The following is a 115343-nucleotide window of genomic DNA, read 5'->3' as shown; positions in this document are numbered from 1 at the left end:
AAAAGAAAATGCTGGAAAAGCAGCAGAGTCTGCATCCCAAGCAGCAAGTTCTGCAAGCACTGCTAAAGAAGATGCAGGTAAAGCAGCCGATTCTGCAAATACGGCAAAAGAAAGTGCTGACAAATCAGCAGAGTCTGCGTCTCAAGCAGCAGGTTCTGCAAGCACTGCCAAAGAAGATGCGGGCAAAGCGGCTGATTCTGCAAATACCGCAAAAGAAAATGCTGGAAAAGCGTCAGATTCTGCATCTCAAGCAGCAGGTTCTGCAAGCACTGCCAAAGAAGATGCGGGCAAAGCGGCTGATTCTGCATCCCAAGCAGCGGGATCAGCAAAAACGGCAGGAGAAAATGCAAATAAAGCAGCTGATTCTGCAAATACCGCAAAAGAAAGTGCTGACAAATCAGCAGAGTCTGCGTCTCAAGCAGCAAGTTCTGCAAGCACTGCGAAAGAAGATGCAGGTAAAGCAGCTGACTCTGCGAATACCGCAAAAGAAAATGCAAGTAAAGCAGCTGAATCTGCTACTGCCGCAAATAAATCTGCAGAAAATGCAAATACATCCGCACAAGCGGCAGATCACTCAGCTGATTCTGCTAAAGCGGCAGCTGTGGCAGCGAGAACAATTGCAAACAATATTAATAGCAATGTTTCTGGAGCAGTCCCAGTCCAATACGTTGATCCTAAAGGTACGCAGTTGACGAAGGACAAAAATGGTAAATATGTGCCGATTAGTCCGAATGGTCGTGCATATAAAGATGTAAATGGTACTTATGTTCCTGTTAACGATAGCGGTGTACCTTATGTGAAAGTCGGGGATAAATATGTGCCTGTAGATCAGCACGGTAAACCATACGTTGAAAAAGATGGTAAATATGTACCAGCAGGCTACATCAAAGCGGATAACGGTAAATACTACCCTGCGTCTGATCTCGATCACGGTAAAGTGAAAGCGGATGCGCTAACCAATGGTGTAGAACCTGTTGCGGCAGCTAAAGGTATTTCAGCAAAAGATGTTGATTCAATCCAAAATCAAGTCACGGTTTCTGTTAAAGGTGATGCAAAACAAATGGGTAATGTTGCTTCAAGTTTGGTACCAGCAGGACAAGGTGATAATGCGCCGTTAACCGCCGATCAAGCGAAAGCCGTGATCGCAGGTCAAGATGGTAAATCTGGTCTATTAGCTGAAAAAGGTGCTAAAGCATTAGATAAAGTAGCGACAGCTCGTGATTTACAAGCGATTGCTCAAGCTGGTTTAGACTTTACAGGTAATAATGGTACAGTCATTCATCGTGCGTTAGGTACTAAATTGACCGTAAAAGGTGAAGGTAATTTAGGGGCTAATACTAAAACTGCGGCTAACAATATTTATGTTGAAGCAAAAGATGATGCCCTTACTATTAAACTTGCGCAAGATTTACAAAATCTACACAGTGTTTCTGTATCATCCAAGGTAACCGTAGGATCTGGTGATAAACAACTTTCGCTTGATGGTGATAAAGGTGTCATTACTGCTGGTAGTGGTGATAAACAAGTCGCAATCGATGGAACCAAAGCAACGGTTACCGCAGGTACGGGTGCAAATCGTGTCACTCTTGACGGTTCAAAAGCAGGTATCACTGCGGGTTCTGGCGATAAACAAGTCGCAATCGATGGAACCAAAGCAACGGTTACCGCAGGTACGGGTGCAAATCGTGTCACTCTTGACGGTTCAAAAGCAGGTATCACTGCGGGTGAGGGGGATAAACAGGTAACCATCGATGGAACTAAAGCAACTGTTAGTGCAGGTACTAAGGCAAACCGTGTAACCTTCAATGGCTCAAATGGTGAGGTGACCACAGGTTCTGATGCGACCAATAATAAAGTCGTAATCGGTGGCCGAAATGGTCAAGTCACCACGGGTAACAGCACGATGTCACGTGATGGTTTTACTGTGGCAAATAAAGATGGTAGCGAATCTACTCGTATGGATCAAAGTGGTGTGACATTACAAAATAATGGTCAACAGGTTCATATGGCAGTACGCAAAGACAAACACGGTAATGCAACAATGCACCTTTCAAATAATAAAGGTCGAGGTGTGGCAATTACTGGTTTAGTCGATAGCAACGATCCAAGCAGTGCGGTAACTCGTGGCTATGTTGATCGTTCTCTTGCTGGGATTAAGAAAAACTTAGATTCTGGTGTAGATCGTAAAATCAATAATCTTCGCCAAGATATGAATCACATGAATCGTGATTTACGTGCAGGTATTGCGGCAAGTGCGGCAATGGGCTTACTTGATACGCCGAATATCGCAGGTAAAAGTACGCTTTCAGCTGCGAGTGCTTACTACAAAGGTCAAGGTGCATTGTCTATTGGTTATGCTCGTCGTTCTGATGATGGTAACTGGGTCGTAAAAAGTGCTTTCTCAGTAAATAGTCAAAAAGACGATATTATCGGCGCAGGTGTATCTTACACGTGGTAATAAAACGTTAATACTAAAAATGCTCGCCTAGTGCGAGCATTTTTTATTGCATAAATTTTTCAGAAAATTGAGGCGTGTAGCCCATTTTCTACCAATTATTTTTTAGCAATTTGTGGATCTTGATGGAAATATGGTGATTTTGGTCCATATAAAATATCGCCATCACTGCCTGTGACAAATAGCATATCACCAGCCTGTGCTGCGACAACATGAGCTTGATCACCAAGATTATCCATAACTTGCTTAATTAGAGAACCAAGAAGCCCTGCACTCTGACCATTTGAGTCATCCGCTGTCACCTCTTTTGTCCAAAGAACTTTTCCCGTTTTTAAATCAACCAATGTGGCATCAACAGTTACCTGGGTTACGCTATCGAACACCATGTACTTAGTTCCGTAATTGGTAATTTTTAAATAAAGTGCCGCATCTGCACCAAAAATTTGACGTAATTTAGTCGCTGAAATTTGGCGAGCGATATTGCCATCGGTCACACCATTTTGTTTAAGGACTTGATCCACCAACGCCACAGGAAATACATAATAACCATCATCGGCAAGCGGTTGCGAAACCACACTTAGCACCGAATCAGTGGCTTTTACATCTAAGCTGTTATTTTCTGGTGTCAAGACAACAATACTTTTCGGATAATGGGCTTGGAAAGCAGAATAATCATAAGGTTTTGAGGAGCATGCACTCAATAATACTGTTGAAGCAATGGCTAATGCTGCGAGTTTTTTCATTATTTTGCTCTCCCTTTCGCTTTTTGGGCACTTTTCGCATGGGTAATAAACTGGATAAACTGTTTAGATTCTGGATAAAGTGTCGCCTCTTTTTGGAAAGCCTCGCGTGCAGCAACAATATCACCTTGTTGCATTTCAATTAAACCTAGATGTCCATAAACACCTGGACCAACAGGTAGATCTTCCGCCTTAGCCTCTTGAATGATTTTCAGAATTGCCTCTTTCTGTGTCGCTAAATCACCTGGTGCCACATAATATTGATAAACCTGATCTTGATAATCGCCCCAGTAATAAAGCGGGCGTGGTCCACTACTACACGCTGCAAGAAGCGTTGCCAATGTCCCTATTGCTATCAATTTCCTCATATAAATTTTCTCCTAGCCATCCTGACTAATTATTTACTTGGCGTCCATTGCCCTTGTTGAATACCTGCAACCAATTTATTCACTGCATCGCGAATAGAAAGTCCAAGAACTTTATCATTTAAGGTTGCATCATAACTTGCAGTACTACCGAAACCTAAAATCTCACGATTTGATAAGTTATATTCACCTGCTCCTTGTACGGAATATACAACTTGTGAAGTTTGTACATTCACGACATTCAATGTCACTTGTGAGTAAGCAACTTGTTTTTTACCACGACCTAAGATGCCGAATAATTCCTGATCGCCCACGGTTTTACGTCCAAAACCTGTGATATTACCAGTAACCACATAGTGTGCGCCTTGTAATTTTAATTTTTGACCGCTTAATTTCGCTTCTGCCGCTAATTGTTTCATATTGGCACGATCTAGCACGTTAAAACGTCCTGTTTGTTGTAAATCTGCGATAAGTAACGTTTTAGCACGGTTAGAAAGTTGATCTTGTCCTTCAAAGAATGCACCATTCATGAAAGTACTGCTGTTATTGAATTGACCAATGGCAATACTTGATTTTACGCCATAGTAAGGTTGTTGATAGGTCGCAACAGATTCTGTTGGTAACGTGTTATGCCCTTCCATTGCACAGCCAGTAAGAAGCGTTGTTAATGCAAGTGAAATAGAGAGAAGTTTTTTAGACATAGAAAATCCTTTAAGTTTTCGAATACGGATAAAATTTCCGCATTCTACTCTAGAATTAACCATTTGAGAACGATTATGTGGTCAATCCAGTGCTTTATTTTTCACTGTTCCCCTTTCATTCTCTGTGCCTTCATTGGACTATTTATATTCATCAACTAAAAAGTACGCTAAAATAACGCCATATAGCCGAAAAATTTAGGAAAAATTATGCAAAAAAATTCATCAAATCTTCAAACTTTAAGTGCAGTTATCCTTGCTGCTGGTAAAGGCACAAGAATGTATTCTGATTTACCTAAAGTCCTCCATAAAGTGGCAGGAAAACCAATGGTCAAACACGTTATTGATACGGCTCATGCCCTTAATGCAAAAAACATTCATCTAATTTATGGTCATGCTCGTGAAATCATACAAGAAGCGTTGAAAGATGAAAAAGTGAATTGGGTTTATCAAGCAGAACAACTTGGTACTGGGCACGCAATGCAACAGGCAGAACCTTTCTTTGAAGATGATGAAAACATCGTAATGCTTTACGGTGATGCTCCGCTTATTCAACCAGAAACCTTACAAAAACTTATCGCGGCAAAACCAGAAAATGGTATTGCGCTTTTAACCGTAGTTTTGGACAACCCAACAGGTTATGGTCGAATTTTACGTAATGAACAAGGCGAAGTAATCGGCATCGTTGAACAAAAAGATGCTAATGACGCTCAAAAGCAAATCCGTGAGGTAAATACGGGCGTTATGGTTTCAAGCGGTAAAGATTTCCGTAAATGGCTGGGACGTTTAAATAACAACAATGCTCAGCATGAATACTATATGACCGACGTAATTGCACTTGCAAAACAAGATGGTGAACAAATCGTTGCGGTTCAAGCAGATGATTTTATGGAAGTAGAAGGTGCGAATAATCGCCTACAACTTGCAGCACTTGAACGTTACTACCAAAAATTACAAGCCAAACGTTTACTCCTTGAAGGTGTTATGATTTTAGATCCGCAACGCTTTGATTTACGTGGTGAATTTACGCATGGTAAAGACGTTGAAATTGATGTAAACGTGATTATTGAAGGTAAAGTTAGCGTGGGTAACCAAGTTCGCATTGGTGCGGGCGTGGTCTTAAAAAACTGTGAAATCGGCGATAATGTTGAAATTAAACCTTACTCTGTGATTGAAAATGCAGTGATTGGCGAACGCTCTCAAATTGGCCCATTCTCACGTTTACGTCCTGAAACTGTATTAGCACCACAAACTCATATTGGTAACTTCGTAGAAGTGAAAAAATCATTCATTGGAAAAGGATCTAAAATCAATCACTTATCCTATGTTGGTGATACTAAAATGGGCGAAGATTGTAATATCGGTGCGGGTGTAATTACCTGTAATTATGATGGTAAAAACAAACACCTAACTGAAATCGGAAACGATGTATTTGTCGGTTCTGATTCACAACTTGTCGCGCCTGTAAAAGTATGCGATGGTGCAACGGTAGGTGCGGGTACGACGGTAACGAAAACCGTTCCAGAAAATAGCCTTGTGGTTTCCCGTTCAAAACAAACTTATCGTGAAAACTGGGCACGCCCACGCAAAGAAAAATAGGTAGCCCAATGAATCAGAAAAATCTCTATATCGGCATTATGTCTGGCACCAGTTTAGATGGCGTAGATATGGCGCTCGTTAATTTTTCTGCTCAAAAAGCACAAATGCAAGCTGCCACCACCTACCCCATGCCAGAAAATCTTCGCCAAGATTTACTGGCATTGCATCAAGGTACGGTACATTTACAAAAACTTGGCGAATTGCAACAAGCGCTCGGTGAACTTTATGCAGACTGCACGTTAAAATTTTTAGAAGAAAATCAATTAACTAAGCAAGATATCGTCGCGATTGGTTGCCATGGGCAAACAATTTGGCATGCACCGAGTGGTGCCTATCCTTTTACGATGCAAATCGGTAATCCGCAGATTATTGCCACCCGAACAGGGATTCCCACTGTTGCAGATTTTCGTAATAAAGATATGGTACTGGGAGGACAAGGTGCACCGCTCGTACCTGCTTTTCATCACGCCCTATTTTTCGATGAAAATTATGCGACTGCCGTATTAAACATCGGCGGCATCAGTAATGTTTCCCTACTTTCTAAAACCAATGTTATAGGCTTTGATACAGGACCAGGGAATGCCTTACTCGATCTTTGGATTGAGAAATCTTTAGGCTTAGCTTTTGATAAAAATGGCGATTGGGCAAAAACAGGCAAAATTTTACCGAATTTGCTGGCGTGTGCGTTAAGCGATCCTTATTTTCAACTTCCCGCTCCAAAAAGCACTGGACGCGAATATTTCAATTTAGTGTGGCTTGAAAAAATATGTCATCTTGCAAAAACCGAAAATGCGCAACCTCAAGATATTCAGGCGACGTTAGTCGAAATTACTGCCCAATGTTCAGCACACGTTTTACAACAATGGCAAGAAGCAAGCCATAACCCCAAACGTCTATTACTTTGCGGAGGCGGTGCTAAAAACCTTGCCCTTGTTGCGACATTTAAACGGCTATTACCCCACTGGGAAATTACCACAACGGCACCTTTTGGCATTCATCCTGATGATGTCGAAGCGGCTGCTTTTGCGTGGCTAGCTTATTGCCGTATCCACAATTATACTTCTAATTTACCTTCCGTTACTGGTGCAAAACAGGCAACGAGTTTAGGAACACTTTATGAACCCTAATTCAGAAAATTCTGATATTTTTCAAGAAGTTACACATTTAAATAGCGAAAAACGTAATCCTTTTTCTTATCATCTTGATCAAATGAGCGCATTAGAAATTGTCCATTTGATGAATGAAGAAGATAAAAAAATTCCCTTAGCGATCGCAAATATTTTGCCTCAAATTGCCAAAGGCGTGGAAAATATTGTTAGTGCCTTTCAACAAGGCGGTCGGCTTATTTATATTGGTGCGGGAACAAGCGGTCGTTTAGGCGTTCTCGATGCTAGTGAATGCCCGCCAACGTTTGGGAGCGATCCTGAAATGGTGAAAGGGATTATTGCTGGCGGATCGCGGGCGTTGACTCAAGCCATGGAAGGTGTAGAAGACAATCCAGAACAAGGTAAACAAGATTTACAATCCATCAACTTTTGTAAAAAAGATATTCTAGTTGGAATTGCCGCAAGTGGGCGTACGCCATACGTTATTGGTGCGCTTGAATATGCTAAAACGCAAGGTGCTGAAACGATTGCCATTACCAGTAATTTAAATTCCACGCTTGCTAATTTGGCAAATATTGCCCTTGTGCCTCAAGTCGGTGCCGAAGTCCTTACGGGATCAAGCCGTTTAAAATCAGGTACGGCACAAAAAATGATTTTAAACATGCTCACAACCGCAAGTTTTGTCTTACTTGGAAAATGCTATCAAAACTTAATGGTTGATGTGAAAGTCAGCAATAAAAAACTTCAGGCACGAGCAGTCAATATTATTTGTGAGGCGACAGGTTGTTCTAAAGAAAAAGCAGAAAATGCTTTAATCTGTGCCGATAATCATGCAAAACTCGCCATTTTGATGATTTTAACTGGCTTAGAGAAGACAACAGCACAACAACTTTTATTACAAAATTCGGGAAATTTGAGTGCAGCGTTAAAATAATTATTCATTTAAATTTAAAAAAATAATCTGATTTTGCGGGCGTGATCACGTTAAGCGATTTATTTTTCTTCTAAAATATTTTCGTTTCTATAGGTAATAGGAGAATTAGGAATGAAAAAAAAATCGCTTGCTGCCATTTTACTCAGTACTGCTGTTATCACTTTAGCAGGTTGCTCAAATTCTGCAGATATTAACAAATTAACGCCAACAGATAGTAAACTTGCAGTAATGTGGATGCAAAATTCAGGTGAATTTGATGCCCTGTCTTACCAAGCTTTTAACGATGCTAAAATGGCATTCTTAAAAAATAAAGTGCGTGGCAAAAATGCGGTAATTGTCGATCTTGATGAAACCATGATTAACAATAGTAAATATGCGGCATGGCAAGTCGAACATCACCAGCCCTATTGGTCAGAATCGTGGGAAAGATGGTGCGAAGCACGTGAAGCAACCGCAATACCAGGAGCCGTTGATTTTGCGAAATTTGTCGTAGCACACGGTGGCGATATCTTCTATATCTCTAACCGTAGCCAAAAATCTTATCAAGCAACCTTCGATAATCTTAAAGCCCTCGGTTTCCCACAAGTGGATAAACAACATTTAATTTTACGCACCAATACAAGCGATAAAGCAGCCCGTGTTAAATCGGTTATAGATCAGGGGTATCACATTGCCCTTATGGTCGGCGATAACTTAGATGATTTTGGTAGCGATGTTTACCATAAGTCAAATCAAGAACGTGCAGCTTTTGTAAAAGCACATAAAAATAACTATGGTACAAAATGGATTATTATTCCAAATCCAACTTACGGTAGTTTCACTCGTGCAAAAGACTTAACCCTTCACCCTTGGAATGGTAAATAATTTCTCCAATTAAAATAAAAAGGGGATTTGATATCCCCTTTTCTTGTTTTTAATTAATGTACACCCACGCTATTTGCAAGCACGCTTAAAATATCATTACGATCATTTTGAATGCGCATTAAATCAGCATTTGAAAGATTTCCTGATGCTTGTAGCGATTCGGCCGCATACTGCAATTGATTCAATGCAGATAAGGCAATTTGACCTTGGCGTTGTACATTAGGTTGTGCATTATTCAACGCATTTTGATAATTTTCTTGCAGTGCTTGTGGATTAGCGACTGGTTGTGGCATTGGCTGATATTGTGGCTGTGATGGTTGATACTGTTGCTGTGGCGCTTGGTATTGTACCTGCTGCGATTGTACTGGTGCCACCTCTGCAGGTTGCTGCTCGACAACACGTTCTACTGGCGCAGTTGTTGTAGTGTGAGAATCATGATCTTCCATTGCTTTAGATAAAGCATAACCTGCAAGCAAACCTGCCCCACCGCTTAATAAATTAGATTTTAAATGTGATTTTTCTTGAGTCGCTGTCGCTGTTTCACTCGCTGTGCGACTGAATGTGCTATCAGTACTACGTGATGGCGGCGGTAATTGACGTGCACCATAATAATTAGTTGTATAGCTACGATAGACAGGTGTGCGATAACTTGGGTAAGACGAATAATGGTGACGACCACCGCCATAATAGTGATGATGGTGTCCACGTGCCATTGCAGGTGTCGCAAAAATAATTGAAGACGATAACAATGCCACAGTAATAATGTTTTTTCCTAAAATTTTCATGGTTTTCCTTAATTAAAAATTATTAGTACCTATTTTAGTAACATAATTAACTTATGTACTACACATTTATCTATAACACTTAATTATTTTATAGAATATTTGTTATATCCAATATCGTAATCTATTCTAGATTTTAAAATCCTGTTTTGAACAATTCTATTACATAGTTATCTTTAATTCCTATAAGTAAAATAAACTATTGGTAACTTTACCTATATAATTAATAAGATCATTCAAACTCAATGAACTCATTAGATTTTTGATGAATATCTACTCTATTTTTAACCTCAATAGGGGTAACTAACCATCCATGTAGCGTACAATTTCTAATAAACTCATCAATTCTATTAACACCGTTTATTTCTTTTAAAGTTACAACAACACCAAATCTAATACCTATACCATCTTTAGGATCTAATCTATTATTTGTTTTTATTTCCATTCCCCAGTTTTTATTGGTATAAGACATCTTAGGTCTAGATTTTTTATTATTACTTTCAGCAATATATTTTACATTATCCCATTTTCTAAATTGCTTTCTAGCCTCACCTTCCCACAGATAGTTTTTTTCTCCATCTAATGTCTCACTAGCATTTTGCTTATCACCTTTAATATCTATAATTTTCCCCTCCTTTATTCGCCCAAAATGTAAGTTTAATTCCGTATTGGTATAATCTACACCCTGTGAACGAGTACATAGCGGAAAATAACACATCGTAGCTTTCGCAATATAGGGATACTGATCTCGACTTAATGGTACTGGGAAATTGTAGTTATAAGTATTCCATTTTTCACTAACATCCGAAACGATAAATTTTATTTCATCGTTTCTTGTTTGAATAATATCATTAATATGAATAGGTACAATGCCATGACCATATAAAGCTATTGTTTCTGGCGTTGGTCTTTCATCCCATCCTCTTGCTGCATCAATAATCATTGCTTTGGCAACTTCTCTTCTAAGTCCTAAAATTTCTATCAAATAGGCTAATTTACGAGCAATCCAAGGAGCAGCAAAAGATGTACCCGCAACATCTGCACAACCTGTCGGCTCACAAACAGTAATATATTGCTCTCGACTTCCTCCATAATAACTAACATCCGGTTTAGCAAAGAATGATAAGACAGGTCCTTTTCGTGCATAGGTAGGAGCTACTTGATTCTTTGTTACTGAATTTACTACCATACTATTAATTGAATCAGCAGGAGAGCCCATTTTTACTGTATCATCCGTTGACTTATTAGTTCCTGCCACCACAAATATCACTTCATATTCAAATTGTATTTGGTCTAAAACTGCCGCTTCCGCAGAAATAAAATTATCATTTATTTCTTGGTTGCTACCCAGTGAAATATTCCAAACCTTTATATCTTGATTTTCAGATACAATCCTTTTTATTTGTTTAACAATTGAAAAAGCAGAAAATTGATTCCCTGCTGCTACACCAAAATGTCTTACTTTAAAGCGTCCACAACCATCATCTAACCACGGGTTCAGTCTTGATCCATCAACAATAATTGAAGATACCGCTGTACCGTGATTATAGTCGCTCGGTGAGCGTGGGATATCTTTATCGACCATATCGTGATATTCAACCCACTCACTAAAATAAACATTTTTATCAAATAGTGTATCAATAACTCCTATTGTCGGTTCAATACTCGGAGGTGGTATAGTTACCGTGCCGTTTGTATGCTGATGAATAAAATCATCAGGGGACAAATTCAGTAAATCAACGGTTGCCATCGCAACAAGATATGGGGCTTTAGCAGATAATATACTAATTTGTTTTTCATCTAAATACACCGTTTGATCATCTAAAATTCTCGTACTTAAGAGTTCAATGCCCAATTCTTTAAATAGTAGTCTTGTTTCTTTTTTTACATCATAAATGGTAATAATCGCTGGATTAGGTGCGATATCAGGGTTTTCTACACTAAAAGCGTCAATATATGACACATCTGCAATAATGTTCTTAAACGTTGACATACTAATAGAATAGTCGGCAAAAATCGTAGAATGAACTATTTTCTTATTATTCATTTTACTTTGATTCATACTTCCTGAAAAACTACTATCTAGTATATCTGCGGTATAACGAATCCCGTCTATACTTTTTATTAAATCATCACGCTCAATAAAATAGGTAATAATATGTTTCGTTTTATCTTCATTAAATTTTGCCCCTACAATAGCTTTATTTGAATCCTGTCCTTTAAGCAATCCCGAAATACGGTTACTTTTAGCTACAATTTTATTATAGTGAACACTCAATAAAACGCCATTAAATAGCTTTTTTTCTTCATGCCAAAAGGCTTTGACTTGTGCCAATTGCTCACCTAGCCTTAATAAGTGCGCTGTGGTAACTTCTTTTTTACTATTCATTGATACACCGCCACCACCATTTTCTTTATTTGCCTGAATAAAACGCTGCCCTTTTAATTCTAATACATTATTCATATTATACCTCTTCTTTACTTAGCTTTCTTGATACAGAGCTTTTGGATTCATCTTTTAATTTTTCAATTTCCCTTACCGTAAATCCCTCGTTGTAAAGTTGGTTAATATCCTTTTGATCTAAATTACCAATAAAGCTATTATATAATCTCCGTATATAATCATATTCATAACTTGCATTACTAAACGCAAGTGATGTTTTTATTACATTCTTTAAATCGCCAGGATAAGGAATATGCTTAGCTTGTTTTAATATTTTCTTAAACAATCTTGTATCTTTAGGAATCCCATTAAATTTTTTGATAAAGAATGAAAAGAAATGATCCGCCACCTCAATTAAATCATCCTTACTATACCGATTAAAATTAATCACTGCATCAAATCGTCTTGCTAACGCCTTATCAAAACTTGAATATAGATTAGTAGTCGCAATGATGACTATTTCCTTATTGAGATCCGTTAATCGATCTAGCTCTCTTAGAATCGTAGACGTTGCCCGCCCCATCTCACGTACATCATTTAAGTTGATTCTATCTAGGGCTATCACATCAATTTCATCAAATAAAATGACCACTTTATCAGCATTTGGAATCATATTGATTTCCTTAAATACATTAATAATATTTTTATTAGTTTGCCCTAACTTACTATCAATCAAATTTTCAAAATCTACGATAAAAAGCGATCGATTTAATAATCTAGCAACATTCTTAGCCGCCTCTGTCTTCCCCGTACCTGGTAGCCCCTCAAATAAAAATTTATTGATTCCTATGTTATGATTTACCGCATTGATCACGCCTTTTATATCTTCTAGTATTTCTAAGGGTAAATTGACAGAATCTAGGTTACTTATATCTACTTGCTTTAAATAATCACTTTCAAAATCACTGCATTGTGGCATATATAAATTAGATTCAGACATTAACCCCATAATGTATTCAGCTAATTGATCATCCCCTATACGATCAAAATATTTTGCAATAGTCGTAGCTTCATTTCTAAAAGAATTTTCGTTCCGTTCAACGTGAAATTTTATTAAATTTAAAATATTTTGTTTTTTCATCATACTTTCCTCTCTTAGCTATAATTATACCACAACTGGGACAATTTTCTATATTTAAGGGACATATTTTAAGTAAATAAATTAGGGTATAATAAACACCCTATTAATTTATATATAAAAATTACTCTCTGAATCATGTAAGTAGACGCCACTATTTTCGGAAAAGTTTATGCAAAATTTTAGGAAAAGAAAATAAATTCCAAAGAAAAGTTATGAGAATCGATTAATCATTACCGAAAAAACAGAGCCAATACCAAAAAAGCTCAATGATAATAAATAAAAGACAAAAAATTCCGCTAGCAACCATGCCAATCATCAAAATCTTTTTATTCTCTTTCGTAAATTTTATCTTATTTATCTTTAGATAGAGCAATGTACCGCCTAATCCAAGAAACCCGAGAATAAAAATACTTAATAGAGCTAACCCTAATACAATATAAAAATCCATCACTTATTTTCTCTTCATATATCATTACTGATTTATTTTACAAAAAAACAATTCTTTCTATAACAAAAAAGGGAGCCGAAGCTCCCTTTTTTTAAGCGTAAATCGCTAATTATTTGATGATGTTTGCAACAACACCAGCACCAACGGTACGGCCACCTTCACGGATAGCGAAACGTAAACCTTGGTCCATTGCGATTGGGTGAATTAGGCTAACAGTCATTTTGATGTTGTCGCCTGGCATTACCATTTCTACGCCTTCTGGTAATTCGATTGTACCAGTTACGTCAGTTGTACGGAAGTAGAACTGTGGACGGTAACCTTTGAAGAATGGAGTATGACGACCACCTTCATCTTTTGAAAGTACGTATACTTCAGCTTCGAAGTCTGTGTGTGGAGTGATTGAACCTGGTTTCGCTAATACTTGACCACGTTCGATTTCTTCACGTTTTGTACCACGTAATAATGCACCGATGTTTTCACCTGCACGACCTTCGTCAAGTAATTTACGGAACATTTCAACACCAGTTACAGTTGTTTTCGCAGTTGGTTTGATACCTACGATTTCAACTTCGTCACCAGTACGGATGATACCACGTTCTACACGACCAGTTACTACTGTACCACGACCAGAGATTGAGAACACATCTTCGATTGGAAGAAGGAATGGTTGGTCGATTGCACGTTCTGGTTCTGGGATGTAGCTGTCTAGTGCTTCAGCTAATTCAAGGATTTTACCTTCCCATTCTGCGTCGCCTTCTAATGCTTTTAATGCAGAACCACGGATGATAGGAATATCATCACCTGGGAAGTCGTATTGAGATAGAAGTTCACGAACTTCCATTTCTACTAATTCTAATAATTCTTCGTCATCCACCATATCGCATTTGTTTAAGAATACGATGATGTAAGGTACACCTACTTGGCGACCTAAAAGGATGTGTTCACGAGTTTGTGGCATTGGACCATCAGTCGCTGCTACTACTAAGATAGCACCGTCCATTTGCGCAGCACCAGTGATCATGTTTTTAACATAGTCAGCGTGTCCCGGGCAGTCAACGTGTGCGTAGTGGCGAGTTGGAGTATCGTATTCAACGTGTGAAGTGTTGATGGTGATACCACGTGCTTTTTCTTCTGGTGCGTTATCGATTTGATCGAATGCGCGAGCAGCACCGCCGTAGTGTTTAGCTAATACGTTAGTGATAGCTGCAGTTAAAGTTGTTTTACCATGGTCAACGTGGCCGATTGTACCCACGTTAACGTGCGGTTTTGTACGTTCAAATTTTTCTTTAGACATGAAAAGTCCTCTCTTGAGAAACACGGTTATCGATGGTTCAAATACCACATTAACCAAATGAAATTTTTTATGAAATAAAAAAGGAAGGTAAAAATAGGAAGTGGTGCTGATAGGCGGATTTGAACCGCCGACCTCACCCTTACCAAGGGTGCGCTCTACCAACTGAGCTATATCAGCGTCTGGAGCGGGCAGCGGGAATCGAACCCGCATCATCAGCTTGGAAGGCTGAGGTAATAGCCATTATACGATGCCCGCAGTCCTAAATTCATCTATCCCATCAGATCTATAATAAAAAATGGTGGAGGGGGAAGGATTCGAACCTTCGAAGGCTGAGCCGGCAGATTTACAGTCTGCTCCCTTTGGCCGCTCGGGAACCCCTCCGCAGTTTTTATTCACTTGTTACGAAAGGATGGTGCCGACTATCGGAATCGAACTGATGACCTACTGATTACAAGTCAGTTGCTCTACCTACTGAGCTAAGTCGGCGTTGTCGTAAGCAAGTGCGGCGTATTATATGTAAATTAAAAATCCGTGCAACCCCTTTTTTAAAAAATTTTCATTTTTTTATGTTGTTAGATGATTTTTAAAACAAAATGATTAATTTTTATTAAATTTTTAACCATTCATCTAAATTTTTTAGGGGGTTATGGTGTTTTTAAGGTATATTTCACCACCATTATTTTTAATTAAAAATTCCATTTATGGTGAATTTAGTGGAAAACAATCCTGTATTAACAGAAAAATTAACCCCATTTTTAAATTTTTCTCGTGAACAATGGGCAGATTTACGTAAATCTGTTCCTCTTACGCTCACAGAAAAAGATCTTCAACCGCTACTTGGCTTTAATGAATCTTTATCTTTAGATGAAGTACGAACAATTTATTTACCACTCATCCGATTATTACATTACTATATTGATGAAAATCTTCGTCGCCGAGCAGTGATGAATCGTTTTCTCAATTGTTCAAAACCACAGGTTCCTTACATTATAGGTATCGCAGGAAGTGTATCTGTCGGGAAAAGCACTACAGCACGTATTTTACAGACTCTGCTTTCAAGTTGGCCTGAACCTAAAAAAGTCGATTTAATTACAACTGACGGTTTCCTTTATCCACTTTCTATTTTGAAAGAAAAAAATATCCTTGATAAAAAAGGTTTCCCCGTTTCTTACGACACAACCAAGCTCGTTCGTTTCTTAGCTGATATAAAATCAGGAAAAGAGAAAGTTAAAGCACCTATTTATTCTCATTTAACCTATGATATTGTGCCAGATGAATTTAATATCGTTGATCGTCCCGATATCTTAATTTTAGAAGGATTAAATGTATTACAAGCACCAACCTCTCACCATAAATGCTTTGTATCGGATTTTGTCGATTTTTCCATTTATGTAGATGCCGATGAAGCTTTATTAAAAGATTGGTACATTGCACGTTTTCTGAAGTTTCGCCAAAGTGCGTTTAGTGATCCTCATTCTTACTTCAAAAATTATGCCAAACTTTCTGAAGAAGAAGCGATTCAAACCGCAGGAAAAATTTGGGATAGTATTAATGGATTAAATTTGAAAGAAAATATCCTCCCTACTCGTGAGCGTGCTAATTTAATTTTATGCAAAGGGCAAAATCATGCGATTGAAAATGTAAAATTACGCAAATAACTTTACTGGATCGTAAGTTATACATAGCATGATGGATAAAATATCTTTAACAATTTTCGTTTAGGGCGTATAATCACCCCGTTTTTTTGACTTAAACTTAATCAATTTTAGAGGAATCAATGGCTAAAGAAGATTGCATTGAAATGCAAGGCACAATTTTAGAAACCCTACCTAACACAATGTTCCGCGTTGAGTTAGAAAATGGTCACGTGGTGACTGCTCATATTTCTGGCAAAATGCGTAAAAACTATATTCGTATTTTAACTGGTGATAAAGTGACGGTAGAAATGACTCCATATGATCTTACAAAAGGTCGTATTATTTTCCGTAGCCGTTAATTAGCAGCCATCAATTCTACAGAAAGCCACAATTTATTTTGTGGCTTTTTCACTTCAATTTTTTCATATTTTTAAATTTTTACTCCAAAAATGTGAAGCTCATCATATTTTAAAGAATTCCCAGTTGTGTACAAAATTATCTATCCGTATAGTTAATAATCATTTATTTACTATGGGAGAGCCGTATGAGTCCTTTTGTGGCAGAACTTGTCAGCACAGCATTACTTATTTTATTAGGAAACGGAGTCGTTGCTAACTGTGTATTAAAAGATACAAAAACAGGTGGCGGAAACTGGATGGTAATAACCACTGCATGGGCCTTTGCTGTATTCATCGGTGTCGTTGTTGCAGGTCCTATCTCTGGAGCCCATATGAATCCAGCGGTTACCATCGGCTTAGCAACAGCTGGGCTTTTCCCGTGGAGTGCCGTTCCAGGTTACATTCTTGCACAAATTTTAGGTGGGATGATTGGTGCTTTCCTTGTTTATTGGTTCTTTATCGATCATTTCAAAATTACGGATAATCCTGCACTGCGTCGTGCTTGTTTTGCGACTGAACCCGCCATCCGTAATTATAAGGTTAATTACTTAAATGAAATTATTGGTACCTTTGTTTTACTATTCGTAATTTTCTATATCGCAGCAGATGCACATATCACTTTGCCAGGTAATACTGTTACTACGCCTATTGGTTTAGGATCTATCGGTGCATTACCTGTTGCAATTTTAGTATGGGTTATCGGATTAAGTTTAGGCGGTACGACAGGTTATGCAATTAATCCTGCTCGAGATGGTGCGCCTCGCCTTGTTCTCACCCTACTTCGCCGTAAATTAAACACGAACCCTGATTGGGCATATGGTTGGATTCCCGCTACTGCTCCTATTGTTGGTGCTATTATTGCAGCATGGTTCTACCTTATTCTTCATCTCTAATTTTCTTTTTTATCTCTTATTAATAAAAAACCTCATGTCATTAAAACGTGAGGTTTTTAATATTCATAAAATTTAGCGAAAAATGGGGCGTGTTTTTATTTTTCAGATAATTTATGACCACATTGGCTACAATATTTATCTCCTGGATTGACCTTCGCACCACATTGTGTACAGAATTTTGGTACCGGTGCCATTTCTTCCAAAGCAGCAGTTGGCGATGGTATTGGATCTGTACTTGGATTTTGGGCAGCTTGTTCAACATTCGCAACCCGTGCCACTGTGGATGATTCTGCTGATACTGATGTCGTATTGGCCTGTGTAGATGCTGGTTGCTGTGGCGTTACCTTTTGAACACTATCCATAACCGCTTGAATATGCTGTTGTTGTTTTGTCATTTCAGCCACAACTTCACGATAAATATTATTCGCATCTAAATCGGATAAGTTACATTTATTTTGGATACTTTTTAAAATGTGTCGATCATCTGATGTTATCCCATTACCTTTAGAAAGAATATCTTGCACAGCATTACGATATTGTGTTTTATGACGCCCCAACTGTTCAGAGAACGCAGAGGCGAGAATACCAGCAGGGAGTGCCACGATGCCAATACTAATAACCATCACCATCCCTGCAAAAATACGCCCAGGCACGGTAACAGGTACGTTTTCACCGTATCCTACTGTCGTAATTGTTACAATAGCCCACCACATGGAACGTAAAATACTGCCAAAATGCTCTGGTTGTGCTTTATGTTCAAAAAGGTAAATACCACTAGATGCGATAATTAATAAAATTCCCATCAGGAAAATAACCGATAATAAGTCTCGTGCCTCTTCTTTTACCACTGTTAATAAGGTATTCATCGCTGCGTTATAACGCATCAACTTAAATGCACGGAATAATTGGATAATCCGCAACGCTTCGGTATTCGGGATAAAGAAAGCAAGGAAGAATGGCGCAATCGCAATCAAGTCAATTAAACCAAAGAAAGATGTGGTATAACGCCAACGTGCAACACTCGCTGAAACATCTTTATATTCATCACTTGCTGGTGCGGACCAGAATCTTAGAAAATACTCCAATGTAAAGATGATGAGTGAAAATCGTTCCACGTTTTCAAACAACATTCTAAATTGATATCGAATATTTGGCTCAGACTCCAAGGTCACCGCCAAAATATCTAAAATGATCGTTGCAATAATAAAACTGTTGACTAATTTGGAATACCAAAAGTCGCTATCTGGATCGAGTAGGTAGTGCACCCACTTTTGTACATTAAAAATAAATTTTTCAATTTTTTGTATAAAATTCATAATATTAACCTAATTTACATGGTGAATTTATATCCGTAATAAGGGCTAAAAATTTTAATAAAGCCCATTTTAAAAGTAACGTTATCATACCTTTTTACTTTTGTATCGTAATTTTAGGATGAAATTTTATTCCTTTTTTTCAATGCTTTTTCCGAATATTTTCTTTATAATCCCGTAGAGTCTTTGCTTAGAAAATAGAATATAATTCTCCCCCCAAGTCTTACAGGATCCGAATAAAGATATAACAATGAAAAGATATACCCTCTCCTTTTTTTCCACTTTAATTTTAGGTGCTTATGCGCCTATTAATGCTTATGCCGATTTACAAGCACAATGCTTAGCGGGTGTGCCACACTTTACTGGAAAAGTTGTTCAAGGAAATCCTAATCAATTACCTGTTTATATTGAAGCAGATAAAGCTTTGCTGAATCATACGAATCAAGCAACCTATAAAGGGAATGTTCAAATTCGCCAAGGTAACCGTTATTTGAGTGCAAAGGAAGCGGAAGTACAACAGTTAGGGAATAAAGAAAATGCTTACCGCAATGTTAGTGTATCAGGTGGCTTTGATTACCAAGATAATTTAATTTACTTACTTGGTGATAAAGCTAAGCTTAATTTATCTAATCGCTCAGCAACGATTGAAAATGGGCTATATCAATTAGTGGATCGTCAAGGACGTGGGAACGCAAAAGAAATTGATTTAGAACCCGATTATCGCATTCTTAAAGATTCTACTTTTACAACCTGTTTGCCATCCAATAATAGTTGGAAAATTAAAGCAACAGAGATGAAACAGTACATCAAAAAACAATACGCAGAAATGTGGAATGCCCGTTTCTATGTCGGTGATGTACCTGTTTTCTATTTACCTTATTTCCAATTTCCACTGGGCGATGAAAGACGCTCTGGTTTGTTAATTCCAAGCTATGGTACAGGTGGTCGTGATGGTTATTGGGTAAGTATTCCTGTTTATTGGAACATTGCACCAAATATGGATGCAACCTTTACCCAAAAAGCAATGTCACGCCGTGGTTATCAAGAAATTGGGGAATACCGTATCTTAACCCCACTTGGTCAAAGTACGTTTGCGGGTGAATATATTAAACATGATCGCTATCCTCAATTTACCGATCCAAATAAATCACGTCATTTATTCTATTGGGAACACAATGCAAATCTTGCTAGCAACTGGCGCTTACATGTAGATTACACCCGGGTGAGTGATCCAACCTATTTTGATGATTTTGATTCTCAATATGGGCATAGTACTGATGGTTACGCAACGCAAGAATTTCAATTAAATTACGATCAAGAAAACTATAATTTCCAACTTTCTACGCAAAAATTCCAAGTTTTCTCAGCGAATGCGAATACGCCTTACAAAACACTACCAAAACTAGACTATAACTATTATCACGATAATATTGGCGGTTTAGTTGATTTCCATTTATTCTCGCAAGCGGTGCAGTTTAAAAACGATAATAGAACAATGCCGAAAGCGTGGCGTTTCCATATTGAGCCAACCCTAACGTTACCACTAAGTAACCGTTATGGTGGCATTCAATTTGAAACTCGCTTATACGCTACACGATATCTCCAAAAATCAGGGGATGCACCAAATGCGTATGCGGTTAAATCGCACTTAAATCGTGTTATTCCAGAATTTAAAGTAGGGGTAAATACACTTTTATCCAAAAACTTTGATAATGGTTATACGCAAACGATTGAACCACAAATGACTTATATGTATCGTCCATACCGCAATCAAGCGGATATTGGGGCGCCAAATAGTTACGGTTACGATTCTTCAGACGACTATTCAGGTCTCGATCGTATTCTTTCTGCTAACCAAGTTAGAAGCGGTGCTACCACCCGTTTCTATGATGAAAATGGTATTGAACGCTTTAACTTAGGTGCAGCACAAACTTATTACTTTACCGATTCTCGTGCACAAGCGGATCGCATTAAGCACCGTGCAAAAAGTACAGACTGGGAATTAACCTCTAACTATTATATTAACCCACAATGGAACCTATCTTCTGCTTATCACTATGATGCGGAATACCACCATACATCAAGTGCAAGTACCGCTATCCAATATCGTCCAACCGCAGATCACTTAATCCAACTAAGTTATCGCTATATTAATCAAAATGAACTTGCGAATTACGACCACGATATTAAACAAGTGGGGATTACTGCGGCATGGTCATTCCTTGATAATTGGGCGGTAGTAGGCAAAAACTATTACGATATTGCCCTGAAAAAACCTGTTGATCAATTCTTTGGTATTCAATACAACTCTTGTTGTTGGGCATTATCAGTAGGGGTAAACCGTTATGTAGAAACACGTAGCGATCAACAACCAGGTGAAGTCCTTTATAACCACAATGTTGGTTTGCGTTTTGAATTCCGTGGATTTAGCCATGATTACAATTCAGGCGTACAGCGTATGTTAGCTAAAGGAAAATTACCTTATATTTCCCCATTTAATTTATAATGTCGGTTTGAGCAACGGGAGATCTTCCCGTTGCCTTTTCAATTTAGTTAGCACTACGAAATAGGAACATACAATGACTTACACTACCTTCTCGCAAAAGAAAAATGATCAGTTAAAAGAACCAATGTTTTTTGGTCAAAATGTGAATGTTTCACGCTATGATCAACAAAAATATGAAACCTTTGAAAAACTTATCGAAAAACAATTATCGTTTTTCTGGCGCCCAGAAGAAGTAGATGTGTCTCAAGATCGTATTGACTACCAAGCCTTACCAGAACACGAAAAACATATTTTTATCAGTAACTTAAAATATCAAACGTTACTCGATTCTATTCAAGGTCGTAGCCCAAATGTTGCCTTTTTACCATTGGTTTCTATTCCAGAATTAGAAACTTGGATCGAAACATGGACATTCTCTGAAACGATTCACTCTCGTTCCTATACGCATATTATTCGTAATATCGTGAATAATCCTTCTCTCGTATTCGATGACATCGTTACCAATGAAGAGATTATCAAACGTGCAAGTGACATTTCTCGTTACTACGACGAACTCATTCGTGATAGCCAACTTTATGAATTATTTGGCGAAGGGACTTATGATGTAAACGATGAACAAGTACACGTTGATTTACGCACACTTAAAAAACGTTTATATCTTTGCTTAATGAGCGTAAATGTTCTTGAAGCAATTCGTTTCTATGTTTCATTCGCTTGCTCTTTTGCTTTTGCAGAACGCCACCTTATGGAAGGGAATGCAAAAATTATTAAATTTATCGCACGTGATGAAGCCTTACATTTAACTGGTACTCAACATATCTTAAATATCATGGCATCAGGTCAAGACGATCCAGAAATGGCGGAAATTGCGCAAGAATGTAAACAAGAGGCTTACGAAATTTTTATCGCAGCAGCTGAACAAGAAAAAGAATGGGCAAAATATCTTTTCAAAGATGGCTCAATGATCGGTTTAAATAAGGATATCCTTACCCAATACATTGAATATATTACGAATATTCGTATGCAAGCGGTGGGGCTACCTTTACCATTTGAAACACGTTCAAACCCAATTCCATGGATCAACGCATGGCTTGTATCTGATAACGTACAAGTAGCGCCACAAGAAGTAGAAGTCAGTTCTTACTTAGTCGGTCAAATTGACTCCAAAGTAGATAGTAACGATTTCTCTGATTTCGATCTTTAATTCATTCATCACGCCCCAATTTTCTTAAAAATTTTTACGAAAATAGGGGCGTATATCGCATTTATGTCTGACTTTAAAATTATCTTAAAGAAAAGCCGCCATACTTTTCACTTCCACCAACAAACAAGTTTACTTACCGCCATTGAAAACCAAGGTTTCCGCCCTGAATACCAATGTCGTAATGGCTACTGCGGTGCGTGTCGAACTAAACTTCTCTCAGGTAAAGTCAGCTACCCGACTCCCCCTCTCGCCTTCATCAACCAAAACGAAGTTTTGTTGTGTTGTTGTCAGGTAGAAGACGATTTAGAACTCGATCTTTGAGAAATAAAAAAGCTCGCATTTGCGAGCTTTTCTTTTTTAAAGAATCATTTTAACAACGGCATCCGCTTTAAGGCGGCGGAATTTTTTGAGAAGTTTTTGAACTGGTGCAGGATAATCATCCATTGTTTCCAACTCTGTATAACTTTTCAGAATAGTCGTATGTTGGCGAATAAGGGCAAGTTCTTCATCCGCTTTGGCAGTAAGCTCATGATTTGGATCGTGAATCAATAAACCATTTTCTGCATCTAAGCGCCATGCTCGTGGGTTAAGGTTATTTCCTGTTAACAACATGTAATCGTTGTCCACCCATACACCTTTTAAGTGGTAACTGTTATCACCATCTTTCCAAATACGAATTACCAATTGTCCTGACTGAATATAATCATCAAACTTCTTACTAAAGTGTCTTAAATTATTTTCATATAAATACGGCAAGCCACCCGCCATTTTGAAAGGTTCTGAAGGCGGAATATAGAAATCATTCGCCGTTTTATCTCCCACAATAATTTCGACTTGTTTACCTTGTTTCAATAGCCATTTTAAGCGTTTTTGTAACGGTAATGGGAAATTGAAGTACGGTGTACAAATCGTTAATTTATTTTCCACAATTTGGAATAGATTCTGGATAACCGAATTTAATTTATTATTGGTTTTCCCTAGTCCAAATAAAGGAGATACAGTCAACATATGCTGTGCGTCTTGCTTATTCATGGACGGAATAAAATTATAATGTCCTGTTTGAGCAAGATTTTTACGGTAATTCTTAATAGCCGCACGAATTTCTTTTGTTTTAACTGGATTTGCTTTATCAAGTGCATGAACGGCAGCAGGATCCAATAAATAGCCATTGATAAAATCTACTAAGCTATTCGCCAATGCGGTATTTTTGATTTTATGATAACGGTCGAAACGATATCTGTCGCTATGATGTAAATACACATTATTAATACTCGCTCCGCTGTAAAGAATCGTATCATCAAATACAAATCCTTTTACGTGCAATACACCGAAGACTTCACGAGTATTAATTGGTACACCAAAGAATAAAATTTCATGACAGGATAGACAGGCACATGCTTCACAATACCAATCTGCATTCGTTTGGGTTTTTGCCGCGCCAAGTAAATTGCGTTGCGCGCGATGCCAATCCACTAAGATTTTTACGTCAAGTTCAGGATTACGTGCTTTTGCTTGTAAAACTTCGTCAAGAATCTCTTTACCTGCCTCATCTTTTTGCCAATATAAAGCTGTAATATAAATACGTCGCTTTGCTTGACGAATTTGCTGAATGATTTCTTTTTTAAATTCAGCAGGGCGATAAATAAATTCCATATCTCCCGCATCAAGTGGAAGACAAGGTAAAGCGGAAAGCTTTTTTTCCGCCATCTTGGTACGATCAATTAACATAAATAGGTTCTCATTTTCATCGTCTTAAAGACTAGTTCGCTAGTTTACAATATTTAGCACCTAAGTTGGTAGAAAAATGACATTTTTTCGCTATAATGCTAGCAATCTTTAAATGAACAATATGATCTGACCCATCATTATCCCGCCATACTTAGAGGATCGCAATCAATGATGAAATCAAGCAAACCAACATTCCAAGAATCAAAACAAACTAACCGTTTCCGTGAGCGTGTTGCTCATGAAAAAAAATCTCAAGGAAAAACGACTTTCCAAGAAAAATTGGCATCTCGTCCAACTTTCAAAAAAAATTCACGTCCAGCACGTAAAGAAACTGAACAAGTTACCCGTACTCAAACTTCACTTTCCACCGCCGCTGGCAACGGTTCTGTAAACGTCATTATCAAAAAAACAGAACGTAAAGCACAAAGTTATGAAAAGAAAACAGGGCCACTTTCACCTCGTGCTCCAGAAAAAATTAAAAAAAATCGTGCGCAAGAAATGAAAGTATATGGGGAAAAAGCGTGTTTAGCACTTTTTAAAGAACATCCAGAAAATATCATTCGTGCGTGGAGTACCGTACAGATGTCCCATCGCATCGGTGAGATTTTTAGTTATTTAGCAGCGAATAAAAAAGCATATCACGTAGTTTCTCAAGAAGAACTCAATCTCGCAAGCGGTACTGAGCATAATGGCGGTATCTGTTTCTTAGTGAAAAAACCGCGAACCTTTACGCTTTCTGGCTACTTAGATATTCCACGTAAAAAAGATGCACTTATCTTGGTCAACCGTATTTCTAACGCCTATAATTTAGGTGGCATTATCCGTACTGCGGCTATTTTTGGGGTTACCGGTGTCATTAGTGACAATATGGCAAACCTCTATAATTCTGCAACTTTACGTGTAGCAGAAGGCGGTATGGAATATATTCGCCCATTAAGCGCTGAAGATAACATCAGCGCCTTAGATTTACTACGTGAAAAAGGCTACCAAGTAGTTCATCTTAGCCCGAATGGTAATAAAACTTCACTTGGTCAAATGAAATTTGATGATAAAGTCGTTTTTGTATTGAGCGAAGAAGCCGATGATGAATTGATACAGCCACAAGATTTACATCCAAATCTTACTCCAACTAACCCATTACAAACGGAATTAAACATTAGTGTTGCAACAGGTATTTTACTTTCTCACTGGGCAACACAATATTAAACATCCCTCTAAAACTATGTTAAAGTGCGGGAAAATACCGCACTTTTTCTTTTTAGAAAAAATTTTATTTTAGGAAAATATATGAGTTCAAAAACCCATTTAGGTCATACGGCACGTAAACGTTTTGGTCAAAACTTTTTATCCGATGATCGTGTGATTTTAGACATTGTTAACGCAATCCATCCTCAAGAAAACCAATTTTTAGTAGAAATCGGTCCTGGTCTTGGCGCTTTAACTGAGCCGGTTGCAGATCGTGTTGAACACTTAACCGTTGTTGAGCTTGACCGTGATTTAGCTAAACGTTTACGCCACCATCCGTTTTTAAACCACAAGTTAACCGTGATTGAAACCGATGCAATGCAATTTAATTTCCGTGATCTTTATACGCAAGAAAATCTTGCAGAGAAAGGTCAGAAATTGCGCGTCTTCGGTAACTTACCATACAACATTTCTACCCCATTGATGTTCCACCTTTTTGACTACTGTGATGTCATTCAAGACATGCACTTTATGCTCCAAAAAGAAGTGGTAAAACGCTTAGCCGCAGCCCCAAATAGCAAGGCTTATGGTCGTTTAACCGTGATGACACAATATTTCTGCCAAGTGTATCCTGTGCTAGATGTGCCACCAACAGCATTTAAACCAGCGCCAAAAGTCGATTCGGCGGTTGTCCGTTTGATTCCGCACACCACTCTGCCGTATGTGGCAAAAGATTTAAAATTATTAAATCAAATTTGTACCAATGCGTTTAACCAACGCCGTAAAACCTTACGTAACGCACTCGGTCAATATTTATCCGAAGAACAAATTATTGCACTCGGTATCGATCCAAATGCGCGTGCTGAAAACCTAAGCGTGGCGGATTTTGTGAATATTGCAAACTGGGTTTACGATAACCCTGTGGTAAAAGAATAAGTGAAATAAGAGGTGTAAGATGGCAACCTACTTTGTTGGTGATCTTCAAGGCTGTTACGATGAGCTTCAAATGCTCCTTACTCAAGTCAATTTCGATCCAAGCCAAGATAAACTCTATCTCGTTGGCGATCTCGTCGCACGTGGCGATAAGTCATTGGAATGCTTACAATTAGTCAGATCTTTAGGTACACAAGCCCAAAGTGTTTTGGGTAACCATGATTTACACCTCCTTAGCACTGCCGTTGGCTTAAAGAAAATTAAACCACGCGATCACGTTGATGCCATATTCAATGCTCCCGACTTCGCAGATTTAATCGAATGGGTTCGCGAGCAACCGCTTTTAGTTCATTTACCAGAAAAAAACCTTCTCATGTGCCATGCAGGAATTTCACCTGACTGGGATCTTTCTACAACCGTTGCCTGCGCACAGGAAGCAGAACAGGTGCTACGAAGTGAAAATTTTACAGGTTTATTGGAAAATATGTACGGCGAAGAACCTGATCGTTGGTCAAATGATTTAACGGGTTGGGCGCGTTTACGTTACATTGTAAATGCGTTTACCCGTATGCGATTTTGTTATCCCGATCATCGTTTAGAGTTTGAATGTAAACTCCCCGTAGAACAAGCACCACAAGGAATTGTGCCGTGGTTTGAATTAGACAATCCACTTTATAAAGAGCAACAAATTATTTTCGGACATTGGGCAAGTTTATTAGGACACCCGATGCCTGCTAATATTTATGCGCTAGATACGGGATGCGTTTGGGGGCGTCATCTCACGATGCTGCGTTGGGAAGATAAGAAAATTTTCACGCAACCTGCCGTAAAAATTTATCAATAAAAATTCAAAATAAAAAATCACGCCTCGATTTTCGTTAAAATTTATGAATTTTAATAACATATTGAAATACCATAAAATTTTAAGAAAATTGGAGCGTGATTAATTTTAAAAACGTCATCTTACTTCTCATTACTCCCAATACCTAAGCAAAGGAAGTAACAAGAAAAATATTAGATTTTACATGCACCGCCTGCGCAGCCTTCGTCTTCCATATCGTTTTGTTCGTCTTCAGCACCGTCACGGGTATTTTGATAATACAGTGTTTTTACGCCATATTTATAGGCAGTTAATAAATCTGCAAGTAATTGTTTCATTGGTACTTTGCCATCAGCAAAACGTTTTGGATCATAGTTCGTATTAGCAGAAATAGACTGATCCACGAATTTTTGCATGATACCTACAAGGTGAAGATAACCCGTATTATTTGGGATTTCCCATAATAATTCGTAATTGTCACCGAGATTTTCATACTCTGGTACCACTTGTTTTAATATACCGTCTTTAGAGGCTTTAATACTTACATGTCCACGTGGTGGCTCAATACCATTGGTTGCATTCGAAATTTGTGATGATGTTTCAGATGGCATTAATGCACTAAGGGTTGAGTTACGGATACCATATTTTTGAATATCATGACGTAAACTTTCCCAGTCATAATGCAATGGTTCTTGTGTTAACTCATCCACCGCTTTCTTATAAGTATCAATCGGTAAGATACCTTGTGCGTAAGTCGTTTCATTAAAGAGTTCACATGCACCTTGTTCTTTCGCTAATTCCATTGAGGCTTTCAATAAGTAGTATTGAATTGCTTCAAATGTCCGGTGCGTTAAATCATTTGCGCTACCATCTGAATAACGTAATCCATTTTTCGCGAGGTAATAAGCAAAGTTAATTACCCCCACTCCTAATGGACGACGGCGTAATGAGCTGTTACGTGCTGCTTTCACTGGATAATCTTGATAATCAAGTAATGCGTCTAATGCACGTACTGTTAAATCTGCAAGTTCTTCTAATTCATCAAGATTTTCAATCGCACCTAAGTTGAATGCCGATAATGTACAAAGTGCAATTTCACCTTCTTCGTCATGAATATATTTCAATGGTTTAGTTGGTAACGCGATTTCTAAACAAAGGTTAGATTGACGTACAGGTGCCACTTTCGGATCAAATGGTGAGTGTGTATTACAGTGGTCAACGTTTTGAATATAAATACGTCCAGTTGAAGCACGTTCTTGCATTAATAAAGAGAATAACTCAACCGCTTTCACAGTACGTTTACGCACAGCGGGATCTTGTTCGTATTTAACATACAAACGTTCAAATTCGTCTTGATCGGCGAAGAAAGCTTCATAAAGTCCTGGTACATCAGATGGGCTAAATAAAGTGATATCTGCGCCTTTAATTAGGCGTTGATACATCAATTTATTAAGCTGTACGCCGTAGTCCATATGACGAACACGGTTATCTTCTACCCCACGGTTATTTTTAAGCACTAATAAACTTTCAACTTCAAGGTGCCAGAATGGATAGTAAACTGTCGCAGCACCGCCACGTACCCCACCTTGAGAACAGGATTTTACAGCACTTTGGAAAAGTTTATAAAATGGAATACAACCAGTATGGAAAGCTTCCCCGCCACGAATTGGGCTTCCTAATCCACGGATTGCCCCAGCATTAATTCCGATCCCTGCACGTTGAGAAACATATTTTACAATGGCAGAGGTTGTCGCATTAATTGAATCTAAACTGTCTTCACATTCAATTAATACACAAGAGCTAAATTGACGTGTTGGCGTACGTACTCCTGACATAATTGGAGTAGGTAACGAAATTTTAAATGTCGAAACCGCATCATAAAAACGGCGCACATAGTCAAGACGTGTTTCTTGCGGATAACGGGAGAATAAGCATGCTGCGACTAATAAATAAAGGAACTGTGCTGACTCATAGATTTCACCCGTTACACGATTTTGTACAAGATATTTCCCTTCAAATTGTTTCACTGCCGCATAGGAAAAAGTTAAATCACGATCATGATCAATGAAATCATTCATTTGATTCCATTCTTCTTGTGTGTAGTCCGTTAAAAGTGCACGATCATATTTGCCCATTTCCACTAATTTAGTAATGTGAGCATAAAGATGTGGTGGTTCGTATTGTCCAAATGCTTTTTTACGCAAATGGAACATCGCTAAACGAGCTGCAAGATATTGATAATCCGGAGAATCTTTACTGATTAAATCAGCAGCGGCTTTAATAATTGTTTCGTGAATATCCGCTGTTTTAATTCCCTCATAAAATTGAATATGTGTACGTAGTTCTACTTGAGAAACAGAGACGTTTTCTAAGCCTTCTGCCGCCCAGGTAATTACACGATGTATCTTATCAAGATCAATTTCTTCCTGACGACCGTCACGCTTCGTCACCATTTTTGCTTTATTCATAAAATTTCCAGTGCCTAAAAGTGGTTAATTAAAATTATAACCGATTAAATATTAATCTATTATTTAAATTCAAGGCGTATAGAATAATGGCTAGCATGCTAAACTGCAATCACTATATTTTATTGTTCCGCATTGACAGCGTATAACTGCTTTATAAATAAGTAAAAAATGAAAGATAAAAAACCGCCCCATAATATGGGGCGATTTTTGGTAAAAAATTTGCTCAATTAAGCATAATTTTTTGGTGATTTATTGCCAGTTTTTATTTTTTGAAGTGTGACCTAAGCCTGGATTGAATCCATTGGTTGGATCTAAGTCTTGGTAGAATTTTTTCAATTCTGGTTTCGCTTCATAAAGGTGACCAACATTATGCTCAGCAGGATATTGTGCGCCACGTTTATCTAATAATTTAAGCATTTCTTCTTCAAGCTCATGCCCATCAACACCTGGTTTTAAAATGTAATCTTGGTGGAATACATGGCACATGAAATGTCCGTAGTAAAGTTTATGCATAATTTTACTACTGATTTCTTCTGGAAGATGTTCAAACCATTCTTTATCGTTACGACGTAAAGCGATATCTAATGCAACTAGTTCGCCTACTTCTTTTTCATGTACATTGTGATAACGAATCGCAGCAGATGCTACAGCAAAGCGGTGTAACATCGCAGCTTGTGCTTCTTTACTATCACATTCAAAATAACCACCTTTGCTACTATCCGCAAAATAGTTTTTCAAGAATTCACGAGTTTGTGGAATTAAATCACCGCCCACTTTTAAGATCAAATGATGATCGTATTTCTTGTGGAAATCTTCCATTTTTTCTGGCAATTGGTTTGGAATAAACTTAGAAACCACTTGCATAAATTTATCACCAAAGTGTTTTGGCATGAATGGGAATTTTTCTGCGATACGGTCTGCTTTCGCTTTTAAGGCAAAAAGTTTTGGTAACCATTTAGTTCCCATTGTTTTGATAACCCAGAAGGTATCTTTACCGTAAACAGTTGCAAGATCATACGCATCACGATGAATATATTCACCAGAGATTGGCAAGCTATCAAATTCAGTAAGCATAGTACGACGCACATCACTTAATGCTTGGATATCGTTAGTACCAATATAGAATACGGCAGTTTCTTTATCCATCGGGAAGGTATCAAGACGTACCGCAAATACGGCTAATTTACCCGCACAACCTGATGCTTCATAGTGGCGAGTTGGATCCGCATTAAAACGTGCTGGTGTATCTGCATCAACTTCACGAACGTGATTACAATAAGAATGGTCTGAGCCTTGACCACAATCTTTTTCTACATCATCCGCAGAATAACGATGTTGTTGAAGATTTGTTAAAATCTCTTCTGGTGTATTACCCAAATGAATACCCAGGTGGTTTTTAAGCTCTAATTCACCTTTTTCATTGATTTGGGCAAACAATGCCATTTGTGTATATGCAGGACCACGTTGTACAAGCGCACCACCTGAGTTATTACAAATACCACCAACAACCGATGCCCCGATACAAGATGAACCGATAACAGAGTGTGGCTCACGATGTAATGGACGTAAAATATCTTCTAACTCATACAAAGTCGCACCAGCTAAACATACAACTTGAGTATTTTTTTCAATAAGCTGAATGCCATCAAGTAATAATGTATTTACGATAACGATATCTCGATCATAATCGTTACCATCTGGCGTAGAACCGCCAGTTAAGCCAGTATTAGCAGATTGTGAAATAACAATCACGTCTGCCGCTACACAAGCTTCTAAAACTTTCCAATATTCTAAAAGTGTTTTTGGTTTAACTACCGCTAAAGCCTTACCTTCACCAAATCGGTAACCTTTACGATAAAATAATGTTTTACTCGGATCAGTAATAACGTGGGATTGCCCAGCGATATCAACCAATCGAGAAATAAGTTGAGAATGGTCCATTTATGCGTTCCTTACGTTTACTATAAAAATGTTAAAAAATCGTAAAATATTTAACCTTAAATAAAACGCCATGTCCAGTAAGTTATACTATTTTTTATACAACTTCCTAAAAACAAGGCGAAATAAAATTTTTTTATCTTATAAAAAGCGAAAGCCCCCGCTCTTTCGGGCAGGGGCTTTATTTAGACTAGATTAGTCTGCCATGTTTAGCATTTTTGCGAGATCCGCAGTTGCTTCATCCGCAGGGCTGATAATTTCAGCTTCTTCTACCACTGGATTTTCCATGATAGCTGCATCGATTTCTGCATTCACTGCTTCACGATCTAAACGTTTATTTTTGTGATACGCAAAACCAGTACCTGCTGGAATTAAACGACCCACGATAACGTTTTCTTTAAGACCGCGTAATTCATCACGTTTACCCGCAACCGCTGCTTCTGTAAGAACGCGAGTGGTTTCTTGGAATGATGCTGCAGAAATAAAGGATTCTGTCGCAAGTGATGCTTTGGTAATACCAAGTAATTCACGTTGGAATTCAACTGGTGGTTTACCTTCTGCAATACGTTGACGGTTAACAATTTTAACGCGCGCAACTTCTTCTTGTGCACCTTCAAGGAATTCAGAATCGTATGCGTTAGTGATCACACATTTACGTAACATTTGGCGAACGATTACTTCGATGTGTTTATCGTTAATTTTTACCCCTTGTAAGCGGTAAACTTCTTGTACTTCATTAACGATATATTCTGTCACAGCGTGAACACCACGTAAGCGAAGAATATCGTGTGGCATTTCAGGACCATCAGAGATTAAGTCACCTTTTTCTACCATTTCACCTTCAAATACGTTCAATTGACGCCATTTCGGAATCATTTCTTCGTAAGTTTCACCTTCTGCTGGTGTAATCAATAAACGACGTTTGCCTTTGGTTTCTTTACCAAATGATACGATACCAGAGATTTCAGCAAGAATTGCAGGTTCTTTCGGTTTACGAGCTTCAAATAAGTCAGCAACGCGTGGAAGACCCCCGGTAATATCTTTAGTACCCACAGATTCTTGTGGAATACGTGCTAAAGATTCACCGATTGAAATTTCTGCACCATCGTCTAAGTTCACGATTGCTTTACCTGGTAAGAAGTATTGTGCAACAACTTCCGTACCTGGGATAAAGATATCATTACCTTGAGCGTCAACAAGTTTAATTGCTGGACGTAAATCTTTACCTGCAGTTGTACGTTCACCGACATCTTGAACAACGATAGAAGATAAACCTGTTAATTCATCAGTTTGACGAGTTACAGTTAAACCATCCACGATGTCTTCAAATTTCACGAAACCGCTCACTTCAGAGATAACCGGCATTGTATGCGGATCCCAGTTTGCTACGATTTCACCTGCTTCAACTTCCGCAGCGTCACCTTTACTTAAGATAGCACCGTATGGAAGTTTATAGTGTTCTTTTGTACGACCAAAAGTATCAACTACGGTTAATTCTGTATTACGTGAGGTAAGAACGAGTTTACCTTCTTTATTGGTTACGAATTTCGCACCAGTTAGACGTAAAGTACCGGTATTTTTAACTTGTACGCTAGATTCTTTTGCTGCTGCAGATGCCGCACCACCGATGTGGAACGTACGCATGGTTAACTGTGTACCTGGTTCACCGATTGATTGTGCTGCGATAACACCAACCGCTTCACCTTGGTTAATTAAGTGACCACGTGCTAAGTCACGACCGTAACATTTCGCACATACACCGAAGTCAGTTTCACACGTTACAACAGAACGTACTTTGATACTATCTACAGAGTTTGCATCGATAACATCACAAAGTTTTTCATCCACAAGTGTATTACGTGGAATTAATACTTCGTCTGTACCTGGTTTTAATACGTCTTCTGCAACCACACGACCGAGAACACGATCACGTAATGCTTCTTTAACGTCACCACCTTCGATTAATGGCATCATTACGATACCTTCGTGGGTACCACAGTCATCTTCAATGATAACTAAGTCTTGTGCTACGTCTACTAAACGACGAGTTAAGTAACCTGAGTTCGCTGTTTTTAACGCTGTATCCGCCAAACCTTTACGCGCACCGTGGGTTGAAATAAAGTACTGTAATACGTTTAGACCTTCACGGAAGTTCGCTGTAATCGGAGTTTCGATGATCGAACCATCTGGACGAGCCATCAAACCACGCATACCAGCAAGCTGACGAATCTGAGTCGCACTACCACGAGCCCCTGAGTCTGCCATCATAAAGATGCTGTTGAATGATGCTTGTTTTTCAAGTTTACCTTCACGGTTCATTACTTCTTCCGTAGAAAGGTTTTCCATCATCGCTTTACCTACGCGCTCATTCGCAGTAGACCAAATATCGATTACTTTATTATAGCGTTCGCCTGCTGTTACAAGACCTGATTGGAATTGTTCTTGAATTTCAGCAACTTCTGCTTCTGCTTCTGCAATAATTTCATATTTCTTCGCTGGGATAACCATATCGTCAACACCAACAGAAGAACCAGAACGTGCTGCGTATGCAAAACCGGTATACATGATATGGTCAGCAAACATTACACTTTCTTTTAAGCCAAGTAGACGGTAGCTGCTGTTAATTAAGCGAGAAATACCTTTTTTGTTTAACGGTTGGTTAAACAAGCTGAATGGCATACCTTTTGGTGCGATCATCCAAAGGATTGCACGACCAACAGTCGTATCTACAAGGTGTGTATGAGGTTCATACTCACCTGCAACATTTTTCACCCATTCAGTAATACGTACTTTAACGCGTGCGTGTAATTCTGCTTTACCTGTTGCGTAAGCTTTTTCTGCTTCACGAGGATCTTGCAATACCATGCCTTCACCTTTCGCATTCACTTTTTCACGGGTCATGTAGTAAAGACCTAATACCACGTCTTGTGAAGGAACGATGATTGGCTCACCATTCGCAGGCGATAAGATGTTGTTTGTAGACATCATTAACGCACGTGCTTCAAGTTGTGCTTCTAATGTTAAAGGTACGTGAACCGCCATTTGGTCACCATCGAAGTCCGCATTGAATGCCGCACAAACGAGTGGGTGTAAACGGATTGCTTTACCTTCAATTAGAATTGGTTCAAATGCTTGAATACCAAGACGGTGAAGTGTCGGCGCACGGTTAAGGAGGATTGGATGTTCGCGAATAACTTCCGCTAAGATATCCCATACGATTGCATCTTCACGTTCAACCATTTTCTTCGCAGCTTTAATTGTAGTTGCGTAGCCACGGCTTTCTAATTTCGCATAGATGAATGGACGGAATAATTCCAATGCCATTTTTTTCGGTAAACCACATTGGTGAAGACGTAAGAATGGACCTACTGTAATTACAGAACGACCAGAGTAGTCAACACGTTTACCTAATAAGTTTTGACGGAAACGACCTTGTTTACCTTTGATCATATCAGCCAAAGATTTTAATGGACGGCGGTTAGAGCCAGTGATCGCACGACCACGACGACCATTATCTAATAACGCATCTACAGATTCTTGTAACATACGTTTTTCATTACGTACGATGATATCTGGTGCGATAAGGTCTAATAAACGTTTTAAACGGTTATTACGGTTAATTACGCGGCGATATAAATCATTCAAGTCAGATGTCGCAAAACGACCACCATCAAGTGGTACTAATGGGCGAAGATCTGGTGGTAATACTGGAAGTACAGTTAATACCATCCATTCTGGTTTGTTGCCAGATTGAATGAAAGATTCAATAAGTTTTAAGCGTTTAGTGATTTTTTTACGTTTAGTTTCTGAGTTAGTTTCTTGTAATTCTTCACGTAAAACTTCACATTCATGCTCTAAATCCATCGCACGTAACAAATCTTGGATTGCTTCCGCACCCATTTTCGCTTCGAATTCGTCGCCAAAACGTTCTTCTGCTTCAAGATATTGTTCTTCAGTAAGAAGCTGACCTTTTTCTAAGTCAGTCATGCCAGGTTCAGTGACAATGAAAGATTCAAAATATAAAACACGTTCAATATCACGTAATGGCATATCAAGTAATAAACCGATACGAGATGGTAGAGATTTTAAAAACCAAATGTGTGCTACTGGAGAAGCAAGTTCAATATGCCCCATACGTTCACGACGTACTTTAGATTGAGTTACTTCAACACCACATTTTTCACAGATTACGCCACGGTGTTTTAAACGTTTATATTTACCACATAAACATTCGTAATCTTTTACAGGTCCGAAGATACGGGCACAGAAAAGACCATCACGTTCTGGTTTGAAAGTACGGTAGTTAATGGTTTCAGGTTTTTTCACTTCACCGTATGACCAAGAACGGATCATATCTGGTGACGCTAAACCAATTTTAATCACATCAAAATCTTCGCTAGTTTTTGATTGTGTTTTTAAAAGCTTTGCTAAGTCTTTCACTTAATTGCTCCTATCGGAGTTAAACTTATTCATACGCCTCAATTTTCGAAAAATTTTTCTAAAATCGTGGCGTATGGGCTAGTAGAGTTTTAAGGCTTACTCTTCATCAAGATCGATGTTGATACCTAATGAACGGATTTCTTTCATAATTACGTTGAAAGATTCCGGTGTACCTGGGTCCATTTGTTGGTTGCCCGCAACGATGTTTTTATACATCTTCGTACGACCGTTCACGTCATCAGATTTCACGGTTAACATTTCTTGTAGGGTATAGGCTGCACCATAAGCTTCAAGTGCCCAAACTTCCATTTCCCCGAAACGTTGTCCACCGAACTGTGCTTTACCACCCAATGGTTGTTGGGTAACAAGGCTGTAAGAACCGGTTGAACGAGCGTGCATTTTGTCATCAACTAAGTGGTTCAATTTGAGCATGTACATGTAACCTACTGTTACTGGACGTTCAAATTTCTCACCGGTACGACCATCGAATAAAGTAATTTGTCCTGATGTTGGAAGATCACCTAATTCTAATAAACCTTTGATTTCTTTTTCATCCGCACCATCGAATACTGGTGTTGCGATTGGTAAACCTTTACGTAGGTTTTCTGCTAAACGCATTACTTCTTCGTCAGTGAAGGTATTAAGATCAACTTTTTGTTCACCTTCGCCAAGGTCGTAGGCTTTTTGCATGTATTCACGCAATTTTTCTACGCTTTGTTTTTGTTTTAACATCGCATTGATCTTATCACCGATACCTTTAGCCGCTAAGCCTAAGTGAGTTTCTAAGATCTGACCGATATTCATACGAGAAGGTACGCCCAGTGGGTTTAGTACGATATCAACAGGTTGACCGTTTTCATCGTATGGCATGTCTTCGATTGGGTTAATTTTTGAGATAACCCCTTTGTTACCGTGACGACCCGCCATTTTATCCCCAGGTTGGATACGACGTTTAACAGCAAGATAAACTTTAACCACTTTAAGTACACCTGGTGCTAGATCATCACCTTGGATAATTTTGCCACGTTGTACTTCAAGTTTTTGTTCGAACTCTTTACGTAATTCTTCGTATTGATCCGCAAGTTGTTCTAATTGAGTTTGTTTTTCTTCATCGCTTAGACTTTGATCAAGCCATTGTTCACGAGTCATTCGATCAAGGGTTGCTTCATCCATACCGCTTGATACTAAAAGATTGCGCACACGTGCGAAAAGACCAGCTTCAAGAATTTCTAACTCTTCCATTAAGTCTTTTTTCGCTTCTTTTAATTGCATTTCTTCAATTTCAAGTGCACGTTTATCTTTTTCAACGCCATCGCGAGTAAATACTTGAACGTCAATTACGGTACCAGACACGCTGTTTGGAACACGTAAAGAAGAATCTTTAACGTCAGATGCTTTTTCACCGAAGATTGCACGAAGAAGTTTTTCTTCTGGGGTTAATTGAGTTTCACCTTTAGGTGTCACTTTACCCACAAGAATATCACCACCTTTTACTTCCGCACCGATGTAAACGATACCTGATTCATCAAGTTTACTTAATGCAGCTTCGCTTACGTTTGGAATATCCGCAGTAATTTCTTCAGCGCCTAATTTAGTATCACGCGCCACACAAGATAATTCTTGGATGTGGATTGTTGTGAAACGATCTTCTTGAACAACACGTTCAGATACTAAGATCGAGTCTTCGAAGTTATAACCATTCCATGGCATGAACGCTACACGCATGTTTTGACCAAGTGCAAGTTCACCTAAGTCGGTTGATGGACCATCTGCTAAGATTTCGCCACGACCAACAGGTTCGCCTAATTTCACACAAGGAATTTGGTTAATACAGGTGTTTTGGTTAGAACGGGTATATTTGATTAAGTTATAAATATCAATACCCGCTTCTCCTGCGATGGTTTCATCTTCGTTTACTTTCACCACGATACGTGATGCATCAACATATTGAATTGTACCGCCACGTTTTGCTGTAACCGCTACGCCAGAGTCAAGTGCTACTGGTTTTTCCATACCAGTACCAACAAGTGGTTTGTCTGCACGTAAAGTAGGTACTGCTTGGCGTTGCATGTTCGCACCCATCAAGGCACGGTTCGCATCGTCGTGTTCCAAGAACGGAATTAACGCTGCCGCTACAGATACAACTTGTTGAGTTGAAACGTCCATATATTGAACTTCATCAGGGCGGAATAAACCAGATTCACCTTTTTCACCACGTGCTGTTACGAAAGCATCAGTGAAACGGAAGTCATCATCTAAGTTTGAGTTCGCCTGTGCGATAACGTATTTACCTTCTTCGATAGCAGATAAATATTCGATTTCTTCAGTTACTTGACCATTCACTACTTTACGATACGGAGTTTCTAAGAAACCGTAGTCATTTGTACGAGCGTACACAGAAAGTGAGTTGATCAAACCGATGTTTGGACCTTCAGGGGTTTCGATTGGACATAAACGACCATAGTGAGTTGCGTGAACGTCTCGAACTTCGAAACCTGCACGTTCACGAGTTAAACCACCTGGACCCAATGCAGAAATACGACGTTTGTGTGTCACTTCTGAAAGTGGGTTATTTTGGTCCATGAATTGTGAAAGTTGTGAAGAACCAAAGAATTCTTTAACCGCAGCAGAAATTGGTTTCGCATTGATAAGATCTTGTGGAGTTAATGAATCAAGATCACCTAAAGATAAACGTTCTTTCACTGCACGTTCAACACGTACTAAACCAATACGGAATTGGTTTTCTGCCATTTCACCAACAGAACGAATACGACGGTTACCTAAGTGGTCGATATCATCCACTTCACCGTTACCGTTACGGATTGCAATGAGTTTTTTCATTACACGAACGATATCGTCTTTGCTTAATACACCGCTTCCTTCAGAATCATCGATCCCTAAAGAACGGTTAAATTTCATGCGACCTACTGCAGATAAGTCATAACGATCTGGTGAGAAGAACATATTTTCGAATAAGCCTTCAGCCGCTTCTTTTGTAGGCGGTTCACCAGGACGCATCATACGGTAGATTTCTACTAATGCGCTTAAACGATCATAAGATGGGTCGATACGTAAAGTTTCAGAAATATACGCACCTGCATCAAGATCATTTGTAAATAATGTTTCAATTGTTTTGTAGCCAGCTTGTGAAAGTTTCGCCAAGATTTCTAGGGTTAACTCTTCATTTGCACCACAAATAATTTCGCCAGTTTCAAGATCTAAGTATTCTTTCGCTGCAACTTTACCAACGATATATTCAGTTGGTACAACAACTTGATTTACATTATCTTTTGCTAATGCTTTGATATGGCGAGCTGTAATACGGCGACCACGTTCAACATAAACTTTACCATTGGCTTCAATATCGAAAGATGCAGTTTCACCACGTAATCTTTCAGGTACTAAAGTCATTAATAATTTATTGTTATCAATGGTAAATTCTACTTTGTCGAAGAATAAGTTTAAAATTTCTTCAGTAGTGTAGCCTAAAGCACGTAAAATAATGGTTGCAGGTAATTTACGACGACGGTCAATACGAGCAAAAAGATTATCTTTTGGATCGAATTCAAAGTCTAACCATGAACCACGGTAAGGAATAATACGTGCGTTAAATAAAATTTTACCTGATGAGTGAGTTTTACCACGATCACTATCAAAGAATACACCTGGACTACGGTGTAATTGTGATACTACAACACGTTCTGTACCATTAATAACGAAGGTTCCGTTATCAGTCATTAATGGAATTTCGCCCATGTACACTTCTTGTTCTTTAATATCTTTAATAGTACCTGGAGCTGCATCACGATCATAGCTCACTAGACGTAATTTAACGCGTAAAGGTGCAGAATAGGTAGTTCCACGAATTTGACATTCACGAACATCAAAAACAGGTTGACCTAACTGATAGCTAACATATTGTAATTCTGTATAGCCATTATTACTCACAATCGGGAATACAGAGCGGAATGCTGCTTCTAGTCCTTGTTGTCCTTCAGGATCTCTGCGAATAAATTTTTCAAAAGAATCAATTTGAATTGTTAATAAATAAGGGACGTGTAAAACTTGTGGACGTTTTCCAAAGTTCTTACGAATACGTTTTTTTTCGGTATATGAGTAAACCATAGGGTTCCTCTGCTTGTTGTTCAGTGACCCAACCGCTAATACTTGGTAGCGGCAACGATGCCGTTAAGTGACCGCACTCTGAACCTTACTTCTCTAGTGGGTAGGAGCTCAAAAATAGATACAATTCGTATCCCTTGAGTAAAAAATAGAAATAAATAACGGTGAATTTATTCCTATATATGGATAGCACAAAATGGCTGATGGAAAAACCACCAGCCATTTGGCCTAAAGTCAGGCAAAAATCAAATTAAAATTATTTGATTTCTACTTTAGCACCAGCTTCTTCTAATGCTTTTTGTAATTCTTCAGCTTCAGCTTTAGAGATACCTTCTTTTAAGGTTGCTGGAGCAGATTCAACTAAATCTTTAGCTTCTTTTAAGCCTAAACCAGTTGCACCACGTACTGCTTTGATTACAGCAACTTTGTTAGCACCAGCTTCAGCTAAGATAACGTCGAATTCAGTTTTTTCTTCAGCTGCTTCAGCTGGACCTGCTACAGCTACTGCTGCTGCAGCTGCTGAAACACCAAATTTTTCTTCCATCGCTGCGATTAATTCAACGATATCAGTAACAGATTTAGAAGCGATTGCTTCAATGATTTGTTCGTTAGTTAAAGACATAACAATCAATTCCTAAGTAAATATAATTTAACAGTTTAAGAAAAGCAGAACGAATTAAGCTGCTTGTTCTTCCATTTTGTCGCGTAATGCCGCAAGAGTGCGAACAAGTTTGCCTGCCGCAGCTTCTTTCATAGTAGCCATTAAACGTGCAATTGCTTCATCGTAAGTTGGTAATGTTGCTAAGAATTCAACATCTCTTACTTCACCTTCGAAGGCTGCACCTTTGATTTCAAACTTATCGTTTGCTTTAGCAAATTCTTTGAACAAACGTGCTGCTGCACCTGGGTGTTCGTTAGAAAAAGCGATAAGTGTAGGACCTACAAACGTATCTTTTAAACATTCGAATTCGGTACCTTCTACTGCACGACGTAATAAAGTATTACGAACGATACGCATAGAAACACCAGCTTCACGAGCGTTTTTACGTAATTCAGTCATTTTATCAACAGTAACACCACGGCTGTCCGCGATAACTACTGAAAGGGCACCTTTGGCGGCTTCATTTACTTCGGCAACAATTGCTTGTTTGTCTTGAAGATTTAATGCCATTGGCTTTTAGCTCCTGAATACACTCCGATTTCTCGGAATAAAAATTCCTAACTCGGTATTAAGTTAGGGCGAATTCGGTGCACAGAAGCAAGAAAACTTCTTATTCTGTATCACCATCTACGTAGGATGATTAAGAGTTTCCTCCCCTACGGTCTTGGATGAGGCTTGATAAGGTCAAGCACCAGCCAGAAATATTCACATCAATTGTGAAAACAGTCCTAAATTTTAATCAATTAAAATTTATCTGTAAAGTATTTTTATAAATTTATTCTAAGTTATCTTACCCTACTCTACATTCATACACCTGTAAGATAATGATAAAACTTAAATAATATATATAAAGATACTTTTTTAATAACCGAATTATCCGTTACGATTATTAAAAAACCACTGACCGAAGTCAGTGGTTTTACGATTTTATAATAATTTCAATTTGAAATTATTAAAGCCTACATTATAGAGAAGCTAAATCGATTTCTACACCAGCACCTTGAGTGGTTGAAAGGCTAACTTTCTTGATGAAAATACCTTTTGCTGTAGATGGTTTTGCTTTGTTTAATGCAGCCATTAAAGCTTGTAAGTTTTCTTTTAACTGTTCTTCAGTGAAGTTAGCTTTACCGATGGTTGTGTGAACAATACCATTTTTGTCGTTACGGTAACGAACCTGGCCAGATTTTGCATTTTTAACTGCGTCAGCAACGTTTGGAGTAACGGTACCTACTTTAGGGTTTGGCATTAAACCACGTGGACCAAGGATTTGACCTAATTGACCAACAACGCGCATTGCATCTGGAGATGCGATAACAACGTCAAAGTTCATTTCACCTTTTTTCACTAATTCAGCTAAATCTTCCATACCAACTAAATCAGCACCAGCTTCTTTAGCAGCTTCAGCGTTAGCACCTTGAGTGAATACAGCTACACGTACTTCACGACCAGTTCCGTTTGGTAGTACAGTTGCACCACGTACGTTTTGGTCTGATTTACGAGGATCGATACCTAAGTTAACAGCAACGTCAACACTTTCAACGAATTTAGGTGTTGCGAATTGTTTTAATAAAGCTACTGCTTCTTTGATTTCATAAGCTTTAGTTGTATCAACACCAGCTTTGATTGCTTTCATACGTTTAGTAAGTTTAGCCATTGATTATTCCTCCACGACCAAACCCATTGAACGTGCAGTACCTTCAATAGATTTCATTTTAGTTTCGATAGTTGCACCAGTCATATCAGCTGCTTTTAATTCAGCGATTTCTTGTACTTGTGCTTTAGTCACTTTACCAACTTTATCTTTGTTTGGTTTACCAGAACCAGATTTGATACCAGCTGCTTTTTTCAATAATACTGCTGCTGGAGGAGTTTTGGTAATGAAAGTGAATGAACGGTCAGCGTAAACTGTAATAACTACAGGAATTGGTAAACCTTTTTCCATTTCTGCAGTACGTGCATTGAATGCTTTACAGAATTCCATGATGTTCACACCTTGTTGACCAAGAGCTGGACCTACAGGTGGTGACGGGTTAGCCATACCAGCTGCAACTTGCAACTTAACATAGGCTTGGACTTTTTTAGCCATTTTTAATTTCCTCTAATTTGGGTAATAGCGCTATTGCTAGCTCCCCTGTGTGTAAAAAAGAGTCGCATTTTAGTAAAATGTGACCATAATTTCAAGTAAAAATTATTAATAATCACGCCACGATTTTCGTGGAAAATTATTAATTTTTTTCTACTTGTGAAAATTCTAATTCAACTGGTGTCGCACGACCAAAGATAGAAACAGATACTTTTAAGCGACCTTTTTCGTAATCGATCTCTTCAACTGTTCCGTTAAAGTCTGCAAATGGTCCTTCGGTTACACGGATATCTTCACCTGGTTGGAACATAGTACGTGGTTTCGGTTTATCAGCATTTTGTTCTAAACGGTTTAAAATTAAATCCGCTTCACGATTACTGATTGGAGCAGGTTTATCTGGTGTCCCACCGATAAAGCCCATCACACGTGGCACGCTACGAACAAGTTGCCAAGTGTAATCATTCATTTCCATTTTCACTAATACATAACCTGGGAAAAATTTGCGTTCGCTTTTACGACGTTTCCCACCAACGTTTTCTACAACTTCCTCTGTCGGAACAAGCACTTCACTGAAAAGATCTTCCATTTCATGTTGTTTGATATATTCACGTAAAGTTGCTGCTACACGTCCTTCATAGCCTGAAAAAGCTTGTAAAACGTACCAACGTTGCTTATTTGTTTTATTTTCTTCTGTCATATTAGAACCTTAAATCTGTCAAGAAGTTAATTGTTGAAACGATGATGCTGTCAAATCCCCATAAAATTAAGGAAACGGCAACGGTTACGCCTATAACAATTAAAGTCGTTTGCATAGTTTCTGGACGTGTTGGCCAGGTAATTCTTCGTAATTCAATCTTTGATTCTTTTAAGAATTGACGTGCTTTTGCCCCTTGGTTTGTTACTGCGGCAATACCTAGGGTGATAAGTAACCCAATAATTACTGCAATAATACGGATAGGTGTGGCAAAGCTATCTGCAAAATAAATGTTGCAGAATGCGATAACTGCGATAAGGACAACAACAAGCACCCACAAAAGTTTATTTAACCCTGTAGATTTTGGTTGTTCAATTTCAGCTAATTGTTTTTGTTTCTTTTTTTGATTTTCCGTCGCCATAATTTAGCCTATTTTTTTAAGGTTAATAAGTGAAAAGTAATAAAAAACGCAAAATTGTAGCACTTTATTTATTTATTGACCATTAAAAACTGAAAATTCCACCGTTTCTATTTTAATCAATCTTTGTCTGTTGTTTGTCTAACTAGTAAATTTTTTTGGTTTCTAATTCTACTTTTCTCTTCTATTTTTTGCTAAATAAATGTGTTATTATTCCGCAATTTTGTAAAAAATTTGCGAACAATCCATAACACCAGAGGTACAAAAAATGAAATTAGTAGAAGTAAAACATCCCTTGGTCAAGCATAAACTCGGTTTAATGCGTGCTGGAGATATTTCCACCAAAGAATTCCGTGCATTAGCAACAGAAGTAGGAAGCTTATTAACTTATGAAGCTACTCAAAACTTAGAAACCGAGAAAGTTACCATTAATGGCTGGTGCGGTCCAGTAGAAATTGATCAAATCAAAGGGAAAAAAGTAACAGTTGTTCCAATTTTGCGCGCAGGTTTAGGCATGATGGACGGTGTACTTGAGCATATGCCAAGTGCACGTATTAGTGTCGTGGGTATGTATCGTAATGAGGAAACGCTTGAACCTGTACCTTATTTCCAAAAACTTGCAAGTGATATGGATGAGCGTCTTGCAATTGTGGTAGATCCGATGCTGGCAACGGGCGGTTCCATGATTGCAACTATTGATCTTTTAAAACAACACGGTTGCAAACAAATAAAAGTTCTGATTCTCGTTGCCGCTCCAGAAGGATTAAAAGCACTCGAAGCTGCTCATCCTGATATTGAAGTATATACAGCCTCTATCGATGAATGTTTAAATGAAGACGGCTATATTTTGCCAGGACTTGGCGATGCGGGTGATAAAATTTTTGGAACAAAATAATCCATTTCACTCCATATGAATAGAAAAAAGGTTAAGTGCTTGCTTAACCTTTTTTCTTAAAGTTTATCGCTATGATGAATTAAAACAAACTTTTCCCAAAGCATTTCTTGCGATTCTTGATGATCGGGATCAGTTTTAATACAGTTACTGATAGGGCAAACTTTTTGGCAAGTTGGTGTTTCATAATGTCCAACACATTCAGTGCATAAGTTAGGATCAATCTCATAAATATTATCCCCCACACTAATTGCATTATTAGGACACTCAGGTAAACACATATCACAATTTGTGCATTTCTCTGTAATTAAAAGTGCCATAGATTCTCTAACATTAAATTGATACAAAGTGATTGATTATAAGGTTTTTGGTTACAAAATTAAAGGTTCAGAGAATAACTTATAAGAAGCTTAAAATTAGTCGATAAATTTCCGTTACAATCTAAGAATAAGACGGTATAATACGCTCCGTTTAGAGTCTATTTATAGGAGAAATTAATATGTCCGTTATCAAAATGAAAGATCTTGATTTACGCGGAAAAACTCTTTTTATCCGAGCTGACCTCAACGTGCCAATTAAAGATGGGGAAATCACTTCTGATGCTCGTATCGTAGCAACCATTCCGACTTTAAAATATGCCCTTGAACAAGGTGCTAAAGTAATGGTTACTTCTCACCTTGGTCGTCCTACTGAAGGCGAATTCAATCCCGAATTTTCATTACAAATTGTTGTAGACTATCTAAATAAACACTTAGAAGGTGTACCTGTTCGTTTAGTACGTGACTATTTAAACGGTGTTGATGTTCGTGAAGGCGAAATCGTAGTATTAGAAAACGTGCGTATGAACAAAGGTGAAAAGAAAAATGATCCTGAATTAGCGAAAAAATATGCTGCACTTTGCGACATTTTCGTTATGGACGCATTCGGTACAGCTCATCGTGCCCAAGCATCAACTTATGGTGTAGCAGAATTTGCACCTATCGCTTGTGCAGGTCCACTTCTTGCCGCTGAACTTAACGCATTAGGCAAAGCATTAAAAGAACCACAACGCCCAATGCTTGCAATCGTAGGCGGTTCAAAAGTTTCAACCAAACTTGAAGTATTAAACTCTCTTTCTAAAATTGCAGACAAAATTATTGTCGGCGGCGGTATTTCTAATACTTTCGTTGCAGCAGCTGGCTACAATGTAGGTCTTTCTCTGTATGAAAAAGATTTAATCCCTGTAGCGAAAGAACTTTCAGCAACAACCGATATTCCATTAGCAATTGATGTACGTGTGGGTAAAGAATTTTCTGAAACTGCTCCTGCAACTGTAAAACCCGTTGATGCTGTTCTTGATGATGATGAAATCATGGATATTGGTGATAAAACTGCCGATCAATTAGCAGAAATTATCAAAGGCGCAAAAACTATTCTTTGGAATGGTCCTGTTGGCGTATTTGAATTTCCTAACTTCCGTATTGGTACTGAAAAAGTGGCACGTGCTATCGCTGAAGCAACAGCAAATGGTGCATTCTCAATTGCTGGAGGTGGCGATACTTTAGCAGCAATTGATATGTTCGGTATTAAAGATAAAATCTCTTATATCTCAACTGGCGGTGGTGCTTTCCTAGAATTCGTTGAAGGAAAAGTTTTACCAGCGGTTGAAATCCTAGAAAAACGTGCAGCAGAAATGCAAGCATAAGATGTAAAGTGCGGTTAAACGTTATTTATCCGCACTTTTTTATAAATTTTAGTTACTTATTTGAGCTTAGAGGACAATCTCATGACAACTAGATTACTTGATATCGTAAAACCAGGCGTATTAACAGGCGATGATGTAAGTAAAGTTTTTGCTTATGCAAAAGAACATGGCTTTGCCATTCCTGCTGTAAACTGTGTAGGTTCTGACAGTGTAAATGCCGTTCTTGAAACTGCAGCACGTGTAAATTCACCAGTAATTATTCAATTCTCTAATGGCGGTGCAAGTTTCTTTGCTGGTAAAGGCTTAAAAGAAACCCAAAGCGGTGTTCGCCAAGATGTATTAGGTGCGATTGTTGGTGCAAAACAAGTTCATACTCTTGCAAAAGAATATGGCATTCCTGTTATTCTTCATACTGACCATGCAGCTAAAAAATTACTACCTTGGATCGATGGCTTACTTGATGCGGGCGAAAAACACTTTGCAGAAACAGGTAAACCACTCTTCTCTTCTCATATGTTAGATTTATCAGAAGAACCAATGGCTGAAAATATGGCGATTTGCCGTAAATACTTAGAACGTATGTCACGCATGGGCATGACTCTTGAAATCGAAATCGGTATCACTGGTGGGGAAGAAGATGGCGTTGATAACAGTGATGTAGATGAAACTAAACTTTATACTCAACCACAAGATGTACTTTATGTTTACGATCAATTAAGCCCAATCAGCCCACGTTTCACCATTGCTGCAGCATTTGGTAACGTGCATGGTGTTTACAAACCAGGTAACGTAAAACTTAAACCATCTATTCTTGGTAAATCACAAGAATACGTTTCTAAAGAACGTAATCTTCCACCAAAATCATTAAACTTCGTATTCCACGGCGGTAGTGGCTCAACTACTGAAGAAATCCGTGAAGCAATTAGCTATGGTGCTATCAAAATGAATATCGATACTGATACTCAATGGGCAGCATGGCAAGGTGTATTAGATTTCTATAAAGCAAATGAAGCTTATCTTCAAGGTCAATTAGGTAACCCAACTGGTCCTGATGCACCAAATAAAAAATACTACGATCCACGTGTATGGTTACGTAAATCAGAAGAATCTATGTCTAAACGCCTAGAAAAATCTTTCCATGATTTAAACTGTATCGACGTACTATAAAATTTATAGTTGTAAAAAGACCGCATAATTGCGGTCTTTTTTTTGCATAATTTTTTTCGAAAATTGTGGCGTATGAAAATTTCTACAAAATAAATATTGAGGTTGCAATATAAAAAAGGCTACGTCCGTAGCCTTCTTACATAAATTTTTTGGAAAATTGTGGCGTGATTAATTTATTGCACTATCTTTATTAGGTTTAGAGAACCAAATAACAATGATCATACTTAAAAATGCCAATGCGGATAGCCAAAAAATTTCATTACTTGAAATAATGAACCCTTGTTGTGTAATCGTTTGTGCAATAAAACCTGAGGTTTGTTGTTGACTCATCCCCATCGCTTCCATCTTATGATAAAACTCTACAGAGTTTTGTGTGTAAGGCGTAATAGATTCAACTAAGCGTTCATGATGTAATGATTCACGGTTGTACCACATATTCATCACTAATGATGTTCCGATAGACCCCGCCAAAGTTCGGGAGAAGTTGAACAAACTTGTTGCGGATGCCATTTTATTTTCTGGTACTTCAGAAAGTGTAATATCAGTAAGCGGCATGAAGAAACACGCAACGGCAAGCCCTTGAATAAATTGCGGAAATGCCACATCAAAGAATCCCATTTCTGGTTCAAAAACATAGGCACGCCACATAAACGACGTTGCATAAACCAAGAAACTAAAAGTAACCAATGCCCGCATATCGAATTTACTACTATATTTACCAATAATCGGCATGACGATTAATGGTAAAATCCCTACTGGTGCCGTTGCTAGCCCCGCCCAGGTTGCCGTATAGCCATACACGGATTGTAATAAAATTGGGATAAGTACAATAGAACCGATATAGAATAGATAGGATAATGATGTACACAAACAGCCAATCGAGAAATTACGTGATTTAAACAAAGATACATCGACAATCGGGTTATCATCCGTTAATTCCCAGATAACTAGCCAAATTAATCCCACCACCGCAATAATCGCTAAAATCACGATTTCTGTTGAACTAAACCAATCATATTCACGTCCTTTATCAAGCATCAATTGTAATGCTCCGACCCCGAAAACTAGTAGGATTAACCCAACAAGATCGACTGGTTCACGTACTGTTGATGTTTCTCGATGAAGTAGAATCTTACCTGAAACTAATACAACAAAAATCCCAACAGGTACATTAATAAAGAAAATCCATCCCCAAGCAGCATTATCACTGATCCAACCCCCAAGAATTGGACCCACAACGGGCGCTATAACCACGGTCATCGCCCAAAATGCTAAAGCTAATGGCCGTTGTTTCGGCGGATAGTTATTTAATAATAAACTTTGTGATAATGGGATAAGTGGACCTGATACCGTTCCTTGCATCACACGGAAGAAGATTAGTACTTCAAGATTTGAAGACATCCCACAACACCATGAAAAGAAGGTGAATAAGGCTGTTGAAGCAAGGAATAATTTTACCTCACCAAACCGCTTCGCTAGCCAACCTGTAATCGGAATAGAAATCGCATTGGCCACACCAAACGAGGTAATTATCCAAGTCCCTTGAGAACTTGAAGCACCCAAGTCACCTGAAATTGTAGGAATCGCTACATTGGCAATACTCGAATCTAGCACCTGCATAAAGGTTGCAAGTGCTAAAGAGATCGTCATAAATGCCAGTGTTATTCCAGTAACAGGTGGATAATTTTTTACTTCGACCTGCATAGGGCTTAATCCCCAATATTCGCTTTAATAATTTGCTCAATTACGTTATCAAGTTCACTTTCATTGTAAGTAAGCACATCAGTTTTATATACAGCTTTAATTGGTTGTGCTGCACGTAGTGTTTCTCCAGCAGTATCACTTACATCGACACGTACTAATGAAGATAAGCCAATACGTAATGGATATTTTTTAATTTGATCCGCTGGTAACGCAATACGGACAGGCACCCTCTGTACAATTTTAATCCAGTTACCCGTTGCATTTTGTGCTGGTAATAATGAGAACGCACTACCTGTTCCCATTTCAATCCCTTTCACAGTACCATCAAATTTCACATCATCACCATAAAGGTCAAAGGTTACACGTGCTTTCTGTCCGATACGCATGTCTTTCATTTGCGTTTCTTTAAAATTTGCTTCAACCCACATTTGATTTGCAGGAACAATCGCCATTAATGGTGTACCAGCAGCAATCGTTTCACCAACTTGGACATTACGTTTTGCAACATAACCATCTACTGGGCTTAACACTTTAGTACGTTTTAAGTTTAACCATGCATCTTTTACACCAGTAATAGCAATTTTCACGGCGGGTTGTTGACGTAATGGCGTATCAAGTAATAATGCTTTATTTGCAGCTAATTGATTTTGCGTTAATTTTAAACTCGCAACCGCTGCATCATACGCATCCTTACTGTGCGTCAACATAATATTAGACGTTGAATTAGTTTTTGCTAAGTTTACTTGGCGCATGTAATCAGATTTCGTTTGTTTTACGGCAATCTGTTTTTGTACCACGGCTGCTTCAAGTTCTTTTACGCTATACATCAGATTACGTTCTTTACGCACCACTTGGGCTAACTCATCTTTTGCATGCGCAAAGGCTAATTCACGATCTTTCGGATTTAGCACAACTAATACATCGCCTTGATGAACATATTCCGTATTTTGCACATTAATTTGCATTACCGATCCCGCTACTTGCGAAGATATGGCAACTTGATTCCCATGCACATAAGCATCATCCGTTTCTTCAGAGCCACGAATAAAGAATAACCAATACAAAAAAGATAAAACCACAACAAGTAAAATAACCAAACCAAAAATAGTCATTGATTTTTTACGTGCTTTCTTCTTCGTTGTTGTCGTTTCAATCATTGCCCCGTCAGATGATTTTTGCGTGGAATCCTGTACCTCTGACTGCGGTTTCGATACATTGTTATCTGCCATAATTACCCCTATATTTGCTCAATATGATTCGTTAACTTACGTAAAATCACCTGTAAGAATTCTCTTTCTTCTGGCGTAATAATTGAAAAAATATCACTAATTAATTTCCATTGATGTGGTAAAAACTCTTCTAGCACATTAATCCCTTTATCTGTAAGATTAAGTAAATATGCTCGACGATCACTTTTCATCAATTGGCGTTCAATCCAGCCTTTTTTCTCAAGATCATCGGATACCCGTGTAATATTAGTACGTGAGGATCCTAACATTTCACTCAATATCGACGGTTGAATAGAACGATTTTGTTGGTAATAAATTAAGGTCAATGCCAAAAATTGTGTTTCATTAAGCTCAAATTGTTGTAATAATTTAGTTCTGTGCTCTTTATAAAGCGCAGTAAAGTTTGTCATTAAGCGAACTAAAATTAAGTCTTCAACTGGCATTAATGACGCTTTATTGCCCGCAGTCCTACGGATAAGTTTTTCTTGATCATTAAAAGTATATTTCATCACTTTTCTCCCCCGACAATTGGTCATTAATTATATAGTAACTAAGATTACTATCAAGCCAATTTATTTTTTCAATATAAAATTATTTCATTAAAAATAGAAATTTTTTTCATCAAAAAGTTATGACTATTTGTGCAATTCGTGCCACCCATTCCATATTATTTGCTTGCTCTTTGTGCTATCCTTACACCCGAGTTCTTTAGTTCATTTATTAAGGGAAAAACATGACAACACAATTAGACGCATTACGCGAAATGACTGTAGTCGTTGCTGATACGGGCGATATTGATGCAATGAAAACTTATCGTCCAGAAGATGCGACAACTAACCCATCTTTAATTTTAAGTGCTTCTGCGCTCCCTCAATATGCACCACTTATTGACGAAGCGATTGCTTATGCAAAACAACAAAGCAATGACCCTGCACAACAACTTGTTGATGCGGAAGATAAATTAGCGGTAAACATCGGTTTAGAAATTCTTAAAATCGTTCCGGGACGCGTTTCTACAGAAGTGGATGCACGTTTTTCTTACGATACTGAAAAAACTATTGCAAAAGCACGTAAACTTATGGCGCTTTACAATGCGGCAGGTATCGCAAATGATCGTATCCTGATTAAAATCGCATCAACATGGCAAGGTATCCGTGCAGCTGAAATTCTTGAAAAAGAAGGCATCAACTGTAACTTAACCCTACTCTTCTCTCAAGCTCAAGCTCGTGCGTGTGCAGAAGCAGGCGTTTACCTTATCTCACCATTCGTAGGTCGTATCCTCGACTGGTACAAAGCAAATAGTGATAAAAAAGAATATGCACCAGAAGAAGATCCAGGTGTTATCTCTGTTACCCGTATTTACAACTACTACAAACAACACGGTTACAAAACTATCGTAATGGGTGCAAGTTTCCGTAATATCGGAGAAATTCAAGCATTAGCAGGTTGTGATCGCTTAACTATCGCACCAGCTTTATTAAAAGCACTTCAAGAAGATACTAACCCACTTCCACGTAAACTTGACTTCCAAGGCGCAGTTGAAGCAAAACCTGCTCGTATGACTGAAGCTGAATTCTACTGGGAACACAACAGTGACCCAATGGCAGTTGAAAAATTAGCGGAAGGTATCCGTAAATTTGCGATTGACCAAGAAAAACTAGAAGCAATGCTTAAAGCAAAATTCTAATTTACCCTTTATGATTGAAGCACCTTTCGGGGTGCTTTTTTATTTTACTATGATAAAAAAACGTTATTTATTACTCTCGCTTCTATTAAGTGGCTGTCAGGTTTCTCAACCCTCCCCATCCTTAGCTGGACAATACCAAACGCCCCATAAGCCTCAGGAATACTGGCAACAGGTCAATATTACTCCTCTGCCAAATCATCAATTCCAGATTGAGATTACTGCATCCAAAGTCCGCCATTATCCTGCTTGTGAATATCAAGGAACTGGATTTTGGCAAGCGGGAAAAATTTGGGTTAATCTTGAAGAAGATAAAGAGAAACCACCCATTTATATGTGGATTACGCCACTCTCCCCAACCAAAATTGACATATTCACTCAACATTTTGAAGATCGATTCCGCATGATGTATTACTGCATGGGCGGTGCCTCACTTGCGGGAGAATACATAAAAAATACATAATTTTTCACGAAAATCGGGGCGTGATAAAGAGAAAATAAAAAAGCCACAATCCGTGGCTTTTTTGTTGATAAGAAAAATTAAGCTTCAGCTACTGCTGTCGCCTCATATTGAGATTGGCGGAAAAGTGCAAAGCCGAATAAAGTGATAAAACCACAAACGAACATTGCTACCGTTACCGTCCAGAGTCCATACATTGCAAAAGCAGACACTAAGCCACTTGCAATAAAACAAATCAATGTTTGTAAAAAGTTTAATAAGCCTGCTGCCGTAGCACTACACTCTTTAAAATCGCTCAATGCGAGATTAATTACAATCGGATAAATCGCTCCATTTGCCACCGCTAAAAAACAGAATGGAATTAAAATAGGCCAAATATTATTAACAGGCATCACAAATGGAATAATGAACATGACCAAAACGCTTAAGAAGAAAAGCCCAAGTAACCACGGTAAAATACGTTTTCCTTCGTAATGCGCTAATAAACTACGGCATCCAAAGCCCCCCACGATAAATGCAATCGTTTGAGGAACATAACTTAAACCAATATCACCACCTGTATAGCCCATTGCTGCCATAATAAATGGAGAGCCTGTTAAATATGCAAAAAACGCAGCAGAACACGCTGCAAAGATAATCATATTTCCGAAGAATTTTTTTGAAGTCAAAATTGCTGCATAATCGCGTTTAAGTTGCACACTTAATTTTTCTTGTTCACGATCAAGTGGCGCACTTTCTGGCTCACGTAATGTCATCAATGCAATAAAAATACCAAATGCAACTAAAACGAGGAAAATACTACGCCAACCAAAATGATGTTCTAATCCTGCCCCAACTAACGGTGCAAGTGCTGGAGAAAGTGCGACAAGCGGCATAATGGTTGCAAAAATACGTCCCGCAGTTTGTCCTTCATAACGATCAACAACAATTGCCTGCCAAATCACTGTCGCAGAACACGCCCCCAGTGCTTGCAAGAAACGGGCACCAAGAAAAACTTGAATATCTTGCGAAAAGGCACAAAGTAAGGTTGCTAAGCCAAAAAGTGTCATACCACCAACAAGGACTTTAATACGCCCAATGCGGTCAGATAATGGACCATAGACTAATTGCCCAATCGCCATACCGAGTAGAAAAACACTCAACGTTAAACCAATAGAAGATTCGGTTGTACCAAAGGCAGTACGAAGTGTTTCAAATGCTGGCAAGTACATATCTGTCGATAAAAAGCCCAACATACTTAAACATGCGAACCAAAATAAGGTAAATTTTGTCGGGGTTCCTTTCATAATTGTTATTCCCATTCTTAATTTTAAAAAACGCTAGTTTACTCATAGTCAAAAGCGGTGTGAAACGCTAAAATTTACGCATTCCTTTCAAAAAATTTAAACGCATATGTTTTCTTATACTGAACTCCAAGTTATTGATGTTGTCGCTCGTTGTGAAAGTTTTTCAGCCGCAGCAGAAGAATTACATAAAGTACCGAGTGCGATTAGTTATACTATTCGCTCCATTGAAGAGCGTCTTGCTGTACAACTTTTTATTCGCTTACATCGCAAAGTTGAATTAACGCCAGCGGGGAAATTTTTCGTTGAGGAAAGCCGAAAAGTGCTGAAGCAAATGGAAAGTATTAAGCTCCGCACTCAGCAAGTCGCAAACGGTTGGTGTGAAAACGTTACTGTTGCATTAGATAACATTGTGCGTGAACAACAAGTTAATCAATTAGTACGTGATTTTTACCGCACGTTCTCGGATGTTGAATTACATCTCACCATGGAAGTTTTTAATGGGGTATGGGATGCGTTAGCCGATGGGCGAGCCGATATCGCCATTGGTGCAACCACGGCAATTCCTGTTGGAGGCAATTTTGCCCATCGAGATATGGGAACGTTAGTATGGAAATTCGTAGTCGCCCCTCACCATCCTTTAGCCACTGTTCAACATCCACTCACCGTGCCAGAATTGGCACAATATCCTGCGGTATGTTTGGAAGATACGGCAAGAACTTTACCCAAACGATTAACTTGGCTTATGGATAATCAACGCCGTATTGTCGTGCCTAATTGGCATAGCGCACTGCAATGTTTACGTGGTGGCTTAGGAATTTCGATCGTCCCTAGTCATATGGCAATCCCCCTTTTAGAAAAAGGCGAATTGATTGAAAAAGAATTGGCCGTAAAACCGCCCGTTAGCCCATGTTGTCTGGCATGGAATAAATCAAAAATGAGTCCAGCGGTAGTGTGGATTTTAAATTATCTTGGTGATAGCGAAAAGCTACACCAAGATTGGATTCGTTAAACCAGATTAACGATATTGACGGTTTTCACAACTCATCGGGTTCCATTTTTTATCATAACAAATACTGATTTCGCTATGATTAACTTTGATAAACACATCACGTAATTGCGGATTATGCTCTTTTAAGAAAGCAATAAGACGACGTTTATTTGGTTTATCATTTGGTAGAACAAGTTGTTTATACAAGACTTTTTCCATATTGAAATAATCTTGTGGCGTACGGAATGCACATGCACCGTGTTTTTCCCATTCACCTTGTAAAAGTGCTTTACCTGGTGAATATTGTAAATACGGTTCTAGTACCGATTCAGGAAGAGGTGGTAAATCTCCCTGACAGAAACGTGGTTGATCTTTGATTTGTTCTGCATGAGCATTTTGTGGCCATAATCCATGAACAACCCATTTGAAGTGGCTATTTGGACCACATTGATATTGTTGATTTTCTGGAATTTCACCATACTTTTCACGCACATGCTCACAAAAACTTGGTGAATAAGAAAGCGTAAGCATGTAATAATCTACGGGTGCTGTGCTATTTTGTCCAAATGGATCCGTTGCCATATGTGCATCGTAATCAACATTCGCAAACGCAACTACACTAGAAAGTGCAAAAAGTGCAGTAGTAGCAAGTTTAAAGGTTTTCATTGCGATACCTCAAAAATTTTCTCGATTTTCGGGGCGTATTAAAAAGCAAGCTGAGGATGATAATGCTCGGTTAACGTCACACACTCATCCATGGTCACAATTCGAATTGCTTTATCTTTAAGAAAATAAGGCATAAATCCACGTGCTTCAACATCATTCTTTAATACGCAAACCTGACATAGATTCGGACGAAAATGGGTAAGATTTTTTACTAAAAAATTTACGCCATTTTGCCAAAAAAGCACTACATCTTGTTCGGTCAAATTTTGCCATATTTTGGTCATTTCTGCCAAATCATATTGTGATTGTGAAAAGGTATATAACATTGCATCCTCTAAAACGTAAAAACTTTTTCAGCTTGTTGTAAACGTGAAAGCCATTGGTGATATGGTAATGCTTCAACATCAATTATTGAACGATCCTGGATAAAGGCGTATTGCATACTTTCACTACATACAAATCGATTTTCAATATCGTACAAATCCAATAATTTAAAGGCTGCAGTGAAATCTTTTTGTAAAATAATGTCAGGTTTTTGATCGACCACAAGGTTTAAAATCCCCTCATCAAGAAAAAATACCCCAATCTCTTCCTCATCACAAAATGCCGTTGCCGCAAGTAAGGCATCTAATCCTTCTCGTGCAATACTTGAACCATGCGGTGCAGTTCGAAATACAAATGCTAATTTCATATCTATCCTTAAAATTGTAATACACGATCGCAAGTTAGCGAGGCCTGCATAAACTCACCAAGTCCTGCCAAAATAAAGGGGGATGCGACACTGATTTCAGAGGTTGCAGATGTAATTTCATCTACCACGCCACGACGTTGCGCTGCAGCAATACATAAATGTAATGGCACTTGATATTGTTGATGGAATGCCTGCCATGCTTTTAATAAATTGAACTCATCGTTGGCTGGAGAAACAAATTTATTTGCATTAGACACACCATCTTGCATGAAGAAAATTTGTTGAATTTGATGCCCTTGTTTTACTAAGGCTTGGGCAAATTGTAAGGCGGTAAAAGCACTCTGTTGTCCATAATTTGCACCACTTACCGCTAATACATAACGCATATTGATTCCATTTTATTGATAAAAAAATACCGCATTATTTAACACAATGCGGTAGGTAAATTTAAAAATTATTTTTCCGCAGTTACATCTAACACTTTCACTTGGAAATAAAGGTCAGAATTAGCTGGGATTGGTCCCATAGCATTATCACCATAAGCTAATTTAGCTGGAATAACCATTTGGATTTCGCCACCTTTTTTAATTAATTGAAGCGCTTCAGTCCAGCCTGGGATAACTTGGTTTAACGGAAATTCTACGGCACCGTGTTTTTCTGAACTATCGAAAACTTCGCCATTACCAAGTTTACCAGTGTATTCTACTTTTACAGTATCAGTTGGAAGAATCTTCGCCCCTTCCCCTTCGCTTACGATACGATAGAGAATGCCTGATGCTGTTTTTTTCACACCTTCTTGTTTAGAGAAAGTTTCCATTAATTTTTTGTTATTGTCTTCAACTGATTTGACTTGTGCTGCTTCCAATGTATTTTGCAATTTACGCAAAGTAGATTGAATTTGTTCATCTGTCATTTCTGGTTTGTTATCAAGAGCATCTTTAATACCTTGAAGAATATAGGTTTGATTATAATCCATCATACCTTTTTGGCTTTCAATCATACCTACCAAGAAATTTTGACCAGCTGCATAACCTACTGCATAAGAAGCTTGGCTATTGAAGTCTTTTGGTAATTGTTGTTGCTGTTGTGCTTGTGGTGCTGTCGTTTTGGCATCATCATGACAAGCTGTTAAAAAAGTAGTTGCGACAACAGTAGTTGCCAAAATTGCTGTGATTTTTTTCATTTTTAACATTTTTAATATCCTTTATAATAACAAAAAATGTCGTTTTAGATTAAAGCGGATTGTACAAATGTCAATCTTTATTTTAATTAGGAAAATAGATTGTGGAAAACAACTTAGAAATTAGAGTGACCGAACTTGAAACGAAAATTGCGTTCCAAGAAAAGACAATTGAAGAATTAAATGACGTAATGGTCCAGCAGCAGTTTATGTTGGATAAAATGCAACGCCAACTTCGCCACCTTGCAGATAAGCTTAAAGGCGTACAAAGCTCTAATATTGCAAGTTTAGCTGAGGAAACGCCTCCTCCACATTACTAATTTAGGATAATTACAAATATGGAACAACAAAATACGTTTAACGATTTTGCAGAAAGCACTTTACATCCTTTTGCAGAACAATTTCCTATTCAATTTATTCAAGGCAAAAATAAATGCCATATTGCTTATCGCCATTTTAAGCACTCGCCATTATCATCTAAAGTTGTTGTTCTCGTTAATGGGCGTGCGGAAAATATTTTAAAATGGACCGAACCTGCATGGGAATTTTTCCAAAAAGGATATGATGTTTTAGTCGTTGATCATCGTGGTCAAGGCTGTTCGCAACGCCTACTTAAGAACCGCCACAAAGGATATGTAGATGAATTTCGTTTTTACGTAGATGATCTCAATATTGTGATGAAAAACTTTAAAAAAGAATTTCATTATGAACAAGAATTTATGGTTGGACATTCATTAGGTGCCCTTATCAGTGCTTTCTATTTAGCAAATTGTGACCATGACATTAAAAAGGCTGTATTTGTCGCTCCTTTCTTTGAAATGCCATCTAAATACCCTATTCGAGATGCATTCATGGTGAATTTAATGTTAATTCTAGGACAAGGTGATCGCTACATTTTTGGACAAACAAACTATGTGCCACGTGATCCTGAAAACAATGCATTAAGCCATTCTAAAGAGCGCATTGTATGGCAAAATACGTTAATGGATCGTTTCCCAGATCTCGCTTTAGGCGGTGTTACTTTCCGTTGGGTACATTTATGTTGGCAAGCCCACCATACATTACCTACGATCTTAGGTCGCATTGAAATTCCAGTAGAAGTTTTTGAGGCAGGGCAAGAGAAAGTAGTCGATAATACACACTTAGCACACTTTGTCGATCTCCTACCAAATGGAACCCTAAAAAAAATGCCTCAAGCGAAACATGAAATTCTTTTTGAAGAAGATACTATTCGCAATGAAGCATTTAATGAGATTTTTAAATTCTTTGCTTAGGCAACAAATGCTTTCCAGAGGTAGAACCCGATTGCGGTAAAACATAAACCGCCGATAAGGTGAAGTCCGATAATTTCAAGTCCCATTAACCATTTTTCTCCGTTTAAGTATTCAAATACTTCTGCGGAGAAAGATGAAAATGTTGTCAAACTTCCCAAGAAACCTGTTACAAGCAATAATTTCCACTGTGGTGAAATTTCAGGGAAATGAGCAAATACCGCCAATAACAAGCCGATAATAAAGCAACCTAAATAATTGGAAATCAATGTCCCAAATGCCAAAGTAGAAACCAGTGGATTTAATACCAAACTAATCAGATAACGTGAGCTTGCACCAAATGCTGCACCTAAACTCACAATCCCAATAGATTGTAATATATTCATAAATCCCATAATTATCCCTCTTTTTTAAAGATTTTTATTAAATGTGCTGCAACACCTTGTTCAGCGTTGCTTCCTATTTGTTCTAAATGCGGTAATTTCTGTACCAAACGAGGATCAGCGTTTTCCATAATGCATCCTGTTTTTACAAGAGATAACATTTCAACATCATTTAATCCGTCGCCAAATGCGATTGCGTTTTCCAATCTATGCTCAGGGAAAAGATGTTGAAGTGCCGAGGCTTTTGAAACACCCGCATTCATTACCTCTAAACAATGTGGAGCAGAATACGTCCATTTTACGGAATTCCCAAATAGTTTTTTTATTTTTTCTTCAATAGGTTTTAATGGTTCACCATCTCGTGCTAGGAAAAAGACCTTTTCAACATTCTCAAAACGATGTTGATGAAAATCGACAACTTGATAGCCAAAACCTGAATCTTGATGAAAAGTGGCAAGTTCAGGTACATCACGATCAATAAACCATCCATTGGCTTCATAAGTATTTGCACTGACCTCTTCTGGATTAAAGTCTAATGTTGTCAATTGTTTGGCTACCTCATTATCTAAAGTATTCAAATAAATATTCCCAGATTTCATGTTATCTATCCGAGCGCCATTAGAGGTAATCAGATAAAGATCATCAAGCCCAGCAGCAGTAAAAATGGCATGTACATCTAAGAAAGGTCGTCCCGTTGCAACAACAAATTGCACGCCACGTTGCGTCAAATCGGTAAGGGTATCTACGGTTAATTTTCCTAAATGATGATCTGGCATTAATAAAGTGCCATCTAAATCAGAAACGATTGTTGAATACGTAAAATTTGCCATAATGTACTTCTCTTTATTTAAAAACAATGGCTATGATACCAAGAGTTCGAGTACAAAAATAGCGTCTTTTTTCAGCATTTTATTATTTTTTGATACAAAAAAACCCCGCAAAATGCGAGGTTCTTTTTTATATCAAATGATAATTATTTTTTACCACTTAACATAGCGAAACGTTTGTTGAAACGTTCTACACGACCACCAGTGTCAACAACACGTTGTTTACCAGTGTAGAATGGGTGGCATTTGCCACAAACGTCTAAGTTTAAATCTTTACCCACAGTTGAGCGAGTTTTGATTACGTTACCGCAAGAACAAGTTGCAGTAATTTCTTTATATTCTGGATGAATACCTTGTTTCATAGAAAACCTCTTAAGAAGCCACTCCGCTCTCTAAAACCGAATTTAGCACCGAGTGTAGTTAATATTATGCCGTTAGGCGATTTTTAAAAGAGGTCAAATTATACCGAAACCGCAATTTCTTGCAAGTAAATGATCCCACCAACGACAAATTTCTTTAAAAAGATCACGCCAGATTTTTCAGAAAAATTTATGCGTTTTCGTCTTGAAATTGATTCAATCCGTCTTCACACCAATTCAATTTTTCTTTAGTCGCACGTTTTAAAAGTGCCTCATTTTCAGGTAACGCCTCACGCTCTGCCTCTGGATGCCATAAATGATAGCCAATACCACCAAATTTTAAATTGGCACGTTTGCCACCCGCATTAAAGAAACGTGCGACAAATTCACTATCTTCACGTCCCCAGCCTTCAAACTCATTATTAAAACCATTGATTTCCATCACATCTTCACGGAAAAATCCCATATTGGCACCACGAATCCCTTTATGCCAGTGTGATTTTTCACGTTTCAATAATAAGTTACGCAAGAACGGAATATGAATGGCTTGCAAACGTTTTTCAATACGACTTTCTAATCCATTACTGAAACAAGATAGTGAAACTTTCTGTGCCGTAGATTCCAATAATTTCGCAGTTTTATCATCATTTAAAAGAATGCGCCCACCTTGAATAAAGGTTTTATGCTTCGCCGCTTTTTTGTGATCAGCAATAAAATGTTTATCTAAAACCATGTCACCATCAATCATGATGATATATTCCATACGACTTTTTGACATAGCTAAATTACGAGAACGGGCTAAACGGAATCCCTTATTTTCTTGCCAAGAATGAATGAGTGGAACTGGGAATTTCGCTTGATATTCTTTAATTAAGTCTGCGGTTTCTTGGTTTGAACCATCATCTGCGATAATCACTTCATTCGGCAACATCGTTTGGTTTAATACACTATTTAACACTAGACGTAGTGCATCTGGTCGATTATAAGTCGTGATAATAAGGCTTGTTGTGATGGAATCATTTGCCTCATACAATTTAACGTATTTATAATAAGCTCCTGTTCCATTCCCCATAGAGATGACAAAACCATCGGCACCATCCATAAAGCCACGGCGGAAAACATAACTTTTGATAAAAGCACTTAACCCATGTCCAATCGCACTACCAATACTTGCTCGTTTGCGACCACGTTGTTGTTCGGCAAATAAAGTCGTATATTTTTGCATTTTATTAATAAGACCCGCAGCGCCTTCAAACGAGTAATGATTAAAACTTCCATTTAAACGGATAAGTTTTACATTTTTTGGAATATCAAGACTCTCATGGACTTGTTTATCATTGAAATGGACTTCATTACGATTATATAGACGTTTTACATAGTCTGGATACCAACCACAGGTTTTAATCGGTTTACCTCGATAGTGATTGATACGTGAGATCGCATATGCTTTGTGGACTTGTTCTAGATCTAATTGACGAATTTCTTCTACCAGTTCAGGATTAAAAATTTCATCGCAATCTACATTTAAAATCCAATCATGCTTCGCCTTCTCCGCCATATCATTTTTCATTGGTCCAAAGCCAAAGAAGTCCGCTTTATACAATGTCACATTCGGAAAACTTTCCGCAATGGCAATACTATTATCACTTGATCCATTATCTAAAATGACAATTTCATCAAAGTCCTGCAATGCCTGTAAGCATTGATTTAAATAACGTTCGCCATCTTTTACCATCATTGTGACTGAAATGGGTATTTTTTTCATAAGTTTTCCTTACTAACGAGATAAATTTTCCAACAAGAAAGACAAGCTTTGGAACGGCGGCTTGCTTAAAACGTTGTCGCAAATAACGGGGGTTAATTGTTCTTTGTATAAGGTAGTTTAATCAAATTCTGGATTTTCAACAAACCAACTTTCTAAAATAAGGCAAGCGGAAATCCCATCTACCTTTCCTTTATCTAACGCTCGATATCCACCTCGCTCAAAAATTTCGGCACGGGCATCGCAAGTAGTTAGACGTTCATCTTGTAAAATCACTTCTACACCAAAGCGACCATGTAAACGTTGGGCAAATTTTTTAGCACGCAAGGTGAGATCTTGTTCTGTACCATCCATATTCAAAGGCAAACCAACAATGACTACACGAGGTTGCCAATTTTTTAAACATTGTTCAATCGCTTGCCAATTAGGAATGCCATCTTTTGCTTTAAATGCGGGTAAAGACTGCGCTGTTCCTGTAATACTTTGCCCCACCGCACATCCAATACTTCGTGTACCAAAATCAAATGCTAAAGCCGTAAATCCCATTAACATGCTCCCTTATATTGGACTAAATTTTCCATTTTAATCCCAAGCGATTCAGCTGCCTTTGACCAACGCTCCGTATAAGGCACATCGAACAATATTTCATCGCTTGCTTTTGCCACCAACCAATCATTATCTGCGATTTCTTTTTCTAATTGTTTTGGTGCCCAGCTCGCACACCCCAACGCAATAAGATATTTTTGTGGCGCTTTTTCAGTACCAACGGCCTCCAAAACATCAATCGAAGTAGATAAGATGAGATTATCATCAATTGTGTAACTATGATTAAACGAACCTTGCGTTTTTTTATGTAGAATAAAGCCATTTTCTAAATGCGTTGGTCCACCAGCAAGCACACTTTGTTTTATAAAAAATCGTGGTTCTGCCATCATAAAATTTACTTTACTGCAAACTTCTGCCACGCTGATATCAGAGGGCTTATTAATAATAATTCCCATCGATCCCTGTTCATTATGTTCACACATATAAATCACACTTTGCTTAAACAAAGGATCATCTAATTGTGGCATTGCGATTAAAAAATGATTTTTAAGTTGCATCATAAAATTACGCTAAATCTCCAAAACAAATTTGTAATGCGGTAATTGCAGCAAGAGCGGCGGTTTCTGTTCTTAATACACGCTTTCCTAATTGAATTTCAGTAAATCCTTGTTCAACGGTTTTAGCAATTTCTGTTGCAGATAATCCACCTTCACTGCCAATCAACAAGCGAACTGGTCGTTCGCCAAAGTCAGGTAGCGTCTTAACAGAATATTTTGCTCGTGGATGCAAGTTAAGTTTTAACGCCTCGGGTTCTTCTTGACACCACTCTTCTAATTTCATCATCGGGCGAATTTCTGGTATCACATTACGTCCGCATTGTTCGCAGGCAGCAATCGCTATTTTCTGCCATTGCTGAATTTTTTTCGCCATACGGGTTTCATCTAATTTCACACCACAACGTTCAGACCAAAGTGGAGTAATCGTTTTTACCCCTAATTCAACAGATTTCTGAATCGTAAACTCCATCCGATCACCACGTGACATAACTTGCCCAAGATGTAAATTTAATGCGCTTTCTTTATCATCTAACTGAGCAGACAGAATCTCAACTTCAACCGCTTTTTTGGTCACCGTTTTAATGCGAGCATCAAATGTCCAGTTTGAGCCATCAAATAAAGTTAATAAATCGCCTTCTTGCATACGTAATACACGAGCGACATGATTCATCGCATCATCGCTCAAAAAACAAGTTACAACGCCCTGTAAAGATTCAGGATGGTAAATTCTTGGTATTCTCATAATAATTAAAAATAAGTATGATTAAATATCCGTATTATAACAGAAAGGCTTGAGGGGTCATGTCAGAATTTGACAAAATATAACGTGAGAACGGTAGATAAGAAAGGATAATAAGAAAAAATGATTACAGTGCTAACCTACTTACACTGTAACCACTTACAAAATGCAGATTATTCGTCAATACCAATCATTACATTTGATGCTTTGATTGCTGCATAAGCTTCTTTACCAACAGCAAGACCCAAATTATCACATGCTGCTTTAGTAATGATAGAAACAAGTTCTACGCCTTCTGCAGTTTTGATGGTTACTTCTACATTTACTGCACCTTCAGTGATTTGAGTTACAGTTCCCTTAATTAAATTACGAGTTGAAAATTTCATAATGTCTCCAAATATAATCAATAGTGATCGGCGAATATTATAACGTTTTTTTTACACTACGCTATATATATTTGTGTAAATAAGTGCATTATTTAACCTATTGATAGATAATAAAATAAACTCACATTATTTCGCTATATACAAAATAAATATTGTTAAAAAAGTGTTAATATAAGCTAATACAAAAATATTATCGTAAAATATTTGCTTATTTTTATATTTATCCTTTTTATTAAAGATAAGAGTTTGCATTTATTTATAGATATCTATAATTAAAAACTAAGCAATGTAACTGTTTTGTTTTATATAAAAAAATACAGAAATGAGGAAAACATGAAAGTCGTTATCTTAACAGGCGCTGGAATTTCTGCTGAATCAGGTTTACGCACTTTCCGTGCAGAAGATGGATTATGGGAAGATTATTCTATTGATGAAATTGCCACGCCAGAAGGCTATCAACGTAATCCACGGTTAGTCCAGGATTTTTACAATCAACGCCGCAAAGCACTCTTTGATCCTAAAATTAATCCTAATGCTGCCCACTTTGCATTAGCAGAGCTTGAACAACAACTTGGTGATAATTTTCTACTGATTACGCAGAATGTCGATAACTTACATGAACGAGCAGGCTCGAAAAATATCATCCACATGCATGGTAGCTTACTTGAGGCGAAGTGCCCATTAACAGAAAAAGTATATCCTTGGACGGGCGATCTTAGTGCAAGTGATAAATGCCATTGTTGTGAGATCCGCCAACCACTACGCCCTAATATTGTCTGGTTTGGCGAGATGCCTTATGAAATGGATCGTATTTATGATGCCCTTGCAGATTGCGATTATTTTATTTCAATTGGTACCTCAGGTAATGTTTATCCCGCTGCTGGTTTTGTCAAAGAAGCAAATCGTGCGCATGCTCAAACTATCGAGCTCAATCTCGAACCCAGTAACGTAGAAAATGCTTTCCAAATAAAACGTTATGGTTTGGCCACAAAAATCGTCCCAGAATTTATTCACCAACTTATGCAAAATAATCTTTAAGTACATAAAAAAAGCCACTTCCAAACTAGGAAGTGGCTTGTTGCACTAAGAGAAATGAGGATTATATATGCTTAAAATTTACTAGAAATCAACTTCAGTATTGTAATATGCCGCTTTGAAAAGGGCTGTCATTTCAGCGTTGTTGATTTCACGCGGGTTAGTACTTGTACAAGGATCAAGTACCGCCGCCGCAGCAATTTCGTCCACTTTATTTAGGAAGAGTTCTTCAGAAAGTCCGTAATCTTTGAAACTCGCTGCCATGTTCATATTTACTTGAAGATTGCGAATCGCAGCAACTAAAGCATCAATTAATGCTTGGTCTGTTTCGCCTTCTAAATGTAAACGTTTCGCAATGTCTACATATTTTTCTGGTGCTGTTTTTGCATTAAAACGTGTCGCATGTGGCAGGCAGATTGAATTAATCATACCGTGCGGAATATCAAATACTTTACCAGATTTATGTGCCATTGAGTGAACAATGCCTAAAATTGCATTCGAAAATGCCATACCTGCAAGGTTTTGTGCAATATGCATCGCTTTACGTGCTTCCATGTCCCCACGATAAGACGCAACCAGATTTTCCATAATCATTTCGATTGCTTTTATCGCTAACGCATCGGTAAATGGTGTCGCTACGTTAGAGGTGTAAGCTTCAATTGCATGAGTTAGGGCATCCATCCCTGTATTTGCAACTAAACCTTTCGGTAAGGTTTCTACCAAAGTAGTATCAACGATCGCTACATCTGGAGTGATGTTGAAGTCAGCGATTGGGTATTTGATACCTGTTTTTTCATCTGTAATTACTGAGAATGAAGTTACTTCAGTTGCGGTACCACTCGTCGTTGTAATCGCAATGAAGTGCGCTTTATTACGCAGTTTTGGTAGAGAAAATGGTTTTGCAGCTTCTTCAAAGCTTAATTCTGGATGTTCATAGAAAATCCACATTGCTTTTGCCGCATCAATTGGCGAACCACCGCCAACCCCAACGATTAAGTCAGGTTTAAATTCATTCATTTTCGCTAAACCGTTGCGAACCATTTCTACTGAAGGATCATGGTCAACTTCGTTGAAAGTAGTGCTTTCAACACCAGCTTGGCGTAAATAATCTTGAAGACGTGCGATAGTACCATCTTCTTCTAAACGAGTACCGTCATAAACGATGAATGCACGTTTTGCATCAACTTGCGCTAAATACTCAACGGCGTTATCGCCAAAATAAACATCACGTGGAATTGTGAATCTATTCATAGTATGTTTACTCCCATAAACTTTTTAAACTTTGAAATCTTTTAACTTTTAAACTTTTAAATCTTTGAATTATTTGAAAACTTGTTTCGTTCTGATGGCACGTACTATACTCCCCCCTACTATACTCTGCAAGAAGGCACTTTTTCGTAATACACGCACCTTTCGGTGTGATTTATGGTAGAAAGCCGATTTAGAAGTGAAAAAAATTTTAAATTTTTTATATTCACGCTATAAATAAGATGAAGTATTTGATAATAATTGAATTTTTATTGATATAGATCGTTAACCTAATAGTGAATTTTCACCATTCTTATAAAAATTTTTTTATAATTTACATGAGATAAAATGATTATCTCATCTTTTATTTTTAAGCAGTTATAAAAGGATAATTATTATGATAAAAAATATCGCAAAAACCGCATTATTAGGAGGCATTCTTACACTTTCTGGTTGCGCTTCGATCGTAAGCAAAAGTGATTACCCAACAACCATTGACAGTGATCCTAGTGGCGTGAATGTTACGATATTTAGTGGAAATCAAACAATTTATAGAGGTGTCACTCCAGCACATCTTGTTTTAAAATCTGGAGATGGTTATTTCAAAAAAGCACACTATAAAGTTATTTTTTCAGGAAAAGGCTTCCCAACACAATCTTTTAATATTACCCCGACCATTGATGGCTGGTACTTCGGTAATTTAGGATTTGGCGGTGTAATCGGCTTCTTAATCGTTGATCCAATTACAGGTGCAATGTACAAATTAAACGATACCTATCGTTTTACACTAGATAAACACCCTAAAGGCGTGAAAGTATATTTATTAAAAGATGTCCCTCATGCTTGGAAAAAACATCTAGAGCCAATTAAATAAAATTTTAGAATAGATAAAATTTTAAAGCCATCTATCAGATGGCTTTATTCGATTATTGTCATCGGACCCGAAAAATGACGCCAAGTTTTTCGTAAAAATTTATTGGCATAAATGTCGTAAAAGGAAGATCAACCAATTAAAAAGCCACTTAACGATTAAGTGGCTTTTTTACTCTAAATCTGCTAATACATCTTCATTTAAATAAGTTTGTCGCAATAAAGCAACCATAAGCACACTCGGAATGGTAACTCGATAGGCTGGTCCTGCAATATCAACCGCTGTCCATATTCCTGTGATTCCCCAGCCAATAGGACCTGTTAAAATGGAAATAGCACGCATAAGCGTAGCATTAGCGACTAGTGTTAAGCCTTTACCAAATAATGCTTTCCAAACTGCATTTACGATAATCAACGTCCCTTTGTAAGCACCAAATTTTCCCATGTTAAATAACTTCAAAAATGTAGCGGTTAAAATAGAGGCATCTACATGTCCAAAATCCTGAATACCAATAGATTTCGCTAATTCTTCCTGTTCTGGATGAGACATCTCTTCCAATGCTTTTTCTAATAAACTCATGAGTAAACTTTGCTCAATAATGACAGTCTCAGCATTTTTATTATACTTCACCTTCATTTTGTCGCAGACATCACACAAAATTTCGTTATAAAGAATACCTTGCTTACGCAACATATTAAAAAATGTATTCCCTCCAAATAACTGAAGTTCCTCTGCAATACGTTGCCAATATTGAGCATAGTTATTCTGATGTTGATGATATTCCTTAGAGTCGGTTAATTCTTCTGTGCGCCGTCTCTGATTATCTTTGGGGTCATAAACTAAAAGATCAAAAAGTTTTCCCAAATTTTCATTAGATAATTCGCCTAAAAAAGCGAGATCCGCATCATGCCGATAAGCCATTTTTTACCTTCTATTTAACGTTATTAAAATCTAGCGAATTGTACAAAAAAAAACAACGCGACAATTTATTATGCTTTTTTCATGATCTAAGTCATTAATAATAAAATTTACGGAAAATCGGGGCGTGATAGTTACTTTGATGATAAAAGGGGGGGAAATCTGTATAGAGGCGCTATTAATAATAAAAATTAGGATAAAAAGATAGGATGGGAAGAATAGAAGATAGCAATACGAGGACTAAGAGGGTTTGATTACGTCTGTTATCTTAGCGGGCTTATGCCTCGCATAGCACTGGCTTTTCTTACTCTTGGTTTTATTGGCATTATTATTAAATTTCTGTAAGCGTATCCTGTCTTTAAACATGCGATTCTAAAAGGATAAGCGCTACAGTAGTGTTAAAACGTAAAACTTATGAACTAGTCCTCCCCATGCAAAAACAAAAGCACGCCCCGTTTTTCGTAAAAATTTATGTGATTTAAAGCAGTTATATAAAGTACATAAAATTTATGGGAAAGCGGAACGTGATAGGTAATTCGGTGATAGAAGGAGAGTGAATCTATCTTTATTATTATAAAGGAATGGGCGATGAGGTTAGATATGATAAAAGGAAAGAATAAAGAGGAATTGCTTTTCTTAGCCTACTCTTTTTCTCTTAGCCTAGTCTTTCTTAAGTTTTCTTAATTTTCAGGCATAAAAAAACCTCTTGATTGCTCAAGAGGTTGGTGTTGGGACCTGGCGGTGTCCTACTCTCGCATGGAGGGACTCCACACTACCATCGGCGTTACAGCGTTTCACTTCTGAGTTCGGCATGGGGTCAGGTGGGACCACTGCACTTTCGCCGCCAGGATTATTCTTTATAATCTGTCTTTTCGTCGTTCTTTACTTAACGTTTATTTGCGTTTTACTTTCTCTTCGCTTCGTTAAGTCTTTAAAATCTTCACTGAAAACCGACTTTCTTTCAAATCTTTTCTCTAAAAATATTTGAGTGTTGTATGGTTAAGCCTCTCGGGCAATTAGTATCTGTTAGCTCAACGCCTCACAGCGCTTACACATCAGACCTATCAACGTCTTAGTCTCAAACAACCCTTACCGACTTTAAGTCGGGGAGAACTCATCTCTTGGCAAGTTTCGTGCTTAGATGCTTTCAGCACTTATCTCTTCCGCATGTAGCTACCCAGCAATGCCTCTGGCGAGACAACTGGAACACCAGTGATGCGTCCACTCCGGTCCTCTCGTACTAGGAGCAGCCCCAATCAATTCTCCAACGCCCACGGCAGATAGGGACCGAACTGTCTCACGACGTTCTAAACCCAGCTCGCGTACCACTTTAAATGGCGAACAGCCATACCCTTGGGACCTACTTCAGCCCCAGGATGTGATGAGCCGACATCGAGGTGCCAAACACCGCCGTCGATATGAACTCTTGGGCGGTATCAGCCTGTTATCCCCGGAGTACCTTTTATCCGTTGAGCGATGGCCCTTCCATGCAGAACCACCGGATCACTATGACCTACTTTCGTACCTGCTCGACTTGTCTGTCTCGCAGTTAAGCTTGCTTATACCATTGCACTAACCTCACGATGTCCGACCGTGATTAGCAAACCTTCGTGCTCCTCCGTTACTCTTTGGGAGGAGACCGCCCCAGTCAAACTACCCACCAGACACTGTCCGAGTACCCGTTTCAGGTACGTCGTTAGAACATCAAACGTTAAAGGGTGGTATTTCAACAACGACTCCACAAGAACTGGCGTTCTCGCTTCATAGTCTCCCACCTATCCTACACATTAAAATTCAAGGTTCAGTGTCAAGCTATAGTAAAGGTTCACGGGGTCTTTCCGTCTAGCCGCGGGTACACCGCATCTTCACGGCGATTTCAATTTCACTGAGTCTCGGGTGGAGACAGCCTGGCCATCATTATGCCATTCGTGCAGGTCGGAACTTACCCGACAAGGAATTTCGCTACCTTAGGACCGTTATAGTTACGGCCGCCGTTTACTGGGGCTTCGATCAGGAGCTTCGCTTGCGCTAACCCCATCAATTAACCTTCCAGCACCGGGCAGGCATCACACCCTATACGTCCACTTTCGTGTTTGCAGAGTGCTGTGTTTTTAATAAACAGTTGCAGCCAGCTGGTATCTTCGACCGGATTCGCCTTCGTCCGCGAGGGACTACAACTACCACCGGCGCACCTTCTCCCGAAGTTACGGTGCTATTTTGCCTAGTTCCTTCACCCGAGTTCTCTCAAGCGCCTGAGTATTCTCTACCTGATCACCTGTGTCGGTTTACAGTACGATTTATAATAACCTGAAGCTTAGTGGCTTTTCCTGGAAGTGTGGTATCAGTTACTTCACAACCGTAGTTGCTCGTCATCACTTCTCGGCGTTAAGAATATCCGGATTTGCCTAGATATTCCGCCTACCGGCTTAAACCATCTAATCCAAAAGATGGCTAACCTAACCTACTCCGTCCCCACATCGCAGTTATTACAAGTACGGGAATATTAACCCGTTTCCCATCGACTACGCTTTTCAGCCTTGCCTTAGGGGTCGACTCACCCTGCCCCGATTAACGTTGGACAGGAAACCTTGATCTTCCGGCGAACGAGTTTTTCACTCGTTTTATCGTTACTTATGTCAGCATTCGCACTTCTGATACGTCCAGCATACTTCTCAGTACACCTTCATCCGCTTACAGAACGCTCCCCTACCCAACAGACTTACGTCTGATGCCGCAGCTTCGGTGCTATATTTGAGCCCCGTTACATCTTCCGCGCAGGCCGACTCGACTAGTGAGCTATTACGCTTTCTTTAAATGATGGCTGCTTCTAAGCCAACATCCTAGCTGTCTAAGCCTTCCCACTTCGTTTCCCACTTAATATAGACTTTGGGACCTTAGCTGGCGGTCTGGGTTGTTTCCCTCTCCACGACGAACGTTAGCACCCGCCGTGTGTCTCCTGAGTATCACTCTTTGGTATTCGGAGTTTGCATCGGGTTGGTAAGCCGGGATGGCCCCCTAGCCGAAACAGTGCTCTACCCCCAAAGGTGTCCGCTCAAGGCTCTACCTAAATAGATTTCGGGGAGAACCAGCTATCTCCCGGTTTGATTGGCCTTTCACCCCCAGCCACAGGTCATCCGCTAATTTTTCAACATTAGTCGGTTCGGTCCTCCAGTTAGTGTTACCCAACCTTCAACCTGCCCATGGCTAGATCACCGGGTTTCGGGTCTATATCTTGCAACTAGTCGCCCAGTTAAGACTCGGTTTCCCTACGGCTCCCTTATTCAGTTAACCTCGCTACAAAATATAAGTCGCTGACCCATTATACAAAAGGTACGCAGTCACCACACGAAGTGGCTCCCACTGCTTGTACGTACAGGGTTTCAGGTTCTATTTCACTCCCCTCACAGGGGTTCTTTTCGCCTTTCCTTCACAGTACTGGTTCACTATCGGTCAATCAGGAGTATTTAGCCTTGGAGGATGGTCCCCCCATCTTCAGACAAGATAACACGTGTCCCGCCCTACTTATCGTAAGCTCAGTACCACAAAAGCGTTTTAAGATACGGGACTATCACCCTCTATGATTGAGCTTCCCAGCTCATTCTCCTAACGCTTTTGCTATCACTTACAGGCTCTTCCGCTTTCGCTCGCCGCTACTAACAGAATCTCGGTTGATTTCTTTTCCTCGGGGTACTTAGATGTTTCAGTTCTCCCGGTTTGCTTCTCTTTCCTATATATTCAAAAAGAGATGATAGATTCTTCATCTATCGGGTTTCCCCATTCGGATATCTCGGGTTATAACGGCTCTTATCGCCTTACCCAAGCTTTTCGCAGATTAGCACGTCCTTCATCGCCTCTGATTGCCAAGGCATCCGCCCTGTACGCTTAGTCACTTAACCATACAACCTCAAATATTTTCATATTAAGATTGCGATTAACAACTCGACTTATGCTGCCTTTTTCAGCATAAGATTTTTAACTACTCAGACTTTACTTGAAAGTCTCTTTAGTTTTCAGCTTGATTTTAAATTTTTAAAGAACAATTAAGACAATAAAATATCTTTAAATGGCGTCCCCAAGGGGATTCGAACCCCTGTTACCGCCGTGAAAGGGCGATGTCCTAGGCCTCTAGACGATGGGGACAACATTTAAAGATACTTTTAAAACTTTAATACGACATCGTATCTTTAAAGTCTTGTCTTTTGTTGTTTACAACTACTAAAACAATCTGTGTGAGCACTCACTGTCGCTTCATTTTGGTAAGGAGGTGATCCAACCGCAGGTTCCCCTACGGTTACCTTGTTACGACTTCACCCCAGTCATGAATCATACCGTGGTAAACGCCCTCCCGAAGGTTAAGCTATCTACTTCTGGTACAACCCACTCCCATGGTGTGACGGGCGGTGTGTACAAGGCCCGGGAACGTATTCACCGCGACATTCTGATTCGCGATTACTAGCGATTCCGACTTCATGGAGTCGAGTTGCAGACTCCAATCCGGACTTAGACGTACTTTCTGAGATTCGCTCACCCTCGCAGGCTCGCTGCCCTCTGTATACGCCATTGTAGCACGTGTGTAGCCCTACTCGTAAGGGCCATGATGACTTGACGTCATCCCCACCTTCCTCCAGTTTATCACTGGCAGTCTCCTTTGAGTTCCCGGCCAAACCGCTGGCAACAAAGGATAAGGGTTGCGCTCGTTGCGGGACTTAACCCAACATTTCACAACACGAGCTGACGACAGCCATGCAGCACCTGTCTCATGGTTCCCGAAGGCACCCTCGTATCTCTACAAGGTTCCATGGATGTCAAGAGTAGGTAAGGTTCTTCGCGTTGCATCGAATTAAACCACATGCTCCACCGCTTGTGCGGGCCCCCGTCAATTCATTTGAGTTTTAACCTTGCGGCCGTACTCCCCAGGCGGTCGATTTATCACGTTAGCTACGGGCACCAGACCTAAAGCCCAATCCCCAAATCGACATCGTTTACAGCGTGGACTACCAGGGTATCTAATCCTGTTTGCTCCCCACGCTTTCGCACATGAGCGTCAGTATATTCCCAAGGGGCTGCCTTCGCCTTCGGTATTCCTCCACATCTCTACGCATTTCACCGCTACACGTGGAATTCTACCCCTCCCTAAAATACTCTAGCGACCCAGTATGAAATGCAATTCCTAGGTTAAGCCCAGGGCTTTCACACCTCACTTAAGTCACCGCCTGCGTGCCCTTTACGCCCAGTTATTCCGATTAACGCTCGCACCCTCCGTATTACCGCGGCTGCTGGCACGGAGTTAGCCGGTGCTTCTTCTGTGGCTAACGTCAAGTCAACGTGCTATTAACACGCCAACCTTCCTCACCACCGAAAGAACTTTACAACCCGAAGGCCTTCTTCATTCACGCGGCATGGCTGCATCAGGCTTGCGCCCATTGTGCAATATTCCCCACTGCTGCCTCCCGTAGGAGTCTGGGCCGTGTCTCAGTCCCAGTGTGGCTGGTCATCCTCTCAGACCAGCTAGAGATCGCTGACTTGGTGAGCCATTACCTCACCAACTATCTAATCCCACTTGGGCTCACTTCATGGCATGTGGCCTTGCGGTCCCACACATTTAATCTCTCGATATTACGCGGTATTAGCTACAGTTTCCCGTAGTTATCCCCCTCCATGAAACAGATTCCCAAGCATTACTCACCCGTCCGCCACTCGTCAGCAAAGAAAGCAAGCTTTCTTCCTGTTACCGTTCGACTTGCATGTGTTAAGCCTGCCGCCAGCGTTCAATCTGAGCCATGATCAAACTCTTCAATTCAAAGCTTGATTCGCTCAATAAGCTGACAAAAAGTCTTTCATTTAAAATGAATTTCTAGTTTGACACTCATTAAGACTTAGTTAAATTATTTAAACAAAGTCAATCAACAAGTGCCCACACAGATTGTCTAGTTAGTTGTTAAAGAACAAAAAACAACGACGCGAGAAGTAAATTTTTGTTAACAACGTCGCGTCGTTGTGTGGGGCGTATTATAGATATTTTCCGATGTAGCGCAAGTACTTTTTTCAAAAAAATTATAAAAAACTTATCGCTTGACTATTTTTTAAACTAAAAAGCATTTTTTTGTACATGTTTTGTGAATAAAAGAATAAAAAAACAGCAGTTTTATAAAGTTTTCCACAAGAAAATAATTCTTAGATAGCTAAATATTGGATAACTTTTGCACTACTTTTAGAAATTTCTGTTAGTGGTCGTTAATAAATATAAAAAGGGTAACTCACGTTACCCTTTTAAATTTACCTTTAAGCTACTTTAGTAGTTATTTATCTAAATGTGGACCTGCGGCAATAAGTGATTTACCTTCCGCATTAGTCGCATATTTTTTGAAGTTATTGATAAATAATGCTGCTAATTTTTCTGCTTTTGTTTTCCACTCTGCTTTATCGGCATATGTATTACGAGGATCTAAGATATGAGTATCTACACCTGGTAATGCTGTTGGAATAGCAAGATTGAAAATTGGTAATTCAGTCATCTGTGCTTTATCAATAGAACCATCTAATATAGCATCAATGATACCACGAGTATCTTTAATAGAAATTCGTTTACCTGTACCGTTCCAACCTGTATTCACAAGGTAAGCTTCGGCGCCTGCATCTTTCATGCGTTTCACTAAAACTTCTGCATATTGTGTTGGATGTAAACTAAGGAAAGCTTCACCAAAACATGCTGAGAAAGTCGGAGTAGGTTCAGTAATACCACGTTCTGTACCTGCCAATTTTGCGGTAAAACCAGAAAGGAAATAATATTTTGTTTGTTCTGGCGTTAATTTTGCTACTGGCGGTAATACTCCAAATGCATCGGCAGTTAAGAAAATAACTTTCTTCGCAGGACCTGCTTTTGATACTGGTTTTACGATATTCTCAATATGATAAATAGGATAAGAAACACGTGTATTCTCAGTTTTTGAGGCATCATCAAAATCAACTGTACCATCGTCTAGGACTACAACGTTTTCTAGAAGTGCATTACGTTTAATCGCACCGTAGATATCAGGTTCATTTTCGGCAGAGAGGTTGATTGTTTTTGCATAACAACCACCTTCGAAGTTAAATACCCCATTATCATCCCAACCATGTTCATCATCACCAATAAGTTGACGTTTTGGATCTGTTGATAATGTCGTTTTACCTGTACCAGATAAACCAAAGAAGATAGCTGTATCACCATCTTTACCTACGTTTGCAGAGCAGTGCATTGCTGCGATGCCTTGTAGTGGAAGGAAGTAGTTCATCATTGAGAACATCCCTTTTTTCATTTCACCGCCGTACCAAGTACCACCGATTAATTGAATACGTTCTGTTAAATTAAAGGCGACGAAGTTTTCAGAATGTAATCCTTGTTCCTTCCAATTTGGATTAGTGGTTTTGGCACCATTCATCACGATAAAATCAGGTTTGAAGTCAATAAGTTCTTCTTTAGTTGGACGGATAAACATATTTGTCACAAAATGTGCTTGCCATGCAACTTCAGTAATGAAACGTACTTTCAATCGTGTATTTTCATTCGCGCCACAAAAACCATCGACAACGTACAATACTTTATCTGATAATTCAGTCGTAACGATTTTTTTCAATTCATTCCAAACTTGCTGAGACATTTTTTTATTATCGTTTTTCGCAGCGTCACTCGTCCACCATACGGTATCACGGGTAATATCATCTTCAACGATATATTTATCTTTTGGCGAACGTCCTGTAAATACGCCTGTATCAACAGCAACTGCACCTGTTTTAGTCACTACGCCTTTTTCAAAACCTTCTAACCCAGGCTTAGTTTCATCCTGAAAAAGCTTTTCATAGCTTGGATTGTAAATAACTTCTTTTACATCATGAATCCCAAGTTTTTGTAGGTCTTGTTTAAGTACATTTAAGTCAGTCATAGTCAACCTCTTATCGTATTAAATATTAAAAATTTGGATGCTTTTCATTCTAATAAAATTAAAATAAAAGACAAAAAAAAATCGGTAAAAAATCGTTTTTTTCTAAAATTTAGTTAATTAATTTAATCAACTTATAACATTGACTATTGATCTCAAAAACAATCCATTAACATTCTATTCTCTAAAAAAATCCTATTTTGTGAATACAATTAATCTTGATAGAATACTGGCAATAATTGCTCAATTTAGGGGAAACATATGACCGAAAAAAATTTAAGCTGTCGTGCCCAAGAAGTTGCCGCTTGTTGCTGTGTAGATGTTGGGACAGTAATTGATAATTCTGACTTAAACGTACAGATTGAAAAAAAATTTGCTACGCTAAAAGATGCTCAAGAAATGCTAGCGCGTTTAAAAGAAAAAGCTAAAGAATCTGCTTTTTCTGGATTTGAGGTAGTTGATGAAATTGAATCTATTAATGATGAATTTTTACTAAAAGCTACCTTTACTTTTGAATGCCAAGCGGAATCTATGATTTTTCAATTAGCAATGCGTTAATTAAACATCATAAAATTTTTCGAAAAAGTGGGCGTAATTCAAAATCGTCCGCTTTTATTTTTTATTTTTCCTATCTAACTCCCATTTTTTTAAAATTTTTTTGCGATCTAGCTCGCAACTTTTGAAATATTTTTCCGAAAGCCCCTCTTTATACTATAAAATAGGTATCTCTTTATACAATTTACTTGAAACAACTCTTAGAGGTGGAAATGTATCGGTATACCGACAATCTAAATATCTTAAAACAACGTTTATCTAATCTTGTAGGCGAAGTGACTACAAAAAATCTTTTCAGCGGTTTTGGATTTTTTAAAAATAAGCTGATGTTTGGCTTATTTTTAAATGATGTATTATACCTCAAAGCAAAAGATGAAGTAGCGAGTTATATTGTGGATGAGCTTGGTGGTGCTTCCTGTTTGGCAAAAACAAATGAAACACACCTTAGCTTAAGTCATTATTATCGCTTACCGATAGATACTATGCGTGATGATGAACAACTTAAAAATGTTGTCTTAATGTGTATTCAGCAAGCTACGCAACATCATCTCGATGCGCAAATCTTAAAAAAAAATCGTATTAAAGAACTTTCCAATTTAAGTATAAAACATGAAAGATTACTCGCAAAAATTGAAGTCTATGATGTGAAATCATTTAAAGAGCGAGGAGCGGTAAATTGTTTCGTGGCCTTAAAAAAAGCAGAAATTCCCGTTAGTTTAACAATTTATTGGGAATTAGTTGGAGCTTTAGCCTCAAGACATCCTTATGTATTACCTAAACAAGTTCGGATTCAAGCACTTATTGATCTCAATGAAGCACTCGAAAAAGAAAATTTGAAACCTATCAAATCACTTTTACTTGAAGAGTACTATAAAAATAAGCAGTAATTTATCCCATGTGATATAAAAGAAGCCGTTTTAAGACGGCTTCTTTTTTTATTTTATGTATGATTTCTAGCGATAAGGATCAAATAATACTGTACTTAAATAACGTTCTGCTGAAGACGGTAGAATCGCAACAATATTTTTATCTTTAAAATACGGATCCTGAGCTAACTTATTTGCAGCAAAGACAGCAGCCCCTGATGAAATCCCTGCGAGAATACCTTCTTTTTTCATAAGATCTCTTGCTGTTGCAAGCGCTTCTTCACTTGTTACGCAGATCACACGATCAATTAAAGAAAGATCCAAATTTTTTGGAATAAAACCTGCCCCTATTCCTTGGATCTTATGAGGGGCTGGATTAAGATCTTTGCCTGCTAGCTTCTGCGTAATCACTGGTGATTCACTCGGTTCTACCGCAACCACGATTACATCTTTTTTAAGATCTTTTTTCATATAAGTCGCAATTCCTGTCAAGGTGCCTCCTGTACCGACACCTGCGACGATCACATCGATCTTCCCATCTGTATCTTTAATAATTTCAGGGCCTGTTGTACGGCGATGAATATCAGGATTTGCTGGATTTTCAAATTGATTCAACATAACATAGTGCGAAGGATCTGTTTCATAAATTTCCTTTGCTTTTTGCATAGCACCCTTCATTCCCAAAGATGCCTCAGTTAAGATAAGATTAACACCAAGTCCTTTAAGAAGTAACTTTCGTTCTTCACTCATATTTTCTGGCATTACAATTGTTAACGCATACCCTCTTGCAGCCGTAGCATACGCTAATGCAACACCTGTGTTACCACTCGTAGCTTCTAAAACTTCTTTTCCTTTGACTAAAATACCATCTTTTTCTGCTTGCCAAATCATATTCGCTCCAACGCGACATTTTACGCTAAAACTTGGATTGCGTGATTCGACTTTTGCCAGAATATTATTCTGACCAAAATGTTGTAAACGAATGAGTGGGGTTTTTCCTATACTTTCAGTATTATCTGAATAGATCATACGATCTCCTTTTTAGTTTTAAAAATAGATCACTTTTTTAGGTAGTTAAAGGATCCTTCCTTTGTTGTATTTTTTTCCTATTTTTTAAAAACTTCAAAAAGTGAAGTATAAAAGGTTACAAAAAGTTACAAAAATAGAGTAAAATAACCACTATATTTATCCATAACCATAGATAAGGAAATAAAATGTCTTTTGAAATTTTAGATCAACTTGAAGGTAAAATTAAAGAAGCTGTTGAAACTATCCAATTACTTCAATTAGAAATTGAAGAGTTAAAAGGAAAAAATCAACAATTATCACAAGAAAATGAAAGTCTTAAATCTGAGCATAACGACTTCCAAGATCGCTTAAGAGCATTACTTGGTCGAATTGATAATGTTTAATAAATCAAAAGCTTAGTCGATAAAACTAAGCTTTTTTATTTTTTAAGGAAACGCTATGACAAAAAAACTTTGTATCATTTCTGGTAGTACACTAGGAAATGCCGAAGAAGTTGCCGAAGCTTTATATGAAATATTAGAAAATGAAGACATTGAATTAGATATCTTCCACGGTCCTAATTTAAATGAAGTAAAAGACTATTCCCATTGGTTAATCGTGACATCTACCTATGGTGCTGGTGAAATTCCAGACAATTTACTCCCGTTATTTCAAGATATTATTGATAAAAATTTAGATCTTTCTAAATTAAAATTTGGTGTCGTTGGTCTTGGCGATAGCAATTACGATACCTACTGCCATGCCGTAGATAAAGCAACCCAAATTCTTAAAGATCATTTTGCAACAGAACTTGCATCACCAATAAAAATAGACGTGACCACGACAATGGATCCTGAATCAGTTGCTGAAGAATGGTTACCTTCTTTCCTATCAAATTACTTATAAAGTAATTAAGATCTTTCATTATTTAAGCACTTCATCTGTGGATAACTCTTATTTTCTTACCGTAAAAGTGCTTAATTCTTCTTGAATAAGTCTAGTTTTATTACATGCCTGTGTATATCTTCCCATTTTACGAACAAGCTATCCTCTCATTTCAATAAAAGATCTTCACAAGTTAAAATGTTGATAAGATCTTAAAAATAAAAAGTTTTTCTTACTTATCCACAGAGATCTATCTCCCTAATAATAAAAATAATAAAGATCTTATAAAAAGATCTTATTTATATGATCCAAAAGATCAAAAGGATCTATTTTTAGATCTTTGATCTTATATTTCATGATTGGTATTCATTTCTAATTGAGTTAAAATATCCTGTTATTTTTTTCTTATATGAAGGAATTTATGTTTTATACAGATACTTATGACGTCATTGTTATTGGTGGCGGTCATGCAGGAACTGAGGCAGCACTTGCTCCAGCGAGAATGGGGTTAAAAACATTACTGCTTACTCATAATATTGATACTCTCGGTCAAATGTCATGCAATCCAGCAATAGGTGGGATCGGTAAAGGACATTTAGTTAAGGAAATTGATGCTATGGGCGGTCTCATGGCAACTGCAACAGATAAAGCGGGTATTCAATTTAGAACACTTAACAGTAGTAAGGGACCTGCTGTTCGTGCAACACGAGCTCAAGCAGATAAAGCACTTTATCGTCAAACAGTTAGGATGGTGTTGGAAAAACAAGAAAATCTTGATATTTTCCAACAGGAAGTGACGGATATTATTATTGAAAATGGTCAAGCAGTTGGTGTTGAAACAAAAATGGGATTGAAATTTAGATCCCGATCTGTCGTTTTAACAGCAGGGACCTTTTTAGGCGGTAAGATCCATATAGGTTTGGAAAATTATGCCGGTGGTCGTTTAGGTGATCCTGCGTCAATTGCTCTTGCGGATAAATTAAGATCCTACGATCTTCGTGTGGCACGCTTAAAAACAGGGACGCCACCACGTCTTGATGCAAGAACAATTGATTTCTCACAATTGGCACAACAACCAGGAGATCCAATTCCACCTGTATTTTCATTTATGGGATCAGCGGATCAACATCCTCGTCAGATCGCATGTTTTATTACGCATACGAATGAAAAGACGCATGAAGTGATCCGTAATAATTTGGATCGTAGTCCGATGTTTGCTGGAATTATTGAAGGGGTTGGTCCTCGTTATTGTCCATCAATAGAAGATAAAGTAGTACGCTTTGCTGATCGTAATGCGCACCAAATTTATCTCGAGCCAGAAGGCTTGACGACAAATGAGATTTATCCAAATGGAATTTCGACTAGTTTGCCATTTGATGTACAAATGCAAATCGTGCATTCAATGAAAGGTTTAGAAAATGTCCGTATTGTTCGACCTGGCTATGCGATCGAGTATGATTATTTTGATCCTAGAGATCTTAAACCTACTTTAGAAACTAAAGCGATCCGTGGTTTATTCTTTGCAGGTCAAATTAATGGTACAACAGGATACGAAGAAGCTGCTGCTCAAGGTTTATTAGCTGGGATAAATGCAGGACGATTTGTTCAAGATAAAGAACAATGGTATCCACGTCGTGATCAAGCGTATTTAGGTGTATTGGTTGATGATTTAAGTACATTAGGTACAAAAGAACCATATCGTTTATTCACATCACGCGCCGAATATCGATTAATTTTACGCGAAGATAATGCTGATGCTCGTTTAACACCAATTGCACATGAATTTGGTCTAATTGATGATGCTCGCTGGGCTGCATTTAATAAAAAAATGGAAGCTATTGAAGTAGAAAAACAACGTTTGCGTGAAACGTGGATTCATTTACGTTCAGAACATCTTGCATCCATTAATGAAATGTTAAATACACCATTGTCTCGTGAGGCAAGTGGTGAAGACTTATTGCGTCGCCCAGAAATGACTTATGAAAAATTGACTCAACATGAATTCTTTGCTCCAGCAGTAGAAGATAAAGCTGTTGCGGATCAAGTTGAAATTATGGTTAAGTATCAGGGCTATATTGAGCATCAGCAAGAAGAAATTGAACGCCAAAAACGTCACGAAAATACAGAAATTCCAGCATCTTTCGATTATAGTCAAGTTTCTGGTTTATCTAATGAAGTACGTTTAAAACTAGAACAACATCGTCCAGTATCTATTGGGCAAGCTAGTCGGATTTCAGGAGTAACACCTGCGGCGATTTCTATCTTGTTGGTGAATTTGAAAAAACAAGGTATGTTAAAACGTGGAGAATAGATGACAGGATTAGAAGAAAAATTATTGCAAAAATTAGAGCAATTACTTCCACAATGTCCATATGAGCTTACGAGTATCCAAAAAGAGAAACTCGTAAAGCTTATTGGTTTACTCAATAAATGGAATAAGGCATATAATTTAACAGCAATTCGTGATCCTGAAGAAATGTTAATTAAACATATTTTGGATAGCTTAGCTGTTGGACCTTATTTAAAAGGTAATCGTTTTATTGATGTGGGAACAGGTCCTGGACTTCCTGGCTTACCTCTTGCAATAATGTATCCAGAAAAAGAATTTTTTTTATTAGATAGTCTTGGTAAACGGATTCAATTTATTCGAAATGCAATTCGTGAATTAGAACTAAAAAATGTTACACCTATTCTTAGTAGAGTAGAGGAGTATATTCCAGAAGAAAAATTTGATGGCGTTTTGAGCCGAGCGTTTGCATCTTTAAGCGATATGACTAAGTGGTGTGCTCATTTACCAAATTTAGAAGGTAGATATTATGCATTAAAAGGGCAATGCCATGAGAGTGAATTACAAGAAATTTCAGAGCAATTTTTAATTGAAGAAAAGATTTGCTTAGATATTCCTCAATTACTGGGTGATCGTCATCTCATTTTAGTAAAAAATCGTTAGTCTATTAAATCGAAAACGTTTATAATGCAACGCATTTTCTTTATGATAGAATAATTTATTTCCAATAAATATTGGTTGTGAGATGAACATCGTAAGAAAAACGCAGAGAAAGTATAAAATTAGTCTGATCATTGAGACAGTTTTATTCATATCTATTTTTTTTCTCGTCTATATACAAAATGTTGAGATGGCGCGATCTTTTTTAGTTGGTGCTATGTCAGCATTTTTTCCTTTTTTATTCTTTGTGGCCTTATTTTTCTTCGTTAAAAATCCACAGAAAATGAATATTAAACGGTTGTATATAGGTGAAGCATTAAAATTATTATTAACAGTAGCTTTCATTATTTTATTTTTTGAACTATTTAAAATAAATTTTATTGTTTTTTTTGTTGGTTATTTTATAAGTATCTTATTGAATAATTTATTACCCTTTATTGTTGAAAAATCTTATAGTCATTTTTAATAAGCAAGGAACTAACTATGGCAGGGTTAACTACGGCAGAGTATATTGGTCACCATCTGACCTATCTTTCTTCTGGAGAAGGATTTTGGAGTATTCACTTAGACTCTATTTTCTTCTCCGTATTATCGGGAATACTTTTCCTCTATATTTTTTACCGTGTTGCATCAAGAGCAACTTCAGGCGTTCCTGGAAAAATGCAATGTTTGGTAGAAATATTAGTGGAATGGGTTGATGGTATCGTAAAAGAAAATTTCCAAGGGGTTCGTACATTTGTTGCACCACTTGGATTAACAATTTTCTGTTGGGTATTCATCATGAACGCAATTGACTTGATTCCTGTTGATTTTCTTCCACAAGCTGCACACTTAGTAGGTGTTAACCACTTACGTGCTGTGTCAACTGCGGATGTAAATACAACCTTTGCAATGTCAATCTGTGTATTTTTCCTAATTTTATATTACACAATTAAATCAAAAGGTATGAAAGGTTTTGTCAAAGAATATACTTTACATCCTTTCAATCACTGGGCGTTTGCACCAGTTAACCTTTTACTTGAAAGTGTAACTTTAATTGCAAAACCTGTATCGTTAGCACTTCGACTTTTCGGTAATATGTATGCAGGTGAGCTTATTTTCGTATTAATTGCATTGATGTACATGTCTGATCATATTGCATTACAAGTGATTGGTGTGCCTTTGCACTTAGTATGGGCAATTTTTCACATTCTAGTTATCACATTACAAGCATTCATTTTTATGATGTTAACTATCGTATATTTGAGTCTTGCTAATAACAAACTAGAAGAACATTAATTTATTAACTTTTTTTTATTAACCTTGGGGCGTAGGCCCACAAAATTAACTGGAGAAACTCTATGGAAACTGTAATTGGTGCAACTATTATTGCTTCATCTATCATGCTTGCTTTTGCTGCATTAGGTACAGCGATCGGCTTTGGTATCTTAGGTGGTCGTTATTTAGAATCAGCTGCTCGTCAACCAGAACTTGCAACTTCTTTAATGACTAAAATGTTCATCGTTGCTGGTCTTCTTGATGCGATCGCAATGATTGCGGTAGGTATCGGTTTATACTTCGCATTCGCAAACCCATTCATTGAATTATTACAATAATTGTCTGTTTTCTAAAAAAGGTAATTACTTATAAAAAAAGACATTATTGAGGAGGCGTTGTGAATATAAATGCAACATTAATTGGTCAGTTAATTGCTTTTGCACTTTTTGTGTGGTTCTGTATGAAATTTGTATGGCCACCAATTATGAAAGCTATTGAAGATCGTCAGCGTACTATTGCTGATGCGTTAGCTTCTGCAGAAAAAGCAAAACAAGAACAGGCTGATACAAAAACATTCGTTGAGCAAGAGTTAAACCAAGCGAAATTGAAAGCACAGGAAATTATCGACTTAGCGAATAAACGACGTAACGAAATTCTAGACGAAGCAAAATCAGAAGCTGAAACTGTAAAAGCTAACATTGTAAAACAAGGTTATGCTGAAGTTGAAAGTGAACGTAAACGCGTTCAAGAAGAATTACGTGCGCAAGTTGCTTCGTTAGCAATTGCTGGTGCTGAAAAAATTGTTGGTCATACTATTGATAAAGCGGCCAATAACGAAATTATTGATAATCTAGTTGCGGAATTATAGGGAGGAAGAGCTGATGTCAGATTTAACTACAATAGCTCGCCCTTATGCTAAAGCCGTATTTGATTTTGCAGTAGAAGAGTCTACTAAAGATGAAAATGCTCTTGATAAATGGGAAGGAATGCTTAATTTCCTTTCTCAGCTTATCCAAAATGAGACAGTTCAATCCTTTTTGGTAAGTGCAAATTCGGCAGAAACACTTGCAGATGGAATCATTTCACTTTGTGGCGAACAACTAGATCAATACGGGCAAAATCTTGTTCGTTTAATGGCAGAAAATGAGCGTTTAGCCGTTCTTCCTACTGTGTACGAAGAGTATAAATCCTATGTGGAAGATTATCGCTCAATTGCTGATGTTTATGTAACGTCGGCATTTGCATTAACAGAAGAACAGCAACAAAAGATTGCGACAGCAATGGAAAAAAGACTTGCTCGAAAAATTAATTTAAATTGTAGCATCGATGAATCTTTGATTGGCGGTTGTATTATCCGCACAGATGATATGGTGATTGATGGAAGTAGTCGTGGACAACTTCAACGCTTAGCTAGCGATCTACAATTATAAGAGGAATAGAAAATGCAACTAAATTCAACTGAAATTAGTGATTTGATAAAAAAACGCATTGCGAACTTTAAGGTCGTAAGCGAAGCTCAAAATACAGGTAAAATTTTATCTGTATGCGACGGCATTATTCGTATTCATGGTTTAAGTGATGTAATGCAAGGGGAAATGATTGCATTACCGACAGGACGCTATGCAATGGCACTTAACCTAGAACGCGATGCTGTAGGGGCAGTAGTAATGGGTCCTTACACTGATTTAGCGGAAGGTATGGAAGTTAAGTGTACTGGTCGTATCTTAGAGGTACCAGTCGGCGCTGGCTTGCTAGGTCGTGTAGTGAATACCCTTGGTGAACCAATTGATGGTAAAGGCGAAGTTGAACATGATGGTTTCTCACCAGTTGAAGTAATTGCACCAGGGGTAATTGATCGTCAATCTGTTGATCAACCTTTACAAACTGGTTATAAAGCAGTGGACTCAATGGTTCCAGTTGGCCGTGGTCAACGTGAGTTAATTATCGGTGACCGTCAAACTGGTAAAACTGCTTTAGCAATTGATACTATTATTAACCAACGTGATTCTGGCGTTAAATGTATTTATGTAGCAGTTGGTCAAAAAGCATCAACTATTGCAAACGTAGTACGTAAATTAGAAGAACACGGTGCATTAAAAAACACTATCGTTGTGGTAGCAACTGCATCTGATGCGGCTGCATTACAATATTTAGCACCTTACGCTGGTTGTGCGATGGGTGAATATTTCCGTGATCGTGGTGAAGATGCGTTAATCGTTTATGATGATTTATCTAAACAAGCGGTTGCATATCGTCAAATTTCACTATTATTACGTCGTCCACCAGGTCGTGAAGCATTCCCAGGGGATGTATTCTATCTTCACTCACGTTTACTTGAACGTGCTGCACGTGTAAACGTTGACTATGTTGAACGTTTCACTAATGGTGAAGTAAAAGGTAAAACAGGTTCTTTAACCGCTTTACCAATCATTGAAACACAAGCAGGGGACGTATCTGCGTTCGTACCTACAAACGTGATTTCAATTACCGATGGTCAGATTTTCCTAGAAACTAACTTGTTTAATGCAGGTATTCGCCCTGCGGTAAACCCAGGTATCTCTGTATCTCGTGTTGGTGGTGCTGCTCAAACTAAGGTTATGAAGAAATTAGCGGGTGGTATTCGTACTGCACTTGCTCAGTATCGTGAATTAGCAGCGTTTGCTCAATTTGCGTCTGATCTTGATGCGGCGACCCGTAAACAACTTTCTCATGGTCAAAAAGTAACAGAACTTCTAAAACAAAAACAATATTCTCCGTTAAGTGTTGCTGAACAAGCATTAGAACTTTACGCAGTTGAATTTGGTTATTTAGATGACGTTGAGCTAGACCGAATCGGTGCTTTCGACTCAGCACTTTTAGATTACGCGAGAAATAATTACGCAGAATTTATGGCGGAATTAACTAAAACTGGCAACTACAACGATGACATTCAAGCGAAGTTGAAAGAAATTTTAGATAATTTCAAAGCCAATAGTTCATGGTAATGGAGAAATAAAATGGCTGGTGCAAAAGAAATACGAACAAAAATTTCCAGTGTACAAAGTACGCAAAAAATTACTAAAGCAATGGAAATGGTGGCGGCATCTAAAATGCGTAAAACGCAAGAACGTATGTCTGCCTCACGCCCGTATTCTGATGCGATACGTCGAGTTATTAGCCATATTTCTAAAGCCAATGCAGAATATAAACATCCTTTCTTAGTTGAACGTGATGTCAAAAAAGTTGGTATTTTAGTTATCTCTACAGATCGCGGTCTGTGTGGCGGGCTAAATATCAACTTATTTAAAACCGTGTTGGAAAAGATCAAAACGTTGAAAGAAGAGAATGCTGAGGTTTCCCTTGGCATTATCGGTTCAAAAGCGGTGAGTTTTTTCCAATCTCTTGGTTTAAATATCGAAGTTCAACAAACAGGATTAGGTGATGCACCGACAGTTGAAGAATTGATCGGGGTAGCTAACCAAATGTTTGATGCCTACCGTGATGGTAAGTTAGATGCTGTGTATATCGTTTACAATAAGTTTATTAACACAATGTCGCAAAAACCTTGTTTAGATAAACTTATTCCTTCATCACAATTATTGCAAGATGAAGAAAAAGCAGCAGAAACAAAAACCGTTTGGGATTACATTTATGAACCTGATGCGAAAGAGTTACTTGATAAATTACTCGTTCGTTACTTGGAATCTCAAGTGTATCAAGCAGTGGTAGAAAACGTGGCTTCTGAACAGGCAGCTCGAATGGTGGCGATGAAAGCAGCAACAGATAATGCAGGTACATTAATTAAAGACTTGCAGTTGGTGTATAACAAAGCTCGTCAAACAAGTATCACAAATGAATTAAATGAAATTGTTGCAGGCGCTGCAGCAATTTAATAAGAATTAGAGGAATGGTAATGGCAACTGGTAAAATTGTACAAATCATTGGTGCGGTTATTGACGTTGAATTTCCCCAAGATGCAGTACCAAAAGTATTTGATGCTCTTAAAGTAGAAACAGGGCTTATACTTGAAGTAGAACAACAATTAGGTGGCGGTGCGGTACGTTGTATCGCAATGGGTACATCTGATGGTTTAAAACGTGGATTGTCTGTTGAAAACCTAGGACATCCAATTTCAGTTCCAGTAGGAACAAAGACTTTAGGACGTATTATGAACGTTCTTGGTCAACCGATCGATCAAAAAGGTCCAATTGGTGCAGAAGAAGAATGGTCAATTCACCGTGCAGCACCAAGTTATGAAGATCAAGCAAACAGCACAGAACTTCTCGAAACTGGTATCAAAGTTATCGACTTAATTTGCCCATTTGCGAAAGGGGGTAAAGTAGGTTTATTCGGTGGTGCGGGTGTTGGTAAAACCGTAAATATGATGGAATTAATCCGTAATATTGCGATCGAACACTCAGGTTACTCTGTATTTGCTGGGGTAGGTGAACGTACTCGTGAAGGTAACGACTTCTACCACGAAATGACAGATTCTAAAGTATTAGACAAAGTATCACTTGTTTATGGTCAAATGAATGAGCCACCAGGTAACCGTTTACGTGTTGCTTTAACTGGCTTAACAATGGCTGAAAAATTCCGTGATGAAGGTCGTGACGTGTTATTCTTCGTAGATAACATCTATCGTTACACCTTAGCAGGTACTGAAGTATCAGCACTTTTAGGTCGTATGCCATCTGCGGTAGGTTACCAACCAACACTTGCAGAAGAAATGGGTGCGCTTCAAGAACGTATTACTTCAACTAAAACAGGTTCTATCACCTCTGTACAAGCAGTATATGTACCTGCGGATGACTTAACTGACCCATCTCCGGCAACAACCTTTGCGCACTTAGACTCAACTGTTGTATTAAGCCGTCAGATCGCGTCTTTAGGTATCTACCCTGCGGTGGATCCGTTAGATTCTACTTCTCGTCAACTTGATCCATTAGTTGTTGGTCAAGAACACTATGATGTAGCGCGTGGCGTTCAAGGTATGTTGCAACGTTATAAAGAATTGAAAGATATCATTGCAATTCTTGGTATGGATGAACTTTCTGAAGAAGATAAATTAGTGGTAGCACGTGCACGTAAAGTTGAACGATTCTTATCACAACCATTCTTCGTTGCAGAAGTGTTTACAGGTTCTCCAGGTAAATATGTTTCATTGAAAGATACCATTCGTGGCTTTAAAGGCATCTTAGATGGTGAATATGACCATATTCCAGAACAAGCATTCTATATGGTTGGTTCAATTGACGAAGTGCTAGAAAAAGCCAAAAAAATGTAATCACTTCAAGATTGATTAAAACTTGAAGGAGAAAAAAATGGCAACATTAAAATTAACCATCGTAAGTGCAGAAAAAAGCATTTTTGAAGGTGAAGTAAAATCACTTCAGGCAACGGGTTCTGAAGGGGAACTCGGTATTTTACCGGGACACGTTCCACTTTTAACCGCAATTAAGCCTGGGATTGTGAATTTCACTTTAGAAGATGGCACACATCAGGTCATTTATGTATCTGGTGGTTTCTTGGAAGTGCAACCACATGCTGTTATTGTTTTAGCAGATGTGGCTATTCGTGGTGAAGAGTTAGATCGTGAACGTATTTTAGAAGCGAAACGTCAAGCTGAAGAAAATATTATTGCGAAAAATGATGAAAACTACGATATGATGATTCTTCGTCTTGCACAAGAAATCGCAAAACTACGTGCTTACGAATTAGCGGAAAAAGTACGTAAATACTAATCACGCAGTTAAATAAAAAATCCTACCAAGCGGTAGGATTTTTTTTGCATAAAATTTATCGAAAATGGGGGCGTATTATTGATGTTCGGTCATTATTAATACGAAAATAGTTTTACTTTTCAACAACTTCAGTACTCTTATTTGTAATAAAATGTTGTCTATAATTATCGACCCACATAGCAGTAGCGCCACAAATTGCCACTGGGATAATCACAAAGTTAATGAATGGAATGAAAGTACAAATCATCACTAATACCCCAAAGCTAAAGTTAGCATAAGGTTTCTTTTTCAACGCATTTTTCATGGTTAAAAAAGGAATTTTATGATTATCAAATGGATAGTCACAATATTGAATCGTTTGAGACCATGCCGTAAAAACAAAAATAATCACTGGGATAATAAATTGCCCAATAAATGGAACAAACCCTAGGATAAACAGGATAATAATACGCGGTAGGCTGTACCAAATTTTTAGCCATTCACGTTTAAACGTACGGGGAAGATCTTTGATTATATCTATGATACTGTCATCATTCGCCTCTTCACCTGTTAGCATACTTTCTACTTTTTCCGAAAGTAGTCCATTAAAAGGTGCGGCAATGAATCCCGATAGACTATTAAAAATGAAATAATAGACTAATAGAATAATGGCGACGGCAAAGAATACGAGAATATGACTCACCCAACTTAACCAATGGGGAAGTAAGGTCATAATAGTATCAATTTGATGATCAATTTGCGTAATAAAGATCCAAAAGAGTCCAATTAAAAATAAAATATTGAGTAAAACAGGAACGACGACAAAGCGGCGTAAGCCCTTACGAGATATTAAACTCCAACCAGTTTTGAAGTAATGAATACCTTCTAATAATTCTTGTAAAATAGACATAATTTTTCCTTTTTAAAAATTAATATGCAAAATATCATATTTTGTTACATTATAGAGCCTTTATAGTTGAAGTTATCACCAAAAAATATCTTTTGCTTATGATAACCGTTTGAAAATATGATAAGCTTAATATCATTTTGTTTGTGCAATTAAGACAAGCAAACTTCGTGGGAGTTTATAATGGATTTAAATACGATTCTGATTATTTTAGGCGCTATCGCCGTTGTTATTTTAGTTGTTCATGGTATTTGGCTAAATCGTCAAAATAAGTCAAAAGTTTTTGATAATGAAGATCCCATGAAATCGGCGACAGATTCCGTTGATTTACCGACAGACGGATCGGCTGAAATGGGAACTGTGGAAAATGAAAATTTCTCTCAAAATGCAAAAGATAAAGAAACATCAGGTTCTCTATCAGCTGGTAATTTTGTTCATAAAGAAAAACGTAAAAATATAGATGAGCAAATTGATATCACAGAAGATAATACGACATTAAATGCAGATTTAAGTCATATTACGATTAGCCTGCGTGATAAGCCCTCACAAACTGATAAAAATGTTAAATTATCTAATGACTTAAATGATAATAAGTCGTCTGCTGCACGTGAACAAATTGTTCAAACAAAGAAAAAAGATCAGCCGAAAGATATTGAAATGCCGAGCATGCCAAAGAATGCAGAATCGGATGAAAATACTCCATCAGTTTCAGTTGATACCGATGTTATGACTGATGAAAAAGAAGAAAAGAAAGCGATAAAAGAAACACCTGAAATTATTCAGCATGTTGTTGATGTTGAAACAGATAAGGAAGATGAATTACCAAGCACTAACATTGCAGAAGAATCCCTTCTTCCAGAAAATGAAACATCGCCAGTTGAAGAAGTAACTGAAGAAGAACTAAAACAGGATACCAGCAACGTAATTATGCTTTATGTTGTTGCACCAGATAATAGTTGCTTTAAAGGAAGTGACTTGCATCAGGCTTTAGATAAAGAAGGATTTTTATTTGGCGCGCAATCTATTTTCCATCGCCACAGTGAATTTAATTGCCATAGCCCGATTTTATTTAGCTTGGCTAATTTAGATGGTCCAGGTGAGTTTAATCCCGAAAATATGGAAAGTATGAGAACTTTCGGGGTGGCAATCTTTATGGAAACGCCTGTTAAGTACGGTTCAGCGAGAACTAATTTACGTTTTATGATTAATTCAGCGAAAGCCCTAGCGAGAGATTTAGGTGGGTATTTGCTTAGTGATAAACAGGAACCTTTTACCTTTGATGTAGAGCAAGAATATTTATCACGAGTATTTTAAGATGAGATAAAACCGCAACAAATGTTGCGGTTTTTTTATATAACGTACTTAAATTAAACAATATTGACAATAATTCTCATTTAAAATAAAATTTCGCCAGTTTATTTTTATAGGGATGAATAATTGTGAAATTTAGTTTAAAAAAACTTCTCTTAGCGGTTGCTTTGCTTTCTGTAAGTGCCACTAGTATGGCAAAACAGATAACTGATATTGCTGGCCGTAAAGTAGAGATTCCAGATCATGTGAAAACCATGGTTTTAGGTGAAGGACGTATGGTTTATGCCCTTTCTATGTTAGAAGCTAATCCGTTAAAAGGTGTAGTGGCATGGCGAACTGATCTGATTAAAAATGATCCTGATACTTATAAAAAGCTACTCGCAAAATTCCCTGATATTAAGAACATTCCTGATCTAGGTAACCCTTATAGTAGTGACGTAAACCTAGAAACCATCATCAGTATGAAACCAGATGTTTATTTATTAAACGTCGGTAACCTATTGAAAGCCCAAGAAAGTGGTTTAATTAATAAACTTGCACGTGTTGGTATTCCAACCGTTTTCGTCGATTTCCGTCAAAAACCACTTGAAGACACCGTGCCAAGTATGCGTATTTTAGGTGAAGTGGTAAATCAACAAGCGAGAGCTGAAAAATTTATCCAATATTACCAAAAACAAATGAACATGGTGAAAGATCGTGTTGCGAAAATTCCAGAAAAAGATCGTCCGTTAGTATTTATTGAAAATGCGGCTGGTTTAGATGGCGATGAGTGTTGCACGACTTACGGTAATAAAAACTTCGGACGTTTTGTTGACTATGCTGGTGGTCGTAACTGGGGCTCAACGAAATCAACTAACCTTAAATTTAAAGTAAACCCAGAAGTCATTTTCAGTGAACCATTTGATTATATCATTGCAACAGGGGCTAACTGGAAAGCTGCATACAAGGGCAGTACACCAATTACATTAGGTTATTTCGCAAAACCGGCTGAAATTCAGCAAGAAATGCAATACCTTGCAAATCGTGATGGTTGGTCATCATTAAAAGCAATTAAAGATAAACATTTCTATGCGATTTATCATCAATTTTATAATAGCCCATACCATTTCATGGCAATCTTAGCCTTTGCTAAATGGTTCCACCCACAACAATTTGCGGATGTGGATTTACAAAAAACTTACCAACAATTCTATAATGAATTTATGCCAATTAGCTTGACTGGTGAGTTTTGGGCAAAATATCAATAATCGCCATTAATTAACCAGGAATTAGTCGCCTTACCTTCATTCATTAAAAATTAGGGTAGGGCGTTTCTCATTATTACAAGAAGGACATTATGGCAACAATTCCTCAGCAATATTTAACCGCAACGCAATATCAAAAGCGTATTCGCAAAAATTTACTCGCATTATTATTTGTTCTCGCGCTGGCTATTGGAAGCTTTTTACTCGATCTTTCCATTGGTCCAGGTAATTATCCTTTCAGTAAAATTTGGGAGACACTCTGGCATCCAAATGCAAACGGTATCGCGCTTAACGTGATTGTCCACGATTATCGATTACCAATCGCATTAATGGCGATTTTAGTCGGGGCAATGCTGGCGACAGCGGGATCTCAAATGCAGACACTGTTAAATAACCCGCTTGCCGAACCTTTTACCTTAGGTGTGGCCTCTGCTGCAAGTTTCGGTGCAGCCCTTGCCATTATCTATGGGAATCAAATTAGTAGTAATCTTCTACAGCATGTTTTCGTGAGTGGTTCAGCATTTGCTTTTTCATTATTAACGTGCGTACTTTTGTTACTATTAACCCGCTTAAAAGGGCTAGGACAACAATCCATTGTTCTTTTTGGTATTGCAATTTATTTCGTGTTCAACGCCTTATTAGCCTTAATGCAATACAATGCTAATGAAACCCAACTTCAACAAATTGTGTTCTGGATGATGGGGTCATTAACACGTGCCGATAATACTAAAATCATGATTGCAGCCGTGTCACTATTTGTTGTAATGGCGATTACATTACGTTTCTCATGGCAATTAACCGCATTACGCTTAGGCGAAGCAACCGCCCTTAGTATGGGGGTTAATATTAAACGCCTTCAAGTTATCATGTTATTAATGATCTCATTATTATCTGGATTATCTGTTGCTTTTGTCGGTGCAGTTGGATTTGTGGGGCTAGTTGGACCGCATATTGCACGTCTATTAATTGGTGAAGATCAACGCTTCTTCATTCCACTTTCGGCACTTTTGGGCGCATTAATGCTTTCTATTGCGTCAATCGTAAGTAAAATCATTACCCCTGGTATCCTCTATCCAATCGGTATGATTACTGCGCTCATTGGTGTACCGATGTTTATTTCTATCATTTTAACGAGTAAACGTTCAGGAGGCGTCCAATAATGCAAAACATTCACGCCACAAAATTCGGAAAAATTTCTAATCTTTCTGCGAGTTACGGTCGTAAACAAATTTTATTTGATATCACCATTCCTGATCTCAAACCTGGTGAGTTAGTGGGGATTATCGGACCTAATGCAGCGGGAAAATCTACTCTATTTAAAAGCCTAGCAGGCATGCTCCCAATCAAAGGTGACATCAATATTGCTGGTGCGGATTTAAAGAAAACATCTTTAGCCGATTGGAGTAACATTGTCGGCATGATGCCACAGCAATATAACGTTCAAATCGCATTAAGTGTGTTTGAAAGTGTATTATTGGCATTAAAAAGCCATGGGCATTGGCGTGTAACCGATGAAAACTTACAAGCGGTTGCCAAAACCTTGGATGTGCTTAAAATTTCACATCTTGCGGAACGTAAAATCTATGAATTATCTGGTGGTCAACAACAGATGGTGGCGATGGCACGCTTATTAGTGCGTGATTTACCAATGATTTTATTTGATGAGCCAACCAGTGCCTTAGATTTACATCATCAACTTAATAGTATGCAAACGATTCGTCAGTTGACCCAAGATCGAAAAATTATCAGCTTAATTGCCTTGCACGATTTAAATTTAGCGGCAACATTTTGTGATCGCTTAGTTTTAATCCGCCAAGGGCATATTATGCTCGATGGAAAACCGCAAGAAGTGCTTTCACACGCCCATATTGAAGATGTATATGGTGTGAATGTAAGGTTAGAAAAAACGGCTCGTGATACCTTATTTGTGGATGCCTTCCTCAATCAATCTCTCGGGGCAATGTAGGATAAAGATAAATAGAAAATCTCACTTCGGTGAGATTTTTTATTACAGTAAAAAATAAAAGTGATCTATGCTATAAAGATAAATTAATTATTACAAAAAATGGAATACAACATGACGCAACCAAGCTTACAACAGCAAATTGAAGAATTAAGAAAAACATTACGCCATCACGAATATCTTTATCATGTCCTTGATACGCCAGAAATTCCCGATAGCGAATATGATCGTCTTTTTCATCAATTAAAAGCGTTAGAAAACTCACATCCTGAATTCATTACTGCCGATAGCCCAACGCAACGTGTTGGTGCGAAACCTTTAACTAGTTTTTCGCAAATTAAACATGAAATTCCAATGTTATCTTTGGATAATGTCTTCAATGATGATGAATTTATGGCATTTGTAAAACGAATCCAAGATCGTCTGCCATTCTCAACAGAAAATCTTACCTTTTGTTGCGAACCTAAATTAGATGGCTTAGCGGTAAGTATTTTGTATGAAAATGGAAAACTTGTGCGTGCTGCAACCCGTGGTGATGGGCAAACGGGTGAAGATATTACTGCTAATGTCCGTACGATTCGTAATATTCCATTACAATTATTAACCGACAATCCGCCTGCTCGTTTGGAAGTGCGTGGTGAAATTTTTATGCCACATCAAGCCTTTGAAAATCTTAACGAAATGGCATTAGCGAAAGGAGAAAAGACTTTTGCTAATCCACGTAATGCAGCCGCTGGCTCATTACGCCAACTCGATCCAAAAGTGACGCGTCAACGTCATTTAATGCTCAATGCCTACGGAATTGGAATTGCGGAAGGCGTATTGTTGCCAGATACCCATTACGATCGTTTGCAATGGCTACATTCAATGGGAATTCCTGTCAATAAAGAAATTGAATTATGTGGTGGCATTGAACAGGTTTTAAAATTCTACCGCAATATTCAAGAAAAACGCCCACATTTAGGCTATGACATTGACGGTACGGTTTTAAAAGTGAATGACATTGCGTTGCAAGAAAAATTGGGCTTTATTTCAAAAGCACCACGCTGGGCGATTGCGTACAAATTCCCTGCACAAGAAGAATTGACCGTATTACGTGATGTTGAATTCCAAGTAGGACGTACGGGTGCAATTACGCCAGTAGCAAAATTAGAACCTGTATTTGTGGGGGGCGTAACGGTAAGTAATGCGACCTTACACAATGGTGATGAAATTGAACGTCTTGGTTTAGCGATCGGTGATACCGTAAGTATTCGTCGTGCGGGTGATGTTATTCCACAAGTTGTAGGTGTCGTTCGTGAGCGTCGTCCAGAAAACGCAAAACCGATTATTTTCCCAACGCATTGCCCTGTTTGTGGTTCTTTAGTCAAAAGAATTGAAGGCGAAGCGGTGGCACGTTGTACGGGTGGTTTATTCTGTGATGCACAACGTAAAGAAGCACTAAAACATTTCGTATCACGCAAAGCGATGAATATTGATGGGGTAGGTGCAAAACTCATTGAGCAATTAGTGGATAAAGAAATTATTCATACCCCAGCAGATTTATTTAAATTGGATTTAAACACCTTAATGCGCCTTGATCGCATGGGTGAAAAATCTGCTCAGAAAGCATTAGACAGTATTGAAAAAGCAAAATCAACCACACTTGCACGTTTCCTTTTTGCTTTGGGTATTCGTGAAGTGGGGGAAAGTACTGCGCTGAATTTAGCAAATTACTTCAAAACATTAGCACCGATTCAAGAAGCGGATATTGAAACGTTACAAAAAGTGCAAGATATCGGCGATGTGGTGGCACGTCGTGTTTATCATTTCTGGCGCGAACCGCATAATGTAGAAGTGGTGAATGATCTGATTGCCCAAGGCGTCCATTGGGAACCAGTGGAAACCAAAGAAATTGCTGAAAATCCATTTATGGGTAAAACTGTCGTGTTAACAGGAACCTTAATGCAAATGACCCGTAATGAAGCGAAAGAAAAATTACAGGCTATGGGAGCTAAAGTCAGTGGTAGCGTTTCTGCGAAAACGGACTATGTGATTGCTGGCGAAAGTGCAGGTTCTAAGCTCACCAAAGCCGAAGAATTGGGCATCAATATTCTCAGCGAGGATGCTTTTTTAGGTTTATTAAGCTAACAACAAAGCAATAAATCAGAAAACACGCCCCGATTTTCCATAAATTTTTGCGAAAATCGGGGCGTATTGCTTTTTTAAAAGAAAAATAATTCTAAATAATTACTAAAATATAGGTGTTTTGAATTATTTTCTGTTTGCTTTTTATGTATTCATTGTATGGGATTCAAATTTCAGTATAATCAGCAAGATTTTACTATATAGGAAGTAGATGATTTTGAATCTTGAATTTGATATTGAAGAAGCAAAGCGACGTGTAAACAAATTGGATAAATTACGTTTAACACGTGCAATAGAAAACACACCTCCAGAAGTTCGCACGGTTTTGGAACTTCTACCTGTGTTTCTTCATTACAATCATCCTTCCCTGATTGGTTACGTCAAAGGATGTCCCCATGGCATTTATAACTTTACTCCGACCCGTAGCCAGCAAATCTCTCTACATAAACATTTCTTTAATCATGAAAACGTCAGCTATTTTTCTTTTCCTGAATTAAAACAACATACAGGGCAAGCTTTTCTTGGCTTGTATGCAATGGGAAGTGTTAGCACCATCACCCAAACCCCAAATTCTGATTTAGATATTTGGCTTTGTGAGCGCCAAGATTTTTCTGGCGAAGAACGTAAACTTTTACGCCGTAAAATCAAACTGATTCAACAATGGGCAAGCAAATTAAAAGTTAAAATTAGCCTATATTTGGTAAATCAAAAGCGTTTTCGTAAAGCATTTTATGCAAAACCTCTTTCTGCAGAAAAAGATGATAGTGGTTCAGCACAATACATGTTATTGCTTGAAGAATTTTATCGAACTGCGATTCGGTTAGCAGGAAATCCGCTCTTATGGTTGCATTTGCCAGTTGAAGAGAAAGATTATGAGAGTTATGTACACCAACTCGTTAGTCACGGGCAGATTAAGTTACGTGACTGGGTTGATTTTGGCGGATTAGATGGCTTATCTGCAAATGAATATTTTGGTGCTACGTTATGGCAATTATACAAAGGGATCGATTCACCTTATAAATCCGCACTGAAAATATTGTTATTAGAAAGTTATTCTGCCCAGTATCCAAATACGCACTTAATTTCCCAAGAGTTTAAAAAGCGCCTTCATTCGGGAGATGAAGATTATCATTATGATGCATATCTTTGCATGTTAGAACATGTTTCTCGCTATTTAACGAAAAAACAAGATCAGGATCGCCTTGAATTTGCTTACCGTTGTTTTTATTTAAAAATTGCAGAAAATTTGCGCTATAAACGAGCAGCGATGAATAATTGGCGTATTCGGTATGCGAAAAAATTAGCACGGTCATGGGGATGGTCGGAAAGTACAATTGAAAACTTAGACGATCGTCCGCATTGGAAAATTAAACGGGTGAAAAAAAATCATAATGATTTGATTCAATATTTAATGGCGAGTTATCGTAATTTATTGCAATTTGTGCGGAATCATAAAGTGAATGCCAGTATCGTGCCGCAGGATATGGCCGTCCTTACTCGTAAACTTTATACTGCATTTGAAGATTTACCAGGAAAAGTGATTTTTCTTAACTCAGCCAGTGCAAGTGATTTGAGTGAAAAAGCATTAACATTTGTAGAAGTTAGAAAAGATAATATTAATTTTAAACCAGGTTGGTATCTTTTGAATCATGCTCCAAATGTAAAAGCTTTTACCGCTCCTAGACATTCTGAATTTGGTGAAACATTACCTAAAATCGTGGCGTGGGCTTATTTTAATGGATTATTAACGCCTAAAACTAAAAACTATTTAAAAAGTGATAATGTTCGTCTTAAAGCCTTGCAGCGTTTTATTAAAGATTTATGTAATACCTTTCCACTTAAACAAGTTTCTGCTAGCCAACAAGAGCTTATTGAGCATTGTAAAATTAGACAACTTTTTATTGCGATTAATTTAAGCTGTGATGTAACCCAAGATTTACCTGCTGATAGAGAAATTTATCGAAAAGGCATTTTAACTGGTGATTTACTGAATATTACTTCGTCTGATAATCAATTTATCGGAAGTTTAGATGTAATTTATCGAAATCGTTGGGGAGAAATTAGAACATTACATTTTGAAGGTGATGATGCGTTAATTCGATTATTGAAAGTTCTAACTCATAAAATTCCTCGTACATCAACAGAATTGCGTAGAGTAAATATTTTTTGTTATGCCAAACACTATCAGAAAGAGTTACAATCAGTCGTGCAATCTCTGATTTTTCGAACATTGGGCATCGAAGAGAAAATACGAATTAATGAAACCAATATGGCATCACTTATTCGTTATACAGGGCATGGTTGGAGTAAATTATTCCAAAAAAATGCTGAAAAACCAGAGTTGCGTTTGTTAAAAGAAAATAATGCGATTTATCCTAAGGAAATCGCTGTTTTCGCAGCAGAAGGATTTTTGCAATTTTTCTTTGAAGATAATCAAGATAGAAGTTTCAACGTCTATATTTTGGATGAAAAGAACCATATCGAGGTATATCGGTCATGTATCGGTAATAAATCGCAAAAAATTAATGAGATAAATCAAATTTACCAATCTGCAGGTTTGAATACTGATAACAATCCATATAGAATAGTGAAACATCACTTTAATTATCCTCAGTTCTACCAATTATTACCCGTACAAGGAAAAGTACAGATAGTCCCATTTCGACATCAATTAAAGATGACGTAGAGGAAACTAGGTAATGATTATACTTCACAATATAAAGGTAAAATTATAATGGAAGAGAATATTATTATTGCAGGCAAAAATAAAATGCCTAGTCGCGTCCTACTTATTGATGATCACCCATTAATGCGTCGCGGAATTCGCCAGTTGCTGGAGTCAACAGATGATTTTTTAATTATTGGAGAAGTTGGCTCAGGTCTTGAAGGCGTAGAATGGGCAGTGCGTGAATTACCAGATCTCATTATTTTAGACCTTAATATGAAAGGATTATCAGGGCTGGATACATTGAAAGCATTGCGTCGTGAAGATGTGGATTCTCGTGTGGTTATTCTTACTGTATCGGATGCACGTAACGACATTTTTACGCTAATTGATGCAGGTGCTGATGGTTATCTTCTCAAAGATACTGATCCGCTTACACTGTTAGAACAAATCCAAGATATCGCATCAGGTAAAGTCGTTTATAGTGATGTGGTGAAAAAAATTGTGAGTGAACGTCAAGCAGGTGATGATCCTATCTATAGTTTAACTAGCCGTGAATTAGATGTATTAACTTTAGTAGCAAAAGGACTATCTAATAAACAAATTGCAAATGAACTCTTTATTTCAGAAGAAACTGTAAAAGTTCATATTCGTAATTTACTACGTAAATTAAATGTACATTCAAGATTAGCGGCAACCATTGTTTATTTGGAACATTTCGGTAAGAAATAAACAAAAAGCTCTGACGCTATAAAAAGTAAAAAAGAAGTGCGGTAGAATAAGTTTTACCGCCTTTTTGCGTATTATAGATTGCTAAGATTGCACATGGAGTTACTATGTTGTCCCCATTTTTGACGAAAATTAAAAACTTATCGCCATTTATCTTATTGGGTACGGCATTGCTCAATCCCACCAAACTTTACGCTCAAGAAACGAAATCTTCCTCACCGACATCTTCTGATAAACCCGCAGATGTATCAAAGGGTTTGGAAAATGATCCAAATTTTCAGATGGATGGATTTCTTCCAAAACCTCCGCAAACACTTTATAAACTCAAATTAGTAGGGATAAAAAATTCCGAAGCACGCAAAAATGCGGAAATTTATGTTGGAATGATTCCTGCCGAGGAAATGGATGGGTCGTTACGCAACTTTTACCTCGTACGAACAGCTATTCAAAAAGCAATCAGTGTATATGGGTACTTTAATAGCACAATTAAATTTGATGTTGTGGCGCCAGAAAAAGGAGATAAAAAAGGCACTTTAATTGCGACTGTCCATGAAGGACCACCAACAGATATAGCTGGAGTGAATATTAATATTAGTGGTCAAGCGCGAGAGGATGATGCGTTTAAGAAATTATTAACGCAAGTGCCAGAGGTAGGCGCTCAACTTAACCAACAAACATACGATAATTTTAAAGAAGATCTCCGTCAATTAGGCATTGAACGAGGATATTTTGATGCAAATTTCACGTTATCTCAGTTAGATGTTAAACCTTCTACGCATCAGGCATGGTGGAATTTAGATTACGATAGTGGCGACCGTTATAAATTTGGGCGTTTCACATTTGAAAATAGTCAAATCCGTCAGGATTATTTGCATCATATTATGCATATGAAAGATGGTGATCCTTACAATATGGAAGATTTGTCTGCGCTAAATTCAGATTTATCTTCTTCAGGGTGGTTTAAGGTTATTTTATTTCAGCCCAAAATAAATAAAGAAAATAAAACGGTCAATGTTAATGTATTGCTTTATCCGCAAAAGAAAAATGTGTTTAAGGTTGGGATTGGTTATTCAACTGATGTTGGAACACGTTTTCAATTAGGATGGAATAAACCTTGGGTAGATAGTAAAGGTCAAAGTTTAAGAAGTAACTTTTATATTTCGAAACCAAAACTAGCAATTGAAGCTGCATATCGGATGCCATTATTAAAGAATCCGTTAAATTATTATTATGAAGCTGCTTATGGTATCGAGCGAGAAAAACAAAATGATACGACAACAAATGCAACAAGTGCTTCCTTCATGCGTTATTGGAATCGGGAAACGGGGTGGCAAAATGGGCTTGGTGTGCGTGTTCGTTACGATTCTTTTACGCAAGCAGATCAATCTCATAAAACATTACTGATCTATCCAACAGTTTCGGCAACACGGACACGTTTTCGTGGTGGTCTTTTCCCATACTGGGGGGACACACAGAGAGTAAGTTTTGGTATTGGTAATAAGGCATGGGGATCGGAGGTGAATTTCTATAAAATTGAAGCCTCTACGATTTGGATTAGAACCTATTTCCAAAAACATAGATTTATTTCACGAGCTGGTGCGGGGTATTTGAAAACCTCTCAATTTGATCGTATTCCACCTGCTTTACGATTCTTCCTTGGTGGCGATAGAACATTACGAGGATATAAATATAAAACAGTTGCACCACGAGATGCCGAAGGTAAGTTGGTGGGTGGTTCAATAATGGGCTACGCAGGCTTGGAATATGACTATCAGCTGTTCCCAAAATGGTGGACAGCCGTTTTTGCAGATACAGGGTTTGTGTCGGATAAATTTAAACATAGTGATTTACGTTATGGCTCTGGGGTAGGATTACGTTGGATTTCACCTGTCGGTCCAGTAAGAGTAGATATAGCAACACCAGTACATAGTGATCACCATAATGTCCAGTTCTATTTAAGTTTAGGTACAGAGCTTTAATTTAGGTTATACAGATGGAAGAAAAAACAGATAAAAAAACACCCAAAGCGGCACCGAAAAAACATTTATACTGCAAATGTTTAGCGGGTATTGTTGCATTTTTTGCGGCGCTTATTTTATTTTTCCTTTTTCTACTCGGTACAACTAGTGGGCAACATCGTCTATTTCATTGGATTGATTCCCTCATGTCTGATTTACATATTGGTCAGGTGGAGGGTAATTTATGGCAACCACAAGGATTGAAACTGGTTGATATTAATTATCAAAATTCATCTATTAATGTTCATGTAGCACAAGCAGATTTACAAATTTCGATTAATGACTTATGGCGAGATAAAACGTTAAACATCGGTAATGTAGTCTTCAAACAGCCTGTTATTACTTTATTAAAAACAACACCACAGCAGCCAAATAAGAAAAAAGAAGAATCATCAGGAAAGTTTACTTTACCCTTTGCGATTAATGTTCAACATGTTTTAGTTAATGACTTACAGTTTGCTCTTCCAAATGGCGACAAAATTGCATTAGGTAATTTCCAGACGGCATTAACATTAAATAACAAAACGGGGTTGACCCTTGCGCCGACTTCTATTGATGATCTTTTACTTGATTTTCCTAAATCAATTTCAAAACAGAATAAAGCACCAAAGGCAGCATCGCAGGTAGTGCAGAAAGTTGAAAATTTGGAAAAATCATCACAACACGCCCCAAAAAACGAAAAAAATTATGCAAAAAAACAGCCTAAACCCGTTGATTGGACGGCGATTCAAAAACGTTTTTCTGGTCCATTATTTTCATTAAATGATTTTCAACTTCCTTTTGCTATTCATATCGAATCTTTAGCAGGGGCTAATTGGACATTTAAACAAAGTGAAAAAGGCTCTGATCAAGTTGTCGTATCAGAATTTATTTTAAAAGCGAATGCGCAAAATTCAGATATTCGTTTGCAAAAGTTATGGATAAAAAGCCCTATTGCTGAAGTTCAAGCCACAGGATATATAAAAACCCGTGGCAGTTATCCTTTTGCATTGACGTTATCTGGAAATTTCACTCCGCTTTCTGACCAACATTATTTTAATGATATAGGTTGGACGCATTTATTCTTATCTCAACCTAATACGTTAAAACTTGTGGCAACTGGGCAGTTAAATGGTAATAGTACCTTGAAACTTCACACTACAGGCGCATTGGATATGAATGTAGATGGACAGGTTGAATTGACAGCGGATACGATGCCATTTACGTTAAATATTCAAAGCCCGCATCTTCAATATCCATTTGATAAGACAGCCTTGCATCCGTACAAATTTAAAAATGTAGATATTCAACTTGCTGGAAGTTTAATTGGTTATAAAGGCACAATTAAGGGCTTGTTCTTAGGTGAAAATATTAAAACAGCGCCTCTTTCTGCCGAAGTATCTGGCGATATGTCAGAAGTAAAAATTGCGCAACTTGATTTGGATGTAAATAATCAAAGTAAATTATGGTTGAAAGGGGAGTTGAGCTGGCGCAACCAATTAAAATGGCAATCGCAGTTAAAGTTAAACAATTTTAATTTAAATAAATACCTTTATCCAAATGTTGCACCTTTAGCAAAATTGAAAGGATTTGATAGCACACTATCTGGTCTTGTAACTTATAACGGTTTTTCTAATTTCTACGATGATAATTGGGCGATGGATGCGCCTCAAATTTCCCTCTCTGGTGAAATATCGCATCGCAAATTCTCGCTTGATACACATTTTGATGCACGCCCACATTGGGTTTCGGTTCCAAAATTTGATCTGGTTTATCAGAAAAATTACATTAAGTTGCAAGGTGAATTAAGTGAAAAAACGCATCTTTTAATGGATATTGATGCCCCCGATTTGAGTGGGTTATTGCCAACTTTACAGGCGAATATTAAAGGTAAAGTGTCAATAGACGGTAAAGGTGAAGATCTGACAGCACATGCTGATTTAAAAGGTCGAAATATTCAGTTTGAAACTTTTAAATTAGCTCAATTAGATTTAAATGGTAATGTCCAAGATATGCGTACTTTGCAAGGTAAGATTAATCTTGCAATCCGTGATTTGGATTTTCAAAAAATAAATTTCTCTCGTATTGATTTAATTGCTAATGGAGATGAGAAAGATCATCATCTTACCCTGACTTCTACGGGTAACCCATTTGCATTGTCGCTTAAATTAAATGGCTCATATAAAAAATCTTTATCAGAATGGCAGGCGGTATTATCTACACTGAATTTAGATACACCAGTCGGTAAATGGTGGATTGATAAACCTGTTAATATGGTTTATCGACTACCTGATGGGGATGCTCGTATCAATATGAGTTGTTTGTTGAACAATCGAGCCAGTTTATGTTTTCCTCGTCCAATGCAGGTAGGTAAACGTGGTGAAGTAGCATTTAATCTGAAAAATTTAAATTTAGATATTCTGAATGCATTTTTACCGCAAGAGCGTTTTTTAGGCGTAGTGACGGCAAATGGTGAGGCAAAATGGGCACCAGATCATGCTCCACAAGTGAAATTAAATATAAATGGACGTGATTTACATATTGCTCAACGGATAGATTATCGTTATTTCCAAGTTGGGTTCCCTCAAGCCAACATCAAAGCAGAACTAGCAAATGATACGTTACATACAACAGCAAACGTACAGCTTTATAATCCTTATGCGAGTGGATATCGCCGTTATGGAAATATTGATTTAGCCTTAAATGTTGATCATTTACAAAAAGATAGAACCTTATCAGGTAGCGCCAATATTAATAACGTTTCGCTTTCTCTAGTAAAACAAATTTTATCGGGTGATGAAAATGTACAAGGGGATGTTTTTGCCGATGTGCATTTTGCTGGTACGTTAGCGAATCCATTATTAAATGGCAAAATAGGGGTTAAAAATGCCCGTGCAAATCTTAAAGCATTACCGTTTGATATTAATAATGGTAACGTACTCCTAGCATTAAATGGTCAAGATGCGAAACTAAGTGGGAATATTAAAACGCCACAAAGTACATTGAACTTAAATGGGGTAGCACGTTGGAGTAGCTTGGAACAATATTTTGGTAGAGTGAATGTGACGGCCAAAGATTTCTATTTGAATGTGCCGTTAGCCCCAAGTCAGGTAGAAATGAAAGTGACACCAAATGTAACAGCGATGGTGACTCCGAAAGATCTATTGCTTTGGGGGAATGTTGATATTCCATGGGCAAGAATTATTATCAAACAATTACCTGATAATGGGGTCAGTGTTAGTCCAGATTTAATCATCTTAGATGGACCAAATAAAACAGATGAGCGTAAAATTTTAGCCTTAACGAAAGGGCAACTTGATACGGAAGGGCGACGTATGCTTTCACGGATTACGATTAATATTGGTGATGATGTGAATTTAAAAGCATATGGATTAGATACTGATCTGGTAGGGACTTTATCCCTTTCGCAACAACATGGCATTCTAGGGCTTTATGGGCAAATAAACCTAGAAAAAGGTAGTTTCAAAGCCTACGGACAAAATCTTGTGATTAAAAAGGGATCGTTAGGTTTCTCTGGTATTCCAGGACGACCAATGATTAACTTAGACGCAATCCGAAATCGTAGCGAAATGATTGATACGGATGTTGTGGCAGGTTTACGTGTGTCAGGTTATGCGGATAAACCAATAATTAAGGTATATACCATTCCAAGTATGTCCGATGATCAGGCATTGTCTTACTTAATTACTGGACATTCATTGGATAGTAATGATGGAACGGGTGCTCGCGATTCGTTAAGTGCGGCATTACTTTCAATGAGTCTTGCACAGACGGGGAGTGCGGTAAGCAGTATTGGTAAGTTCTTTGGTATTCAAAATCTCAATGTAGGAACGACGGGTACAGGAAATAAATCTCAAGTTTCAGTGAGTGGTGATATCACAGATCGCTTACAAGTACGTTACGGTGTGGGATTATTTACGGGCTTGGCAGAGTTAACGTTACGTTTACGCTTATTGCCTCGACTTTATCTGCAAACCGTTTCAGGCGTAAACCAAGCCGTGGATTTATTCTACCAGTTTGATATTTAATTATGCACTAATAGAAAAACCGCCGAATTGGCGGTTTTTTATTATAAATCACATAAATTTTTGCGAAAAATGGGGCGTGATCAATTAAGATTGTCGCCCATTTTCAACCCGAATTTGCTTATCACAAATTGCCATGGTGGATTGACGATGGCTCACTAGGATAATGATTTTATCCTGCTTTTCTTGTAATAAAGCTTGTAAAATCAAAGCTTCATTTAAGCTATCTAAATTACTGGTTGGTTCATCCAGTAAAATAATAGGTGCATTGTGCAAGAAGGCTCGAGCAATGCCGATGCGTTGTTTTTCACCATCAGATAAACTATTACCCATCTCAGTCACGATCGTGTCATAGCCATTAGGCAAACTCATAATAAAATCATGAATATTGGCTTTTTGGGCTGCCTCAATGACTTCTTCACGAGTTGCGCTACGTTTTGCCATGTGAATGTTGTCATAAATGCTTTCATTGAAAATATAAGTTTGTTGGGTAATGTAAGCAATATGATCGCGTAGGCTCTGCGTATTGATATCTTTTAAATTGATATCATCAAAGAAAATTTCCCCTGCGCTTGGATCATAAAAACGCATGATAAGTTTAAGCAGGGTAGATTTACCACTGCCACTGCGTCCATGGATACCTAAAATCTCACCTTTTTTTACCGCAAAGTGCATATCGGTGAGGATATTTTCGGTTTGATAGGCAAAATTCACGTGATCGACACGTAGTTGGTGGACATCGTGTAAGTCTTTACCGTGAATGACATCTTTAAGTTCAGGCTCTTCTTGTAATAATGCTAACACACGCTCACCGCTAGCTAAGGTTTGTAAGAGATTATTAGACAAGTTAGAAATGGCGATGACAGGACCATAACTCGACATTAATAAAATCACCCCAACTAATAATCCGACAAAATTAATTGTACTCGTTGCAAATAAGATAAGACCTGTGATGAGAATTAAAATATTAAAGCCAGAAACAGCAATTTCAGTATAAGCACGGACTTTTCCTTCTTGCTCTTTAATTTTTAAGAAAGCGTCATCAATCGCTTGGCTGCGACGTTGAATGTTTTTATCACGGATTTTTTCATGTCCAAAAAGCTGGATTTCTTTCATTCCTCGAATGCTATCTAGGAAGTAATCATTCATTTCACCAACTAATTCACGATATTTACGCCCATCATTGCGTGCCATTTTCGTCGTGAAAATCGGTAAGAAGAATCCGATGGTGAGATACGCTAACAGCGCAATAAGCGTAAACCACAATGAAATGTGTGCAAAAATACCGAGGAGAATTAATGAGGTAATGATGGCAATCATTACTGGCGCAATGGTATGTGCGTAGAAGACTTCAAGTAATTCAATATCATTGGTCACTAACGATAATAATTGCCCCGCCTCTTTACCTTGTAATTTAACAAAAGCTAATTTACGCAATGCGCCAAAGACTTTATCCCGAAGTAGGGCAAGGAGTTTAAAGGCAATATAATGCCCTGACATTTGTTCCAAATAACGTAACACACCGCGCGCAACGGCTAACGCGATAAGAATGCCAATCACTGCACTAAAGGAAAAATGAGTATGGAATCCTAATAAGTCAACAAGACCGATGGCACCAAAAACCATGATAAAGATGGCACTTAAAAATCCTAGTACCCCCATGGTAATGGTGAACGCCATAATGTGAGAAAGAGGTTTGACTAATGCGAGCAATTGCCACATCACTAAAAATCCATTCTTACGCATGGTTTGCCCCCTGTCTAATTTGTTCTAAATGCTGTTGTTGAGTAAACATTTGGAAATAATCGCCTTTTTGTTCCATTAATTGTTGGTGGGTACCCTGTTCAATGCATTGACCATGATCTAATACATAAATTTGATCTGCTCCGACGGCATTGGCTAAGCGGTGTGAAATCATGATAATGGTTTTAGTTGTCTTCAATTTTTGAATGAAACTTAAAATAATTTCTTCACTTTCTACATCAATATTGCTGGTGGCCTCATCAAAAATGTAAACAGAAGTGTCGTGTAGTAAAGCACGTGCAAGGGCAAGACGTTGAATTTGACCGCCAGAAAGATTACTACCACGGCTTAAAAGTGGCATGTCTAAGCCACCATTCTCGCGTACAAAATGGGCGAGATTGACTTCTTCTAACACTTGGTAAATGCCTTCATCTGTTGCATTGATTTGTGCCATTAGCATATTTTCGCGAAGAGAACCTTTGAAAATATAGCTACTGTGGCTCACTAGTGCGACGTGTTCATAGAAAGATTGACGAGTAATGTCATTAATATTTTGATGATTAAAGAGAATTTCCCCGTGATTAGCTTTGTTAAAGCCCATCAATAGAGAAACAAGCGTGGATTTTCCACAGCCACTTTCTCCCACAAAAACAGTGAGTTGATTAGCATTAATTTTTAAACTGAGATGATTGATCGCCATTTTTTCTTTGGTATATCCAAAAGTAACATCATTCACCACAATATTGACATCATGTGGATGTTGGAATGCTGTTGCCTGTGGATTTTGTTCAATTGGCGTATCGAGGAGCGTAAAAATTTTATCGCTTGCCGCTTTACCATTCATCGCCACATGGAAGAAGGATCCAAGCAGACGCAAAGGAATGAAAAACTCAGAGGCTAATAGAATAAATAAAATCACGCCTAAAATTGTGATTGCACCCACTTTAAACTGATATAAAGCCGTAATGATCCCAACCGCTGAGCCACCGTAAGCTAATAAATCCATTAGTGAAACTGAATTTAATTGCATAGTGAGGACTTTCATCGTCACGGTGCGAAATGTTTCCGCTTCTTTATCCATGACTTTAGCCTTATGCGCATCATCTTGATAAATTTTTAAGGTAATAAGTCCTTGTAAATTATCTAAAAAACTACTCCCTAAACCGACGTAAATCGCCCAATATTTAGCTAAAAGTTTTTTAGCAATTTTATTAACAGCAATGATCGACATTGGAATAAGTGGGACACAAATGAGTAGTACGATCGCCGTTGGAGCATTGAAAAAGACTAAAAAGATAAAAAGTGTGAGCGGGGCAAGTAAGCTATAGAACAGCTGGGGTAAATAACGCCCAAAATAAATTTCTAATTGTTCGACGCCCTCGGAGGCAACTTGAATAATGGAGGAAGTTGATTGTGCTTGTACTTGGTTCAACGGCATTTCTGCGATTTTATTGTAAATTAAACTGCGAAGATGATGTTTAACATTAGTACTTGCACGATAAGAGGCATTAACTGCCATTTTCCCTGCAAATGCACGTAAAATTAATGCAAAAATAAGCAAAATACATAACAAGATTGTACTCCATAAATGTAAATTTTGCTTATAGGCAGCTTGTAATAAATCTGCAAAAATGACGGCACTGATGATGCCGCCAATTAATGCAATCCAGTTCCATATCACATTGATAGCAATCCATTTTTTACTATCAGGTACGGTATTTATAAGACGTTTATCTATCATCATAACGAAATACTCTAAAAAAATATAACTAAAAAAATAAGCCGAATGCAAATGATTATCCGACTTATTCTTATTATAACTAAATTACGCCCCATTTTTCGGAAAAATTTTTTAGAAAATAGAAAAAAAGCCAAAATCAGAGATTTTGGCTTTTACGTTAACGCATAGAGGATCAATTATGCTTTTTTAGAAACACTGGCGATTTTGCTACAAAGCGGAATATTGCTGCTTGATAGGCTTGGTTCTTGACCGTGGAGATCAAAATCGACTTGTACATCTGGTTGGAAAATAAGGAGATGAGTTGAGCCACCAAAGTGGAACATACCAATTTCATCACCTTTATTAACATGTTGACCAACTTTGACTGTGATTTCGTTAGAAGAAACTTCTGCCATACCGACAGCAACGAAAGCGAGTAAGCCGATATCTTTATTGTCTGCTTCAAAAATGATTACCGCACGTGATGCCACTTCAGCAATATAGGCTTGCGAATCATTTGGTGCAGAACTATCTACTTGATCACCATCCGCAAAACCTTCGTAGTAGTTTTCAGAATAATAAGTACCATAAATATTATAGGCTTTGACAACGGTACCACTGATAGGAGCATGCCAACGGTGGTAGCTTAAGGCGCTAAGGAAAGCTTGGTAAATAGTACCACCAACAAATTTATCGGTTAGGTCGTCTTTATTTAAAATGTTTTCAAGTGAATAAGGTTGACCTTTAATCCAATATTTATCTGTTTTTTTCACATTGGTGACTGTACGATAAGGTGCAGATTCACACGCATTTACCACGATACTGTCATCACCTGGTGCGGCAACAGGACGCACGCCCGGTTTAAAACGGCGGGTAAAATATTCATCCCAAGAAGTGAAACCAAAACGTTGTTCAATATCTTGATTTGGGGTTTCAAAGATTTTTAAGAAGTCATCACCAAATGCTGCTTTGGTCACTTCTTTCATGGCAGTTGGATTAAGCCAGCCAGTTGGACTGGTATTTAAGATATAAGCAGATTTTTCTGATGCAAGAAAATCTCCCCAGTAATTCAGAATAGCACGGAAACAATCATTTACACGGGGATCAAGGAAAACCTCATAACCTGCTTTTGTTCCCATTGCCCAGTCTAAAATTGCGTTAATTGGGAAACCGACTAGACCTGTTTCATTAAATTCTGGTGCATGGGTCATAACATGGTTAATTAAACGCAACATTTGGTCGTAGTTTTTGACTGGACAATGTTGATATTCACTGGTTTGGTATCTTGGCTTGTCTGGTACTTCAGAAAACATGTCTTGGAATTTTTCTTTAAGTAAAGGATCGCTTTCAATTAGATCTTTGAGCATTTGTACAGGCGGATATAATTTCGTATCAGTATTATCTGCATCCTGTGCAAATTTCTTTAACCAATGATTCAGAAAGGCTTGGTCGCTTGGTAGCCATTTACCTACTTTATATTTCAATTTTTCAAACATAAATTTCTCCTTACATATGAGAGTTGCGTTTAAAGAATAATGAGCAAACGTGTAATAGATAAAAATACCAAATCCCCAATGGGATATTCGTATAGAATATTTACGGATAATCTGGAATGAAATGACGCCTATGATATGAGAAGTATCTATTGGTTGTAGTGAGAAAATAGGTACCAAAATTGTACAAAAATTGGGTTATTTCGTAATATATTTAATTTTATTATTTTGTGGGGTTGTTTATATTTTAAAAATTTCCTTTTATCACTAAACCTAATCCAACACTAGTTATATCGAGTTATAAACTTTTTTAAATTATAGACATCATACATTCTAATATTAGGTAATTTTTTATACATTGAGGTCATTCTAAAAGCAAAACGAACAAAATAAAAGCATTAATTTATATTTTTATAAAAGAGATCATGTCTTTTGATATTGGTAGGGATGGTGAGCATAATGATAGAAAATGTAAGAAAAAAGCCAAAACAATCTGTTTTGGCTTTAATATCTAAATCTCATGTTAGAGGGTAATATGTCCTAGTGCAACCAAGATTACTGCAATACAAGCAAATAAGATAATGACAGCGGCGAGGATAGCATCTTTCAATGGGAATATTTGTTTGAATTGATGTCCTTGTTGCTTGCGTGCAATGTAAAAAGGAATGATTCCAATAGCATAAAGAATACTTGCCACAAATAAATATGTGAACCCAGCAGAATATACTAACCAGCAACAATAGAGGGTAGCAATAGCACTAATAAGTAGAGAGACACGGCATTTTATCGTATTTTGTGCATAAATTTCTTTGCGTAAAGCGATCTTGCAAAGATACATGGCACTCAATAAATAAGATGGCAAAATGATAACGCTTGTGATGTTTACAGATTCTAAATAAACGTCTTTTGCCGTAATGGCTAAAATTAAAAAGAGTGACATCATCGCACTTGAAATTGTTAAAGCGGTGCTTGGTACCATCTTTTTATTTTCCCTTGCAAAAATTTTGGGGAAGGTGCCATCTATTGCTGCGGCAAAAGGAACTTGAGCCATAAGAATTGTCCATGCAACCCACACTCCACCAATAGAAATCAGAACTGAAAGTGTAACAAATTTTGTAAACCATGGACCGACTAACGTATCCAATACATATGCTGTAGATGGATCAGGTAAATGGGCAAGTTGTGGTTGGTTTAGAATGGCATAAGGTAAGATAGACACCATTACATATAAAATCAATGCAACAAGAAAACCAATGAGTGTTGCGATACCCACATCTTTTTTTCTTTTTGCATGGTTAGAAACAACAACCGCACCTTCAATGCCGATAAAGCACCATACGGTGACTAACATTGGCGCTTTTATTTGTGACCAAATGCTTCCTAAATGATCTTTTACCCCCCATAAGTCAATATTTTTAAAATCAATATGGGTATAAAGCACATACATGCAAATGATCGCAAGAATAGCGATAAATTTAATAATTACCGTAATGGTATTAAGTGAACTTGCCTGTTGGATTCCCCGTGTGATGATAAAGTTATAGATCCAAATGAGTGCAAGCCCAAGTAAGACAGTTGGTGTACCGTGATTTAATAAAATGGGAAAATAATGTCCTAGCGAGTCATTAAGCATAATAGCAAAGGCGACATTCCCCGTAATTGATGTCAACCAATAGCCCCATGCGGAATTAAATCCAATAAAGGTACCAAAACCTTCTTTAGCATAAGAATAGATACCAATATTAAGTTCAGGACGTTGTTCTGTTAAGATTTTAAAAACAAAGGCGAGTGATAGCATACCTATCCCCGTAATAATCCACGCAATAATGACTGGACCAAGAGCGGATTTAACGGCAATATTTTGTGGAATATTAAAAATACCGCTTCCTATCATGGAACCGAACACCATTGTCGTCAGACCGAGTACGCCAATTTTTTTCTGAGGTGACATTATAAGTCCTTTGAATATTTATGATATGAGGTGCGCATTCTAAAGATAAAGTAGGGGAATAGAAAGAATTAACTACATTATTTTATTAAGAAAAATAAAATCCTAGTAGAAATAATTCAAAATTTGATCACTAGGATATAGTCGTTTTATCAATTAATTCCCTTTTTTTACCCAATATTGGAAAGGAATGTTTTGGGTTTGACTTTTAAGTAATTGATGATCCATAAATTGACAGAAACTTGGGATATCACGAGTTGTCGCAGGATCATCGGCAATAATTAATAAAACTTCTCCTGGTTGCATGTGACGAATTGTTTTTCTCACCATCATAACAGGCTCAGGACAACGTAAACCTAATGCGTTAAGTTCTTTGTTGACAGTAATTTCCATCGTATTCTCTCTTTTAATAATTTTTGCGTATAATATCGCTCATTAAAAAGATGGTCAAAGTTTTAGAAAAGTAATGCAATATTTTGTTCCAAAAAATTTAGTTGTTTTTGAAGAAGAAATAAAGAAAAGTCGGTTTATTACCTACCTTCATCATACAAACGGTATGGACGAAGCAAAACAGTTTTGGATGTGGGTTAGGATGCAACATCCACAAGCGTGCCATCATTGCTGGGCAACAGTTGCTGAGTCCCCTACTAATTCACAAGGATTGGGTTTTTCTGATGATGGCGAGCCAGCAGGAACTGCGGGTAAACCCATGTTAGCTTGTTTACAAGGTAGCAATATTGGTGAGATTACCGCTGTTGTCGTTCGTTATTTTGGTGGTGTGTTATTAGGGACTGGCGGTTTAGTTCGCGCATATAGTAATGGTGTTCAACAGGCTCTCAAGCAAGTTGAAACAGTATTAAAGGTCGAACGCAAACCATATCAATTAGTCTGTGATTATGCCCAGATTAATTTAGTACAGAATTTGTGTAAACAATATGATGTACTCATCGAAACACAGGATTTTCAAGCCGATGTAACATTTACGTTGGCAATAAGTGCCGATAAATTAGTTGGATTTCAGCAGGCATTAAGTGATAGTTCAAGTGGACAACTTTGTCTTGAAAGTAAGGAATAGGGGATAACGTGCAAATTTTATCAGTATTAAGGATCGTAGGTATTCTCATCATGGGGTTTTCGGGCGTTATGCTCATACCTGCTTCGGTCGCATTAATTTATGGGGATGGGGGCGGTAAAACCTTTATGGAGTCCTTCGCCATTTTCCTTGCCCTAGGTGTAACACTTTGGTGGCTTTGCCATAATCATAAAGAACAGTTACGAGCAAGAGATGGTTTTCTTATCGTTGTGGCATTCTGGGTGGTAATGGGGCTACTAGGTGCCGTGCCATTTTTACTTTCTGAGCATCTTCATATTAGCGTGAACTCTGCTATTTTTGAGTCTTTCTCTGGATTTACTACAACAGGGGCGACGGTTTTAACGAATTTGGATAGCCTGCCTCATGCGATACTTTTTTACCGACAGTTGACCAACTGGTTTGGTGGAATGGGGGTTATCGTACTTATGGTTGCGG

97 protein-coding genes, 5 tRNA genes and 3 rRNA genes (2 of these 105 only partly in view) are annotated in these 115343 nt (G+C 37.9%); 50 read left to right on the top strand and 55 right to left on the bottom strand.

What is annotated here, in order from left to right; translation table 11 throughout:
• Positions 1–2458 carry the 3' portion of a YadA-like family protein gene (locus EL259_RS04005; protein ID WP_126599223.1) on the top strand. Its footprint begins 3176 nt before the window's first position, so only the last 2458 of its 5634 coding nucleotides appear in the window; its start codon lies beyond the left edge, outside the window; it ends in the stop codon at positions 2456–2458.
• A gap of 95 nt (positions 2459–2553) precedes the next feature.
• Here the strand turns inward: EL259_RS04005 and EL259_RS04000 are convergent, their stop codons facing one another.
• The 3 genes from EL259_RS04000 to EL259_RS03990 are packed head-to-tail and all read right to left on the bottom strand — an operon-like array spanning position 2554 to position 4261.
• The gene (locus tag EL259_RS04000; RefSeq protein WP_126599221.1) at positions 2554–3198 is read right to left on the bottom strand and encodes a DUF799 domain-containing protein; all 645 of its coding nucleotides are present in this window, start codon (positions 3196–3198) and stop codon (positions 2554–2556) included.
• Positions 3198–3563, bottom strand: a complete 366-nt coding sequence (locus tag EL259_RS03995) for a DUF4810 domain-containing protein (RefSeq protein WP_126599219.1) — start codon at positions 3561–3563, stop codon at positions 3198–3200. Before EL259_RS03995 ends, EL259_RS04000 begins: the two co-directional genes overlap by 1 nt.
• 29 nt (positions 3564–3592) lie before the next feature.
• Entirely contained in the window at positions 3593–4261 is a 669-nt protein-coding gene (locus EL259_RS03990; RefSeq protein WP_126599217.1) for a CsgG/HfaB family protein, read from the bottom strand.
• Between the two features lie 207 nt (positions 4262–4468).
• Here EL259_RS03990 and glmU point away from each other — a divergent pair, with 207 nt between their 5' ends.
• From glmU to EL259_RS03970, 4 genes are all read left to right on the top strand, one after another.
• On the top strand, positions 4469–5857 hold the full coding sequence (glmU, locus tag EL259_RS03985; RefSeq protein ID WP_126599215.1) for a bifunctional UDP-N-acetylglucosamine diphosphorylase/glucosamine-1-phosphate N-acetyltransferase GlmU: 1389 nt from the start codon (positions 4469–4471) through the stop codon (positions 5855–5857).
• Between the two features lie 8 nt (positions 5858–5865).
• Positions 5866–6984: an anhydro-N-acetylmuramic acid kinase gene (locus tag EL259_RS03980; protein WP_126599213.1), complete on the top strand. Its 1119-nt coding sequence runs from the start codon at positions 5866–5868 to the stop codon at positions 6982–6984.
• Entirely contained in the window at positions 6974–7897 is a 924-nt protein-coding gene (murQ, locus tag EL259_RS03975) for an N-acetylmuramic acid 6-phosphate etherase (protein WP_126599211.1), read from the top strand. Before EL259_RS03980 ends, murQ begins: the two co-directional genes overlap by 11 nt.
• Before the next feature lie 111 nt (positions 7898–8008).
• Positions 8009–8761, top strand: a complete 753-nt coding sequence (locus EL259_RS03970) for a 5'-nucleotidase, lipoprotein e(P4) family (protein WP_126599209.1) — start codon at positions 8009–8011, stop codon at positions 8759–8761.
• A gap of 53 nt (positions 8762–8814) precedes the next feature.
• On the opposite strand, the gene EL259_RS03965 is transcribed toward EL259_RS03970, so the two are convergent.
• The 8 genes from EL259_RS03965 to EL259_RS03925 form a co-directional block, all read right to left on the bottom strand.
• Positions 8815–9546 (bottom strand): hypothetical protein, encoded by a 732-nt coding sequence (locus EL259_RS03965; protein ID WP_126599207.1) that lies wholly within the window; start codon positions 9544–9546, stop codon positions 8815–8817.
• 229 nt (positions 9547–9775) lie between these two features.
• Positions 9776–12007, bottom strand: coding sequence for a S8 family peptidase (locus EL259_RS03960; protein WP_126599205.1), 2232 nt, complete (start codon positions 12005–12007; stop codon positions 9776–9778).
• A gap of 1 nt (position 12008) precedes the next feature.
• Positions 12009–13070 (bottom strand): ATP-binding protein, encoded by a 1062-nt coding sequence (locus EL259_RS03955; RefSeq protein ID WP_232019079.1) that lies wholly within the window; start codon positions 13068–13070, stop codon positions 12009–12011.
• Between the two features lie 554 nt (positions 13071–13624).
• Positions 13625–14809: an elongation factor Tu gene (tuf, locus tag EL259_RS03945; RefSeq protein ID WP_126599201.1), complete on the bottom strand. Its 1185-nt coding sequence runs from the start codon at positions 14807–14809 to the stop codon at positions 13625–13627.
• A gap of 101 nt (positions 14810–14910) precedes the next feature.
• Positions 14911–14986 (bottom strand) — tRNA-Thr (locus tag EL259_RS03940).
• A gap of 3 nt (positions 14987–14989) precedes the next feature.
• Positions 14990–15064 (bottom strand) — tRNA-Gly (locus EL259_RS03935).
• Positions 15065–15105: 41 nt separating this feature from the next.
• Positions 15106–15190 (bottom strand) — tRNA-Tyr (locus EL259_RS03930).
• Between the two features lie 29 nt (positions 15191–15219).
• A tRNA-Thr gene (locus EL259_RS03925) sits at positions 15220–15295 on the bottom strand.
• Between the two features lie 227 nt (positions 15296–15522).
• Between EL259_RS03925 and coaA the strand changes: the two genes are divergently transcribed.
• The 3 genes from coaA (at position 15523) to EL259_RS03910 (ending at position 17737) form a co-directional block, all read left to right on the top strand.
• The gene (gene coaA, locus EL259_RS03920) at positions 15523–16467 is read left to right on the top strand and encodes a type I pantothenate kinase (protein WP_408608233.1); all 945 of its coding nucleotides are present in this window, start codon (positions 15523–15525) and stop codon (positions 16465–16467) included.
• Between the two features lie 119 nt (positions 16468–16586).
• Complete coding sequence (gene infA / locus EL259_RS03915) at positions 16587–16805, top strand: translation initiation factor IF-1 (RefSeq protein WP_077462897.1); 219 nt, start codon at positions 16587–16589, stop codon at positions 16803–16805.
• 185 nt (positions 16806–16990) lie between these two features.
• Entirely contained in the window at positions 16991–17737 is a 747-nt protein-coding gene (locus EL259_RS03910; protein ID WP_126599197.1) for an MIP/aquaporin family protein, read from the top strand.
• 95 nt (positions 17738–17832) lie between these two features.
• Here EL259_RS03910 and EL259_RS08675 read toward each other — a convergent pair whose 3' ends face one another.
• Complete coding sequence (locus EL259_RS08675) at positions 17833–19053, bottom strand: ion transporter (RefSeq protein WP_126599195.1); 1221 nt, start codon at positions 19051–19053, stop codon at positions 17833–17835.
• A gap of 247 nt (positions 19054–19300) precedes the next feature.
• Between EL259_RS08675 and lptD the strand changes: the two genes are divergently transcribed.
• The 3 genes from lptD (at position 19301) to yfaE (ending at position 23081) form a co-directional block, all read left to right on the top strand.
• Positions 19301–21556 carry an LPS assembly protein LptD gene (lptD, locus tag EL259_RS03900; protein WP_126599193.1) on the top strand — a complete coding sequence of 752 codons (2256 nt, stop codon included), beginning with the start codon at positions 19301–19303 and terminating at the stop codon, positions 21554–21556.
• Positions 21557–21629: 73 nt separating this feature from the next.
• A complete protein-coding gene (gene nrdB, locus EL259_RS03895) occupies positions 21630–22760 on the top strand; it encodes a class Ia ribonucleoside-diphosphate reductase subunit beta (protein ID WP_126599191.1) in 1131 nt (376 codons plus the stop codon).
• A 63-nt stretch (positions 22761–22823) separates the two neighbouring features.
• Positions 22824–23081 (top strand): class I ribonucleotide reductase maintenance protein YfaE, encoded by a 258-nt coding sequence (yfaE, locus tag EL259_RS03890; protein WP_126599189.1) that lies wholly within the window; start codon positions 22824–22826, stop codon positions 23079–23081.
• A gap of 36 nt (positions 23082–23117) precedes the next feature.
• Here yfaE and pssA read toward each other — a convergent pair whose 3' ends face one another.
• A complete protein-coding gene (gene pssA / locus EL259_RS03885) occupies positions 23118–24488 on the bottom strand; it encodes a CDP-diacylglycerol--serine O-phosphatidyltransferase (RefSeq protein WP_126599187.1) in 1371 nt (456 codons plus the stop codon).
• Between the two features lie 168 nt (positions 24489–24656).
• On the opposite strand from pssA, the gene EL259_RS03880 reads away from it, so the two are divergent.
• From EL259_RS03880 to apaH, 3 genes are all read left to right on the top strand, one after another.
• The gene (locus EL259_RS03880; protein WP_126599185.1) at positions 24657–25694 is read left to right on the top strand and encodes a TrmH family RNA methyltransferase; all 1038 of its coding nucleotides are present in this window, start codon (positions 24657–24659) and stop codon (positions 25692–25694) included.
• 81 nt (positions 25695–25775) lie between these two features.
• A complete protein-coding gene (rsmA, locus tag EL259_RS03875) occupies positions 25776–26609 on the top strand; it encodes a 16S rRNA (adenine(1518)-N(6)/adenine(1519)-N(6))-dimethyltransferase RsmA (RefSeq protein WP_126599183.1) in 834 nt (277 codons plus the stop codon).
• A 19-nt stretch (positions 26610–26628) separates the two neighbouring features.
• Entirely contained in the window at positions 26629–27450 is an 822-nt protein-coding gene (gene apaH, locus EL259_RS03870; protein ID WP_126599181.1) for a bis(5'-nucleosyl)-tetraphosphatase (symmetrical) ApaH, read from the top strand.
• A 170-nt stretch (positions 27451–27620) separates the two neighbouring features.
• Here the strand turns inward: apaH and nrdA are convergent, their stop codons facing one another.
• The 10 genes from nrdA to secE all read right to left on the bottom strand — a co-directional run bounded on the left by nrdA (position 27621) and on the right by secE (position 44253).
• Positions 27621–29894 (bottom strand): class 1a ribonucleoside-diphosphate reductase subunit alpha, encoded by a 2274-nt coding sequence (gene nrdA, locus EL259_RS03865; protein WP_126599179.1) that lies wholly within the window; start codon positions 29892–29894, stop codon positions 27621–27623.
• A gap of 249 nt (positions 29895–30143) precedes the next feature.
• Positions 30144–31835, bottom strand: a complete 1692-nt coding sequence (gene dld, locus EL259_RS03860; RefSeq protein ID WP_126599177.1) for a D-lactate dehydrogenase — start codon at positions 31833–31835, stop codon at positions 30144–30146.
• Positions 31836–32027: 192 nt separating this feature from the next.
• Complete coding sequence (rpoC, locus tag EL259_RS03855) at positions 32028–36272, bottom strand: DNA-directed RNA polymerase subunit beta' (protein ID WP_126599175.1); 4245 nt, start codon at positions 36270–36272, stop codon at positions 32028–32030.
• A gap of 96 nt (positions 36273–36368) precedes the next feature.
• Positions 36369–40397 (bottom strand): DNA-directed RNA polymerase subunit beta, encoded by a 4029-nt coding sequence (gene rpoB / locus EL259_RS03850; RefSeq protein WP_126599173.1) that lies wholly within the window; start codon positions 40395–40397, stop codon positions 36369–36371.
• A 253-nt stretch (positions 40398–40650) separates the two neighbouring features.
• Positions 40651–41016: a 50S ribosomal protein L7/L12 gene (rplL, locus tag EL259_RS03845; RefSeq protein ID WP_126599171.1), complete on the bottom strand. Its 366-nt coding sequence runs from the start codon at positions 41014–41016 to the stop codon at positions 40651–40653.
• Positions 41017–41070: 54 nt separating this feature from the next.
• Positions 41071–41565, bottom strand: coding sequence for a 50S ribosomal protein L10 (gene rplJ / locus EL259_RS03840; RefSeq protein ID WP_126599169.1), 495 nt, complete (start codon positions 41563–41565; stop codon positions 41071–41073).
• A gap of 454 nt (positions 41566–42019) precedes the next feature.
• Positions 42020–42709: a 50S ribosomal protein L1 gene (gene rplA, locus EL259_RS03835; protein WP_126599167.1), complete on the bottom strand. Its 690-nt coding sequence runs from the start codon at positions 42707–42709 to the stop codon at positions 42020–42022.
• Positions 42710–42712: 3 nt separating this feature from the next.
• On the bottom strand, positions 42713–43141 hold the full coding sequence (rplK, locus tag EL259_RS03830) for a 50S ribosomal protein L11 (protein ID WP_126599165.1): 429 nt from the start codon (positions 43139–43141) through the stop codon (positions 42713–42715).
• A gap of 139 nt (positions 43142–43280) precedes the next feature.
• On the bottom strand, positions 43281–43835 hold the full coding sequence (gene nusG / locus EL259_RS03825) for a transcription termination/antitermination protein NusG (RefSeq protein ID WP_126599163.1): 555 nt from the start codon (positions 43833–43835) through the stop codon (positions 43281–43283).
• Position 43836: 1 nt separating this feature from the next.
• Positions 43837–44253 carry a preprotein translocase subunit SecE gene (gene secE, locus EL259_RS03820; protein WP_126599161.1) on the bottom strand — a complete coding sequence of 139 codons (417 nt, stop codon included), beginning with the start codon at positions 44251–44253 and terminating at the stop codon, positions 43837–43839.
• Positions 44254–44518: 265 nt separating this feature from the next.
• Here secE and upp point away from each other — a divergent pair, with 265 nt between their 5' ends.
• The gene (gene upp / locus EL259_RS03815; protein WP_126599159.1) at positions 44519–45145 is read left to right on the top strand and encodes a uracil phosphoribosyltransferase; all 627 of its coding nucleotides are present in this window, start codon (positions 44519–44521) and stop codon (positions 45143–45145) included.
• 56 nt (positions 45146–45201) lie between these two features.
• On the opposite strand, the gene EL259_RS03810 is transcribed toward upp, so the two are convergent.
• Positions 45202–45462: a YfhL family 4Fe-4S dicluster ferredoxin gene (locus tag EL259_RS03810; protein ID WP_126599157.1), complete on the bottom strand. Its 261-nt coding sequence runs from the start codon at positions 45460–45462 to the stop codon at positions 45202–45204.
• A 179-nt stretch (positions 45463–45641) separates the two neighbouring features.
• On the opposite strand from EL259_RS03810, the gene EL259_RS03805 reads away from it, so the two are divergent.
• Entirely contained in the window at positions 45642–46826 is a 1185-nt protein-coding gene (locus tag EL259_RS03805) for a phosphoglycerate kinase (protein ID WP_126599155.1), read from the top strand.
• 81 nt (positions 46827–46907) lie between these two features.
• Positions 46908–47993 (top strand): class II fructose-bisphosphate aldolase, encoded by a 1086-nt coding sequence (gene fbaA, locus EL259_RS03800; RefSeq protein WP_126599153.1) that lies wholly within the window; start codon positions 46908–46910, stop codon positions 47991–47993.
• 168 nt (positions 47994–48161) lie between these two features.
• Here the strand turns inward: fbaA and EL259_RS03795 are convergent, their stop codons facing one another.
• The 3 genes from EL259_RS03795 to EL259_RS03785 all read right to left on the bottom strand — a co-directional run bounded on the left by EL259_RS03795 (position 48162) and on the right by EL259_RS03785 (position 51435).
• On the bottom strand, positions 48162–49697 hold the full coding sequence (locus EL259_RS03795) for a DHA2 family efflux MFS transporter permease subunit (RefSeq protein WP_126599151.1): 1536 nt from the start codon (positions 49695–49697) through the stop codon (positions 48162–48164).
• A 5-nt stretch (positions 49698–49702) separates the two neighbouring features.
• Positions 49703–50854, bottom strand: coding sequence for an HlyD family secretion protein (locus EL259_RS03790; RefSeq protein ID WP_126600861.1), 1152 nt, complete (start codon positions 50852–50854; stop codon positions 49703–49705).
• An 80-nt stretch (positions 50855–50934) separates the two neighbouring features.
• Positions 50935–51435 (bottom strand): MarR family transcriptional regulator, encoded by a 501-nt coding sequence (locus EL259_RS03785; protein WP_172594215.1) that lies wholly within the window; start codon positions 51433–51435, stop codon positions 50935–50937.
• 224 nt (positions 51436–51659) lie between these two features.
• On the opposite strand from EL259_RS03785, the gene tal reads away from it, so the two are divergent.
• Positions 51660–52613 (top strand): transaldolase, encoded by a 954-nt coding sequence (gene tal, locus EL259_RS03780; protein ID WP_126599147.1) that lies wholly within the window; start codon positions 51660–51662, stop codon positions 52611–52613.
• Between the two features lie 49 nt (positions 52614–52662).
• The gene (locus EL259_RS03775) at positions 52663–53073 is read left to right on the top strand and encodes a hypothetical protein (protein WP_126599145.1); all 411 of its coding nucleotides are present in this window, start codon (positions 52663–52665) and stop codon (positions 53071–53073) included.
• 77 nt (positions 53074–53150) lie between these two features.
• On the opposite strand, the gene punC is transcribed toward EL259_RS03775, so the two are convergent.
• Positions 53151–54356 carry a purine nucleoside transporter PunC gene (punC, locus tag EL259_RS03770; protein WP_126599143.1) on the bottom strand — a complete coding sequence of 402 codons (1206 nt, stop codon included), beginning with the start codon at positions 54354–54356 and terminating at the stop codon, positions 53151–53153.
• A 106-nt stretch (positions 54357–54462) separates the two neighbouring features.
• On the opposite strand from punC, the gene punR reads away from it, so the two are divergent.
• Positions 54463–55365: a DNA-binding transcriptional activator PunR gene (punR, locus tag EL259_RS03765; protein ID WP_126599141.1), complete on the top strand. Its 903-nt coding sequence runs from the start codon at positions 54463–54465 to the stop codon at positions 55363–55365.
• A 6-nt stretch (positions 55366–55371) separates the two neighbouring features.
• Here the strand turns inward: punR and EL259_RS03760 are convergent, their stop codons facing one another.
• The 5 genes from EL259_RS03760 to EL259_RS03740 form a co-directional block, all read right to left on the bottom strand.
• The gene (locus EL259_RS03760; RefSeq protein WP_232019076.1) at positions 55372–56010 is read right to left on the bottom strand and encodes a ribonuclease T2 family protein; all 639 of its coding nucleotides are present in this window, start codon (positions 56008–56010) and stop codon (positions 55372–55374) included.
• Positions 56011–56048: 38 nt separating this feature from the next.
• Complete coding sequence (locus EL259_RS03755) at positions 56049–56336, bottom strand: DsrH/TusB family sulfur relay protein (RefSeq protein ID WP_126599139.1); 288 nt, start codon at positions 56334–56336, stop codon at positions 56049–56051.
• Between the two features lie 8 nt (positions 56337–56344).
• A complete protein-coding gene (gene tusC / locus EL259_RS03750; RefSeq protein WP_126599138.1) occupies positions 56345–56701 on the bottom strand; it encodes a sulfurtransferase complex subunit TusC in 357 nt (118 codons plus the stop codon).
• Between the two features lie 8 nt (positions 56702–56709).
• Positions 56710–57087: a sulfurtransferase complex subunit TusD gene (gene tusD, locus EL259_RS03745; RefSeq protein ID WP_126599137.1), complete on the bottom strand. Its 378-nt coding sequence runs from the start codon at positions 57085–57087 to the stop codon at positions 56710–56712.
• 68 nt (positions 57088–57155) lie between these two features.
• Positions 57156–57893: an FKBP-type peptidyl-prolyl cis-trans isomerase gene (locus EL259_RS03740; protein ID WP_126599135.1), complete on the bottom strand. Its 738-nt coding sequence runs from the start codon at positions 57891–57893 to the stop codon at positions 57156–57158.
• Between the two features lie 89 nt (positions 57894–57982).
• Here EL259_RS03740 and EL259_RS03735 point away from each other — a divergent pair, with 89 nt between their 5' ends.
• Positions 57983–58201: a SlyX family protein gene (locus EL259_RS03735; protein WP_408608235.1), complete on the top strand. Its 219-nt coding sequence runs from the start codon at positions 57983–57985 to the stop codon at positions 58199–58201.
• An 18-nt stretch (positions 58202–58219) separates the two neighbouring features.
• Positions 58220–59155 (top strand): alpha/beta fold hydrolase, encoded by a 936-nt coding sequence (locus EL259_RS03730; protein ID WP_126599131.1) that lies wholly within the window; start codon positions 58220–58222, stop codon positions 59153–59155.
• On the opposite strand, the gene crcB is transcribed toward EL259_RS03730, so the two are convergent.
• The 8 genes from crcB to EL259_RS03690 all read right to left on the bottom strand — a co-directional run bounded on the left by crcB (position 59152) and on the right by EL259_RS03690 (position 64711).
• The gene (gene crcB / locus EL259_RS03725; protein WP_126600857.1) at positions 59152–59538 is read right to left on the bottom strand and encodes a fluoride efflux transporter CrcB; all 387 of its coding nucleotides are present in this window, start codon (positions 59536–59538) and stop codon (positions 59152–59154) included. The two genes, EL259_RS03730 and crcB, sit on opposite strands and share 4 nt — an antisense overlap.
• An 11-nt stretch (positions 59539–59549) precedes the next feature.
• Positions 59550–60365, bottom strand: coding sequence for a Cof-type HAD-IIB family hydrolase (locus EL259_RS03720; protein ID WP_126599129.1), 816 nt, complete (start codon positions 60363–60365; stop codon positions 59550–59552).
• Between the two features lie 143 nt (positions 60366–60508).
• Positions 60509–60724: a 50S ribosomal protein L31 gene (rpmE, locus tag EL259_RS03715; protein WP_126599127.1), complete on the bottom strand. Its 216-nt coding sequence runs from the start codon at positions 60722–60724 to the stop codon at positions 60509–60511.
• Positions 60725–60911: 187 nt separating this feature from the next.
• On the bottom strand, positions 60912–62486 hold the full coding sequence (locus EL259_RS03710) for a glycosyltransferase family 2 protein (protein ID WP_126599125.1): 1575 nt from the start codon (positions 62484–62486) through the stop codon (positions 60912–60914).
• Positions 62487–62603: 117 nt separating this feature from the next.
• A complete protein-coding gene (gene ruvX, locus EL259_RS03705; protein ID WP_126599123.1) occupies positions 62604–63029 on the bottom strand; it encodes a Holliday junction resolvase RuvX in 426 nt (141 codons plus the stop codon).
• Positions 63029–63586: a YqgE/AlgH family protein gene (locus tag EL259_RS03700; protein ID WP_126600855.1), complete on the bottom strand. Its 558-nt coding sequence runs from the start codon at positions 63584–63586 to the stop codon at positions 63029–63031. The genes ruvX and EL259_RS03700 overlap by 1 nt, the downstream gene beginning before the upstream one ends.
• Before the next feature lie 7 nt (positions 63587–63593).
• Positions 63594–64328, bottom strand: coding sequence for a 16S rRNA (uracil(1498)-N(3))-methyltransferase (gene rsmE, locus EL259_RS03695; protein WP_126599121.1), 735 nt, complete (start codon positions 64326–64328; stop codon positions 63594–63596).
• Positions 64329–64498: 170 nt separating this feature from the next.
• Complete coding sequence (locus EL259_RS03690; RefSeq protein ID WP_126599119.1) at positions 64499–64711, bottom strand: TOBE domain-containing protein; 213 nt, start codon at positions 64709–64711, stop codon at positions 64499–64501.
• Positions 64712–65044: 333 nt separating this feature from the next.
• Here EL259_RS03690 and cobB point away from each other — a divergent pair, with 333 nt between their 5' ends.
• Positions 65045–65749 (top strand): Sir2 family NAD+-dependent deacetylase, encoded by a 705-nt coding sequence (gene cobB, locus EL259_RS03685; RefSeq protein WP_126599117.1) that lies wholly within the window; start codon positions 65045–65047, stop codon positions 65747–65749.
• Positions 65750–65830: 81 nt separating this feature from the next.
• On the opposite strand, the gene EL259_RS03680 is transcribed toward cobB, so the two are convergent.
• On the bottom strand, positions 65831–66997 hold the full coding sequence (locus EL259_RS03680; RefSeq protein WP_126599115.1) for an iron-containing alcohol dehydrogenase: 1167 nt from the start codon (positions 66995–66997) through the stop codon (positions 65831–65833).
• Between the two features lie 394 nt (positions 66998–67391).
• Here EL259_RS03680 and EL259_RS03675 point away from each other — a divergent pair, with 394 nt between their 5' ends.
• Entirely contained in the window at positions 67392–67868 is a 477-nt protein-coding gene (locus EL259_RS03675) for a hypothetical protein (RefSeq protein WP_126599113.1), read from the top strand.
• Positions 67869–68036: 168 nt separating this feature from the next.
• Here EL259_RS03675 and EL259_RS03670 read toward each other — a convergent pair whose 3' ends face one another.
• From EL259_RS03670 to pckA, 6 genes are all read right to left on the bottom strand, one after another.
• Entirely contained in the window at positions 68037–68786 is a 750-nt protein-coding gene (locus tag EL259_RS03670) for a DUF3944 domain-containing protein (RefSeq protein WP_126599111.1), read from the bottom strand.
• 730 nt (positions 68787–69516) lie between these two features.
• Positions 69517–69632: ribosomal RNA gene (rrf, locus tag EL259_RS03665) — 5S ribosomal RNA — on the bottom strand.
• Between the two features lie 146 nt (positions 69633–69778).
• Positions 69779–72679, bottom strand: a 23S ribosomal RNA gene (locus tag EL259_RS03660).
• Positions 72680–72847: 168 nt separating this feature from the next.
• Positions 72848–72923 (bottom strand) — tRNA-Glu (locus EL259_RS03655).
• 117 nt (positions 72924–73040) lie between these two features.
• Positions 73041–74583, bottom strand: a 16S ribosomal RNA gene (locus EL259_RS03650).
• The 16S, 23S and 5S rRNA genes sit together here with 1 tRNA gene alongside, the layout of an rRNA operon.
• A 499-nt stretch (positions 74584–75082) precedes the next feature.
• Complete coding sequence (gene pckA, locus EL259_RS03645; protein WP_126599109.1) at positions 75083–76705, bottom strand: phosphoenolpyruvate carboxykinase (ATP); 1623 nt, start codon at positions 76703–76705, stop codon at positions 75083–75085.
• A gap of 258 nt (positions 76706–76963) precedes the next feature.
• Here pckA and EL259_RS03640 point away from each other — a divergent pair, with 258 nt between their 5' ends.
• Positions 76964–77260: a YfcZ/YiiS family protein gene (locus EL259_RS03640; RefSeq protein ID WP_126599107.1), complete on the top strand. Its 297-nt coding sequence runs from the start codon at positions 76964–76966 to the stop codon at positions 77258–77260.
• 209 nt (positions 77261–77469) lie between these two features.
• Positions 77470–78144: a TfoX/Sxy family DNA transformation protein gene (locus tag EL259_RS03635; protein ID WP_126599105.1), complete on the top strand. Its 675-nt coding sequence runs from the start codon at positions 77470–77472 to the stop codon at positions 78142–78144.
• A 66-nt stretch (positions 78145–78210) separates the two neighbouring features.
• Here EL259_RS03635 and cysK read toward each other — a convergent pair whose 3' ends face one another.
• Positions 78211–79152, bottom strand: a complete 942-nt coding sequence (cysK, locus tag EL259_RS03630) for a cysteine synthase A (protein WP_126599103.1) — start codon at positions 79150–79152, stop codon at positions 78211–78213.
• 185 nt (positions 79153–79337) lie between these two features.
• On the opposite strand from cysK, the gene zapB reads away from it, so the two are divergent.
• The 13 genes from zapB (at position 79338) to EL259_RS03565 (ending at position 89943) form a co-directional block, all read left to right on the top strand.
• Positions 79338–79535 carry a cell division protein ZapB gene (gene zapB, locus EL259_RS03625; RefSeq protein WP_126599101.1) on the top strand — a complete coding sequence of 66 codons (198 nt, stop codon included), beginning with the start codon at positions 79338–79340 and terminating at the stop codon, positions 79533–79535.
• A 55-nt stretch (positions 79536–79590) separates the two neighbouring features.
• A complete protein-coding gene (mioC, locus tag EL259_RS03620) occupies positions 79591–80037 on the top strand; it encodes an FMN-binding protein MioC (RefSeq protein WP_126599100.1) in 447 nt (148 codons plus the stop codon).
• A gap of 400 nt (positions 80038–80437) precedes the next feature.
• Complete coding sequence (gene mnmG / locus EL259_RS03615) at positions 80438–82327, top strand: tRNA uridine-5-carboxymethylaminomethyl(34) synthesis enzyme MnmG (RefSeq protein ID WP_126599098.1); 1890 nt, start codon at positions 80438–80440, stop codon at positions 82325–82327.
• Positions 82328–82966 (top strand): 16S rRNA (guanine(527)-N(7))-methyltransferase RsmG, encoded by a 639-nt coding sequence (rsmG, locus tag EL259_RS03610; RefSeq protein WP_126599096.1) that lies wholly within the window; start codon positions 82328–82330, stop codon positions 82964–82966. It abuts the gene before it with no gap.
• Positions 82967–83048: 82 nt separating this feature from the next.
• Positions 83049–83429, top strand: a complete 381-nt coding sequence (locus tag EL259_RS08745) for an ATP synthase subunit I (RefSeq protein ID WP_126599094.1) — start codon at positions 83049–83051, stop codon at positions 83427–83429.
• A 17-nt stretch (positions 83430–83446) separates the two neighbouring features.
• On the top strand, positions 83447–84241 hold the full coding sequence (gene atpB / locus EL259_RS03600) for a F0F1 ATP synthase subunit A (RefSeq protein ID WP_126599092.1): 795 nt from the start codon (positions 83447–83449) through the stop codon (positions 84239–84241).
• A gap of 62 nt (positions 84242–84303) precedes the next feature.
• A complete protein-coding gene (atpE, locus tag EL259_RS03595; RefSeq protein ID WP_126599090.1) occupies positions 84304–84558 on the top strand; it encodes a F0F1 ATP synthase subunit C in 255 nt (84 codons plus the stop codon).
• A 59-nt stretch (positions 84559–84617) separates the two neighbouring features.
• Complete coding sequence (gene atpF, locus EL259_RS03590) at positions 84618–85088, top strand: F0F1 ATP synthase subunit B (protein ID WP_126599088.1); 471 nt, start codon at positions 84618–84620, stop codon at positions 85086–85088.
• A gap of 13 nt (positions 85089–85101) precedes the next feature.
• The gene (atpH, locus tag EL259_RS03585) at positions 85102–85650 is read left to right on the top strand and encodes a F0F1 ATP synthase subunit delta (RefSeq protein ID WP_126599086.1); all 549 of its coding nucleotides are present in this window, start codon (positions 85102–85104) and stop codon (positions 85648–85650) included.
• 12 nt (positions 85651–85662) lie between these two features.
• Positions 85663–87204, top strand: coding sequence for a F0F1 ATP synthase subunit alpha (gene atpA, locus EL259_RS03580; RefSeq protein WP_126599084.1), 1542 nt, complete (start codon positions 85663–85665; stop codon positions 87202–87204).
• 12 nt (positions 87205–87216) lie between these two features.
• Entirely contained in the window at positions 87217–88092 is an 876-nt protein-coding gene (gene atpG / locus EL259_RS03575) for a F0F1 ATP synthase subunit gamma (RefSeq protein WP_126599082.1), read from the top strand.
• A gap of 20 nt (positions 88093–88112) precedes the next feature.
• Positions 88113–89486 (top strand): F0F1 ATP synthase subunit beta, encoded by a 1374-nt coding sequence (gene atpD, locus EL259_RS03570; RefSeq protein WP_126599080.1) that lies wholly within the window; start codon positions 88113–88115, stop codon positions 89484–89486.
• 37 nt (positions 89487–89523) lie between these two features.
• The gene (locus EL259_RS03565) at positions 89524–89943 is read left to right on the top strand and encodes a F0F1 ATP synthase subunit epsilon (protein WP_126599078.1); all 420 of its coding nucleotides are present in this window, start codon (positions 89524–89526) and stop codon (positions 89941–89943) included.
• A gap of 112 nt (positions 89944–90055) precedes the next feature.
• Here EL259_RS03565 and cysZ read toward each other — a convergent pair whose 3' ends face one another.
• Positions 90056–90832: a sulfate transporter CysZ gene (gene cysZ, locus EL259_RS03560; RefSeq protein WP_126599076.1), complete on the bottom strand. Its 777-nt coding sequence runs from the start codon at positions 90830–90832 to the stop codon at positions 90056–90058.
• A gap of 180 nt (positions 90833–91012) precedes the next feature.
• Between cysZ and zipA the strand changes: the two genes are divergently transcribed.
• From zipA to tamB, 9 genes are all read left to right on the top strand, one after another.
• On the top strand, positions 91013–92143 hold the full coding sequence (gene zipA, locus EL259_RS03555; protein WP_126599074.1) for a cell division protein ZipA: 1131 nt from the start codon (positions 91013–91015) through the stop codon (positions 92141–92143).
• A 125-nt stretch (positions 92144–92268) separates the two neighbouring features.
• Positions 92269–93387, top strand: a complete 1119-nt coding sequence (locus EL259_RS03550) for an ABC transporter substrate-binding protein (RefSeq protein WP_197721295.1) — start codon at positions 92269–92271, stop codon at positions 93385–93387.
• 89 nt (positions 93388–93476) lie between these two features.
• Entirely contained in the window at positions 93477–94544 is a 1068-nt protein-coding gene (locus EL259_RS03545; protein WP_126599070.1) for a FecCD family ABC transporter permease, read from the top strand.
• Positions 94544–95350, top strand: a complete 807-nt coding sequence (locus tag EL259_RS03540; protein WP_126599068.1) for an ABC transporter ATP-binding protein — start codon at positions 94544–94546, stop codon at positions 95348–95350. Before EL259_RS03545 ends, EL259_RS03540 begins: the two co-directional genes overlap by 1 nt.
• Before the next feature lie 111 nt (positions 95351–95461).
• Positions 95462–97477: an NAD-dependent DNA ligase LigA gene (gene ligA / locus EL259_RS03535; RefSeq protein ID WP_126599066.1), complete on the top strand. Its 2016-nt coding sequence runs from the start codon at positions 95462–95464 to the stop codon at positions 97475–97477.
• A gap of 208 nt (positions 97478–97685) precedes the next feature.
• The gene (locus EL259_RS03530) at positions 97686–100160 is read left to right on the top strand and encodes a class I adenylate cyclase (protein WP_126599064.1); all 2475 of its coding nucleotides are present in this window, start codon (positions 97686–97688) and stop codon (positions 100158–100160) included.
• Positions 100161–100208: 48 nt separating this feature from the next.
• Positions 100209–100871, top strand: coding sequence for a response regulator (locus EL259_RS03525; protein ID WP_232019074.1), 663 nt, complete (start codon positions 100209–100211; stop codon positions 100869–100871).
• A 104-nt stretch (positions 100872–100975) separates the two neighbouring features.
• Positions 100976–102847: an autotransporter assembly complex protein TamA gene (gene tamA, locus EL259_RS03520; RefSeq protein WP_126599062.1), complete on the top strand. Its 1872-nt coding sequence runs from the start codon at positions 100976–100978 to the stop codon at positions 102845–102847.
• Positions 102848–102861: 14 nt separating this feature from the next.
• On the top strand, positions 102862–106914 hold the full coding sequence (gene tamB / locus EL259_RS03515; RefSeq protein ID WP_126599060.1) for an autotransporter assembly complex protein TamB: 4053 nt from the start codon (positions 102862–102864) through the stop codon (positions 106912–106914).
• Between the two features lie 84 nt (positions 106915–106998).
• Here tamB and EL259_RS03510 read toward each other — a convergent pair whose 3' ends face one another.
• The 5 genes from EL259_RS03510 to tusA form a co-directional block, all read right to left on the bottom strand.
• Positions 106999–108657: an ABC transporter ATP-binding protein gene (locus EL259_RS03510; RefSeq protein WP_126599058.1), complete on the bottom strand. Its 1659-nt coding sequence runs from the start codon at positions 108655–108657 to the stop codon at positions 106999–107001.
• Complete coding sequence (locus tag EL259_RS03505) at positions 108650–110398, bottom strand: ABC transporter ATP-binding protein/permease (RefSeq protein WP_126599057.1); 1749 nt, start codon at positions 110396–110398, stop codon at positions 108650–108652. Before EL259_RS03505 ends, EL259_RS03510 begins: the two co-directional genes overlap by 8 nt.
• Before the next feature lie 173 nt (positions 110399–110571).
• Positions 110572–111870 (bottom strand): phosphatidylserine decarboxylase family protein, encoded by a 1299-nt coding sequence (locus tag EL259_RS03500; RefSeq protein ID WP_126599055.1) that lies wholly within the window; start codon positions 111868–111870, stop codon positions 110572–110574.
• A 520-nt stretch (positions 111871–112390) separates the two neighbouring features.
• Positions 112391–113818, bottom strand: coding sequence for a basic amino acid/polyamine antiporter (locus EL259_RS03495; protein WP_126599052.1), 1428 nt, complete (start codon positions 113816–113818; stop codon positions 112391–112393).
• A 153-nt stretch (positions 113819–113971) separates the two neighbouring features.
• A complete protein-coding gene (gene tusA / locus EL259_RS03490) occupies positions 113972–114208 on the bottom strand; it encodes a sulfurtransferase TusA (RefSeq protein WP_126599050.1) in 237 nt (78 codons plus the stop codon).
• Positions 114209–114281: 73 nt separating this feature from the next.
• Here tusA and EL259_RS03485 point away from each other — a divergent pair, with 73 nt between their 5' ends.
• Positions 114282–114890: a YigZ family protein gene (locus EL259_RS03485; protein WP_126599048.1), complete on the top strand. Its 609-nt coding sequence runs from the start codon at positions 114282–114284 to the stop codon at positions 114888–114890.
• A gap of 8 nt (positions 114891–114898) precedes the next feature.
• Positions 114899–115343, top strand: the 5' portion of a protein-coding gene (locus tag EL259_RS03480) for a TrkH family potassium uptake protein (protein WP_172594214.1). 1022 nt of this gene lie beyond the right edge of the window; 445 of the gene's 1467 nt are visible here — the first part of the coding sequence; it begins with the start codon at positions 114899–114901; its stop codon lies off the right edge, out of view.

It is taken from the genome of Actinobacillus delphinicola, assembly GCF_900638385.1.
GTDB classification, from domain to species: Bacteria; Pseudomonadota; Gammaproteobacteria; order Enterobacterales; family Pasteurellaceae; genus Actinobacillus_C; species Actinobacillus_C delphinicola.
This window is presented reverse-complemented; position numbering and strand designations above follow the sequence as displayed.

Bases quoted from the DNA above. Each gene is read 5' to 3' on its own strand.
- fbaA (WP_126599153.1), top strand. From the start codon at position 46,908: ATGACAACTAGATTACTTGATATCGTAAAACCAGGCGTATTAACAGGC.
- ruvX (WP_126599123.1), bottom strand. From the start codon at position 63,029: ATGGGATTTACGGCTTTAGCATTTGATTTTGGTACACGAAGTATTGGA.
- EL259_RS03995 (WP_126599219.1), bottom strand. From the start codon at position 3,563: ATGAGGAAATTGATAGCAATAGGGACATTGGCAACGCTTCTTGCAGCG.
- EL259_RS03510 (WP_126599058.1), bottom strand. From the start codon at position 108,657: ATGCGTAAGAATGGATTTTTAGTGATGTGGCAATTGCTCGCATTAGTC.
- atpG (WP_126599082.1), top strand. From the start codon at position 87,217: ATGGCTGGTGCAAAAGAAATACGAACAAAAATTTCCAGTGTACAAAGT.
- cysK (WP_126599103.1), bottom strand. From the start codon at position 79,152: ATGATCTATTCAGATAATACTGAAAGTATAGGAAAAACCCCACTCATT.
- dld (WP_126599177.1), bottom strand. From the start codon at position 31,835: ATGGACCATTCTCAACTTATTTCTCGATTGGTTGATATCGCTGGGCAA.
- EL259_RS03760 (WP_232019076.1), bottom strand. From the start codon at position 56,010: ATGAAAACCTTTAAACTTGCTACTACTGCACTTTTTGCACTTTCTAGT.
- EL259_RS03990 (WP_126599217.1), bottom strand. From the start codon at position 4,261: ATGTCTAAAAAACTTCTCTCTATTTCACTTGCATTAACAACGCTTCTT.
- EL259_RS03565 (WP_126599078.1), top strand. From the start codon at position 89,524: ATGGCAACATTAAAATTAACCATCGTAAGTGCAGAAAAAAGCATTTTT.
- infA (WP_077462897.1), top strand. From the start codon at position 16,587: ATGGCTAAAGAAGATTGCATTGAAATGCAAGGCACAATTTTAGAAACC.
- EL259_RS03740 (WP_126599135.1), bottom strand. From the start codon at position 57,893: ATGTTAAAAATGAAAAAAATCACAGCAATTTTGGCAACTACTGTTGTC.
- atpB (WP_126599092.1), top strand. From the start codon at position 83,447: ATGGCAGGGTTAACTACGGCAGAGTATATTGGTCACCATCTGACCTAT.
- rsmA (WP_126599183.1), top strand. From the start codon at position 25,776: ATGAGTTCAAAAACCCATTTAGGTCATACGGCACGTAAACGTTTTGGT.
- EL259_RS03640 (WP_126599107.1), top strand. From the start codon at position 76,964: ATGACCGAAAAAAATTTAAGCTGTCGTGCCCAAGAAGTTGCCGCTTGT.
- murQ (WP_126599211.1), top strand. From the start codon at position 6,974: ATGAACCCTAATTCAGAAAATTCTGATATTTTTCAAGAAGTTACACAT.
- pssA (WP_126599187.1), bottom strand. From the start codon at position 24,488: ATGTTAATTGATCGTACCAAGATGGCGGAAAAAAAGCTTTCCGCTTTA.
- EL259_RS08745 (WP_126599094.1), top strand. From the start codon at position 83,049: ATGAACATCGTAAGAAAAACGCAGAGAAAGTATAAAATTAGTCTGATC.
- mioC (WP_126599100.1), top strand. From the start codon at position 79,591: ATGACAAAAAAACTTTGTATCATTTCTGGTAGTACACTAGGAAATGCC.
- EL259_RS03785 (WP_172594215.1), bottom strand. From the start codon at position 51,435: ATGAAATATACTTTTAATGATCAAGAAAAACTTATCCGTAGGACTGCG.
- rplK (WP_126599165.1), bottom strand. From the start codon at position 43,141: ATGGCTAAAAAAGTCCAAGCCTATGTTAAGTTGCAAGTTGCAGCTGGT.
- EL259_RS04000 (WP_126599221.1), bottom strand. From the start codon at position 3,198: ATGAAAAAACTCGCAGCATTAGCCATTGCTTCAACAGTATTATTGAGT.
- tamA (WP_126599062.1), top strand. From the start codon at position 100,976: ATGTTGTCCCCATTTTTGACGAAAATTAAAAACTTATCGCCATTTATC.
- EL259_RS03530 (WP_126599064.1), top strand. From the start codon at position 97,686: ATGATTTTGAATCTTGAATTTGATATTGAAGAAGCAAAGCGACGTGTA.
- tusA (WP_126599050.1), bottom strand. From the start codon at position 114,208: ATGGAAATTACTGTCAACAAAGAACTTAACGCATTAGGTTTACGTTGT.
- cobB (WP_126599117.1), top strand. From the start codon at position 65,045: ATGAAAGTCGTTATCTTAACAGGCGCTGGAATTTCTGCTGAATCAGGT.
- secE (WP_126599161.1), bottom strand. From the start codon at position 44,253: ATGGCGACGGAAAATCAAAAAAAGAAACAAAAACAATTAGCTGAAATT.
- tuf (WP_126599201.1), bottom strand. From the start codon at position 14,809: ATGTCTAAAGAAAAATTTGAACGTACAAAACCGCACGTTAACGTGGGT.
- ligA (WP_126599066.1), top strand. From the start codon at position 95,462: ATGACGCAACCAAGCTTACAACAGCAAATTGAAGAATTAAGAAAAACA.
- EL259_RS03960 (WP_126599205.1), bottom strand. From the start codon at position 12,007: ATGAATAATGTATTAGAATTAAAAGGGCAGCGTTTTATTCAGGCAAAT.
- EL259_RS03805 (WP_126599155.1), top strand. From the start codon at position 45,642: ATGTCCGTTATCAAAATGAAAGATCTTGATTTACGCGGAAAAACTCTT.
- rplL (WP_126599171.1), bottom strand. From the start codon at position 41,016: ATGTCTTTAACTAACGAACAAATCATTGAAGCAATCGCTTCTAAATCT.
- EL259_RS03795 (WP_126599151.1), bottom strand. From the start codon at position 49,697: ATGCAGGTCGAAGTAAAAAATTATCCACCTGTTACTGGAATAACACTG.
- upp (WP_126599159.1), top strand. From the start codon at position 44,519: ATGAAATTAGTAGAAGTAAAACATCCCTTGGTCAAGCATAAACTCGGT.
- tamB (WP_126599060.1), top strand. From the start codon at position 102,862: ATGGAAGAAAAAACAGATAAAAAAACACCCAAAGCGGCACCGAAAAAA.
- tal (WP_126599147.1), top strand. From the start codon at position 51,660: ATGACAACACAATTAGACGCATTACGCGAAATGACTGTAGTCGTTGCT.
- EL259_RS03700 (WP_126600855.1), bottom strand. From the start codon at position 63,586: ATGCAACTTAAAAATCATTTTTTAATCGCAATGCCACAATTAGATGAT.
- EL259_RS03730 (WP_126599131.1), top strand. From the start codon at position 58,220: ATGGAACAACAAAATACGTTTAACGATTTTGCAGAAAGCACTTTACAT.
- tusC (WP_126599138.1), bottom strand. From the start codon at position 56,701: ATGAAATTAGCATTTGTATTTCGAACTGCACCGCATGGTTCAAGTATT.
- EL259_RS03775 (WP_126599145.1), top strand. From the start codon at position 52,663: ATGATAAAAAAACGTTATTTATTACTCTCGCTTCTATTAAGTGGCTGT.
- EL259_RS03485 (WP_126599048.1), top strand. From the start codon at position 114,282: ATGCAATATTTTGTTCCAAAAAATTTAGTTGTTTTTGAAGAAGAAATA.
- lptD (WP_126599193.1), top strand. From the start codon at position 19,301: ATGAAAAGATATACCCTCTCCTTTTTTTCCACTTTAATTTTAGGTGCT.
- nrdA (WP_126599179.1), bottom strand. From the start codon at position 29,894: ATGAATAAAGCAAAAATGGTGACGAAGCGTGACGGTCGTCAGGAAGAA.
- tusD (WP_126599137.1), bottom strand. From the start codon at position 57,087: ATGCGTTATGTATTAGCGGTAAGTGGTGCAAATTATGGACAACAGAGT.
- rplJ (WP_126599169.1), bottom strand. From the start codon at position 41,565: ATGGCATTAAATCTTCAAGACAAACAAGCAATTGTTGCCGAAGTAAAT.
- EL259_RS03690 (WP_126599119.1), bottom strand. From the start codon at position 64,711: ATGAAATTTTCAACTCGTAATTTAATTAAGGGAACTGTAACTCAAATC.
- zapB (WP_126599101.1), top strand. From the start codon at position 79,338: ATGTCTTTTGAAATTTTAGATCAACTTGAAGGTAAAATTAAAGAAGCT.
- pckA (WP_126599109.1), bottom strand. From the start codon at position 76,705: ATGACTGACTTAAATGTACTTAAACAAGACCTACAAAAACTTGGGATT.
- EL259_RS03970 (WP_126599209.1), top strand. From the start codon at position 8,009: ATGAAAAAAAAATCGCTTGCTGCCATTTTACTCAGTACTGCTGTTATC.
- EL259_RS03545 (WP_126599070.1), top strand. From the start codon at position 93,477: ATGGCAACAATTCCTCAGCAATATTTAACCGCAACGCAATATCAAAAG.
- EL259_RS03505 (WP_126599057.1), bottom strand. From the start codon at position 110,398: ATGATGATAGATAAACGTCTTATAAATACCGTACCTGATAGTAAAAAA.
- EL259_RS03955 (WP_232019079.1), bottom strand. From the start codon at position 13,070: ATGATGAAAAAACAAAATATTTTAAATTTAATAAAATTTCACGTTGAA.
- EL259_RS03540 (WP_126599068.1), top strand. From the start codon at position 94,544: ATGCAAAACATTCACGCCACAAAATTCGGAAAAATTTCTAATCTTTCT.
- EL259_RS03720 (WP_126599129.1), bottom strand. From the start codon at position 60,365: ATGGCAAATTTTACGTATTCAACAATCGTTTCTGATTTAGATGGCACT.
- EL259_RS03965 (WP_126599207.1), bottom strand. From the start codon at position 9,546: ATGAAAATTTTAGGAAAAAACATTATTACTGTGGCATTGTTATCGTCT.
- EL259_RS03495 (WP_126599052.1), bottom strand. From the start codon at position 113,818: ATGTCACCTCAGAAAAAAATTGGCGTACTCGGTCTGACGACAATGGTG.
- EL259_RS03810 (WP_126599157.1), bottom strand. From the start codon at position 45,462: ATGGCACTTTTAATTACAGAGAAATGCACAAATTGTGATATGTGTTTA.
- EL259_RS03710 (WP_126599125.1), bottom strand. From the start codon at position 62,486: ATGAAAAAAATACCCATTTCAGTCACAATGATGGTAAAAGATGGCGAA.
- EL259_RS03670 (WP_126599111.1), bottom strand. From the start codon at position 68,786: ATGGCTTATCGGCATGATGCGGATCTCGCTTTTTTAGGCGAATTATCT.
- EL259_RS03635 (WP_126599105.1), top strand. From the start codon at position 77,470: ATGTATCGGTATACCGACAATCTAAATATCTTAAAACAACGTTTATCT.
- nrdB (WP_126599191.1), top strand. From the start codon at position 21,630: ATGACTTACACTACCTTCTCGCAAAAGAAAAATGATCAGTTAAAAGAA.
- cysZ (WP_126599076.1), bottom strand. From the start codon at position 90,832: ATGTCTATTTTACAAGAATTATTAGAAGGTATTCATTACTTCAAAACT.
- punC (WP_126599143.1), bottom strand. From the start codon at position 54,356: ATGAAAGGAACCCCGACAAAATTTACCTTATTTTGGTTCGCATGTTTA.
- EL259_RS03980 (WP_126599213.1), top strand. From the start codon at position 5,866: ATGAATCAGAAAAATCTCTATATCGGCATTATGTCTGGCACCAGTTTA.
- EL259_RS03910 (WP_126599197.1), top strand. From the start codon at position 16,991: ATGAGTCCTTTTGTGGCAGAACTTGTCAGCACAGCATTACTTATTTTA.
- zipA (WP_126599074.1), top strand. From the start codon at position 91,013: ATGGATTTAAATACGATTCTGATTATTTTAGGCGCTATCGCCGTTGTT.
- rsmE (WP_126599121.1), bottom strand. From the start codon at position 64,328: ATGAGAATACCAAGAATTTACCATCCTGAATCTTTACAGGGCGTTGTA.
- rpmE (WP_126599127.1), bottom strand. From the start codon at position 60,724: ATGAAACAAGGTATTCATCCAGAATATAAAGAAATTACTGCAACTTGT.
- rplA (WP_126599167.1), bottom strand. From the start codon at position 42,709: ATGGCTAAACTTACTAAACGTATGAAAGCAATCAAAGCTGGTGTTGAT.
- atpH (WP_126599086.1), top strand. From the start codon at position 85,102: ATGTCAGATTTAACTACAATAGCTCGCCCTTATGCTAAAGCCGTATTT.
- atpE (WP_126599090.1), top strand. From the start codon at position 84,304: ATGGAAACTGTAATTGGTGCAACTATTATTGCTTCATCTATCATGCTT.
- EL259_RS08675 (WP_126599195.1), bottom strand. From the start codon at position 19,053: ATGAATTTTATACAAAAAATTGAAAAATTTATTTTTAATGTACAAAAG.
- punR (WP_126599141.1), top strand. From the start codon at position 54,463: ATGTTTTCTTATACTGAACTCCAAGTTATTGATGTTGTCGCTCGTTGT.
- rsmG (WP_126599096.1), top strand. From the start codon at position 82,328: ATGACAGGATTAGAAGAAAAATTATTGCAAAAATTAGAGCAATTACTT.
- EL259_RS03680 (WP_126599115.1), bottom strand. From the start codon at position 66,997: ATGAATAGATTCACAATTCCACGTGATGTTTATTTTGGCGATAACGCC.
- yfaE (WP_126599189.1), top strand. From the start codon at position 22,824: ATGTCTGACTTTAAAATTATCTTAAAGAAAAGCCGCCATACTTTTCAC.
- EL259_RS03790 (WP_126600861.1), bottom strand. From the start codon at position 50,854: ATGATTGAAACGACAACAACGAAGAAGAAAGCACGTAAAAAATCAATG.
- atpD (WP_126599080.1), top strand. From the start codon at position 88,113: ATGGCAACTGGTAAAATTGTACAAATCATTGGTGCGGTTATTGACGTT.
- nusG (WP_126599163.1), bottom strand. From the start codon at position 43,835: ATGACAGAAGAAAATAAAACAAATAAGCAACGTTGGTACGTTTTACAA.
- EL259_RS03755 (WP_126599139.1), bottom strand. From the start codon at position 56,336: ATGTTATATACCTTTTCACAATCACAATATGATTTGGCAGAAATGACC.
- atpA (WP_126599084.1), top strand. From the start codon at position 85,663: ATGCAACTAAATTCAACTGAAATTAGTGATTTGATAAAAAAACGCATT.
- EL259_RS03525 (WP_232019074.1), top strand. From the start codon at position 100,209: ATGGAAGAGAATATTATTATTGCAGGCAAAAATAAAATGCCTAGTCGC.
- rpoB (WP_126599173.1), bottom strand. From the start codon at position 40,397: ATGGTTTACTCATATACCGAAAAAAAACGTATTCGTAAGAACTTTGGA.
- EL259_RS03880 (WP_126599185.1), top strand. From the start codon at position 24,657: ATGATGAAATCAAGCAAACCAACATTCCAAGAATCAAAACAAACTAAC.
- mnmG (WP_126599098.1), top strand. From the start codon at position 80,438: ATGTTTTATACAGATACTTATGACGTCATTGTTATTGGTGGCGGTCAT.
- crcB (WP_126600857.1), bottom strand. From the start codon at position 59,538: ATGAATATATTACAATCTATTGGGATTGTGAGTTTAGGTGCAGCATTT.
- EL259_RS03675 (WP_126599113.1), top strand. From the start codon at position 67,392: ATGATAAAAAATATCGCAAAAACCGCATTATTAGGAGGCATTCTTACA.
- EL259_RS03500 (WP_126599055.1), bottom strand. From the start codon at position 111,870: ATGTTTGAAAAATTGAAATATAAAGTAGGTAAATGGCTACCAAGCGAC.
- apaH (WP_126599181.1), top strand. From the start codon at position 26,629: ATGGCAACCTACTTTGTTGGTGATCTTCAAGGCTGTTACGATGAGCTT.
- glmU (WP_126599215.1), top strand. From the start codon at position 4,469: ATGCAAAAAAATTCATCAAATCTTCAAACTTTAAGTGCAGTTATCCTT.